The sequence below is a fragment of the Novosphingobium sediminis genome, assembly GCF_007991615.1.
Taxonomy (GTDB): domain Bacteria; phylum Pseudomonadota; class Alphaproteobacteria; order Sphingomonadales; family Sphingomonadaceae; genus Novosphingobium; species Novosphingobium sediminis.
The window spans coordinates 56279-169524 of record NZ_BJYR01000005.1; the positions used below are offsets into that span (position 1 = coordinate 56279).

Annotated in this window: 106 protein-coding genes (2 of these 106 running past the window's edge); 57 read left to right on the forward strand and 49 right to left on the reverse strand. The window is 65.5% G+C overall.

The genetic code is table 11. The features are described from left to right. The 3 genes in view from NSE01_RS03535 to zapE are tightly spaced (at most 25 nt apart) and all read left to right on the forward strand, a layout consistent with a single transcriptional unit that may run on beyond the window. Positions 1 to 416, forward strand: partial view of a succinate dehydrogenase iron-sulfur subunit gene (locus NSE01_RS03535; protein ID WP_147158252.1) — the 3' portion only. It extends 367 nt beyond the left edge of the window; only the last 416 of its 783 coding nucleotides appear in the window; its start codon lies beyond the left edge, outside the window; its stop codon occupies positions 414 to 416. 25 nt (positions 417 to 441) lie between these two features. Then, the gene (locus NSE01_RS03540) at positions 442 to 912 is read left to right on the forward strand and encodes a PaaI family thioesterase (protein WP_147158253.1); all 471 of its coding nucleotides are present in this window, start codon (positions 442 to 444) and stop codon (positions 910 to 912) included. Then, positions 909 to 2033, forward strand: coding sequence for a cell division protein ZapE (gene zapE / locus NSE01_RS03545; protein ID WP_147158254.1), 1125 nt, complete (start codon positions 909 to 911; stop codon positions 2031 to 2033). The genes NSE01_RS03540 and zapE overlap by 4 nt, the downstream gene beginning before the upstream one ends. 356 nt (positions 2034 to 2389) lie before the next feature. Here the strand turns inward: zapE and NSE01_RS21645 are convergent, their stop codons facing one another. The 13 genes from NSE01_RS21645 to NSE01_RS03610 form a co-directional block, all read right to left on the reverse strand. Next, positions 2390 to 4639: an EAL domain-containing protein gene (locus NSE01_RS21645; protein ID WP_246135012.1), complete on the reverse strand. Its 2250-nt coding sequence runs from the start codon at positions 4637 to 4639 to the stop codon at positions 2390 to 2392. Between the two features lie 92 nt (positions 4640 to 4731). Next, positions 4732 to 6621 (reverse strand): XrtA/PEP-CTERM system amidotransferase, encoded by a 1890-nt coding sequence (locus tag NSE01_RS03555; protein WP_147158255.1) that lies wholly within the window; start codon positions 6619 to 6621, stop codon positions 4732 to 4734. A 13-nt stretch (positions 6622 to 6634) separates the two neighbouring features. Next, entirely contained in the window at positions 6635 to 8194 is a 1560-nt protein-coding gene (xrtA, locus tag NSE01_RS03560; RefSeq protein ID WP_174811985.1) for an exosortase A, read from the reverse strand. Further along, a complete protein-coding gene (locus NSE01_RS03565; protein ID WP_147158256.1) occupies positions 8184 to 9398 on the reverse strand; it encodes a TIGR03087 family PEP-CTERM/XrtA system glycosyltransferase in 1215 nt (404 codons plus the stop codon). The genes xrtA and NSE01_RS03565 overlap by 11 nt, the downstream gene beginning before the upstream one ends. Next, a complete protein-coding gene (locus tag NSE01_RS03570; RefSeq protein ID WP_147158257.1) occupies positions 9395 to 10456 on the reverse strand; it encodes a FemAB family XrtA/PEP-CTERM system-associated protein in 1062 nt (353 codons plus the stop codon). The genes NSE01_RS03565 and NSE01_RS03570 overlap by 4 nt, the downstream gene beginning before the upstream one ends. Next, positions 10453 to 11358, reverse strand: a complete 906-nt coding sequence (locus NSE01_RS03575) for an XrtA system polysaccharide deacetylase (protein WP_174811986.1) — start codon at positions 11356 to 11358, stop codon at positions 10453 to 10455. The genes NSE01_RS03570 and NSE01_RS03575 overlap by 4 nt, the downstream gene beginning before the upstream one ends. Before the next feature lie 21 nt (positions 11359 to 11379). Continuing rightward, positions 11380 to 12570 carry an AAA family ATPase gene (locus NSE01_RS03580; RefSeq protein WP_147158258.1) on the reverse strand — a complete coding sequence of 397 codons (1191 nt, stop codon included), beginning with the start codon at positions 12568 to 12570 and terminating at the stop codon, positions 11380 to 11382. 17 nt (positions 12571 to 12587) lie between these two features. Then, positions 12588 to 14342 carry a preprotein translocase subunit YajC gene (locus NSE01_RS03585; RefSeq protein ID WP_246135013.1) on the reverse strand — a complete coding sequence of 585 codons (1755 nt, stop codon included), beginning with the start codon at positions 14340 to 14342 and terminating at the stop codon, positions 12588 to 12590. Positions 14343 to 14344: 2 nt separating this feature from the next. After that, a complete protein-coding gene (locus NSE01_RS03590) occupies positions 14345 to 15337 on the reverse strand; it encodes a P-loop NTPase family protein (protein ID WP_147158259.1) in 993 nt (330 codons plus the stop codon). Between the two features lie 16 nt (positions 15338 to 15353). Continuing rightward, positions 15354 to 16871 carry an XrtA system polysaccharide chain length determinant gene (locus NSE01_RS03595; RefSeq protein WP_147158260.1) on the reverse strand — a complete coding sequence of 506 codons (1518 nt, stop codon included), beginning with the start codon at positions 16869 to 16871 and terminating at the stop codon, positions 15354 to 15356. Between the two features lie 13 nt (positions 16872 to 16884). After that, positions 16885 to 17514, reverse strand: a complete 630-nt coding sequence (locus NSE01_RS03600; RefSeq protein WP_371863199.1) for an XrtA/PEP-CTERM system exopolysaccharide export protein — start codon at positions 17512 to 17514, stop codon at positions 16885 to 16887. Between the two features lie 232 nt (positions 17515 to 17746). Beyond that, positions 17747 to 18982 (reverse strand): pyridoxal-dependent decarboxylase, exosortase A system-associated, encoded by a 1236-nt coding sequence (locus NSE01_RS03605; RefSeq protein ID WP_147158261.1) that lies wholly within the window; start codon positions 18980 to 18982, stop codon positions 17747 to 17749. Between the two features lie 3 nt (positions 18983 to 18985). Then, entirely contained in the window at positions 18986 to 20521 is a 1536-nt protein-coding gene (locus tag NSE01_RS03610) for an acyl-CoA ligase (AMP-forming), exosortase A system-associated (protein WP_147158262.1), read from the reverse strand. A 35-nt stretch (positions 20522 to 20556) separates the two neighbouring features. On the opposite strand from NSE01_RS03610, the gene NSE01_RS03615 reads away from it, so the two are divergent. The 4 genes from NSE01_RS03615 to NSE01_RS03630 are packed head-to-tail and all read left to right on the forward strand — an operon-like array spanning position 20557 to position 23363. Further along, positions 20557 to 21600: a GNAT family N-acetyltransferase gene (locus tag NSE01_RS03615; protein ID WP_307725964.1), complete on the forward strand. Its 1044-nt coding sequence runs from the start codon at positions 20557 to 20559 to the stop codon at positions 21598 to 21600. Between the two features lie 42 nt (positions 21601 to 21642). Then, positions 21643 to 21906, forward strand: a complete 264-nt coding sequence (locus tag NSE01_RS03620) for an acyl carrier protein (protein ID WP_147158376.1) — start codon at positions 21643 to 21645, stop codon at positions 21904 to 21906. A gap of 9 nt (positions 21907 to 21915) precedes the next feature. Continuing rightward, complete coding sequence (locus NSE01_RS03625; RefSeq protein ID WP_147158263.1) at positions 21916 to 22587, forward strand: alpha/beta hydrolase family protein; 672 nt, start codon at positions 21916 to 21918, stop codon at positions 22585 to 22587. Beyond that, positions 22587 to 23363 carry a hydrolase 1, exosortase A system-associated gene (locus NSE01_RS03630; RefSeq protein WP_147158264.1) on the forward strand — a complete coding sequence of 259 codons (777 nt, stop codon included), beginning with the start codon at positions 22587 to 22589 and terminating at the stop codon, positions 23361 to 23363. The genes NSE01_RS03625 and NSE01_RS03630 overlap by 1 nt, the downstream gene beginning before the upstream one ends. A 4-nt stretch (positions 23364 to 23367) precedes the next feature. Here NSE01_RS03630 and trxB read toward each other — a convergent pair whose 3' ends face one another. From trxB to NSE01_RS03645, 3 genes are all read right to left on the reverse strand, one after another. Beyond that, positions 23368 to 24339 carry a thioredoxin-disulfide reductase gene (gene trxB, locus NSE01_RS03635; RefSeq protein ID WP_147158265.1) on the reverse strand — a complete coding sequence of 324 codons (972 nt, stop codon included), beginning with the start codon at positions 24337 to 24339 and terminating at the stop codon, positions 23368 to 23370. Between the two features lie 76 nt (positions 24340 to 24415). Beyond that, positions 24416 to 25354, reverse strand: coding sequence for a glutaminase (locus tag NSE01_RS03640; protein ID WP_147158266.1), 939 nt, complete (start codon positions 25352 to 25354; stop codon positions 24416 to 24418). 13 nt (positions 25355 to 25367) lie between these two features. Then, complete coding sequence (locus NSE01_RS03645; protein ID WP_170233752.1) at positions 25368 to 27401, reverse strand: S9 family peptidase; 2034 nt, start codon at positions 27399 to 27401, stop codon at positions 25368 to 25370. Between the two features lie 112 nt (positions 27402 to 27513). On the opposite strand from NSE01_RS03645, the gene NSE01_RS03650 reads away from it, so the two are divergent. Both NSE01_RS03650 and NSE01_RS03655 read left to right on the forward strand, forming a co-directional pair. Further along, positions 27514 to 29283, forward strand: a complete 1770-nt coding sequence (locus NSE01_RS03650; RefSeq protein ID WP_147158268.1) for a cation:proton antiporter domain-containing protein — start codon at positions 27514 to 27516, stop codon at positions 29281 to 29283. A 130-nt stretch (positions 29284 to 29413) separates the two neighbouring features. Next, positions 29414 to 30172, forward strand: a complete 759-nt coding sequence (locus NSE01_RS03655; RefSeq protein WP_147158269.1) for a hypothetical protein — start codon at positions 29414 to 29416, stop codon at positions 30170 to 30172. A gap of 18 nt (positions 30173 to 30190) precedes the next feature. Here the strand turns inward: NSE01_RS03655 and alaS are convergent, their stop codons facing one another. The 4 genes from alaS to recA all read right to left on the reverse strand — a co-directional run bounded on the left by alaS (position 30191) and on the right by recA (position 35740). Then, a complete protein-coding gene (gene alaS, locus NSE01_RS03660; RefSeq protein ID WP_147158270.1) occupies positions 30191 to 32848 on the reverse strand; it encodes an alanine--tRNA ligase in 2658 nt (885 codons plus the stop codon). An 82-nt stretch (positions 32849 to 32930) separates the two neighbouring features. Next, positions 32931 to 33755 carry a class I SAM-dependent methyltransferase gene (locus NSE01_RS03665; RefSeq protein WP_147158271.1) on the reverse strand — a complete coding sequence of 275 codons (825 nt, stop codon included), beginning with the start codon at positions 33753 to 33755 and terminating at the stop codon, positions 32931 to 32933. A 57-nt stretch (positions 33756 to 33812) separates the two neighbouring features. After that, positions 33813 to 34439 (reverse strand): glutathione S-transferase family protein, encoded by a 627-nt coding sequence (locus NSE01_RS03670; protein WP_147158272.1) that lies wholly within the window; start codon positions 34437 to 34439, stop codon positions 33813 to 33815. A gap of 230 nt (positions 34440 to 34669) precedes the next feature. Further along, the gene (gene recA, locus NSE01_RS03675) at positions 34670 to 35740 is read right to left on the reverse strand and encodes a recombinase RecA (RefSeq protein WP_147158273.1); all 1071 of its coding nucleotides are present in this window, start codon (positions 35738 to 35740) and stop codon (positions 34670 to 34672) included. A gap of 341 nt (positions 35741 to 36081) precedes the next feature. Between recA and NSE01_RS03680 the strand changes: the two genes are divergently transcribed. After that, complete coding sequence (locus tag NSE01_RS03680) at positions 36082 to 37080, forward strand: MBL fold metallo-hydrolase (RefSeq protein ID WP_147158274.1); 999 nt, start codon at positions 36082 to 36084, stop codon at positions 37078 to 37080. 6 nt (positions 37081 to 37086) lie between these two features. Here NSE01_RS03680 and NSE01_RS03685 read toward each other — a convergent pair whose 3' ends face one another. The 3 genes from NSE01_RS03685 to smpB are packed head-to-tail and all read right to left on the reverse strand — an operon-like array spanning position 37087 to position 40624. Next, positions 37087 to 39567 carry a hybrid sensor histidine kinase/response regulator gene (locus tag NSE01_RS03685; RefSeq protein WP_147158275.1) on the reverse strand — a complete coding sequence of 827 codons (2481 nt, stop codon included), beginning with the start codon at positions 39565 to 39567 and terminating at the stop codon, positions 37087 to 37089. Next, positions 39564 to 40121: a DUF2062 domain-containing protein gene (locus tag NSE01_RS03690; protein WP_147158276.1), complete on the reverse strand. Its 558-nt coding sequence runs from the start codon at positions 40119 to 40121 to the stop codon at positions 39564 to 39566. Before NSE01_RS03690 ends, NSE01_RS03685 begins: the two co-directional genes overlap by 4 nt. Positions 40122 to 40141: 20 nt before the next feature. Then, the gene (gene smpB / locus NSE01_RS03695; RefSeq protein ID WP_147158277.1) at positions 40142 to 40624 is read right to left on the reverse strand and encodes an SsrA-binding protein SmpB; all 483 of its coding nucleotides are present in this window, start codon (positions 40622 to 40624) and stop codon (positions 40142 to 40144) included. A 209-nt stretch (positions 40625 to 40833) separates the two neighbouring features. Between smpB and NSE01_RS03700 the strand changes: the two genes are divergently transcribed. From NSE01_RS03700 to NSE01_RS03710, 3 genes are all read left to right on the forward strand, one after another. Further along, positions 40834 to 41928 (forward strand): patatin-like phospholipase family protein, encoded by a 1095-nt coding sequence (locus NSE01_RS03700; protein ID WP_147158278.1) that lies wholly within the window; start codon positions 40834 to 40836, stop codon positions 41926 to 41928. Positions 41929 to 41949: 21 nt separating this feature from the next. Further along, entirely contained in the window at positions 41950 to 42732 is a 783-nt protein-coding gene (locus NSE01_RS03705; protein WP_147158279.1) for a 3-hydroxybutyrate dehydrogenase, read from the forward strand. Positions 42733 to 42847: 115 nt separating this feature from the next. Further along, complete coding sequence (locus NSE01_RS03710) at positions 42848 to 44179, forward strand: aldehyde dehydrogenase family protein (protein WP_147158280.1); 1332 nt, start codon at positions 42848 to 42850, stop codon at positions 44177 to 44179. Between the two features lie 150 nt (positions 44180 to 44329). Here NSE01_RS03710 and dapA read toward each other — a convergent pair whose 3' ends face one another. Beyond that, positions 44330 to 45211, reverse strand: a complete 882-nt coding sequence (dapA, locus tag NSE01_RS03715) for a 4-hydroxy-tetrahydrodipicolinate synthase (RefSeq protein ID WP_147158281.1) — start codon at positions 45209 to 45211, stop codon at positions 44330 to 44332. Between the two features lie 92 nt (positions 45212 to 45303). On the opposite strand from dapA, the gene NSE01_RS03720 reads away from it, so the two are divergent. Then, positions 45304 to 47319 carry a lytic transglycosylase domain-containing protein gene (locus tag NSE01_RS03720; protein WP_147158282.1) on the forward strand — a complete coding sequence of 672 codons (2016 nt, stop codon included), beginning with the start codon at positions 45304 to 45306 and terminating at the stop codon, positions 47317 to 47319. Between the two features lie 51 nt (positions 47320 to 47370). Here NSE01_RS03720 and NSE01_RS03725 read toward each other — a convergent pair whose 3' ends face one another. Continuing rightward, complete coding sequence (locus tag NSE01_RS03725; protein ID WP_147158283.1) at positions 47371 to 47574, reverse strand: hypothetical protein; 204 nt, start codon at positions 47572 to 47574, stop codon at positions 47371 to 47373. Between the two features lie 95 nt (positions 47575 to 47669). Between NSE01_RS03725 and NSE01_RS03730 the strand changes: the two genes are divergently transcribed. Continuing rightward, positions 47670 to 48155: a GreA/GreB family elongation factor gene (locus NSE01_RS03730; protein WP_147158284.1), complete on the forward strand. Its 486-nt coding sequence runs from the start codon at positions 47670 to 47672 to the stop codon at positions 48153 to 48155. Between the two features lie 9 nt (positions 48156 to 48164). Here the strand turns inward: NSE01_RS03730 and NSE01_RS03735 are convergent, their stop codons facing one another. Further along, a complete protein-coding gene (locus NSE01_RS03735; RefSeq protein WP_218033240.1) occupies positions 48165 to 48638 on the reverse strand; it encodes a TspO/MBR family protein in 474 nt (157 codons plus the stop codon). A gap of 89 nt (positions 48639 to 48727) precedes the next feature. Then, the gene (locus NSE01_RS03740; RefSeq protein ID WP_218033241.1) at positions 48728 to 50722 is read right to left on the reverse strand and encodes a serine hydrolase domain-containing protein; all 1995 of its coding nucleotides are present in this window, start codon (positions 50720 to 50722) and stop codon (positions 48728 to 48730) included. A 151-nt stretch (positions 50723 to 50873) separates the two neighbouring features. Here NSE01_RS03740 and NSE01_RS03745 point away from each other — a divergent pair, with 151 nt between their 5' ends. The 6 genes from NSE01_RS03745 (at position 50874) to NSE01_RS03770 (ending at position 54197) form a co-directional block, all read left to right on the forward strand. Next, the gene (locus NSE01_RS03745; RefSeq protein WP_147158285.1) at positions 50874 to 51503 is read left to right on the forward strand and encodes a histidine phosphatase family protein; all 630 of its coding nucleotides are present in this window, start codon (positions 50874 to 50876) and stop codon (positions 51501 to 51503) included. Continuing rightward, positions 51503 to 51685: a DUF4169 family protein gene (locus NSE01_RS03750; RefSeq protein ID WP_147158286.1), complete on the forward strand. Its 183-nt coding sequence runs from the start codon at positions 51503 to 51505 to the stop codon at positions 51683 to 51685. The genes NSE01_RS03745 and NSE01_RS03750 overlap by 1 nt, the downstream gene beginning before the upstream one ends. Then, positions 51685 to 51888 carry a hypothetical protein gene (locus NSE01_RS03755; protein ID WP_147158287.1) on the forward strand — a complete coding sequence of 68 codons (204 nt, stop codon included), beginning with the start codon at positions 51685 to 51687 and terminating at the stop codon, positions 51886 to 51888. Before NSE01_RS03750 ends, NSE01_RS03755 begins: the two co-directional genes overlap by 1 nt. Then, positions 51885 to 52367, forward strand: coding sequence for a hypothetical protein (locus NSE01_RS03760; RefSeq protein WP_147158288.1), 483 nt, complete (start codon positions 51885 to 51887; stop codon positions 52365 to 52367). The genes NSE01_RS03755 and NSE01_RS03760 overlap by 4 nt, the downstream gene beginning before the upstream one ends. Positions 52368 to 52400: 33 nt before the next feature. Then, positions 52401 to 53666 carry a dual-specificity RNA methyltransferase RlmN gene (rlmN, locus tag NSE01_RS03765; protein ID WP_147158289.1) on the forward strand — a complete coding sequence of 422 codons (1266 nt, stop codon included), beginning with the start codon at positions 52401 to 52403 and terminating at the stop codon, positions 53664 to 53666. Between the two features lie 69 nt (positions 53667 to 53735). Continuing rightward, positions 53736 to 54197, forward strand: coding sequence for a hypothetical protein (locus NSE01_RS03770; protein WP_147158290.1), 462 nt, complete (start codon positions 53736 to 53738; stop codon positions 54195 to 54197). Between the two features lie 23 nt (positions 54198 to 54220). On the opposite strand, the gene NSE01_RS03775 is transcribed toward NSE01_RS03770, so the two are convergent. Then, positions 54221 to 55369: a hypothetical protein gene (locus NSE01_RS03775; protein WP_147158291.1), complete on the reverse strand. Its 1149-nt coding sequence runs from the start codon at positions 55367 to 55369 to the stop codon at positions 54221 to 54223. 209 nt (positions 55370 to 55578) lie between these two features. On the opposite strand from NSE01_RS03775, the gene NSE01_RS03780 reads away from it, so the two are divergent. The 3 genes from NSE01_RS03780 to NSE01_RS03790 all read left to right on the forward strand — a co-directional run bounded on the left by NSE01_RS03780 (position 55579) and on the right by NSE01_RS03790 (position 58585). Next, complete coding sequence (locus NSE01_RS03780; RefSeq protein WP_147158292.1) at positions 55579 to 55950, forward strand: glycine zipper 2TM domain-containing protein; 372 nt, start codon at positions 55579 to 55581, stop codon at positions 55948 to 55950. 98 nt (positions 55951 to 56048) lie between these two features. Next, a complete protein-coding gene (locus NSE01_RS03785) occupies positions 56049 to 57287 on the forward strand; it encodes an SAM-dependent methyltransferase (RefSeq protein ID WP_147158379.1) in 1239 nt (412 codons plus the stop codon). A gap of 83 nt (positions 57288 to 57370) precedes the next feature. Beyond that, complete coding sequence (locus NSE01_RS03790) at positions 57371 to 58585, forward strand: argininosuccinate synthase (protein WP_147158293.1); 1215 nt, start codon at positions 57371 to 57373, stop codon at positions 58583 to 58585. Positions 58586 to 60093: 1508 nt separating this feature from the next. Here NSE01_RS03790 and NSE01_RS03795 read toward each other — a convergent pair. The 4 genes from NSE01_RS03795 to NSE01_RS03810 form a co-directional block, all read right to left on the reverse strand. Further along, entirely contained in the window at positions 60094 to 60522 is a 429-nt protein-coding gene (locus NSE01_RS03795) for a hypothetical protein (RefSeq protein ID WP_147158294.1), read from the reverse strand. A 111-nt stretch (positions 60523 to 60633) separates the two neighbouring features. Continuing rightward, positions 60634 to 60948, reverse strand: coding sequence for a hypothetical protein (locus tag NSE01_RS03800; protein ID WP_147158295.1), 315 nt, complete (start codon positions 60946 to 60948; stop codon positions 60634 to 60636). 160 nt (positions 60949 to 61108) lie between these two features. After that, the gene (locus NSE01_RS03805) at positions 61109 to 62050 is read right to left on the reverse strand and encodes a CPBP family intramembrane glutamic endopeptidase (protein ID WP_147158296.1); all 942 of its coding nucleotides are present in this window, start codon (positions 62048 to 62050) and stop codon (positions 61109 to 61111) included. A 31-nt stretch (positions 62051 to 62081) separates the two neighbouring features. Continuing rightward, on the reverse strand, positions 62082 to 62900 hold the full coding sequence (locus NSE01_RS03810; protein ID WP_147158297.1) for an AraC family transcriptional regulator: 819 nt from the start codon (positions 62898 to 62900) through the stop codon (positions 62082 to 62084). 181 nt (positions 62901 to 63081) lie between these two features. Between NSE01_RS03810 and NSE01_RS03815 the strand changes: the two genes are divergently transcribed. Together NSE01_RS03815 and NSE01_RS03820 are read left to right on the forward strand one after the other, a co-directional pair. Further along, positions 63082 to 63408 carry a hypothetical protein gene (locus tag NSE01_RS03815; protein WP_147158298.1) on the forward strand — a complete coding sequence of 109 codons (327 nt, stop codon included), beginning with the start codon at positions 63082 to 63084 and terminating at the stop codon, positions 63406 to 63408. Between the two features lie 94 nt (positions 63409 to 63502). Continuing rightward, positions 63503 to 64432 carry an MBL fold metallo-hydrolase gene (locus NSE01_RS03820; protein WP_170233754.1) on the forward strand — a complete coding sequence of 310 codons (930 nt, stop codon included), beginning with the start codon at positions 63503 to 63505 and terminating at the stop codon, positions 64430 to 64432. A 6-nt stretch (positions 64433 to 64438) separates the two neighbouring features. Here the strand turns inward: NSE01_RS03820 and NSE01_RS03825 are convergent, their stop codons facing one another. The 3 genes from NSE01_RS03825 to NSE01_RS03835 form a co-directional block, all read right to left on the reverse strand. Beyond that, positions 64439 to 64876 carry a CHRD domain-containing protein gene (locus NSE01_RS03825; protein ID WP_147158300.1) on the reverse strand — a complete coding sequence of 146 codons (438 nt, stop codon included), beginning with the start codon at positions 64874 to 64876 and terminating at the stop codon, positions 64439 to 64441. A 133-nt stretch (positions 64877 to 65009) separates the two neighbouring features. After that, positions 65010 to 66167 (reverse strand): acyl-CoA dehydrogenase family protein, encoded by a 1158-nt coding sequence (locus NSE01_RS03830; protein ID WP_147158301.1) that lies wholly within the window; start codon positions 66165 to 66167, stop codon positions 65010 to 65012. Between the two features lie 84 nt (positions 66168 to 66251). Further along, on the reverse strand, positions 66252 to 67472 hold the full coding sequence (locus tag NSE01_RS03835; RefSeq protein WP_147158302.1) for a DUF3422 domain-containing protein: 1221 nt from the start codon (positions 67470 to 67472) through the stop codon (positions 66252 to 66254). 112 nt (positions 67473 to 67584) lie between these two features. On the opposite strand from NSE01_RS03835, the gene bchI reads away from it, so the two are divergent. The 4 genes from bchI to NSE01_RS21140 are packed head-to-tail and all read left to right on the forward strand — an operon-like array spanning position 67585 to position 71307. Then, entirely contained in the window at positions 67585 to 68586 is a 1002-nt protein-coding gene (bchI, locus tag NSE01_RS03840; protein ID WP_147158303.1) for a magnesium chelatase ATPase subunit I, read from the forward strand. Next, positions 68583 to 70268 carry a magnesium chelatase subunit D gene (locus NSE01_RS03845; protein WP_147158304.1) on the forward strand — a complete coding sequence of 562 codons (1686 nt, stop codon included), beginning with the start codon at positions 68583 to 68585 and terminating at the stop codon, positions 70266 to 70268. The genes bchI and NSE01_RS03845 overlap by 4 nt, the downstream gene beginning before the upstream one ends. A 10-nt stretch (positions 70269 to 70278) precedes the next feature. Continuing rightward, complete coding sequence (gene bchO / locus NSE01_RS03850) at positions 70279 to 71154, forward strand: alpha/beta fold hydrolase BchO (RefSeq protein ID WP_147158305.1); 876 nt, start codon at positions 70279 to 70281, stop codon at positions 71152 to 71154. 15 nt (positions 71155 to 71169) lie between these two features. Then, entirely contained in the window at positions 71170 to 71307 is a 138-nt protein-coding gene (locus NSE01_RS21140) for a hypothetical protein (RefSeq protein ID WP_170233748.1), read from the forward strand. Between the two features lies 1 nt (position 71308). Here NSE01_RS21140 and NSE01_RS21650 read toward each other — a convergent pair whose 3' ends face one another. Then, positions 71309 to 72430 carry a carotenoid 1,2-hydratase family protein gene (locus NSE01_RS21650; RefSeq protein WP_246135014.1) on the reverse strand — a complete coding sequence of 374 codons (1122 nt, stop codon included), beginning with the start codon at positions 72428 to 72430 and terminating at the stop codon, positions 71309 to 71311. A gap of 104 nt (positions 72431 to 72534) precedes the next feature. On the opposite strand from NSE01_RS21650, the gene NSE01_RS03860 reads away from it, so the two are divergent. The 11 genes from NSE01_RS03860 to NSE01_RS03910 all read left to right on the forward strand — a co-directional run bounded on the left by NSE01_RS03860 (position 72535) and on the right by NSE01_RS03910 (position 83145). After that, positions 72535 to 73707 (forward strand): methyltransferase, encoded by a 1173-nt coding sequence (locus tag NSE01_RS03860; RefSeq protein WP_147158306.1) that lies wholly within the window; start codon positions 72535 to 72537, stop codon positions 73705 to 73707. A 194-nt stretch (positions 73708 to 73901) separates the two neighbouring features. Next, on the forward strand, positions 73902 to 74837 hold the full coding sequence (bchC, locus tag NSE01_RS03865; protein WP_246135015.1) for a chlorophyll synthesis pathway protein BchC: 936 nt from the start codon (positions 73902 to 73904) through the stop codon (positions 74835 to 74837). After that, entirely contained in the window at positions 74834 to 75844 is a 1011-nt protein-coding gene (locus NSE01_RS03870; RefSeq protein ID WP_147158307.1) for a chlorophyllide a reductase iron protein subunit X, read from the forward strand. The genes bchC and NSE01_RS03870 overlap by 4 nt, the downstream gene beginning before the upstream one ends. Then, positions 75834 to 77372: a chlorophyllide a reductase subunit Y gene (bchY, locus tag NSE01_RS03875; RefSeq protein ID WP_147158308.1), complete on the forward strand. Its 1539-nt coding sequence runs from the start codon at positions 75834 to 75836 to the stop codon at positions 77370 to 77372. The genes NSE01_RS03870 and bchY overlap by 11 nt, the downstream gene beginning before the upstream one ends. 67 nt (positions 77373 to 77439) lie before the next feature. Next, positions 77440 to 78885 carry a chlorophyllide a reductase subunit Z gene (gene bchZ, locus NSE01_RS03880; RefSeq protein WP_147158309.1) on the forward strand — a complete coding sequence of 482 codons (1446 nt, stop codon included), beginning with the start codon at positions 77440 to 77442 and terminating at the stop codon, positions 78883 to 78885. A gap of 121 nt (positions 78886 to 79006) precedes the next feature. Further along, positions 79007 to 79159, forward strand: coding sequence for a light-harvesting antenna LH1, beta subunit (gene pufB, locus NSE01_RS03885; protein ID WP_147158310.1), 153 nt, complete (start codon positions 79007 to 79009; stop codon positions 79157 to 79159). 107 nt (positions 79160 to 79266) lie between these two features. Further along, positions 79267 to 79446 carry a light-harvesting antenna LH1, alpha subunit gene (pufA, locus tag NSE01_RS03890; protein WP_067908623.1) on the forward strand — a complete coding sequence of 60 codons (180 nt, stop codon included), beginning with the start codon at positions 79267 to 79269 and terminating at the stop codon, positions 79444 to 79446. A gap of 126 nt (positions 79447 to 79572) precedes the next feature. After that, positions 79573 to 80397, forward strand: a complete 825-nt coding sequence (gene pufL / locus NSE01_RS03895; RefSeq protein ID WP_147158311.1) for a photosynthetic reaction center subunit L — start codon at positions 79573 to 79575, stop codon at positions 80395 to 80397. A 13-nt stretch (positions 80398 to 80410) separates the two neighbouring features. Beyond that, the gene (pufM, locus tag NSE01_RS03900) at positions 80411 to 81373 is read left to right on the forward strand and encodes a photosynthetic reaction center subunit M (protein ID WP_147158312.1); all 963 of its coding nucleotides are present in this window, start codon (positions 80411 to 80413) and stop codon (positions 81371 to 81373) included. A 2-nt stretch (positions 81374 to 81375) separates the two neighbouring features. Then, positions 81376 to 82461 (forward strand): photosynthetic reaction center cytochrome PufC, encoded by a 1086-nt coding sequence (gene pufC, locus NSE01_RS03905; RefSeq protein WP_218033242.1) that lies wholly within the window; start codon positions 81376 to 81378, stop codon positions 82459 to 82461. Between the two features lie 219 nt (positions 82462 to 82680). Further along, a complete protein-coding gene (locus NSE01_RS03910) occupies positions 82681 to 83145 on the forward strand; it encodes a YybH family protein (protein WP_147158313.1) in 465 nt (154 codons plus the stop codon). A gap of 31 nt (positions 83146 to 83176) precedes the next feature. Here NSE01_RS03910 and NSE01_RS03915 read toward each other — a convergent pair whose 3' ends face one another. The 8 genes from NSE01_RS03915 to NSE01_RS21855 all read right to left on the reverse strand — a co-directional run bounded on the left by NSE01_RS03915 (position 83177) and on the right by NSE01_RS21855 (position 89650). Next, positions 83177 to 83437, reverse strand: a complete 261-nt coding sequence (locus NSE01_RS03915; RefSeq protein WP_147158314.1) for a hypothetical protein — start codon at positions 83435 to 83437, stop codon at positions 83177 to 83179. A gap of 94 nt (positions 83438 to 83531) precedes the next feature. After that, complete coding sequence (locus tag NSE01_RS03920; protein WP_246135016.1) at positions 83532 to 84026, reverse strand: TspO/MBR family protein; 495 nt, start codon at positions 84024 to 84026, stop codon at positions 83532 to 83534. After that, on the reverse strand, positions 84023 to 85219 hold the full coding sequence (locus NSE01_RS03925; protein WP_147158315.1) for a geranylgeranyl diphosphate reductase: 1197 nt from the start codon (positions 85217 to 85219) through the stop codon (positions 84023 to 84025). The genes NSE01_RS03920 and NSE01_RS03925 overlap by 4 nt, the downstream gene beginning before the upstream one ends. Next, a complete protein-coding gene (locus NSE01_RS03930; RefSeq protein WP_147158316.1) occupies positions 85216 to 86517 on the reverse strand; it encodes a BCD family MFS transporter in 1302 nt (433 codons plus the stop codon). The genes NSE01_RS03925 and NSE01_RS03930 overlap by 4 nt, the downstream gene beginning before the upstream one ends. Continuing rightward, entirely contained in the window at positions 86517 to 87401 is an 885-nt protein-coding gene (gene chlG / locus NSE01_RS03935; protein WP_147158317.1) for a chlorophyll synthase ChlG, read from the reverse strand. Before chlG ends, NSE01_RS03930 begins: the two co-directional genes overlap by 1 nt. Before the next feature lie 93 nt (positions 87402 to 87494). Further along, positions 87495 to 88916, reverse strand: coding sequence for a transcriptional regulator PpsR (gene ppsR, locus NSE01_RS03940; protein ID WP_147158318.1), 1422 nt, complete (start codon positions 88914 to 88916; stop codon positions 87495 to 87497). Between the two features lie 14 nt (positions 88917 to 88930). Continuing rightward, positions 88931 to 89236, reverse strand: a complete 306-nt coding sequence (locus NSE01_RS03945) for a cobalamin-dependent protein (protein WP_147158319.1) — start codon at positions 89234 to 89236, stop codon at positions 88931 to 88933. After that, entirely contained in the window at positions 89237 to 89650 is a 414-nt protein-coding gene (locus NSE01_RS21855; RefSeq protein WP_147158320.1) for a hypothetical protein, read from the reverse strand. 457 nt (positions 89651 to 90107) lie between these two features. On the opposite strand from NSE01_RS21855, the gene bchF reads away from it, so the two are divergent. The 14 genes from bchF to hemA all read left to right on the forward strand — a co-directional run bounded on the left by bchF (position 90108) and on the right by hemA (position 105727). Next, positions 90108 to 90647, forward strand: a complete 540-nt coding sequence (gene bchF / locus NSE01_RS03955; RefSeq protein WP_147158321.1) for a 2-vinyl bacteriochlorophyllide hydratase — start codon at positions 90108 to 90110, stop codon at positions 90645 to 90647. After that, positions 90644 to 91951 (forward strand): ferredoxin:protochlorophyllide reductase (ATP-dependent) subunit N, encoded by a 1308-nt coding sequence (locus NSE01_RS03960; protein ID WP_147158322.1) that lies wholly within the window; start codon positions 90644 to 90646, stop codon positions 91949 to 91951. Before bchF ends, NSE01_RS03960 begins: the two co-directional genes overlap by 4 nt. 4 nt (positions 91952 to 91955) lie before the next feature. Next, complete coding sequence (gene bchB, locus NSE01_RS03965; protein WP_147158323.1) at positions 91956 to 93521, forward strand: ferredoxin:protochlorophyllide reductase (ATP-dependent) subunit B; 1566 nt, start codon at positions 91956 to 91958, stop codon at positions 93519 to 93521. After that, positions 93511 to 97236, forward strand: a complete 3726-nt coding sequence (locus tag NSE01_RS03970; RefSeq protein WP_147158324.1) for a magnesium chelatase subunit H — start codon at positions 93511 to 93513, stop codon at positions 97234 to 97236. Before bchB ends, NSE01_RS03970 begins: the two co-directional genes overlap by 11 nt. 12 nt (positions 97237 to 97248) lie before the next feature. After that, complete coding sequence (gene bchL, locus NSE01_RS03975; RefSeq protein WP_147158325.1) at positions 97249 to 98139, forward strand: ferredoxin:protochlorophyllide reductase (ATP-dependent) iron-sulfur ATP-binding protein; 891 nt, start codon at positions 97249 to 97251, stop codon at positions 98137 to 98139. Next, entirely contained in the window at positions 98139 to 98864 is a 726-nt protein-coding gene (gene bchM / locus NSE01_RS03980) for a magnesium protoporphyrin IX methyltransferase (RefSeq protein WP_147158326.1), read from the forward strand. The genes bchL and bchM overlap by 1 nt, the downstream gene beginning before the upstream one ends. Before the next feature lie 3 nt (positions 98865 to 98867). Then, positions 98868 to 100310 (forward strand): BCD family MFS transporter, encoded by a 1443-nt coding sequence (locus tag NSE01_RS03985; protein ID WP_147158327.1) that lies wholly within the window; start codon positions 98868 to 98870, stop codon positions 100308 to 100310. Positions 100311 to 100379: 69 nt separating this feature from the next. Next, positions 100380 to 101156 (forward strand): photosynthetic reaction center subunit H, encoded by a 777-nt coding sequence (gene puhA / locus NSE01_RS03990; protein WP_147158328.1) that lies wholly within the window; start codon positions 100380 to 100382, stop codon positions 101154 to 101156. Next, positions 101153 to 101782, forward strand: a complete 630-nt coding sequence (puhB, locus tag NSE01_RS03995; protein ID WP_147158329.1) for a photosynthetic complex putative assembly protein PuhB — start codon at positions 101153 to 101155, stop codon at positions 101780 to 101782. The genes puhA and puhB overlap by 4 nt, the downstream gene beginning before the upstream one ends. Beyond that, the gene (puhC, locus tag NSE01_RS04000) at positions 101779 to 102261 is read left to right on the forward strand and encodes a photosynthetic complex assembly protein PuhC (RefSeq protein WP_147158330.1); all 483 of its coding nucleotides are present in this window, start codon (positions 101779 to 101781) and stop codon (positions 102259 to 102261) included. Before puhB ends, puhC begins: the two co-directional genes overlap by 4 nt. Then, complete coding sequence (locus tag NSE01_RS04005; protein WP_147158331.1) at positions 102261 to 102548, forward strand: O2-dependent cyclase accessory protein; 288 nt, start codon at positions 102261 to 102263, stop codon at positions 102546 to 102548. The genes puhC and NSE01_RS04005 overlap by 1 nt, the downstream gene beginning before the upstream one ends. Positions 102549 to 102658: 110 nt before the next feature. Next, a complete protein-coding gene (gene acsF / locus NSE01_RS04010; RefSeq protein ID WP_147158384.1) occupies positions 102659 to 103684 on the forward strand; it encodes a magnesium-protoporphyrin IX monomethyl ester (oxidative) cyclase in 1026 nt (341 codons plus the stop codon). After that, positions 103678 to 104463 carry a putative photosynthetic complex assembly protein PuhE gene (gene puhE, locus NSE01_RS04015; protein ID WP_147158332.1) on the forward strand — a complete coding sequence of 262 codons (786 nt, stop codon included), beginning with the start codon at positions 103678 to 103680 and terminating at the stop codon, positions 104461 to 104463. The genes acsF and puhE overlap by 7 nt, the downstream gene beginning before the upstream one ends. A 43-nt stretch (positions 104464 to 104506) precedes the next feature. After that, a complete protein-coding gene (gene hemA, locus NSE01_RS04020) occupies positions 104507 to 105727 on the forward strand; it encodes a 5-aminolevulinate synthase (RefSeq protein WP_147158333.1) in 1221 nt (406 codons plus the stop codon). 80 nt (positions 105728 to 105807) lie between these two features. Here the strand turns inward: hemA and NSE01_RS04025 are convergent, their stop codons facing one another. From NSE01_RS04025 to NSE01_RS04035, 3 genes are all read right to left on the reverse strand, one after another. Continuing rightward, entirely contained in the window at positions 105808 to 106290 is a 483-nt protein-coding gene (locus tag NSE01_RS04025) for a nuclear transport factor 2 family protein (protein WP_147158334.1), read from the reverse strand. Next, positions 106290 to 107300, reverse strand: coding sequence for an SDR family NAD(P)-dependent oxidoreductase (locus tag NSE01_RS04030; RefSeq protein ID WP_147158335.1), 1011 nt, complete (start codon positions 107298 to 107300; stop codon positions 106290 to 106292). The genes NSE01_RS04025 and NSE01_RS04030 overlap by 1 nt, the downstream gene beginning before the upstream one ends. Before the next feature lie 218 nt (positions 107301 to 107518). Next, entirely contained in the window at positions 107519 to 108034 is a 516-nt protein-coding gene (locus NSE01_RS04035) for a c-type cytochrome (protein WP_147158336.1), read from the reverse strand. A 260-nt stretch (positions 108035 to 108294) separates the two neighbouring features. On the opposite strand from NSE01_RS04035, the gene NSE01_RS04040 reads away from it, so the two are divergent. Together NSE01_RS04040 and NSE01_RS04045 are read left to right on the forward strand one after the other, a co-directional pair. Next, on the forward strand, positions 108295 to 109863 hold the full coding sequence (locus tag NSE01_RS04040) for a GtrA family protein (protein WP_147158337.1): 1569 nt from the start codon (positions 108295 to 108297) through the stop codon (positions 109861 to 109863). A gap of 39 nt (positions 109864 to 109902) precedes the next feature. Further along, positions 109903 to 111198: an O-acetylhomoserine aminocarboxypropyltransferase/cysteine synthase family protein gene (locus NSE01_RS04045; protein ID WP_147158338.1), complete on the forward strand. Its 1296-nt coding sequence runs from the start codon at positions 109903 to 109905 to the stop codon at positions 111196 to 111198. A gap of 160 nt (positions 111199 to 111358) precedes the next feature. Here NSE01_RS04045 and ggt read toward each other — a convergent pair whose 3' ends face one another. Together ggt and NSE01_RS04055 are read right to left on the reverse strand one after the other, a co-directional pair. Continuing rightward, a complete protein-coding gene (ggt, locus tag NSE01_RS04050) occupies positions 111359 to 113068 on the reverse strand; it encodes a gamma-glutamyltransferase (RefSeq protein ID WP_246135017.1) in 1710 nt (569 codons plus the stop codon). Between the two features lie 10 nt (positions 113069 to 113078). After that, positions 113079 to 113246 carry the end of a GNAT family N-acetyltransferase gene (locus NSE01_RS04055; RefSeq protein ID WP_147158339.1) on the reverse strand. 354 nt of this gene lie beyond the right edge of the window, so only the last 168 of its 522 coding nucleotides appear in the window; the start codon falls outside the window, past its right edge — the gene reads right to left on this strand; it ends in the stop codon at positions 113079 to 113081.

A 113246-nucleotide genomic window follows, 5' to 3' on the forward strand; every position in this document is an offset into this window, starting at 1 on the left:
AGGACCTCGTCCCCGATTTCACCCACTTCTACGCGCAGTACGCCTCGATTCGCCCCTGGTTGCAGACCGTGTCGCCGACCCCCTCGGGCAAGGAGCGCCTGCAGAGCCCCGAACAGCGTGAAAAGCTCGACGGGCTATACGAGTGCATCCTGTGCGCATGCTGCTCCACCTCGTGCCCGAGCTATTGGTGGAACTCCGACAAGTTCCTCGGCCCGGCCATCCTGCTCCAGGCCTATCGCTGGCTGGCAGACAGCCGCGACGAAATGACCGGCGAGCGGCTTGACGAACTGGAAGATCCCTTCCGCCTCTATCGCTGCCACACGATCATGAACTGCGCCAACGTCTGCCCCAAGGGGCTCTCGCCGGCGCGCGCGATCGCCGAGATCAAGAAGATGCAGGTCGAACGTTCGATCTGATCGGTTCGTCGTGCCGCAGTCCGACATGCAGGTGAACAATGGCGCCTTCACCTATGGCCCGTCCGAGGAGCATCCGGGCTGGTACACCTGGGATCTGACGGATCAGGACCGGTTCAATGCCTATGTCATGGGCCGCTTGCTGGTGCGCCGCGAGGATCTTCCCGGCGGCGCGCCCGCCGTGCGGCTGCGGATGTTTCCGGAGCGGCGGCACAGCAATCTGCTCGATGCCGTCCACGGCGGCATTACGCTCTCGCTGATCGACGTGTCGCTGTTTGCCTGCATGCGCCACGCCATCGATGGCGATGCCGCAGGATCGGTCACGCTTGATCTGTCCACCCAGTTCATCGGCGCCGGTATCGTGGGCAAGCCGCTGGACGCCGTGGTGGAAGTCCTGCGCGAGACGCGGCGCCTGCTGTTCCTGCGCGGTACGGTGGTGCAGGAAGACCACCTCGTCGCCGCCTTCAACGGAACCGTGCGCAAGCCCTCATCGCGATGAGCGGCCTCGCGGAACGCTATGCCGCGCTGGTCGCGGCGGGCGAACTGAAACCCGATCCCGAGCAGGCCGCAGCCGCTGCCCGCCTTGACGCGCTCCAGCGCGAACTGGAGCGCCCTGCTCCAAAGCCCGGCCTCGTCGGCCGCCTGCTCGGCAGCAAGCCCCCTGCCCCTCCCCGCGGCCTCTACATGTGGGGCGGCGTCGGGCGCGGCAAGTCAATGCTGATGGACCTGTTCCACGATACGCTGGAAGCAGGCCCCAAGCGCCGGGCACATTTCCATGAGTTCATGCTCGACGTCCATGCGCGGCTGCGCGTGGAGCGCCAGAAGGAGCGTGGCGATCCGATCCCGCCTGTCGCCGCCGCGATTGCTGCAGAAGCGCGCGTGCTTGCCTTCGACGAGATGGTGGTGAACAACAGCGCCGACGCCATGATCATGGGCCGCCTGTTCACCGCGCTGATCGCGGATCTCGGCGTCACTGTCGTCACCACATCAAACCGCGCGCCGAACCAGCTCTACAAGGACGGCCTCAACCGCGAGCACTTCCTTCCCTTCATCGCGCTGATCGAGAACCGGCTCGATGTGGTCGCGCTCAACGGCCCGACCGACTACCGCATGGTGCGCATGCAAGGTGTGGGCACCTGGCACGTGCCGAACGGGCCCGAGGCAACTGCGGCGGTGCGCGAGGCCTTCTTCCGCATGACCGACTACCCGCCGGAAGATAGCCTGCACGTGCCCACGGGCGCGCTCGATCTGGGCGGAGGGCGCGTGCTGCATGTGCCCAAAAGCCTCAAGGGCGTCGCGGTATTCAGCTTCAAGCGCCTTTGCGGTGAAGCGCGCGGCGCGGCCGACTACCTCGCAATTGCGCGCAACTACCACACGGTGATCGTTGTCGGCATTCCGCGCCTCGGGCCGGACCAACGCAACGAGGCGGCGCGCTTCGTCACGCTGATCGACGCGCTGTACGAGCACAAGGTCAACCTGATCGCGACAGCCGATGCCGAGCCGGCGGAGCTTTACCCTGCAGGGGATGGCCGGTTCGAGTTCGAGCGGACAGTCAGCCGTCTGATCGAGATGCAGAGCCGCGACTACCTCGCGCTCGGTCACGGCGAAGAGAGCAATTAACCACGAATCGCTGATTCGGGAGAGGCGGCCGAGCGCCTCCGGCGTGGATCGCGCGTGCCTGAACGGGTTGCTTGCAGCCAAACGCAAGGCCCAAGAATCAAGTGGGCCGGATGCGACGACATCGCAACCAGCCCTCTCAAAATGCCCGCATTTACGGGCGTTTCAGGAGCTCAACGCTCCGTATGCGCACCTTGAAAACAACAAAAGCCCAAGCTTATCGACTTGGGCTTTGCTGGATTGAGGTGATCAGGCCTTGGGCTTGAAGATGTAGTTAAGGATATTCCACATGGTGCGCTCCATCACGGTTGGATGAAGCTCGTTTACCATGTGCATTCATGGTTAACAAGAGTTTAAGATTACTGCGAACGCCGCTTTTGCAGGCTCTCCTCGTAAACCGTGCGGAATGAAGCAAAGGGCTGCGGGCGTCCAAGGTAGTAGCCCTGCCCCGAGTCGCAGCCCAGTTCGTGCAGCAGGCCGAAGGTCGCCGCGTCCTCGATTCCCTCCGCCACGACTTCCTGCCCCAAGGCGTGGGCAAGCATGATCGTATTGCTGACAATGGCTCGCTCGCGCGGGTTCGATACGATCCGCGAGACGAAGCGCCGGTCGAGCTTGAGCTCATCGCTCGGCAGATCGGCCAGGTAGGTAAGGCTCGCTTCGCCAGTGCCGAAATCGTCGATGGACAGGCGGAATCCCATCCCGCGCAGCAAAGTCAGGTTATGGCACGCAGCCGGGCGGTTGCGCACGCTCGAGGTCTCGGTGATCTCGATCGTCAGCAGCGACGGCTCGAAGCCGCGGCGTGTGACGATCTCGGTAAACCGCGCGACGAGGTCAGCCTTGTCGACCATTTGCGCCGAAAGATTCACGCTCATCTGGAAGCGCTCACCCATCGCGTTCACGATCAGCGCCGCAGTGATCGCTTCCTCGAGCACCCAGTAGGTCAGCGCATCGATGCGGCCCGCGCGCTCGGCCTGGAGGATGAAGGCATCAGGAGAGATCGGCCCGCGCGTGGGATGGTTCCAGCGAATCAGCGCTTCGGCACCATAGATGCGCTGGTCGCGAAAACGCCACTGCGGCTGGAACGCCAGCCAGATGTCGCCATTGCGCAGGCCCTCGTCGATCCGCGCATGGAGCGAGAGCTCCCATGGCGCTTCGGCAAGGCGGTGCGCCTCGAAGAGTTCCACGACACGGCCATTGGCAAGAGCTTCGTTCGCGCTCACCAGCGCCGAATTGACCCGGGTCAGCGTATCGAGGCCCTCGTTTCGATCGAGCCCGAAGTGGATATTCGTATCGAAGGTATGATGGCCGATCTGCAGCGGCGCAGAGAACAGTGCGCGGAGCCCTTCGAGATGGCTGTTCTGGGTTTCCAGCGGCCGGGCTTCCTCGCTCCACACGAAATGCCCGCTATCGCCCTGATAGATGTCCTCGGACCCTGTGCCAGCTGCGATGCGGCGCGCGATCTGCCGCGCAAATTCGCCGTGCAGGTTGGCTGGGAGCGTTGCGAGCATCTCCTCGAAGCGCGCAATCACCGCGACGACCACGTCCCGGCCAACGCCGATTTCGGTGGTCGAAAAGGCCAGCAAGTTGGGCAGGCCGGAAACATTGGTGTGCTGAATCCGCCGAGTGCGCTTGTGCCAGAGGCGCAAGCCGCCAAACAGGATCAGCACGCAGATCGAAACATCCGGACTGCTGACGATGCCGTAGTCCCTCAGCATTGCCGGAAGGACCAGCACCGCGGCAACCAAAGCCGTGTAGGCAGGAATCTTGAGTCGGTAGCGCCCCATCCGCCCGATGAGCACCAGCGCAGCCAGCGTCAGCATCAGCAGGGGCAGATCGGTAAGGTTGACCGAGAACGGCTTGCGCAGGGCAGCGGCGCCGGCGATGTCCAGCGGAACCTGCGACGTCACCGTGCGGCCAAAGTAGCCTGCAATCGGCGCCGACCCTTGCGCGGAGATGATCAAGGTGCGGCCGGAGATGGCATCTGGCGCGACCCTGCCTTCGAGAAGGTCCCTCGCCGAAATTGTCCGGATCGTCAGCGGATCGATCGAAAAGTCGGGGTAGATCGTACCCCGGCGCGCCTTTGTGGCATGCGCCAGATAGGCGCTGACGGTCGTGTAATCGGTGCCGTTGATCGACAGCGAGGTCGGCGTGGAGACGGCATTGGTCAGGAAATTCGTGTTCCAGGCCGATACGGCGATGCGCGCGTTGCCCGCGATATCGGCGGGGGGAAAGCGGAAGGCATTTGCCGGGAAGTTGTCCAGTTTCTCGGAGCGAACGACAAAGGTCAATTCATCGCCGAAGGACCTGACGGCCGACGCCAGCGCCGCATCAGCGTCCCGATCCGCACCAGTCTTGACCTTGGCGTCGAACAGGACCTCGCGCGGCATCATACGCCTTACGCGGAGCAGGATGGATGCTTCTTCGGCGTTTCCATACTCCCTGAGGTCGTCCAGCGACATGACCACGATATCGCGCGGAGCCGGATTCCCGACCATCTTGAAGCGCAGATTCCAGTAGCCATGGTCAACCGCATCGCTCAGGCCGAACCACCAGAGCGCCAGTACTATCACCAAAGTCTTTCCGATCGTCGATCGGAGTATCCTGCGCATGGACTACCGCTTTCCAGAGGTGATCCAAGCTCTAGAACGCAATCCTTTAGAACCCCTTACTCTGGTTAATATAGACTGACCGCAGGGTCCGATCAGCCTAGCAGGGCAAGGCTGCGGTCCAGCATCAGCAATTGCCAGATCAGCCGGCTATGATCGCTCGTCCCGGCGATATGCGCCTCGGTGAGAGCAGAAAGGCGGGCGGTATCGAACCATCCAGTCCGCGCGAGGGTGCCGCCGGACACCACCTGACGCGCCTCTCCCGCAAGCGGTCCACGCAGCCATGCAGCGATCGGCGTGACAAAGCCCATCTTCGGGCGGAACAGGATATCTTCGGGCAGATAACGCCGCATCGCCGTCTTCATCAGCCACTTGCCCGTCCGCCCGCGCACACGCACCCGTTCCGGCAGGCGCGCACCGAATTCGATGAGGCGGTGATCGAGCAGCGGTTCGCGCGCTTCGAGGCTGACGGCCATGCTTGTGCGGTCGACCTTGGTGAGGATGTCGCCCGGCAGGTAGAACTTGAGGTCCGCATATTGCGCCCGGTCCAGCCCGCTGCGCGCCGGGGCGCCGCGCATCAACTCAATAAAGGGCTGCTCCGCGCGATAATCACCGCGCAGGCGACGGAAATCGTCCGAATAGAGCGCGCTGCGCAGCTCCGGCCCGGTCACCGCCAGCGCCCGCGCGTAGCCCTCCTCCCCGCTCCCGGCGAGGCTCAGCAGCGTCGTCTTGGCGCGCAAGGGGCGCGGTGCCCAATCGAGCTTGGGATAGACCGCCCCCAGCCCGCCCAGCAGTGGCCGCCGCAGGGCTGAAGGCAGGAAGGCGCGCGCCTGTTCTTCGCGGTGCTGGAACGTCTGACGGCGATATCCGGCAAAGGCTTCGTCCGCTCCGTCGCCCGAAAGCGCCACCGTCACGTGCTCACGCGCAAGCTGCGAGACCCGCCAGGTCGGCAGGGCGGAGGCATCGGCAAAGGGCTCGTCGAACACGGCCGCAAGCCTGTCGACTTGTGCGAAATCGTCCGCACCGACGATGCGCTGGTGGTGCTCGGTGCCGTACTGGGCCGCGATCCGCGCCGCATACTCCGTCTCGTCGAGCGCCTTCACGTCAAAGCCGATCGTGCAGGTCTTGACCGGCTCGCGGCTTGCCTCTGCCATCAGAGCGACGACGCTGGAGCTGTCCACCCCGCCCGAAAGGAACGCGCCGAGCGGCACGTCGGCCACCATGCGCGAAGTGACCGCCTCGCGCAGGCGATGAAGCAGATGCGCGCCGAGATCGGCCTCGCTCCCCCGCTCGCGCTGCTCGAACGAGACATCCCACCACTGCACCGGCGGCGGCGGCGGGGCATCGTGGCGCAGCAGGCGGTAATGGCCCGCCGGCAGCTTCTCCACGCCCTTCAGGATCGAGCGCGTATCGGGCACGAAGCCCCAGGTAAGGTAGTCCTCCACCGCCAGCGGATCGATCTCACGCCGCAGCGAGGGGTGCGCAAGGAGTTGCTTGAGCTCGGAGCCGAAGATCACGCTGCCATCGGCAAGAGTCGCCATGTGGAGCGGCTTCACCCCCAGCCGATCGCGCGCCAGCAGCAGCGTGCGCTGCCTGAGATCATAGAGTGCGAAGGCGAACATGCCGTGAAGCCGCGGCAGGCAGTTCACGCCCCATTTCTGCCATGCGGCGAGGATCACCTCGCTGTCGCCATCGGTGCGGAACGTCGCGCCTTCGGCCTGCAGTTCGCGGCGAAGTTCGCGGAAATTGTAGATCTCGCCGTTGAACACCAGCATCGCCGCGCCATCGGCCGAGGCCATCGGCTGCGGTGATCCTGCAAGGTCGATGATGGCGAGGCGCAAGTGGCCAAGACCCACGCCCGGAGCGGTCCATACGCCCTGCCCGTCCGGCCCGCGATGCGCGGCAACCGCGCACATCCGCGAGACGCGGTCCGGATCGACGGGCTTCAGGCCCTCGGTGTGAAAGATTCCGGCAATGCCGCACATGATGGAGCAGCGCTTACCGGACGCGCGCCATGCGGTCCATCCACGGCGCGACAGGCCCGGTGGCGGCAAGGAACGAGCGGATTGAGTCCTCCGGCGATGGGCCATCCCCTGCTTCGGCGGAGAGGATCAGCGCCATCGTCGCGCGAGGGCGGAGCAGCAGGCGATCTTCCATGTTGGCGAGCTTGAGACGGGTATTGCTGCCCGTGAGCAATTCGCCGGTGCGCAGCCACGTTACAGCAAGGCGGTGGACCGGCCCCGGCGCCTGAATCACATCACTCTTCGCCTCGGTAAAGCTGGTTCCAGGCGCTTCCCACGCCCAGCGACTGCCCATCGGCAAGGCGCCCTGGCCAAACCCGCCTGCCTCCTTGCCATCGCCTTGCGCCGCATAGAGCGCGAAGGAGAGATCGACCACGTGGCCCTTGCCGTCAGCAAAGCGCGCCACAAGCCGGTGATCTGCGCCAGTGTGCAGCGGATACCATTCGGCTTTGGGCGCGGTGGCATCGAGTTCCCAGCCGGGCACCGAAGGCAGCGCAATATAGGCGGGCATCGGCGCAGCGATGCGGTTTGCTGCTGCGCTCCATGCCAGACCCGCCAACGCAAGCGCCGCGACTGCGCCGAGCGCCGCAGGCGCGGGCAGCGCCATGCGCTCAAGCCGGGCGAGCAGCGGCGATGCGGCAATCGCCTCGCCGTCAACAAGCGGAGCATCGACCTTGCGATCAAAGAAGCGCCAGCCGACCACCATGACCAGCCCCATGACCAGCGCGAAGAACACCCAGCCGTAGAAGACATGATCGAAGCTCGCGGCAAATTCGATGCCGCGCCAACTGGCGATGTAGATCGTGCCCCACGCGCGCACCCCGTTGGCCAGCACCGGCACCACGACCGAAAGCGCCATGAAACCCGCGCGCCGCCACCAACTTGCAAAGCACACGTTGGAGACCAGTGCACCATAGGCGATCATCGCGATCAGGAACTTCACGCCCGAGCAGGCTTCCGCCACCTCGAAATAGCCGAAGCGGGTGGTTATGAAGACGCCGTCGATGGAGGCCGGGATCTGCGTGATCGCCAGCAGCACCATCGTCAGCTTGGCGGTGATCGTCTGCAGAAACGGGATCAGTTCATCACCGAAGGGGACCAGCGCCAGCATATAGCCAAGGGGAAACAGCTGCGCGGCGGCAACGCGCGGCCCCAAGAGCGCGAGCGCAGCCCCTTGCAGCATCACCACCGCAGCGAGTTGCCGCGCAAGGCTCAGACCGGAGAAATCGCCAAGCACCCACAGGAACACCGCGCCGGCCATCACGACAAGCCCGGGCCACCACGCGCGCGGTGTGATCCGCGCTGTCTCGCTGGAGCGCTGCATCGCCAGCCAACCCAGGATTGGCGGAATCAGCAGGATATGGTTGTAGGTCGAACTGTCCCACCACTGCCGCACCATGTCGCGCCAATCGCCGAAGAACAGGGCAATGAGGACAAGCCACGTCGCGGTGAGCTGGATCAATGGCGTGCGCCAGTGTGCCGGCACCCGCGCCATCAGGCCTGCAGGACGTGCCGGAAGCGTTTGCTCAGGCTGCATCGGACTGCGCTCCGATCAGCGCACACAGCGGTTCAAGCACCCGGTCCCACCCGCATTCATCGACGACGAAGCGCCGCGCAGCCGTCCCCATCGATTGCGCTGCCGCGGGGTCTGCCAACAGCGCAAGCGCGCGGCCGGCAAGCGCGAGCGGAGCCTCGGCGAGGGCGAAATGCTCACTATCCGTGCCGCCAATGCCGGTTGCCGCTGCCGGTGTCAGCAGCACCGGGCGGGCCATCGCCATGGCTTCAAGCACCTTGTTCTGCACCCCGCGCGCGATCAGCAGCGGTGCCGTGACGATATCCGCGCCTGCCAGCCACGGCCGCACATCGGGAACCGCACCGGTCACAAGCGTACCATTCAGCCCGCCGAGCGCCCGGACCGCCGGGGTTGGCGCACGGCCGACAATCGCGAAGCGAGCCTGCGGATGGGCCTGCCGGATCAGCGGCATCACTTCATGCGCGAAAAGTTCAACTGCAGTGATGTTGGGCGGATAGTCCATCTGCCCGGTGAACACGATGCTGGGGCCATCGCCCGCAAGCTCTGGCGCTGGTTCGACCGTGGCCGGATCGAATAGCTGGGTATCGATGCCATTGCCCAGTGCGCGGACATCAGGGCGAGCAGCGCCGCTGAGGCGGCTTTCGAACAAGGCGCGCTCTTCGCTGCTGACGAACAAGCTGGTCGTCGCCCGGCGCGCCGTCGCCTCCTCGAACCGGCGCAGCAGCCGTGCCTCGCGCGCATAGAGCAGGCGGCGCGGCAGGGCGCCGGTCTGGGCATATGCCTCGAACTTCGCCGAATCGACATCGACGAAATCCATCACGACCCGGCCCCGGAATTCGGGCGGCACATATTGCGCCATCTGCCCGGAGAACACGAAAATGGCCGAGATCGGCCGGGTCTGGAGCACCTGATTCACCCAGCGCTGCAGCTTCGCGGAAGAAAACGCCGCGAGGCTGACCGGCAGCCCCTGCCCCAGCGCCGCGAGGGCGGCGAGCGGAAGCGGCGCACTGCGACGCACGATGCAGCGGCTTGCGGCAATCGCGGCAAGCTCGCCTTCCTGCGCCAGATCTGCCGCGTCATCGGCCAGCGCACCGACGTGAACCGGGGCAAGCTCGGCGATCCGGCGGAGCAGGTGGTTCGAGCGGATCTTGTCCCCCCGATCGGGCGGAAACGGCACGCGGTGCGCAAGGAACAGAACCTCGCTCATGCCAGCCCCCGCGCGATGAACGGCCCGACGCGGTTTGCCACCCCCAGCGGTAGCTTCTGCCACAGCGCAATCTTGGCCTTGTAACGCGGGCTCAGCGGATTGACATCGCGGGGAGGTGCGCCATCGGCGCTCCACACGGCATAGCTCAGTGGCTGCGGCTCAAAGCCCCAGTTGCGTTTGAAGTGGTAGGCGCCTGTATCGGTCTTGGAACGGCCAAAATCGAACCGGTCGCAGCCGCGCCTGCGCGCGTGGCACATCAGCGCATAGTACATGACGTCATTGGCGCGGAGGCTTCGCGCGGCATGAACGCCGCCGCCCCAGTATGGCATGACCGCGCCGCGATGATAGAGGCTGAGCACCGAGGCCACCGCGCGGCCTTCGTGCAGGACCGTCAGGATATCGGCGTCTGCACCGAAGGCATCCATCACTGCTTCAAACAGCGCGCGGGGAAACACCGGCGTACCGAGATTGCGGACGGATTCGGCGTATACGGCGTAGTGCCAGTCGCGGTCCTGCGCCTCGCGGCCGACGCGGACGTCCAGCGCATTGGCCAGCCCCTTGCGCACTTCGGCGCGCTGCTTGCGCGGAATCCACGTTAGCTGCGCTTCATCATCGGCGGCGAGCGGCGCGACAAATCCGGCATGGCTATCGCGCTTGATATGCCATGCCGCGTCCGCGGGCATTACTCCGCCGCGCACTTCCACCGTCGGGCAAGTCAGCCGCCGGGCAAGTTCGGTCGCAGCTGCAAAGAGATCGCGTGCCGCATCGGGATCACCCAGCAGGCCGCCCCCCACGGCAAATCCGGTCGAGACCAGCGCACGGCCAAACAGCGGCGAATGCGCGGCATGGAGCGGCAGCAGCGCGGCAATCGCACCCTCGCGCTCCGCCAGCAGCACATGGGCCGGGTGGCCAGTCGCACGGGTCACAGCCTCCAGCCACTCGGGCCGGTGGAACGGTGTCGCATTTTCGGCTTCCGAGACAAAGCGCGCAAGCGCGCCCCGGTCACCCGGATCGGCGAGGCGAATCTTGGTCAACGAGGGGCGGAACGGCGCGTTCACGCGGTGACCTGCTCGGCATCGAGCCGCGCGGCTTCGGCGGCGACGACGGCGTCCATCCGCCCCCAAGCAAAGGCGCCCAGCAGCCGCTGGAGCTTGCCAGCCATCGCAGACAGGTTGGTATAGTGCCGAAAGCGCGAGCGCAGCGGCGCATCAGTACGGCGCGGCTGGCCGGGATCGACTTCCCATGGGTGGAAATAGAATGCGGCCGGCCGTCCTTCGCGGCGGTTCACGCGGTCCACCGCCCAGTGCGAAACGGCATAAGGAAGCAAACGGAAGAACCCGCCGCCGCCAGCAGCCATCCGCCGCCCGGCCAATTCCACCGTCGTCACCGGCACTTCTACCAGCGGCGAACCCGCAACCGGGCGGAACGCGAAGCGGGGCGCCTCGCGCCAGCCGTAGTGATCGTGGACGATCGGCGCGACGCTGGAGGAATAAGCATAGCCATGCCTCGCCAGCACCTCGTGCGCCCAAGGCGTGCGCGCATCGATCGAAAAGCTGGGCGCTCGGTAGCCGGTCACCGCGCTGCCGCTGGTGTCTTCAAGCACGGCCCGCGCCCGGGCGATATCCTCTGCAAACGCAGCCTCGCCCATGGCAAACACGCGCTTGTGGTCCCAACCGTGGCTGGCGATCTCGTGACCCTGCGCGGCGATCCGGCGCATCATCGCGCCGTGCCGCTTTGCCACCCAGCCCAGCGTGAAGAAGGTCGCCTTGACCCCGGCCTCGTCAAACAGCGCCAGTACGCGGTCGCAGTTCGCCTCGACCCGGCGGTCAAGCCCATCCCACTCACCGCGCGCGATCACATGCTCGAACGCGCCAACCTGGAACCAATCCTCGACGTCGACTGACATGCCGTTGAGCACGGCACCAGACGGCAGCGGGTGACCAAGATCGGGGCCGGACATGGTGTCGTCGGTCCTTTCAGTTCAGGCTGCCCGGCGGGGCGATTCGCTTTCGAGCCATTCGATCAGCATCGTCAGCACGTGGCGAATGGCCTGCTCCTGCTCGGCGCCGCGCGCTTCGAGCGCGACGATGCGCTGCTGCAGCGCGCCAAGCGCGGCTTCCAGCGCCTCGGTCCGCGCATCGCTGGCGGAAGCCGCAGCCGGGGGTGCGGGCATATCGGCCAGTTCGAGCACTGCTTTCTGCAGCTCGACGATCTGCTCTGCGTGAGTCGTCAGCGCCTTCTGGAGCCCGGCAAGCGCTGCAATCGCCGACGAAGGCACTTCGGCTGCAGCAGCCGCTGGCACTTCCTGCGCAATCAACGGTGCAGGTGCTGGTGCGGGGGCAGCCGGATCGGCCAGCGATCCATCCCGCTCGAGATCGGCAAGAACTTCGGCCAGCATTGCGCTGTCGATGTGGGTCTTCTGCTCGACCGCTCCCATCAGCAGCAAGCGGCCGACCATCTGGTTGATCCGGCGCGGCAGACAGCCGGTCGCGCGGCCCAGATCAGCGAACAGGCCTTCATCGAACGCAGGGTTGCCGATCCAGCCAACGCAGGCGAGACGGTGCAGCACATAGGGCCCGACTTCGGACGGCTCCATCGCCTCGAGGTGGTGCGTCGCGATGACGCGCTGGCGCAGCTGCTCAAGGCGCGGAGAATTCTGCAGGAGATCGCGGAACTCGGGCTGGCCGAGCAGCAGGATCTGCAGCAGCGGATGCGCACCAAGCTGGAAGTCGGAGAGCATGCGCAGCTCTTCCAGCGCCTCGATCGAGAGGTTCTGGGTCTCGTCCACCACCAGCAGGCAGCGGCGCCCGGCGCGCGCTTCCTCGTGAAGGAACGCCTCGATCATGCCGAGCGCGCTGGCCTTGTCGTGGCCGGAAACCGCAATTCCAAATGCGCGCGCGGCCATGTGAACCATCTCGCCGCCATCGAGCCGGCTCGTCACGATCTGCGCCGCAGTCAGCCGCTGGCGGTCGATCGTGGCAAGAAGATGCGCGGCCAGCGTCGATTTGCCAGCCCCGACCGCGCCCGTGATGACAATGAAGCCTTCCCCCTGCGCAAGGCCATAACCGAGATAGGACAATGCCTTGCGGTGGGTTCCGCTCTCGAAATAGAACTCGGGATCGGGAGTAAGCTGGAAAGGCCGTCCGGTCAGCTGGTAGAACGTATCGTACATCGTGGGGGACGCCCTCTTCAGAAGTTGTAGCGCAGGCCGACCTGACCGGTGGCGATCAGATCGTCGGAGAAGGCCTTGCGGTTGATCATATCGAGGCCGACCCCGGCATTGCCGACAAGCCGGCGGGTAAACTGGTGCGTGAGACCGGCATTGACGCCGAAGGAATTCACATCGGCCAGCTCGGAAACGCCCGACTTGTACCAGCTGTCGTAGACGGCAACGGTGAAAGCGGTGAGCCGGTCGATCGGCCCTGAAATCTGGCCGCTCACGTAGAAGTTCTGATCGGTGCGGCCGTTGGCGGCCTCAAGCACGGTGCCCTTCGCCCCGATGAACTTGCGCCGCAGATAGCCGGCCCCCAACCCCATGCGCAGCTTGCCAAGCGAATGGCTGTACGATGCCGAAACGCCCCGGGTGCGGAACGCCGCCGATGCGATCGAGCCCAGTGCGCCATTCACGCAGCCGCCGCTTTGCGCGCCGGCCGCGCAGCCCGAGATATCGCCGCTGAAGGGATTGCGATCAGCCGTGAAGTCGGTCGGCAGGCCGCGCACCGCGTTGCCGATGGTCGAACCGAAGCCGCTTACCGCATCAAACACGTCGATCTGCAGCGCATTGCGCGCGTTCGGTGTGTACGACAGCGAGCCGTAGTAAGTCATGCTGTCATAGCGGCGACCGACGAAGGCGCTCAGCGAGGTGCGCCGGCTGGGGCGCCACATCACGCCGACATCCCAGGTCAGGCCGGTAACATCATAGGCAATCTGGCGCGGCTTGGACTTGTCCGTAACATAGCGCCCATCGCTGCCCACAACCGGCACGCCGCCCGGTCCGCGCACGGCATCGCGTGAGGAAACCTTCACGTCCTGCCAGCCCACATCACCGATCAGCGCAAGTTCCTGGTTGATCGGCAGCGTTGCCTGCAACCCGGCGCGAAGCTCACGCACACGCTGGTCGAGGTTGGCGATGTCTTCCTGATTGTAGGCGCCGCTTGCGGTCAAGCCGATCGGCAGCACTGTACCGGGCGCGACGCCGACTGACGCCTGCGCAGACTGCGCCACCGAGTGATTGAAGATATCACCTTGCGGCTGCGGCTGCCCCGCGGGCAGACCCGTTACCGGAAGCCGCGGTGTGTTCACCTTGGTATAGCCAAGAAGATAGGAGCCCTTGACCGCGACTTCACCCACATGGGTCGAAACCGCAGGCCCGGCATAAAGCGAATAGACTTGCGCCACCCGGTCGCCCGTCTCCACCGAGCCGAGGCGCGACGCACCGCTCGGATCGAACCGTGTACGCGTAGCGAGGCCGCCGGCCTCGATCGTCAGTTCGCGCGGGACAAGATCGTGACGCACGCGGGCAAGACCAGAAATCGTGTCGTTGCTGACGATATTGCCGCTTTCGGCAAAGCGCCGCTCATAGCGGACCGAGACCGAGCCTTCGGTTCGCCGCCCGGTCAGCGAGGCATCGACGCCAACTGCCACGCTCGAATAGGTCAGCGTCTCGTGCGTTGGCTGAAGCCGGGCAAGCACGCTCTGGCTGAGTTCGATGTAGGGCTGGATCTTCATCCGGCCGCTGCCGCCGGCATTACCCAGGCTCCGGCCGCCGCTGCGGGAATCGCCACCGCGCGGCGCATCCGTCCCCGATGGCGCGCTGTCCCCGCCGGAGATCGCCTCGCTGTCGCCGGGATCGCCATAGGGCAGCGACTGTGCGTGCGCCGTGCCGGAGAAGAGCGTTATGGCCAGCGCGCTGGCCATGAATGCATGGGTCGATATCCGCGCCATGGTCATTCCTTGTACCCGTAGTAGGAGCCAAAGCGGCGCCCGGTGGGTGAGAAGCGGGTGCAGTTGAGCAGGAGCTTGATGTCCTCGCAGCCCGAGAGAATGCCGACGGCATCGCGCAGCGCCGCTTCGCCGGTCTGGTCAGCGCGCACCACCATCAGCGCCTGGCCGACATGATGCGCGAGTTCCGAAGCGGGCGACGCCGCAAGGACCGGCGGACTGTCGAAAATGACGATGCGGTTCGGCGCCTGCGCGGTAAGCCGTGCGAGGACCTGCGCCGTATAGGCCGAGGCGAGGTGCTCGGTATCGTGGCCTGTTGAATTGCCCGCAGGCAGCACGAAAAACCCGGCAATATCGGTGCCGATGATGCAGTCCTCGACCGCGATATCGGGATCAGCCAGTGCATCCATCAGGCCGCGTCCACCCGGCAGCCCCAGCGCCGAAAGCACGCTTGGCTTGGCGAAATCGGCGTCGACAAGCAGCACTTCGGTGTCCTTCTCAGCCGCGATCGACAGCGCGAGATTGACGGCGCAGAAGGTCTTCCCCTCACCCGGGTGCGACGAGCAGACGAGAATGCGGTTGCCGTGCGGCGCACCGCGTCCGGCGCGCGATTCCGCTGCCGTCATCAGCAGCTGGCGCTTCACGATCCGGAATTCCTCGAGCAAGCCCGTAACCGGCCCCTCGGGCTCGATCAGGCTCTGCTCGCGCAGATGCTTGCGATCGATCGGATGGAATACGCCGCGAAAAGCCTGCCGCGCCGGAATGCCATCAAAGGCCGGCGGAGCTGCTTCAGGGCGTGCCGGCGGCGCAACGCGCTGGACCGGCTGCGCGGGTTCGGCCGCTTCGGCCGAAAACGGTGCACGCTCGCGCGGTTCGGGCAACTTCGGCGCGAGCGGTGCCTGAAATGCGCGCAGGTCGAACGTCCCCGCAGCCCGCTCGATCAGCGAGCGCGCCTCGGACGTGTCCTTGGGAACCGGGATCTTGCTCTGTTCGGTCATGATCTCATCCGTTCCTTCAGGCGACCATGCTGCGTTTCATGAATTCGATCGCAAGGAGTACGACCATCACGAAGGCGAGGCTCGCAACGCCTCCCGCAAACCATTTGAGCTGCCGCCAATATTGAGCACGCGCCGGACGCGTCAGTGTCAGGGTTACCGAGCCGACCACCTGCATGCCGGTCGCCCGCTCGAGCTGGCCGGTCGTCGCGTAAGTCGAGCGCAGCTGGCCGACTGCGAAAGCGCTGCCGCAGCCCGCCGCCACGCCTACGATGAGGACGAGGAACAGCAGCATCGGCCGATCCGGTGCGGATGGCTTGCGCGGCGTCGTCGGCGGATCGATCACTTCGAACTTCACCGCATTGCGCTCGGTTTCGACCTGCCCGCGCAAGCGCAGTTGCTCGCGGTCGCGCAGCAGCTTGTCGTACTGTTCCTTGAGCACGTCATAGTCGCGGTTGATGCGGGCCGCTTCAGCGGCAAGGCCGGGCTCGCTGAACTGGCGGCCAGTCAGCTGAGCCAGTTCCTGGTTGAGCGAGGTGCGGCGCGATTGCAGCGCCACGATGTTGGCCTCGCGGTCTGCCTTGATCGACTGGAGCGAGGAGTAGGCAGGGTTGGGCATACCCGCTGGGCCGCTGTCCCCCGCGGCCGCGCGCTGGAGGGCCGCGACTTGCGCTTTCATCGCGATCACATCGGGATGGCTGTCGGTAAGGCCCCGCGCGCGCATCCCGCTGAGTTCGGCCTGCGCCTGCGCCAGCGAACCCTTCGCACCGCCGCTCACGCCCGGCATCATGATCGTCGGCGGAGTGCCCGAAAGCTGTCCGCGCACCGAGGCGAGCGCACTCTGTGCTGCCAGCAGATCCGATTCGACCCCGCGCAGTTCCGCGCGCGCACCTTCGATCTTGCTTGAAAGCGAGCCATTGCCCGGCATCATCTCGGCATTCTTCGCCTCGAACGCCTGGCGCTTCTGTTCGGCCGCCTCGAGGTCCTTCTGGCGATCAGCCAGCTGCTGATCCATGAAGGCCAGCGTGTCGCTCATTTCACCGCGCCCGCCGGCAAGGTTTTCCTCGCGGAAGATGTCGATCATCTTCTGCACGACATCCTGCGCAAGCTTGGCGTTCTGGACATCGGAATAGGCCTTGCTGCCCGAATATGCGCTGATCTCGAACAGGTTGTCCTGCTGGCTCACAACCTTGATGTTCTTGCCCAGCGCGGCAACTGCGGCCTCCATCTCCTTGTCGGACGTAACCTTGTCGCCCAGCCGGGTAGCACGCACGACCTTGGAGAGATTGACCGAGCTGGTCAGCGTCTGGCGCACGCGCTCGATATCGCGCTTGCGGTCGCCGCCGATGCCGATCTGGTCCGAAAGGACGTCGTCGATCTGAACGAAGATGCGCGCTTTGGATTCGTAGGTATTGGGCACTGTGGCGACCACCAGCCAGCCGAGCAGGCAAACCAGCCAGGCCGCGCCCAGCGCCAGCCAACGCCGGTGCCAGATGCCGTAGAGCGCGATGCGCACTTCTTCGTAGATGCTCGTCATGCGGCGCGCATCCTCAGAACGTGCTTTCGGGAATGATGATGACATCCCCGGGCATCAGCATGACATTGGCGCGGGTATCGCCCTTGCGCAGCAGATCCCCGATCCGCACGCCGTATTCCTTCTGCTGGCCGGTCTGCTTGTCGAAACGCACCAGTCGCGCCTTGTTTCCGGCGGCATATTCGGAAAGACCGCCCACCGCGATCATCGCGTCGAGCAGCGTCATGTTGGCGCGGTAGGGGATCGAGGCCGGCTTGCCAGTGGCGCCGACAATGCGCACCTGCTGACTGAACGTGCCCGAGAACTTGTTGACGATGACCGAGACGATCGGTTCCTGAATGTACTGCGAAAGCTGGAGCTTGATGTCCTCGGCCAGCATCGAGGGGGTCTTGCCCACGGCCGGCATGTCGGTGATGAGCGGCGTGGTGATGCGCCCGTCAGGCCGCACTTGCACCGAGGCGCCGAGCTCCGGATTGCGCCAGACGAAAATGGTCAGGTCGTCGAGCGGCCCGATTACGTATTCCTCGCCCGGGCCTTCCTGCAAGGCCACGAAGGACGCTGGCGGCAGTTGCGCGCTTCCACCGCCGCCTGCGCAGCCGCCGAGCATGAGGCTCAGCGTGATCGCTGACCCCAGCATGCCGGCCATCTGGCGGGAAACACGCGTATACTTGGGCATTGAACGTCCTTTGCGCGCATCGGGCAGGCTGTCCCATTCGTCCCGCGGCGGGACCATGGGGACCTCCCATGACTTCCCGGCTATCGCCAAAAAGGGTGAAGATACCGTTAGTCCTGATGCGTAAGCTGGGATCCACACAAGCGGATTTCCGCCAAAGTCCCGTAACGGGACGGCGCTCGGGCTAATCGTTAATACCTAGAAATCAGGCCCTTGGGTTAACCAGACGTTCAGCCGCAGGGCCGTGTCCAAGGAAGTGGACAGGGCTTGCGCTCGCGCCGTAGGCACCGGCGCAAAATACCGCGACGAGATCACCCTCTTCGGCGCGCGGGAAGCCGCCCTTGTCGGCCAGCCGGTCAAGCGGGGTGCACAGGCAGCCGACGATGCTGGCTTCCTCTTCGGGTGCCAAGCCAAACTTCGTGGCGATGGCACTGGGGTAATTGCGCCGAACCACAGTCCCGAAGTTGCCGCTTGCCGCCAACTGATGATGAAGGCCGCCATCGGTGACGAGAAACACCTCGCCGTGGCTCTCCTTCCGATCAACGATACGCGTCAGATAAACGCCTGCTTCGCCAACAAGATAGCGCCCCAGCTCAATGCAGAACGCGGTGCCATGCAGCACATCGGGCAACGCGGCGAACTGCTCGCCAAGAGCCGCACCCACCGCTGCAAGATCGAGCGGCAAATCGCCCGGAAAATAGGGGATGCCAAAACCGCCACCAAGATTGCAGGCTGGAAGCGCAGCGCCGCTTTCCTCCGCCAGCCGCGCCGCCAGCGCAATCGTGGCGGCCTGCATTTCGGCGATCGCGGCAGCGTCGAGCGTCTGGCTCCCGGCGTAGATGTGAAGGCCGCGCCACTCTGCGCCTGAAGCAATGATCCTTCGGGCCAAGGCAGGCACCGCCGCCGCGTCGACACCAAAGGGCTTGGCGCCGCCGCCCATCTTCATCCCCGATCCCTTGAGATCGAAATCGGGATTGACCCGGATCGCCAGCCTTGGCGCGCAGCCAAGTCGTTCGCCGATCGCCAGTGCCCGCTCGGCTTCGCGCGCGGATTCAAGGTTCAGCGTCACGCCCCGGCTGATCGCGGCCTCAAGATCCTCATCGCGCTTGCCCGGCCCGGCAAAACTGATCCGCGCGGCCAGCACCCCCGCCGCCTCTGCCATCGCAAGTTCGCCGCCAGAGGCGATGTCGAACCCGTCGACCAGTCCCGCCACATGCCTCAGCAGCGGCGCGAAAGGATTGGCCTTCATCGCATAGTGCAGCCCCAGCCGCTCCGGCAGCGCCGCGCGCAACGCCGCGACCCGTGCCGTGACGAGCGCACCATCATAGACAAACAGCGGCGACCCCGCCTCGGCGACAAGATCCGACGCCTTGCACCCGCCGATGGCGAGCTCGCCATCGATCACGGCAAATCCGGAGGGAATGGGGCCGAGCGGCTTCATGGTTCAGCCCTCTCGCACGGCGTCCGATAATTCCTGGTAAAGACCCGCCCGGTCGAGCTTGCCATTGGGGCTCAGCGGCATCTCTGCGCGCCAGTGGATCACTCGGGGCACCATGAAACCGGGCAGATCGCGGGCCAGCGCGGCAGGCAAAGACTGCGCCGCTTCGTCGGGATCCGCCTTCGCGCGCGCCACCAGATGGATCGCCTGCCCCAGCGCCGGATCAGGCATCCCCAGCGCCACAGCCTCGGCCACCAGCCCGGTCGCAATCGCTGCGTCCTCCACTTCCTGGGGGCTGACCCGGTTGCCGGAGGTCTTGATCATCGCATCGCGGCGCCCGGCAAAGTGCAGCAGCCCCGCCGCATCGCGCCGCACCCGGTCGCCCGACCACACCGCCATGCCGCCCACGCGCGAGAACGCCGGCGCCGGCTTGAACCGCTCCGCCGTGCGCTCCGGATCCAGCCAATAACCCTGCGCCACCAGCGGGCCGGCGTGGACGAGTTCGCCCTCCTCATCCGGCTCAGCCTCGCGCCCGTCATCCGCGACGACAATGACTTCGGCGAACGGGATCGCTGTGCCCATCGAAGTCGGGTGCGCATCGACCAGCGCCGGATCGAGATAGGTCGAACGGAACGCCTCGGTCAGCCCGTACATCGGGAATAATCGCGCCTCCGGAAACCTTGCTCGCAGCGATCGGACCAGCGGTTCGGTCAGCGCCCCACCGCTGTTGGTCAATCGACGCAGCTTTCGCGCCGCCACTTCGGGCCAGTCCAACTCCACCAATTGCACCCACAGCGGCGGAACGGCGGCCAGCGTGGTGATGTCATGGCGCTCCACCGCCTTCGCCACATCGCGCGCGGTCAGATAATCGAGCGGAACCACAGCGCCGCCAGCATACCACGTCGAGAGCAGCTGATTCTGGCCATAGTCGAAGGCGAGCGGCAAAACCGCCAGCACGCGGTCATCATCTGCCAGCCCAAGGTAATGCGCGACGCTCACCGCACCGAGCCACAAGTTTGCGTGGCTGAGCATCACGCCCTTTGGCCGCCCGGTCGAACCGCTCGTATAAAGAATCGCCGCAAGATCGTCCGGTGCCGCCTGCGAAGGGCCGAGCGGCGCAAGCCCCTCGACCGCAGCCCACACCGCGCTTTCTTCATGCGCGACGGCGGCGGCCAGATCCCCATCCTCGAGCGTCGCCAGCCGCCCGGCGTTCGAGATCAACAGCAGCGCGCCGCTGTCACTCAGGATATGCGCGACTTGCGCGCGCTTCAGCAGCGGGTTGACCGGCACATGCACGAGCCCTGCCCGCACTGCCGCCAGCGGTATCAGGCAGGCAAGCTCGCTCTTGGGCAGCCATGTCGCCACCCGCGCTCCCGGCTCCGGCACGGCAGCCGAAAGCCACGCCGCCAATTGTCCTAAACGCCGATTTAACGCCTGGAAGGTAAGCACGTGCGTCTTGAAGACCAGCGCGGGCGCATCCGGTCGCCCCTTGAGCGCAAGGTGATCGAGCGGGAACAAGGTCGGATCAGGCGCTGAGGGCAAGCGGCTCTCTCGGGTGCAAAGGCGGGAAACTGAGTTTGGGTATCACGGTCTATCACGCTGATTTGCAGGAAGCGCAAGCTGACCCGGCGCTCGCCGCGTTGCTCGGCCGCTCGCCTGCCAGCGCGCCATTCGACCGGCTGGACTGGCTGACGCTGCTTGCCGAGCATTGCCTGCCCGGCGCCCCCTGCAAGATCGCCGTCGCGCGCGAAGGCGATGCACTGGCCGCGCTCCCTTTCCGCGAAGGCCCAGAAGGCGCGGGACCGCTTGGCACTTGGTACAGCTTTTTCGTCCGGCCGCTGACGAACGCGCCGCAGCGCGCGCCAGACCTGTTCGCTGCCATCGCGCGCAGTCTCGCACCCACCGGTGCAGCGCGCCTGTCGCCCATGCCCGAAGCCGAAGCTCTGGCCCTCGCCGCAGCCTTCCGCGCGGCCGGATGGATCGGCATTGCCGAACCCTGTGACACGAACCACATCCTGAGCCTCGAGGGCCGAAGCTTCGAACAATACTGGGCCGCCCGCCCCGGCGCCCTGCGTGAAACCGTCCGCCGCAAGACCGCGCGCGGCAAGGTTACACTCCGGATCGAAAGCACCTTCAGCGATGCCGATTGGGCCGCCTACGAAGCGATCTATGCGAAAAGCTGGAAGCCCGAGGAAGGCAATCCGGCGTTCCTGCGCGCCTTCGCCATGGCCGAGAGCGCGGCTGGCGCGCTGCGCATGGGGATTGCCGAAATCGATGGCGAGGCCGTCGCTGCCCAGTTCTGGACCGTCGAAGGCGGCACTGCATGGATCCACAAGCTCGCTCACGATGAAGCCCACCGCGCCCACTCACCCGGCACCCTGCTGACCGCCGCGTTGTTCCGCCATGTGATCGACGAGGACCATGTCCACACGGTCGATTTCGGCACTGGCAACGATGCCTACAAGCGCGACTGGATGGAGGAGCAGCGCCCCCGCTACGCGCTGCAGTTCTATCGCCCCGCCGCCGTCGGCCACTGGCCCGCGCTGGCACGCCTCGCCGCCCGCCGCCTGCTGCGCCCGCGTATCCAGCCTGCGCTTGTTTCACCGCAGACTGCTGGCTAAGGCGCGTCATTCCTTTTGAGCACAAGGCTTTACCCCGTGACTTTGACCGATCAGACCGACACCGACTTGCGCAGCCTGCTGAACGATGTGCTTGGCCTTGGCCCCGCGCGCACCGCAGCGCTAACGGCAGACAGCGGCCTGTTCGGCGCCTTGCCCGAACTCGATTCGATGGCCGTCGCCAACCTGCTCACCGAAATCGAGGATCGCTTCGGCGTGGTGATCGAGGACGACGAAGTCGATGGCGACATGCTCGGCACATTCGGCGATCTCCTCGCCTTCATCAGCGCCAAGCGCGTCGGGGCCTGACCCGAGCTTATGCCGGCAACCTGGCCCTGCCCCGGACCTGCCGGCATTGCCGATGAACTCGCAGTCGTCTTCGACAGCGCACGGCAGGTTCGCCTGCTGATTGTTCCGCCGCTGTTCGAGGAAATGAACCGCACGCGGCGGATGCTGATCGAGACCCAGCGCCGGCTTGATGCGCTCGGCGTCGATTCAATGCTGCCCGATCTCCCCGGCTGCAACGAAAGCCTGCAAGCCTTCTCCGCGCAGAGCCTGCGCAGTTGGCGCGATGCCATGGCCGCCGCCGCGGGCCACTTCGCCGCGACGCATGTGCTGGCGATCCGCGGCGGCGCGCTGGTGTTCCCCACCCGCCTTCCCGGTTGGGTGCTGGAGCCGGTCAAAGGTACATCGATCCTGCGCCAGTTGCTGCGCGCCCGCATCCTTTCGGCCAAGGAAGCCGGGCGCGAGGAAAACAGCGCGGAACTGCTGGAACTGGGCCGAAACCAAGGCCTCGAACTCGCCGGCTACCGCCTTTCGGCAGCCCTTGTCGCCGGGCTCGATGCCAGCCTGCCCGAGGACGAAGGACAGCGCGTGATCCGTCAGGCCGAACTCGGCGGCAGCGCCCTGTGGCTCAGCAGCGAACCGGGTGAAGACCCTGAGCAATCCGCCGCGCTCGCAAGGATCATCGCTGGCGAGGCGGCGGCCTGATGCGCCGGCATCTCACTTTTCCCTGCGGCCACGACACCCTCGTCGGCACGCTCGACATGGAAGCTGCGACCGACTCAACCGGCGTTCTATTGGTCTCTGGCGGACGTGAACTGCGCGCCGGAAGCTGGGGCGGTCAGGCCCAGTTGGCGGCGCGGCTTGCTGCCGTCGGTGTCCCCGTCTTCCGCTACGATCGTCGCGGCATCGGCGAAAGCGAGGGCGCTGATCCCGGCTTCCAGAACACGCGTGACGATATCGCCGCCGCCCTCGCCGCCTTCCGCATGGCCGTGCCAACGCTGCGCCGCGTGATTGCGTTCGGGAACTGCGATGCCGCCGCCGCGCTCATGCTGCACGGCGCAGACATTGGCCTCGATGGCCTCGTCCTCGCCAATCCGTGGACATTGGAAACGGACGATGCCGAAGCCGCATCCCCCACCGCGATCCGCCAGCGCTATCTCGCCAAGCTCGCCAACCCGCGCGAGGTCCTCAGGCTCCTGACCGGCGGCGTGAACCTCGCGAAGCTGGCGCGGGGCATGCGCGCAGCGGCCTCAAGCGCACCCAAATCGGCGCTGGTCGATCAGATGGCCGCAAACCTCATGCGCTTCTCCGGCCCGGTCACGATCCTGCTCGCGAGCGGAGACCGCACGGCGCAGATGTTCGAAGCCGTCTGGCCCGCCGAAGATGCGCGCATCCAGCGACACGCCAGCAGCGGACACAGCTTTGCCGGCGAAGAAGCGCAGGCGTGGCTTCTGGAACGCCTGCTCGAGGCAGCGCGCTAGAGCGTTATTCCGCTGCCACCGCCTGCGCTGCCGCAAAGGCATGCTCGGCAAGGAACCGTTCGGCATCCAACGCAGCCATGCATCCCGTCCCCGCCGCAGTCACGGCCTGACGATAGGTGTGGTCCATCACGTCACCGCAAGCGAACACGCCCGGGATTGCCGTCTTGGGCGTGCCCGGCTGCACCACGATATAGCCGCTCTCGTCGAGTTCGAGTTTGCCCTTGAACAGTTCGGTCGCGGGCGCATGGCCGATCGCCACGAAGGCGCCATCAGTCGCCAGTGAAGAAGCCTCACCCGTCACCGTATCGACCAGTTCGACCGCTTCGAGCACACCGCCCGCCGCTCCGGTAAAGCGAGACACGGCCTTGTTCCACAACACCTTGATGCGCGGATTGCTCATCAGGCGGTCCTGCAAGATCTTCTCGGCCCGCAGACTGTCCCGGCGGTGGATCAGCGTCACTTCGGGCGAGTGGTTGGTGAGGTAGAGCGCCTCTTCGACCGCCGTGTTGCCGCCGCCGATCACCACGACCTTCTTGCCGCGATAGAAGAAACCATCGCAGGTGGCGCAGGCCGAAACGCCCTTCCCGCCGAACTCCTGCTCGCCCGGCACGCCCAGCCAGCGGGCCTGCGCGCCGGTCGCGATCACGAGCACGTCGCCTTCATAGACATCGCCGCTATCGCCGTGCGCGCGGAACGGAGGGCCATCGAGGCTCACTTCAGTGATCGTGTCCCACATCATCCGCGTGCCGACATGCTCGGCCTGAGCCTGCATTTCCTGCATCAGCCACGGGCCCTGGATCACATCGCGGAAGCCCGGATAGTTCTCTACATCGGTGGTGATCGTAAGCTGCCCGCCGGGCTGCAAGCCCTGCACCACGATCGGCTCCATCCCCGCGCGCGCGCCATAAATGGCGGCGGAAAGCCCGGCCGGGCCGGAACCGATGATGAGCATGCGGGTCTTGTGCGTGGTAGCCATGAAGTCCTCCAGAGGGAGCGGGAAATAAGGTGCGCCTGCGCGGATTACGAGTCCCGCCTTGGGGCTAATCCCCGATTTAACCTTGAGCGGCCTCGAAGACAGACCAACCGGTCCGCGCCGCCAGCCGCTCCAGCGCCAGTGCACCAAGCTGTGAATTGCCCTTGGCGTTGAGGCCGGGGGACCACACCGCAATGCTCGCCGTTCCCGGCACTACCGCCAGGATCCCGCCGCCCACGCCAGACTTGCCCGGCAAGCCCACCCGGAAGGCGAACTCGCCCGAATTGTCGTAGTGTCCGCACAGCATCATCAGCGCGTTGATCCGCCGCGCGCGCTGCGGAGTGACGATGCACCGACCCGTCGCCGGGTCGCGCCCGTCATGCGCAAGGAACCGTCCCGCCATCGCGAGTTGCCGGCAGCTCATGGCAAGCGCGCACTGATGGAAATAGACCCCCAGCGCCTGCTCCACCGGATGCATCAGATTGCCGAACGAGCGCATGTAGTTGGCAAGCGCAAGGTTGCGATAGCCGGTTGCAAGCTCAGCCGCCGCCACGCTCGCATCGATGCTGATAGTCTCGTCCCGCGCCAGACCGCGCACGAAGCGCAGCACGCCCGCAATTGCCTCAGCCGGTGTGCCACTCGCAAGCAGCACGTCGGCCACCACGATCGCTCCCGCGTTGATGAAGGGATTGCGCGGGATGCCCTGCTCCGTTTCGAGTTGCACGATCGAATTGAACGCACTGCCCGAAGGTTCGCGCCCAACACGGCTCCACAGCGCATCGCCGATCATCCCGAGGGCAAGAGTCAGCGAGAAAACCTTGGAAACCGATTGGATCGAAAACGGCTCCTCGGCATCCCCGCCCGCGTGGACAGTCCCGTCCGCCATGACGACCGCGATCCCGAACCGGTCCGGCGAGACGCAGGCGAGCGGCGGGATATAGTTTGCCACCTGACCCCGATCCGTCATGCCGCGCATTTCTTCGGCAATGTCAGCTACGATCGAGGCAATGTTTTTCATAAACTTATGGATCCTAGTTCAAGTGTTGTTTGAACCAGTCAACAATTCGCTCGAGCCGGTCTCGCTGAAAGCTTGGCCGCGCAATGCCATGGTTCTGCTCTGGATAGCCGACGAGCCGGGTGGGCACGCCCGTGATCTTGAGCGCCTGATAGAGCTGCTGCCCGCCGATCAGCGGCACGTTGTCGTCCGCCATGCCGCCCATGAACAACGTCGGCGTCTTGATCCGGTCGGCGTGGAGCAGCGGCTCTGACAGCCGCATCCACAGCTCCGGCTCCTTCCACGGCGCACCTAGCTCCTGCGTGTATTGCTGGACGTACTGGTCCACCCCGAACAGCGCGAAGATATTGCCTTCGCCCGCGCCGCTGAATGCCGCCTTCAGGCGGTTGTCACGCACGATCAGGAAGTCGGTCAGGATGCCGCCATAGCTCCACCCGCCAGCGCCGAGCCGCGCCGGATCGGCAAAGCCCTGCGCAATCGCCCAATCGAGCGAGGCGTGGAGATCAGCGACCTCCTTCTGGCCCCAATCGGCTGCGATCGCCGCCGCATAAGCATCGCCCCGGCCCGAGGAGCCGCGATAGTTCGGCATCAGCACAGCATAGCCTTGCGCCGCGAGCAGTTCGGCGATCATGCTGTAACCGTCGACTGCATGGATATCCTGCGCATTGGGCCCGCCATGAATCCACAGCAGCGTCGGAACTTTCACCCCTGCTGCTACGCCTGCCGGACGCACCAGCAGGCCATGGACATCGTTGCCGTCCTTGGCGGTTGCCGCATAGTCTTCGACCTTGGCCCAGGCGACCCGATCCGCCACCGACTTGTTGTGCGATGTCAGCAGCTTGAGACCGCCTTTTGCGTCAAGCGCATAGACTTCCGCCGGCTTGCCATCCCCACTGGCGAGCACCGCCCGCGGTGCGCCGGGCACCACTGAACCGCATTGGCCGAGCACGGAAAGCGTACCGTCATTCAGACGCCGTAACATGCCCTTGGCATCGACCACGGCGGGCACTTCATGCCGGTCTTCGGACAGCACGACACCGATCTGACCCGCGCCGAGGTCCACCGGCGCGTTGACGAAGATGTTGGCCGTCGAGGGCACCATGCGCGTTGCGCCGGTCGCCACTACGGTTTCGGCCAGATGCGGCTGGCCATATTGGTCTGCCTTGCCGCCCGGCCCGACCAGATGCGTGATCTTCGTGCCATCCGCCGACCAGATGAGCGCCTGCCCCGGAGCCCCATGCAGCTTGGCCACGACCTTCGGCGCCGCGCCTGCCCTGGCCTCGACTACAGCCAGCCATTGGCCGCCAAGGTCTGTCAAATCCACAGTATGATCAGTCAGATAGGCGACGGACTTGCCATCGGGTGACCACTCGGCCGTCGTGACATCGAACGAATCCGAAGCCGTCAACCGCGTCTCGGTCTTCGTGGCCACATCGAACAGGGCCAGATGGACGTGGCTCTCGGCGGTGATGAAACCCACGCCGTCCTGCTTGAACTTCACATCGTTAACCACGACCGGAAGCGGGCGATCTTCGTCGTCCTTCGGCGGTTCGGGCGCAGGATCGCTGATCATCAGCAGCAGCGTCTTTGAATCCGGCGACCAGCGGAACCCGGCGATATCGCTTTTCACGTCGGTCAGCTTGCGCGCCTCACCCCCGCGCCGATCGAGCAGCCAGATCTGCGCCTGCTTGTCTTTCCCGCGCTTGGAGAGGAACGCGATGGATTTGCCGTCCGGGCTGAACGAAGGCGCGCTCGCGATGTCCTCACCGCTCGTCAGCTGCAGCGGCATGCCACCGGCAAGGTCTGCAAGCCACAGCGCATTGCGCCGCTTGTCTGCCTTCAGATCGGCCTCGCCAACCACATAGACGGCCTGCTTGCCATCATGTGCACAGTCGAGCCCGGAGAGCGAGCGCAGCGCCATGATGTCGTCCATGGTGACCGTGTGGCGGGCCGCAGTTCCATCGCCTTCTGCCATGGCGGGCAGCGCCGCCGCCAGCGTACACGCCGCAATGCCCCAGCCAAGACCCTTGCGCCAACCCCTTACCGCCATTGCTGTTTCCCCCAAGAACCGGACAGGCAGCGAGAGTAACCACACCATCGCGGTGCAAGCAATCAGCACCTTATTTCCATGACATTACGGGCTATCCGGCTAGGATGTTTCGATGGCAGGCCATCTGGAATTCAATACATCGATGAGCGATGCGCTCGTCGTTCTCGGCGCGGCAGGCATAGTGATCCCCGCTTTCGCCCGCGCTCGGATCACGCCGGTGATCGGTTTCATTCTTGTGGGCGTGCTGGTCGGTCCCTTCGGCCTCGGCCGCCTCGTCGGCCAGATTCCGCAGCTCTATTACATCACGATCAGTCGCCCCGAAGCGATTGCACCGTTTGCCGAACTGGGCGTGATCCTGCTTCTTTTCGAGATCGGCCTCGAACTCTCGTTCGGCCGCTTGTGGGATATGCGCGCGCAAGTCTTCGGCCTTGGCGCGGCCAAGCTGCTTCTCTCCGCAGCGCTGCTCACGCTGGTTCTGATGGGCATGCATCACGATGTGCCCGCGGCGGCAGGACTGGGCATCGCCCTCGCGCTGTCCTCCACCGCGCTGGTCCTCCCGATTGCCGGCACCCAGAGCCCGGTGGGCCGCAAGGCCCTGGCGATGTTGCTACTGGAAGACATCGCACTCGTGCCGATCATCTTTGTGCTCGGCGCATTCGGCCCGGGCGGAGAAAGCGGCACGGCCCTGTTCGACACACTCGTGCGCGGGGCGATCATCGTGGTCTTGATGCTCACCCTCGGCCGCTTCCTCCTGCCGCGCCTCTTTGCCAGCGCGGCACGCACGAAGAGCCCTGAGCTGTTTCTCGCCTTCAGCCTCCTCGTGGTGATTGCCGCCGCGCTGGCCACGGCCGGGGCGGGTCTTTCTCCGATCATGGGCGCGCTGCTCGCCGGCCTGCTGATTGCCGAAACGGACTACTCGCGCGAAGTCGAGGCCCTTACCGCCCCCTTCAAGGGCCTCGCACTCGGTGTGTTCCTGATCACCGTTGGCATGGGGATCGATGTTTTCGAAATCTGGCGCCAGTTCGGCGCCATCGCGCTCGGCGTGGCATCGGTGCTTGCCGCCAAGGCAGTCGTCACCGCACTGCTCCTGCGCATGGGCGGCGCGAGCCGGGGCATCGCCGCCGAAGCAGGCCTGCTCCTTGCCTCACCCTCAGAAACGACCCTGATCGTGCTATCCGCCGCCGCAGCCGCGGGCCTTGTTGGCCGCGAGAACGCGCAGTTCTGGCAGATCGTCACTGCGCTCGGCCTCACACTGACCCCACTGCTTGCGATGATCGGCCGCCGCATTGCAAGCGCAGTGGACCGCCCGCAGGACGCCCCCGTCATCGACATGCCGAGCGATGCCACCGGTCAGGCGGTTGTGCTCGGCTATGGCCGCGTTGGCCGGATTGTGGGCACCATGCTGGCGCGGCACGATGTCCCCTGGCTCGCTATCGACGCTGACCCGGCGCTGGTTACCCAGGCCCGCGCTGCGGGCGTTCCAGTGGTCTACGGCAACGTCGGCAATGCCGAATTGCTCGCCAAGCTACACCTCGAATCCGCCCGCGCGGTGATCGTCACCATGGACGAACCCGTCCTCGTTAGCCGCACCGTTCGCCGTATCCGCGCCGCACACCCGGACCTGCCGATCATCGTACGCGCGCGCGATGCCGACCACGCCGCCGAGCTCTACCGCGCCGGTGCTAGCGATGCCGTGCCCGAAACGCTCGAAAGCTCGCTCCAGCTCTCCGAGGCCGTCCTTGTCGACATGGGCGTCGCGATGGGCCCGGTAATCGCCTCGATCCACGAAATGCGCGACGAACTGCGCGAGGCGATCATGAAGGGTGGTGGGCTGGACGAGAAACCGCGCCTCAAGGCAGCGGGGCTGCGGGATCGACTATAGTCGCCCCAGACGGCGCCGCCGACTTGGTCAGAGCAATCCGTTGCAGCTGGTCCGCAATGGGTGCAATCTGAACGCCAACGGGGAGGCGCGGGGCATGAGCACGCAGGTATTGGAGACAAGGACCGGCTCCTTGTCCCGAAGCGCCGCAGAAGACAGCGACGCGCGTTTCTTTGTCTGGCTGGCCGCTGCCTGCGCGATGATCGGCATCGGCGGCTTCATCCCGACCTACTGGCTGCAAGTGCCAGCCGGAACGTTCATCGGCACACCGCTGATGCACCTCCATGGCCTGCTGTTCTCGGCCTGGGTCTTGCTGCTCTTGGTACAGAGCTGGCTGATCGAACATCGCCGCTATCGCAACCACCGCGCATGGGGGCTGCTCGGGGTTGCAGTGGCGAGCATGATGGTCGCAGTCGGCACCGCACTCGCGGTGCGCGGGTTTGCCAAGGAAGTGGCGGTCTATGGCGATGCAGCGCGCCGGTTTCTGATCGTGCCATTGTTCGCCATGGCCGCTTTTCCGGTGTGCATGACCTTCGCCATGATCAACGTCCGCCGCAGCGACTGGCACAGACGACTGATCTTCGTAGCAACGGCATCGTTGCTTGGAGCCGCACTCGCGCGTGTCTTCTTCACTTTGATCGTGGGGTTTGGGCCCGGGATGCGCCCCGGAATGCAGGCGCCGCTCCCGGTGAATGCCACGCTGCTGCCCGTCATGCTGTCGAACATCGTGATTGTGGCAGGCATGGTTCACGATTGGCGAACACGCGGCCGCCCGCACCCGGCATGGGTTATCGGCCTTTGCGCGCTTGTTGCGGGCGAACTGCTGCGTACGCCTGTCGCCTCAACCGTAACTTGGCTTCACTTCACCGATTGGCTGCTGACAGCATCCTGAGCCGCCGCGCGCCGCCGACTAGCCCGCCAACACGCCCTTCGCCGCCGCAATGGCATCAGCCGCCTTGCTGCCATCCGGACCGCCGCCTTGCGCCATGTCGGGCCGTCCGCCGCCGCCCTTGCCGCCCAGCGCCTCGACACCGGCACGCACCAGATCGACTGCGCTGAGCTTGCCGACCAGATCCTCGGTCACTGCTGCCGCGATGCTGGCCTTGCCCTCGTTCACTGCGACGATCACCGCCACGCCCGAACCCATGCGTGCCTTGGCCTGATCGAGAAGCCCGCGCAGTTCCTTGGGGTCCATGCCTTCCAGCACCTGACCCGAGAAGGTCACGCCGCCAACCTGCTCGTCAGCCGGAGCCGCCGCAGCGCCGCCACCCGAAGCGCCGGCCAGTGCAAGCGCCTTCTTCGCCTCGGCGAGTTCTCGCTCCAGCTTGCGCCGCTCGTCGACCAGCGCGGCCACGCGCGCTTCAACTTCGTCGGGGGAGGAGCGCAGCAGGCCAGCAGTGCGCCGCAGCGATTCTTCGCGGCCCACGAGATAGGCACGCGCACCAGCGCCCGTCAGCGCCTCGATACGCCGCACGCCAGAGGAGACCGCACTTTCGCTCACCACGCGCAGCAGGCCGATATCGCCCAGTGCGCGCACGTGCGTGCCGCCGCAAAGTTCGACCGAATAGGCCTGTGTGCCCGCAGCGCGGCCCATGCTGAGCACGCGCACTTCATCGCCATACTTCTCGCCGAACAGCGCCATCGCGCCCGCAGCAATCGCGTCCTCCGGGCTCATCAGGCGCGTCGTCACCGGCGCATTGGCGAGGATCTCGGCGTTTACTTCATCCTCGATCGCAGCGATGTCATCGGCGGTCAGAGCAGCCGGATGCGAGAAGTCGAACCGCAGCCGATCGGCCGAAACCATCGAACCCTTCTGCGTGACATGCGCGCCAAGACGGCGGCGCAGCGCTTCGTGCAGCAGGTGCGTTGCAGAGTGGTTCGCCCGCGTCGCATCGCGGCGCGCGACGTCGATAGCGAGCTGCACCGCATCACCCACCTTGACCGCGCCTGCTTCCACAGTGCCCTGATGCGCATGGAGGCGGCCCAGCGGCTTAGCCGTATCGCTAACCGCGATCCTCAGGCCCTCGTTGGTGCTGATCGTGCCGGCATCGCCCATCTGGCCGCCGCTCTCGCCGTAGAACGGGGTCTGGTTGGTGATGACGGTAACGGTCTCGCCCGCCGCCGCCTCGCTCACTTCCTTGCCGTCCTTGACCAGCGCAACGACCACACCTTCGCCGACATTGGCGGTGTAGCCGGTGAACTCGGTCGCGCCTTCGCGCTCGGCGATGTCAAACCACACTTCGCTGTCGGCGGTTTGGCCGGAGCCCTTCCATGCCGCGCGAGCTGCCGCCTTCTGCTGCGCCATCGCCGCTTCGAACCCGGCCCGGTCGACACTCACGCCGCGCGCACGAAGGGCGTCCTCGGTGAGGTCATAGGGGAAGCCGTAAGTATCGTAGAGCTTGAACGCGGTCGCGCCAGGCAGGCTGTCGCCCTCACCCAGATCGCCCGCTTCCTCGTCGAGCAGCTTGAGGCCATTGGCCAGCGTGCGGCGGAACTGCACTTCTTCGCGCAGCAGCGTCTCTTCAACCAGCGGCTGTGCGCGGCCAAGCTCGGGAAACGCCTGCCCCATTTCTGTGACGAGCGAACCCACCAGCCGGTGCATCAGCGGTTCCTTCGCGCCGAGCAGGTGTGCGTGGCGCATCGCGCGGCGCATGATCCGGCGCAGAACATAGCCGCGCCCCTCGTTCGAGGGCAGCACGCCGTCTGCCAGAAGGAAGCTGGAAGAACGCAGGTGGTCCGCGATCACGCGGTGGCTTGCGCGGCTGTCGCCCTCGGCCTTGGTGCTGGTCAGGCTCTCCGAGGCCGCGATAAGCGCCCGGAAGGTGTCGGTATCGTAGTTGTCATGCTCGCCCTGCATCACCGCGGCGATGCGCTCGATGCCCATGCCAGTATCGATGCTCGGGCTCGGCAGGTTCGTGCGGGTGCCGTCAGCCGCCTGCTCGAACTGCATGAACACGAGGTTCCAGATCTCGATGAAGCGGTCGCCGTCCTCGTCCGGCGAGCCCGGAGGCCCGCCGAAAATGTGATCGCCGTGATCGTAGAAGATCTCCGAGCACGGGCCGCAGGGGCCCGTGTCGCCCATCGACCAGAAGTTGTCCGAAGTCGGGATGCGGATGATGCGGTCGTCCGAAAGGCCGGCAATCTTCTTCCACAGGTCGAACGCCTCGTCGTCGGTGTGGTAGACGGTGACGAGCAGCTTGTCCTTGGGCAGCCCCCATTCGCGCGTCAGCAGGGTCCAGGCATGGGTGATCGCCTGATCCTTGAAGTAATCGCCGAATGAGAAATTCCCCAGCATCTCGAAGAAAGTGTGGTGCCGCGCGGTGTAGCCCACGTTGTCGAGATCGTTATGCTTGCCGCCAGCGCGCACGCACTTCTGCGAGGAGGTCGCCCGCTTGGTCGAGCGCGTCTCGAGCCCGGTGAACACGTTCTTGAACGGGACCATGCCCGCGTTCGTGAACATCAGCGTCGGGTCGTTGTACGGCACCAGCGGCGCCGAAGGCACGATCTCGTGCCCGGCGGAACCGAAGTAGTCGAGGAAGGACCGGCGGATTTCGTTCGTCGAAGTCATGACAAGCCGATTAGGCGAGCGCTCGGCGCGGAACAAGCACGTTTCGGCCCTTCCTGCCCGCTTGTCCCCATCATGGATGGGTTCAGGTGTTGTCGGCGGTGGCCGTCACCATCCACGCAGCAGCCGGAAAGCACACCCGCCCGCCGACGGAGCGCGATTGGACAAGCTCGAGCAGCCCGCGCTCGAAGGCTGCGCGCGCCTGATCAGGCAGCGTGCGGATCGCCGCAGCAGCGGGTCCGATGCGGCTGAAGAATGACAGCGCATCGGCCACCGGGTTGGTGCCCGAACCCGCGACATAAGCGAAATCGAGCGGCTGGAACTCGATGTCGCGCCAACCTTTCAGGCAGCGCCGGGCATGATCGGGATCTGCAAACGCGAACGGTCCTGGCGGGAAATCGACAGCTGGCACAGGTTTGCTTGGCGGCAGCAGCCGCGCGATGTCCATCGCCCACGGATTTTCCGTTGCGGGGCGAAAGCAGGAAAACACCATGCGTGCGCCCGGCGCGGCCTTGGCCGACAGATGCGCAAACGCAGCCGGTGGATCAGTGAAGAACATCACCCCGTGGCGGGAGACATAGAGATCGGGCTGCGCGCCATCTGCCTCCCAACTGGAGGCATCCGCAACCGTGAACGACAGGTTCGCCAGCCCAGCCGCGCGGCCGCGCGCCGCCTCGACCAGTTCGCCCGAGATGTCCACCCCGGTAACCCGTGCCTCGGGCCGCGCCGTGGCAACGGCGATGGACAGTTCGCCCGCGCCGCAGCCCACATCGATCACCCGCGAGCCGGGCTCCCGCGCAATCGCGGCAAGGAGATGGGGCGTGAGCGCGGCAAAGCTGCGGTCAGTGCGCTCCCACTCAGCCGCCCAGTTCTGGCCGACCCGGCCTTGCCATTCTTGTGCACCCGTCATGCCATGCAGGCTATGCATCGGTGCCCGGCCCCGCAAGCCTTATTGCGGCCATACCGGTCAAGTCGCAAAGTAAGGCCCGCCCTTTGCGCGTGCAGCCTGCCAGGCCGGCCGCGCGTGGATGGCGGCGGCAAACGCGGCGAGTTTCGGGAACGCCTCGCTCATGCCTTGCATCACGACGACTTCGGCCGGGAAGCTCAGCATCACATCCGCGCCGGTCCAGTCATCCCCGATGAAATGACCCGAAGGCCGCAGGATCTGTTCAAGGTAGCCGAAATGGGCTGCGAGTTGCTCATCGATACGCGGGCGCAGCGGAGCGCCGGCCTCTCCCAACCGCGAAACATAGAGGTTGAGCAGGATCGGTGTCATCGCCGAGCCCTCGGCGAAATGCATCAGTTCGTTGTGGCGCAGCGCGTCATCGGTGCCCGGCGCTGGCTGCCACTTTCCATCGCCGAAGTTGTCGCACAGGTACTGCACGATCGCGCCCGATTCCTCGATCACCCGGCCATCGACCTCGAGCAGCGGCGACTTGCCGAGCGGATGCACCGCCTTAAGCTCCGGCGGTGCCAGATTGGTTTCCGCGTCGCGCTGGTAGATCTTCAATTCATAGGGAACGCCCAGTTCCTCCAGCATCCAGAGAATGCGCTGCGAGCGGCTGTTGTTGAGGTGATGGAGAACGATCGACATCAGGCTTCCTTCCCGGGGGATTGTACTTGCTGGCAGGCTAGGTGTTTTCAGCAGCGCAGGAAAGCAGGATCAAGGGCTGCCGCAAGTCCATCGCGCTCCAAGGGGCTGCCCGCAGCAACTCCCCTGCCCCAACAAACCAAAACCGGCGCGTTCCTTCCCGGGAACGCGCCGGCCTTTGGACTGGCGGCAGGGTGCGGGGGGATAGAGAAATGCCCCCACCGCCTGAAGGGTCAGTTGTCGTCGTCCGCGTCCGGACCAACCATCAGCCCTTCGGCGACCTTGTCGGTCTGGCCGCGGATCGCGGCTTCCAACTTGTCGCAAAGTTCACGATTTTCGCGCAGGTAGTTCTTGGCGTTTTCACGGCCCTGCCCGATCCGGATTGAATCGTAGCTGAACCAGGCGCCCGACTTTTCGACGATCCCGGCCTTGACGCCGAGATCGAGGATCTCGCCAATCTTCGAGATACCCTCGCCGTACATGATATCGAACTCGACCTGCTTGAACGGCGGGGCGACCTTGTTCTTGACGACCTTCACGCGGGTGGCGTTGCCGACGATATCGTCGCGATCCTTGATCTGCCCGGTGCGGCGGATATCGAGGCGGACCGAAGCGTAGAACTTGAGGGCGTTGCCGCCCGTCGTCGTCTCCGGATTGCCGTACATCACGCCGATCTTCATGCGCAGCTGGTTGATGAAGATCACCATGCAACGCGAGCGGCTGATCGAGCCGGTCAGCTTGCGCAGGGACTGCGACATGAGGCGCGCCTGAAGGCCAACATGGCTATCGCCCATCTCGCCCTCGATTTCCGCACGGGGAACAAGCGCGGCGACCGAATCGACCACCAGAACGTCAATCGCATTCGAGCGGACCAGCGTGTCGACGATTTCCAGCGCCTGCTCGCCCGTATCGGGCTGCGAGACGATCAGTTCATCAATGTTGACGCCGAGCTTCTTGGCATAGACCGGATCAAGCGCGTGCTCCGCATCGACGAAGGCTGCGGTCCCGCCCGTCTTCTGCGCCTCGGCAATCACGTGGAGCGCGAGGGTGGTCTTGCCCGAGCTTTCCGGCCCGTAGACCTCGATCACGCGGCCGCGCGGCAGGCCGCCGACGCCAAGCGCGATGTCGAGCCCGAGCGAACCGGTCGAGATCGCCTCGACCTGCATGGTCTCCTTCGAGCCCAGCCGCATGGCCGAACCCTTGCCGAATGCCTTGTCGATCTGTGCGAGCGCTGCATCGAGCGCTTTCTGACGATCCATGTCCTTGTCTTTGCCTTCCTGGATAAGCTTCAACTGCGCCGCCATGGCTTGCTTTCCTTTGCTAGAGATGGCTGACATGAACCGTCAACACCAGCCTTGTACCCAGTTTGTTCCATTGGAACAAGGGGGGAACATTATTCCCTGCCAAAGTGGCGTGAAATCGGTGCACACTGCGGAAATCCCTCAGTAATTTCCTGCTTTTTCGGCCGATCAATCGCTCGGTCGCGGCAGATCCTGCACAAATGGAACGAAAATTTTCTGGGGATGCATGATTCGCATGCCTCCAGATCCTCACCGGGAGAGCCGCAGTTGACAGGACCACGACGGCCGATAAGCTCTGCTGCACTGCACAATAGCCGGCTGCCGGCTTGCGGAGGGAAATCCAGATGAAGCCCATGCCATCCGCTGCGCTAGCCGCTCTCGGCCTTTGCCTGGCCGCGCCGGCTGCGGCTCAGGATGCCGCGCATGCCGTCCGCGCCATTGCGATCAACGATCACCTCACCGCCTTCTATCAGGGGCGGCCAGACGAGGCCTCGGTGCCACCGGGGCCGCGCCACTGGCCCGATCTCGGGGCGATCTTCGTGGGTGTAGCGACTTATGCAATCCATGATGGCGATACGGCGCTCGTCTACGACACCTTCACCGATCAAGGTTCGGCGCAGTGGGTACGCGACTGGCTGACCAAGGCAGGCGTGCGCCGCTTCATCCTCGCGACCAGCCATTGGCACCTCGATCACATCGGCGGCAACGCTGTGTATGCCGACAGCATGCGCTTCGCGACCGAGGCGACCCGCGTAAAGCTGACCGCAAAGCGCGCCGCGATCGAGGCAGGAACTGAGGAGGGCCCGCCGGCAATCCGCCCGCTGATCCTGCCGAACATCGGGATCGCGCCGGACAGCGTGGTGACGCTGATGATCGGCAGTGTGAAGGCAGAGCTTCATCCCGTCGCCATCCATTCCGCCGACGGCCTCGTGATCGAGTTGCCGGACGACAAGCTGCTTCTTGCGGGGGACACGCTGGAAGACACGGCGACGTTCGTGGCTGAACCGGAATCGCTGCCGGAGCAGTACAAGGCGCTCGGCACAATGCGCGGCTGGGGTTTCACGAAGATCCTGCCCAACCACGGCAATCCGGCCGTCATCGCGTCAGGCGGCTATGGCCTCGGCTTCCTTGACGCGACGCGCGACTACATCCGCGCGCTAGTCGAGCATTCGCATGACGCAGACTTCCAGAAGCAGCCGCTCGAAAACTTCGTCGATGCGGCGGTAAAGCGCGGCGATGTCAGCCTGTGGTGGCCCTACCGCGACGCCCACGCCAACAACCTGGCATCGGTGGCGAAGGCGTGGAAGGACAAACCGATCCCGAAATTCGACGCCGCGCCCTGACCGGGCTCAGCGCGCCTTCAGCACATCCTCGACCGCCGTGCAGATCTGCGCCACGCTGAAGGGCTTGGCGAGGAAGTACATGTTGGGAATGTCGATCTCGCGCCGCAGTTGCTCCTCGGCATAGCCTGACATGAACAGCACGGGCAGTTCGGGCCGCAGCGCACGGATCTCGCGTGCCATCGCGGGGCCGTCCATGCTCGGCATGACGACGTCTGAGAGGACGAGATCGAACTCCTCGCCCGCCGAGATTGCCCGGCCGAGTGCTTCCAGCCCATCTTCACCGTCGCTGGCTGTCGTGACCTCGTAGCCCTGCCGCGCGAGCGCACGCTCAGCCACCGCGCGCACGGTGTCCTCGTCCTCAACCAATAGCACACGCCCGCCGCCGGACCACTGCTTGCGCTTCGGCGGCAGCTTGGCTGCGGTCGCTGCTGCGGCGGCCTCTTCGGCATCTGCTGCATCGGGCACGTGCACCGGGAAGTAGATCGAGAATCGCGTGCCCTTGCCCACTTCGCTCTCGGCAAAAATGAACCCGCCCGATTGCTTGACGATGCCGTAGACGGTCGAGAGCCCGAGGCCGGTGCCCTTGCCCTTTTCCTTGGTGGTGAAGAACGGCTCGAAGATCTTCCCGATCTGAGCGGGGGGAATGCCGTGGCCGGTGTCTTCCACGATCAGCGCGGTGTAATCGCCGATGGGAAGGATCTCGCTCTTCATCGCGCGCACGTCGGCGGCAGTGATCCGCCTGGTCTTGAGCCGCAGCACGCCGCCGCCCTTGGTTGCGGGTATGCCGCCGGAGCCGCCATTGCCGGTCATCGCATCGCGTGCATTGACCGCAAGGTTGAGCAGGACCTGTTCGAGCTGCACCGGGTCTGCACGGACAAGGCCGAGACCTCGGTCATGCGTCACTTCGAGCAGGATCTTCTCACCCAGCAGCCGCTTCAGCAGCGTGGAGATTTCCGCCACCACATCGGGCAGTTGGAGCACTTCGGGCCGTAACGTCTGCTGGCGCGAGAACGCCAGCAATTGCCGGGTCAGGCTCGCCGCGCGGTTTGAGTTGGCGCGGATCTGCTGGATGTCGTCGTAGTCGCTGTCACCCGGCGTATGGCGCATCAGCATGAGGTCGCAGTAGCCGATGATCGCGGTGAGCACGTTGTTGAAGTCGTGCGCCACGCCGCCCGCAAGCTGCCCCACCGCCTGCATCTTGGTCGCCTGCGCGATCTCGCGCTTGAGGCGGGTTTCCTCGGACGAATCCTTGAGACTGAGGATCACCGCGCCCTCGCCCAGCCCGCGCACGCCGGCAAGGCTGAGCGAAACCGGATCCTCGGGCGCCGAACGCAGCCGCACTGCGACATCGCCCGAACCGCCGCCGCCGGCAAAGCGCCGCACTGCATCGGCCAGCGCGCCCTTGTCCTCGCGGATCACGAGGTCCGACGGATAGGGTGGCGGCCCGCTCTCGTCGTGCCCGGCGGCGCGCAGGAAGGCCTTGTTGGCAAACAGGAAGCGCCCGTCGCGGTCGGTCATCGCAAGGCCGAGCGGCAGCCGCGCCAGCAGCGCCTCGATCTGCGGTATGCCGGTGCGGGTGTCGCCCACCCCGCCCTGGTTGTCGATCAGGAGGAACAGCGAGGCCGTCTGAGCCGGGTCCGCCGCCGCCGAACTTGCCGCAACGGCCTCCGGATCGGCAATCGGTACGTGCAGCATGCGCACCGAGGCGCCCCGGTTGCCTTCGCGGGCGTAGTAGATGCGCTCCTGCTCGTCGGCGCTGAAATAGCCTACGAAATCCGTACCCGCGACGTCGGCCTCCGCGTCGCCCACCGCGCGCGCAGCGAATAGTGTGTTGGCAGCGTGAATCTGCCCGTCGGGCGCCACGGCAGCAACCTGAATGCCCTCACGCCCCAGCGCCTGACCAACTTTGCCGCGAACATGGCCGATCACTTCGTGCAGCGGATCGCGGCGCACGACAGGTGAAAACCGCCAGATCAGGAAATCCTGCCCACGCCCTGCCCGCTCTATTTCGAGCCGCCAAGCCCGCTCGCCGGCCGAGATCGGCTGATATTCGGCCCGGCCATCACGCCACGCGGCGCGCGCGGCGCCTTCGAGCGCCTCGTTGTCCACCCCTTCGAGCCCAAGCCGCGGCGGCGCCGCACCGATCCCAAAGCATTCGGCAAACCGCGCGTTGGCGCAGGTCAACCGACCTGCGCGGTCGATGATCGCGGTGGCTTCATCGCCGCGCTCGATAGCGGCGTGGGTGACCGACCAGTCCGGCGGTGCGAAATCGCTCGTCTCTGCCGCCTCACGTGGGCGGATCGCAAAGCTCAGCGCGATTGCGAGGCAGCCGACGCCCAGCGCGTAGGCAAGTGCGGATACCGCCTGCCCTGAAGCCAGCCAGAGCAGCAGCGCGCTCGCAAGGACCGACAAGGCCACGACAAGGCGTTCCCGCCAGCGCGATGGGCTGGCATTCACGGCCTCAACCGTCAGCGTGTTTACGCTCATACCCCCTGCGCTCCGCCGAGCGCGCGATTTACCCGCAGCCGTCTCCGCCGCCCGGTCCACCAGCGCCAGATCACGATTGAGGCAATGTAGCCGATCACCGCGGACACCGCGGCAATCGCCAGCAGCCCCAGCACGAGCGCAGGCGCGGCAGACGAAACCAGCCAGTTGGCCCACTCGCCAAGCCCCGCATTCCGGTTGATCAGCGACTGGAACGTGGTGAGGTCAGCATCAAGCCCGAGGAAGCTACCCAGCCATAGCGCTGCGAGCAGGATCATCGGCGTCGTCGCAGGATTTGAAAGCAGCGTCGCCCCCGCAGCCAGCGGGACATTGCCGCGAACCGGCACGCACAGCAGCGCCGCACCGACGATTTGCACACCCGGGACCATTGCAAAGATACCGACGAAAAGCCCGACCGCGATCCCGCGCGGCACTGAGCGTCGATTGTAGCGCCACAGTTCGGGACGGGCGGCAAGCGGGCGGACGAAACGGCTTTTCACCAGTGTTTCGCGCGTCGGGATCATCCGCCGCGCCCAGCCGGAAATGCCGCCTCTCATGCCCGTGCCGCTATCCTCCATCAGCCATGCTCGCGCATGATGCGCGCCTTGTCACGCTGCCAGTCGCGGTCCTTGATCGTCGCGCGCTTATCCGCGTTGTTCTTGCCCTTGGCGAGCGCGAGTTCAACCTTGGCCCGGCCGCGCCCGTTGAAGTAGACCGAAAGCGGCACCAGCGTCATGCCCTTGCGTTCAACCGCCCCGTGGAAGCGGGCAATCTCGCGCTCTTTCAGCAGCAGCTTGCGGGGCCGCTTGGGTTCATGGTTGTAGCGGTTGCCGTGGCTGAATTCGGGCACGTTGGAATTGACCAGCCAGACCTCGCCGTCCTTCACTTCGGCATAGCTCTCTGCAATCGAGCCTTCGCCGAAACGCAGCGATTTCACTTCGGTGCCGGTCAGCGCGATGCCTGCCTCGTAGACGTCCTCGATGAAATACTCGAAGCGCGCGCGGCGGTTTTCGGCGACGATCTTCTTCTTGTCGAAGGCAGGCGGAGTGGGACGGGCCATGGTCACCGCCATGTAGGCTGCCGCCGCCGGAAAGAAAAGGGAGCGCCTCTGCGCCGCGCTGCATAACCTTTTGCCGATCCGGCACGAACAGGACTTGCCAAGCCCGCGCTGCAGCGCACAAAAGGCGCACGGAGGGCCAAGCGCCGGGCAGGCGCAACGCAAGGATTCGGCGCAGGATGGCCAGCACGCAAGAGCCCGCATCAGCTCCCATGCCCGCTGAGGCGGCCGTGCTCGTGTTGCAGGGCGGCGGCGCGCTGGGTGCCTATCAGGCCGGCGTTTTCGAGGCGCTTGCCGCTTCCGGACACGAGCCTTCGTGGGTCGCCGGCATTTCCATCGGCGCGATCAATGCCGCGCTGATCGCCGGCAATCCGCCCGAACGCCGCCTCGCGGCCTTGCGCGCGTTCTGGGAACAGGCCTCGTCCCGCTTGCCGTTCCCCTCGCCTTTCGCCGATGGCTGGGGCCGCCGCCTGTTCAACGAGGGCGCCGCCGGCGTCGTTGCCATGACCGGCATCCCCGGCTTCTTCACCCCGCGCCTGACACCGCCATGGCTCGCCCTCCCCGGTTCAGCCGAGGCGACCAGCCTCTACGACACCGCGCCCCTGCGCGAGACCTTGCTCGAACTCGTCGATTTCGATCTGCTCAACAATGGCCCGATGCGCTTCAGCGTCGGCGCAGTGAACGTGCTCTCGGGCAACTTCACCTATTTCGACAACCGCGAACGCCTGATCGGCCCCGAGCACATCATGGCGAGCGGCGCGCTGCCGCCGGGCTTTCCCGCCGTGATGATCGACGGTGAACCCTACTGGGATGGCGGCATCGTCTCCAACACTCCGCTTCAGTACGTGCTCGATACGCGCGACGGTACTTCGCCGCTGCTCGTGTTCCAGGTAGATCTGTTCAGCGCGCGCGGGATGATGCCGCGCTCGCTGTCAGAGGCGATGCAGCGCGAGAAGGATATCCGCTTCTCCAGCCGCACCCGGCTCAACACCGACTTGCAAACCCGGCTTGAGGCGATGACCTCGGCTGCGGCCCGCCTTGCCCTGCGTCTGCCCGAAGAATTGCGCAATGATCCCGATCTGATGGAACTTACCAGCCACGCCTGCGATTGGCCGGTAACGATCCTCCACCTGATCAACCGCAGCGAAACCTTCGAATCGCACAGCAAGGACTACGAATTCTCGCGCGGCACGGTGGAGGGCCACTGGGCCTCGGGCCGCAGCGACGTCGAACGCTCGCTCGCCAGCCCGCGCTGGAAGCAGCGCCAGATCCACGATTGCGGCATCGTCACCCTCGATCTCGCCTGAAATTTCAAAAGGAGCCTCCCCATGGACCTCAGCAACAAGATCGCCATCGTCACCGGCGCCGCCAGCGGCATCGGCCTCGCCATCGCCCACCGCTATGCCAAGGCCGGCGCCAAGGTCGCCATTGCCGACTTGAAGCTCGAAGCCGCACAGGCTGCCGCCGATGCCATCACGGCCGAGCACGGGGGTGATGCAATGGCCGTCGCCATGGACGTGACCGACGAGAGCCAGGTCAACACGGGCGTCGCCGCCGTGGTCGCGGCCTGGGGCACGGTCGACATCCTCGTCTCCAACGCGGGCATCCAGATCGTCAATCCGATCGAGGCCTTCGCCTTCGCCGACTGGAAGAAGATGCTGGCGATCCACCTCGACGGCGCCTTCCTCACCACCAAGGCGGTGATCCCGCACATGTACAAACAGGGCTCCGGCGCGATCCTCTACATGGGCTCGGTGCACTCGAAGGAAGCCAGCCCGCTGAAGAGCGCCTATGTCACCGCAAAGCACGGCCTCCTCGGCCTGTGCCGCACGGTCGCCAAGGAAGCCGGCCCCAAGGGCGTGCGCACCAACGTGATCTGCCCGGGCTTCGTCCGCACGCCGTTGGTGGACAAGCAGATTCCTGAACAGGCCAAGGAACTCGGGATCAGCGAGGACGAGGTGGTCAAGAAGGTCATGCTCGGCCAGACCGTCGACGGCGAGTTCACCACGGTGGAAGACATCGCCGAACTCGCGTTCTTCTTCGCCGCCTTCCCCAGCAACGCGCTGACCGGCCAGTCGCTGGTGGCGAGCCATGGGTGGTCGATGGGGTAAACCACCTCGCGTTGCACAGGATGATCCGTTAGGTCACCTTACATTGACGGCTGGGGGCGGTTAGACCATCTCGCATGGCATAACTGCCCCCATCCCCTTGTAGGCCAGACCGACCATGACCAACCCGACCGCATCAGACCTCGCCCGCATTTTCGCGCTTCAGCAGGCCAACCAGTGGAATGTGAAGGCCTCCAGCGCCGAAGTGCGCAAGGCCAAGCTGGCTGGCCTCAAGGCCGCGGTCGAGGCCCATGCCGATGCCATCGTCGCTGCTGTTCTCGAAGACACGCGCAAGCCCGAGGGCGAGATCCGCGTGACCGAAGTGATGAACGTCACCGCCAACATCCAGCGCAATATCGACAATCTCGATGCGTGGATGGCACCGACCGAAGTCACCCCTTCGCTCAACCCGAACGACCGCGCGCAGATCCGCTATGAAGCGCGCGGGGTCTGCCTGATTCTTGGCCCGTGGAACTTTCCGCTCGGCCTGGCGCTCGGGCCGCTCGCTGCTGCTGTCGCGGCAGGCAACTGCGCCATCGTCAAGCTGACTGATCTGTGCCCTGCCACCGCCAGGATCGCGGCAAAGATCATCGCCGAGGCCTTCGATGAAAGCGAAGTCGCGCTCATCCAAGGCGATGTCAGCGTCGCCACCGCGCTGCTCGGACTGCCGTTCAACCACATCTTCTTCACCGGCAGCACCCGCGTCGGCAAGATCGTCATGGCCGCCGCGGCAAAGCACCTCGCCAGTGTCACCCTCGAGCTTGGCGGCAAGTCTCCGGTCATCCTCGATGCAGGGGCCGATATCGACAAGGTCGCTGCGCAACTTGCGGGTGCCAAGCAGTTCAACGGCGGGCAGGCCTGTATCAGCCCGGACTACGTTTTCGTGCGTGAAGAGAGCCAGGCGCGGCTCGTTGACGGCTTCAGGGCCACCGTAGCCAAGAACCTCTATGACGAGACTGGCGCGATCCGGAAGGAAAGCATCGCCCAGATCGTCAACGAGGCGAACTTCAAGCGCGTGAAGGCGCTGTTCGATGATGCCGTGGCGCAGGGCGCCACCGTCGCCGTGGGCGGCACGATGGACGAGAGTGACCTCACCATCCACCCCACGTTGCTCACCGGCGTCACCCCGCAGATGAAGATCCTGCAGGAGGAAATCTTCGCCCCCGTCTTGCCGGTGATGAATTACGAGACGATCGATCAGGCGATCGACTACATCGCCGAACGCGACAAGCCGCTGGCTCTTTATATCTACTCGGACGATGAGGCGAATATCGAGAAGGTTATCAGTCGCACTTCATCGGGCGGCATGACGATCAACGGCGTGTTCTCGCACTACCTTGAAAACCACCTGCCCTTCGGCGGCGTCAACGCCAGCGGCACGGGCAGCTATCATGGCTATTTCGGCTTCAAGGCCTTCAGCCACGAACGCGCGATCTACCGGCATATGTGAGGAACGAGTCTGCCCGCTGAAGCCCAAAAATCCATATCCCCCCGCTCATGCTGAGCTTGTCGAAGCATCAGGCGCAACCGTTGCGCAAGCACCCTTCGACAAGCTCAGGGTGAGCGGGGTTAGGTAGGACCGGGTCGGGACGCGGCCGCTCTAGATCAGCCCCGCGTGCTTCAGCGCCGCATCCACCTCGGCGCGGGCCTTGTCGCTGCACGGCACCAGCGGCAGGCGCAGTTCGTCGGTGAGATAGTCGTGCACGCGGCTGAGGGCGTACTTCACCGGACCCGGCGAGGCATCCTCGAACATCGCGTAGTGCAGCGGATAGAGGAGATCGTTGATCTCGCGCGCCTTTTCGAAGTCACCCGCAGCGCAGGCCGCCTGAAAATCGGCGCAAAGCCGCGGCGCGACGTTGGCCGTGACCGAGATGCAGCCCACCGCGCCGGCGGCGTTGGCGGGCAGTGCGAGTTCGTCATCGCCCGAAAGCTGGCAGAAGTGCTTGCCGATGCCCATGCGGTGATCGGTCACGCGGCTGAGATCGCCGCTCGCATCCTTGATGCCGACGATCTTGTCCGGATAGCGGCGCGCAAGTTCGCACACCGTCTCGGGCAGGATGTCGGTCACAGTGCGGCCCGGCACGTTATAGAGAATGATCGGCAGATCGTTGTTCTCGGCCAGATAGCCGAAATGCGCGAGAAGGCCCGCCTGGCTCGGCCGGTTGTAGTAGGGCGCGACGCATAGCGCGGCCTTGGCGCCGCTCTTGCGTGAGAACGTCATGTGCAGGTGCGCGTTCATCGTATCGTTGCTGCCGCAGCCTGCAATCACCGGCACGCGGCCCGCCGCCTGCTCCACGCAGACTTCGATCACGCGGTGGTGCTCGGCGTTCGATAGCGTCGATGCCTCGCCCGTCGTGCCGCAGGGAACCAGCGCCGAAGAGCCGTTCTCGATCTGCCAATCGACCAACTTGCGAAACGCTTTCTCGTCGAACACCCCGCCGCGAAAAGGCGTCACCAAAGCCGGAATGGAGCCGGAAAACATGGACTTTACCCTTCGATCTGCGCCACAAGGCGTCTATGCGGCGCTTCACATCATCGCCGTATCACGCGCCTGATAGGAAGACGAAAGCCGGAATGTCCAGCATGGAGATGAGTGTCACGCTGCGAAAGCTGCTGCTGGGCGCCATACTGCTGCCCGCGCTCGCCGCTTCGGCAGCCTGCCACGCCAGCGATGTGGATACCGGCGCGACCGCATGGGACGCCGCGCGCGCCAAGCTGATTGCGCAAGGGCAAGGCCCGCTGGCACAGGCAATCAACCGCTGGCAGATGCTCACCGCCTCGGATCGTTTCGCCTTCAGCGACTATTCGGGCTTCATCCTCAGCTACCGCGGCTTTCCCGAAGAAGAAAAACTGCGCCGCTCTGCCGAAGCCGCGCTTGATCGGCAGGGTGCAGATGCAAGCACCGTGGTCGCCTTTTTCGACCGCGTTCCGTCGCTGACCAATCCTGCCCGCGCGCAGTATGCCCTCGCGCTCAAGGCGCTTGGCCGCCCCGAAGCCGATGCGATGGCACGTGCCGCATGGCGCGGCGGCGCGATGAGCGAGGCGGCCGAGGCAGCCATTCTCGCCGGATGGGGCAGCACCTTCACGCCGGACGACGAAGACGCGCGAATGGACGCGCTGCTCTGGGCCGGGAACCCCTCCCCCGCCGCTCGCCAGACGGCGCGTGTCAGCGCCCAGCGCCGCGGGCTCTTCGCCGCGCGGCAGGCTACATTGATCGGCCTCGATCCTTATTCCGCTGCCGAAGGCACGAGCATCGACGTGCTCAACTCTGACCCCGGCTTCATCTGGTCCCGCGCGCGCCAACTGCGCCGCCAGGGCAACGGCGCGGCAGCGCAGGCCTTGATCGCCAATCGCCCGCTGCTGGCCCGCCCGCCACTAACTCGCGAAAAGTGGGTGGACGAACTGCTCGCCAATGCGCGCGGTGCCGCTGCCGTGGGCGATTCCCGCACCGCCTATCGTATCGCTGCCGGGATCGACGATGCCTTCGCGCGCGGCGAAGACGTCAGCCAGATGGCCTACGACCTGCGCGATGATTACACCTCGCTGATGTGGCTCGGCGGGCAGCAGGCGCTGCGCCAGCTTAACAGCGGCGCCGATGCCGCACCGCTGTTCTGGCGCTATGGCTCGGCCGCACGTACGCCGGGCACACGCTCCAAGGGCTTCTACTGGGCTGGCCTCGCCGCCGCGCAAGGCGGGCAGGCAGCCGAAGCCCAGCGCTATTTTGAAATGGCCGCCGCCTACGGGGATCAGTTCTACGGCCTCCTCGCGCTGGAAAGGCTGGGCAGGCCTGTCCCGCGCTTCGCCGCCGAAGCCGATGTCCAGCCGACACCGCAGGAACGCGCCAGCTTCAACGCCTCGCTGCTGACACAGGCCGTGCGCGAGGCTGCGCGCGATGCGGACTGGCGCACGACCATCCGCTTCTTCCGCGAGATCAGCAACCAGCAGCAGAGCAAGAGCCAGCACGTCCTCGTCGCAGATCTTGCGCGCGAACTTGGCCGCCGCGATCTGGGCGTGATCGTCGGGCAAGCGGCCGAAGCGCGCGGCTACCTCGATTTCCAGCACATCGCGTTCCCGGTGATCCCGGTGCCGCCCGGCTATGAACATGCGTGGACGATGATCCACGCCATCGCCCGACAGGAAAGCCAGTTTGCCCAGAACGCGGTGAGCCACGCCGGTGCGCGCGGCCTCATGCAACTGATGCCCGCAACCGCCAACGAACAGGCGGGCAAGCTGGGCCTTGCCTATTCCAGCACCGCGCTGATTGATGATGCAGGCTTCAACCTGCAGGTCGGCGGCGCTTATTTCCAGCGCCTGCTGAGCTACTTCAACGGCAGCTATCCGCTGGCCGTCGCCGCCTACAACGCGGGCGCGGGCAACGTGAACAAGTGGCTGCGCGCAAACGGCGATCCCCGCGCGGGAGGCCCCGGCTGGATCGACTGGATCGAGCGCATCCCGCTGTCCGAGACGCGCAATTACGTCCAGCGCGTGATGGAAAACGCCGTCGTCTACGAAGCGATGTATCCGGACAAGGCCAGCTACAACGGCCCCAATCCGCTCAGCCACTTCCTCGGCAAGCCGACGCCGGGCTGACACCCCTCCCGCCTGCGGGAGGGGCCGGGGATAGGCGTGCCAGCGCCTTCCTTACTCGGGCAACATGTCCTGCAGCCGCGCAAGCAGCTTCTGGATGTTGAGCGCGGCGAGCTTGAACGTCTCCACGTCTTCCTTGTTGTTGTCGGCCTTGGCTTCCTCGATCGCCTCGGCATAGCCTTCAAGGTCCGCTTCCAGCGCGTCCACCAGGATTTCGAGTTCGTCTTCAGTCAGCGTCAGCGCGATGGTCTTGGCCATAAATTCCTCGTCGGCAATATGATGCCCCGCCCTAAGCCCCCCTCCGCACCGGGGCAACCTTCCAAGCTGCTCCATCCCCGGCTAGACGATCAACAATGCAACCTGATGGCAACCCGATCACCCCCGCCGGCTTGGCCGCACTGCGCGCCCGCTACGATCACCTGCTTGGCACAGAACGCCCCGCCATCGTCGAGATCGTGAGCTGGGCGGCGGGCAATGGTGATCGCTCGGAGAACGGCGACTACCTTTACGGCCGCAAGCGCATGCGCGAGATCGACCGCGAGCTGAACTTCCTCGCCAAGCGCATGAAAGCCGCGCGCGTGATCGATCCTGCCCGCCAGCCGGACAAGACCCGCGTGCTCTTCGGCGCCACCATCGAAATTGCCGACGAGGACGACGCCCGGATGGTGCTTACCCTCGTCGGCGACGATGAACAGGATGCCTCTGCCCGCCGCATCGGCTGGAGCGCGCCGATTGCCCGCGCCTTGCGCGGCGCCCGCGTGGGGGATCTGCGCAAGGTCAGCCTCCCCGGAGGCGAGAAGGAATGGGAAGTGATGGAGATCAGCTACCCAGCAGAATAGCCGGGCAGATCAGCGAAACGGCGCGTTGAGCCGCACGATCGCCCAGTTCAGCCAGGCCGCAAAGCTCACCCACGCGAGATAGGGCAGGATCAGCTTCGCCGCGAACGGGGAAATCGGCCAAAGCCCCACCACCAGCGCCACCAGCGAGGCCCACAGGAACACGACCTCGATCAGCGCCCAATCGGGTCGCCGCAGCTTGAAGAACAACGGGCTCCACAGCAGGTGGAACAGCGCATTGGTGCAGAACAGGATCACCACGCTGGTCCGCGCCGCATCATCCCCCGCCGCATCCCACGCGCTCGCCGCAGACCATGCCGCGAGGCCGAGGATCACCGTCCATGCCGGGCCGAACAGCCAGTTCGGCGGCTGCAGGCGCGGCTTTCGCAGGTTCGCGTACCAGGGCCCGATCGGGGTCATCAGCCCGCCCACCACGCCAAGCGCGATGGCACCGCCAGCGGCAACGAGAATTGGTGTCGAAATCACGAGGGGTGCTACCGATCAAGCGGGAGGAAAGCGGCTTCCTCCTTGGCAGATCGGAGGCTGATGCAACAGTCCTTTCCGCCCTGCCTGCATCAGGAAACCTCTGTAAACACATAGACGTGCTGCCCATCGCGCACGGTCAGCGTGCGTTTGCCGTTCGCCACGCCGATCAGCATTTCATTGCCCCCGATCCAGCCCGGATCGATCGAGACGAGCGAGACGGTGCCATCGTCATTGCGCCGCGTCGTCATCAGCGAATTCCACGCCGGGGTGAAGCCGCGCACATAGCCCTTTTCCAGGACCAGCCGCAGCGTCCCAAGCTCCGGGCTGCCATAGCGCGCAGCCAGCGATGCGAGGATCGCGGTGTCGCCCGGCAGCTGAACCTTGCTCCGGAACTCGGCCTGCTCCGCCGCGATCCGCTTGACGACGGCATCCGCATCCCCCTGCGCCTCCGGCTTGCCATCGTAGAGCACTTCGAGCAGCCGCCGCTGGAACACCCGGCGCAAAAACGGCCCATTGTCGGCATTGGTCAGAATCACCGCTGCCACTCCCGCCGCAGGAATGGCGAACATCTCGCTGTGATAACCCATAAGGTCGCCGCCGTGGTGGATCACCGAAACGCCGGTGCTGGCGTCTTCCATAAGCCCCATGCCGTACCAATGGTCCTCGCCCACCGGCACGCCACGCGCGCGCCGCGCCAGCAATGCCTCTGCCGAGAGCAGCCGCTTGCCGCTTGGCAACACGCCCTGATCGAGCTCGTTCTTCATGTAGAGGATCATGTCATGCGGCGAGGACCACGCCCCGCCTGCCGGCCGAAACGGCGCGATCGCGCGGTTGAGATCCTGCGGTTCGACAGCCGGCCTGCCATCGATATCGTCGCCATGCGGGGATGCATGATCGGCAGCCAGAGCCTCATCCATCACCATCGTCGAATCGGCCATGCCCAGCGGCTGCCAGACATGCTCCTTCACCGCCCGGTCGAAAGCCGCGCCCAGTTCCATGTCAGGGTAATAGAGGTGGGCAGCGACGTAGCCGGCCGCCGAAGCCATCAGGTTATTATATTGAAAAGCCTCGCCGAACTTGCTGGTCGGCTCGGTCAGCGCAAGCTGCCTGAACGTGTCCGAAGCCGGGGTCTGCGCGGTCGTGTTGAAGACCCACTCCATGTCCTTGCGCGGCAGGCCGGTGCAGGCGCAGACGAGGTGGCGGATCTGCACCGATTTCGTCGTTGCATCGCTGCCCAGCCGGAACGCGGGGTACACCTCGGTGACCGGCTGATCCCAGCGCAGCTTCCCCTCGCTGACCAGTTCGGCGAGCAGCAACGTCGCCATGCTCTTGGTGTTGGAGGCGATCATGAAGCGGGTATGCGCGTCGACCGGATCGGGCTTGCCCAGCTCCTTCACGCCAACCCCGCCTTCGTAGACGATCTTGCCGCCCGAGTAGAGCGCAAGGCCCACGCCGGGGATATGCATCGCCTCGGCATTGCGCTTCACGAAGTCGATCAGCTGCTGCACGCGCGCCGGATCAAGCGGGTTCGCGGTCTTGCCCGCAAAGCTCTCGCGCGCATAACCAGCCGGGCGCAGGCTCGGAACGATCTGCCCCACCGCCCCGGCGCGCTTTTCCAATGTCGCTTCGCTGCCATCGATGATGAGGACGGTCCACGCGGTGCCGAGCCGCCGCGCGATGGCGGTCTGCGCAAGATGCTCGGCTGGAGAGGTTTCATAGTCGATGACGGCCGCTTCTTCCCAGCCATTGCGCGGCGGCCGCGCCGTCAGCAGCTTGAACGGATGTGCCCGAGTTGGGGCATAGACAGCCCATGCTGCCGCAGCTGCCGCCTTGGCATCGGCAGCCGCGCCAACATCTACGATCACGACCTTGAGGTCTGGCTCAGGCGTGCGGAGGGTCAGGACCTTGGCGGCGGTTGTGGCGGTCCAGCCGGCGGGTAGCAGCACCGTGCTGCCTCCGGGCGCGGTCGTGGTGGCATCACTCGGCGCGGCGATGGCCGCAGGCGGCGTATCCGCCAACGCCGGTGCAGCCAATGCTGCCGCTGAAAGCCCCGCCAGCATCCCGGCCAACCACAACTTGCGCATCGGACTTCTCCCACCTTGCAGCATGAGAATGCACCGCTCGAAGCCGGGTGCCAAGGGTGCGATGGAGGGGCTCGGGAACTACCCCCGCTCAAGCGGATGATCCGCTTCCCACCCCTCGCTTTCCGCCACTCATCCCGCTATCACGCGCGCCATGGCCAGCCCTCGTTTCTTCATCATGCGCCACGGCGAAACGGTCTATAATGCCGCTCGCCGCCTTCAGGCGAACCACATCCACACGCCGCTTACCGCGCTCGGCGTCCAGCAGGCCCATGCGATGGGCGCGGCGCTGCGCGCGGCGCTCGGCCCATCTCCTGCAGTCACGCTCCACGTCTCCGAAACCGGCCGCGCACTTCAGACGGCGGCAATGATCGCGCACGAACTCGGGATCGACTGGTTCGCCGCCAGGCGCACCCATGATCTCAAGGAGATCGACATGGGTTCGTGGTGCGGCCGGCTTTACGACGATGTCGAAGCGGAAGTCGGCCCCATCGTCATTGCCGATCATCTGCTGCGCCCCGCGCCCGACGGCGAGGACTATCCGATGATCGCCGCGCGCCTCGCCAACTGGCTCTCTGAAGTGGGCGATGCGCCGGGCGACCACGTTGTTGTCATGCATGGCATTTCCAGCCGCGTGCTGCGCGGGATGATGGCAGGCCACCCCGTCCACCCCGATCTCGGCGCCCCGATCGCGCCCTCGCTGGTGCAGGGCTCGATTTCGCTGGTGCAGGATGGCAGCGAAACAGTGCTGTTCGGCTCTGAGCGAGGCAGCGAGCACGCCTGATGGGCGAGATCGTCAACCTCCGCCTCGCCCGCAAGGCCGCCACGCGCCGCAGCAAGGAGGCCGAAGCCGCCGCCAACCGCGCTGCCCACGGCCGCACCAGCGCCGAACGCGATGCCACCAAGGCAGAGAATGTGCGCGCCGCGCGCCTCCTCGATGGCGCCAAGCGGGACAGTCACGACTGATGCGCACCACGCACGAAAGCGCCAGTGTCCGGCTCTACCACCTCAGCGACGGCCCCGAAGGCGGCGCAGCGCAAACGCTGCTCTATGGCACGCTCGCCGAAGCGCTGGCCCTCGCCGCGCAGCAACCGGATGAGATCCAGGGCGATTTGTTCATCGCGACCGACAACGACGTCGTCGCCTATCTTGATCTGATCGATCCGTGAGACGCGCACTTCTCGCCGCAGCGCTGCTGGTCGCCAGCCCCGCCACCGCGCGCGACAGCCTCGGTATCTGGAACAACTGGGGCGCGTTTTCCGATGCCGGCGTTCCGCGCTGCTATGCCATCGCGATGGCCGACAAGGTCGTAGGCCGGGCCAACGAACTCCAGCCCTATTTCACCGTCGGCAACTGGCCACGCCGCGGCGCGCGCGGGGAGATCCATGTTCGGCTCTCGCGCAAGATCGGCCCGGGCAGCACCGTCACGCTTTCCATCGGCGGCCAGCGCTTCCAGCTTGTTGCCGGAGCCGCCGACGCCTGGGCTGCGGACAAGCGCATGGACGCCGCTGTCGTCGCCGCCATGCGGTCGGCTTCCAGCATGAGCATCACCGCGCGCGGCACAGGGCGGAACTTCACCGACACCTACACACTCGCCGGCGCAGCCTCAGCGATGGACGCGGCCCTGCTCGGCTGCGCGCAAAACTAGGGGCGGTTTGCACGGCGGCGCGCTTGCCCCTATATGCGCGCGATGCAAATTCAGCCGATGCCGATCCCGGGACTGATCGATCCCGTCCCCGTCCCGCGTGAGGTGACGCCGCGCGCCGATGGCCGCGTTGACCTCATTGGCCTCAGCCGCAAGCAGATCACCGCAGTCTTCGAGCAGGCTGGCCTCGATGCCAAGGCCGCCAAGCTGCGCGCCAAGCAGGTGTTTCACTGGCTCTACCACCGCGGCGTGACCGAATTCGAGGCGATGACCGATATCGCCAAGACGATGCGCCCGTGGCTCGCAGAGCGCTTCGTGATCGGGCGCCCCGAAGTGGTCGAGGCGCAGGTTTCCAACGATGGCACCCGCAAATGGCTGCTGCGCACGGCAGACAACCACGATTTCGAAATGGTGTTCATTCCTGATGCCACGCGCGGCACGCTCTGCGTCTCGAGCCAGGTCGGCTGCACGCTCAACTGCCGCTTCTGCCACACCGGCACGATGCGCCTCGTGCGCAATCTGACGCCAGGCGAGATCGTCGGGCAGGTCATGCTCGCGCGCGATGTGCTGGGCGAATGGCCGCGCGGCTCGATGGCTGGCCTCGATTTTGACGACACGGAAGACGACGAGGCCTCGGACTACACGCCCGATGGCCGGCTGCTGACCAACATCGTGATGATGGGCATGGGCGAGCCGCTCTACAATTTCGACCACGTCCGCGATGCGCTCAAGGTGGTGATGGACGGCGATGGCCTCGCCCTTTCCAAGCGCCGCATCACGCTCTCGACCAGCGGCGTCGTCCCGATGATGGCCCGCGCCGGAGAGGAAATCGGCGTCAACCTCGCGGTCTCGCTCCACGCCGTCACCAAGGATGTCCGCGACGAGATCGTGCCGATCAACCGCAAGTACGGCATCGATGAACTGCTGCAGGCCTGCGCCGATTATCCCGGCGCTTCGAACGCCCGTCGTATCACCTTCGAATACGTGATGCTCAAGGACAAGAACGACCGCGACAGCGATGCGCATGAACTTGTCCGCCTCATCAAGCAGTATGGCCTGCCCGCCAAGGTAAACCTGATCCCGTTCAACCCCTGGCCCGGCGCGCCCTACGAATGCTCGGCGCCCGAGCGCATCAAGAGCTTTGCCAAGATCGTGTTCGATGCAGGTATTTCGGCCCCGGTCCGCACCCCGCGCGGCCGCGATATCGATGCCGCCTGCGGGCAGCTCAAGACCGCGGCCGAACGCAAGTCCCGCGCCGAAGTCGACCGGCTCCTCGAAGAGAAGCAGGCCGCGCTGGGTTAACCGCTTCTTCCCTCCTTTTGCCTAGACCTTGCACATCAGGTGCTTTGGCTGCGCAAGAGGAGATCGGGAATGAAGACGTGGGCTGTCGCTTTGATGAGCCTTACCGTCGCGTGCTCGGGGTCTGCATTCGGAAACTCCCCGCCATTTCCCCCAAAGGGCATGTACGCTCTGGTTTCGTCCCGGCCGAGCGGCGCCGAGAAGCACTCGGAGCAGTTTCTCGATCTTGGCGGACGCCAGCAGTTCGAGGCGTTCATCGCGAAGATGCTGAACAGCAACTGCAAGCGCACAGTTTTCGAGGTCAAGGACGGTACTTTTGCCATCGAAGGGACCTGCGACACGCCTGAAGGCGATTTCCGCGGCCTTCCGGTCAAGTTCACTGGAACGTGGACAGAGAATTCGATCGATGTCGACAACGAGATCACGCTCATGGGCGCGGCCATCCGCACCCATCGCAAGTACACCTTCCTGTATGCCGCGGACAATGCACACTCCGGTCGCAATAGCGGCAATCGCCCCGCTGCGCAGCGCTAGGCAGCGGGGCGTATCCGCCCTTCTCAGCTAGCCGAGAAGCTGCTCGAAAGCCGGAACGTCGTCTGCAGCGTCGCGCCATTGACATAGCGGACACGGTACAACGTCGCCGTGCCGACCGCCCCGCACAGGCGTACCGACAACATGCCCGCACCGCCCGCCGCCACCGCCTGATTGGCGATCGCCTGATAAGTTGCGCCGGTATCCAGCGACTGGTCGATGAACAGCGTGCCAGCCTGATCGGCAAACGCCGTCGCGTTGAAGAACGCGAACTGTCCAGCGCTGTTTGCGCGGCCCGTGCCGGTAAAGCTAGCCGAAGCCGCGAGCGCCGTGGTGCTGTCGGTAAACCCGGTGCCGGCGTTGACGTTGCCCGTGATCGTCGCCGTGCCGCTCACGCTCACGCTGCCGATGCCCGAGCCCCCCGCAGCCAGCGAGACCCCGCTGGACGGCGCAACCTGCTGCTTCTGGCTTAGCACCACCGAGACGGTGCCGCTCGTATAGGTGGACACGCGCGCCCGCACGAAGGCGGCGGATGAGACGTAGGAGTAGACCCCCGCAGTCGTCGATGTGGTGGTCGGCGCAGCCGAGGGCAGTGCCGCCGAGATGACGGGCAGCGTCACCCAGGTGGTTCCATCGTTCGATTGTTCGTAAGTGATCGTGCACGTCGTTCCCGGGCTCGTCACCTGGAACGAGCCGCCCATGTAAAGGTTGTTGCTCGCGGAAATCACGGTCGTGGCCGAAGTCACGCTACCCGAAGCCGTCGCGCCTTCGCTGCACGAACGATAGATTGCCGATAGCCAGCCGGTGATACCGGTTCCTCCGCTGGGCATCGCAGCCCCGGTGATGGCCGTGGCGCCCGGTTCGAGATTGGAAAGATCGCTGGCCGGCGCGACCGGCAGGCTCTGCGCCAACGGCTTCTGGCCAAGCGTTGCGGGCAGTTGGGCGGAAATGGTCCCGAGCACGGTGTTCGTTGCCGACTGGCTTGCGGCCGTAGCAGCACCCGCCGGAAGCGGCAGACTGACAGCGCTCACGGGCTGCGTCCCCGTATTGGCGGAAATCGCCACCGGAAGCGGTGCCTCGCTACTCACTGTCTGCGCGGTGCCATCGGGATTGGCAAAGGCAACAGCATTGGCAGGGGTGAACAACGCAGGGAAGGTAACTGGCGGATTGGGCATGAAATCTCTCCAGACAAACAGGGAAGGCGAGCCAAAACTAACCCATTTGGTTCTTGTAGGAAAGTTGTTTGAACCAGAACCCCAATTCGTCGCGCCCTGCCCTCGCCTTGTCGCCTTTGCGGCCGTGTTCATCTGCGGTTGGGCATCATGCCCACAAGTTCGTGCGAGCAAATCCGTCACGTCCGCGAACATCGAAAGGGATGTAACCCATGAACAGGTTCCTCACCGCAGCAGTCCTTGCCGCTACCACCCTCGGCGCCGCACCGGCGCTTGCCGATCCGCCGTCGTGGGCCCCCGCCCATGGCCGCCGTGCGCAGAGCGGCGAGTACGATCAGTACGGCCGCTACGTCCAGCCGCGCCCCCTCAGCAGCCGTGATCAGGTCTGGCGCGGGCGCGATGGTCGTTACTACTGCAAGCGCAGCAACGGCACGACCGGGCTCGTGATCGGCGCTGTCGGCGGCGCTCTCGTCGGCCGCGCAATCGATACGCGCGGCGATCGCACGCTCGGCACCCTCCTCGGCGCTGCCGGCGGCGCGCTGCTCGGCCGAGAGATCGAGCGGAGCGGCTCGCGCTGCCGCTGATGCAATGCACTTATGCGCTGCGCGGCTTGCTCGCGCAGCGTCCGCGCGTAATAGGCGAGAGCTCAGCATAACCGGTCAACGAGGTCGCGCTGATGTCCATGTTCCTGCTTGATGCCGCGCTACGCCGTCTGGTGAAGCATGGCACCCTGACCGTCACCGAAGCCTCGGGCCGCCAGCGCCGCTATGGGACGGCCGCGCCCGGCTGGCCCGATCTCGGGCTCAAGCTCCATGATGCGCGCGTGCCCGGCGCAATCGCCCGCAATCCCAGCCTTGGGATGGCCGAATGCTTCATGGATGGCCGCGTCACGATCGAGAATGGCGACATAATGGATTTTGTCGGCTTCATCCGCCGCAACAATCCGTGGGAGAAAGGCGGCGATCTCGACAACCTGAATCTCTTCGACAAGGCCCGCGTGGCGATCACCGGCCGGCTCGACCAGATCAACCAGCGCCGCTCATCGAAGCGAAACGTCGCGCATCACTACGATCTAGACGACCGGCTGTACGACCTCTTCCTCGATCCGGCGCGACAGTATTCCTGCGCCTATTGGGACGAAGGCGTGACGACGCTGGAGGAAGCCCAGCTTGCCAAGATGGATCACATTGCGGCCAAGCTTGATTTGAAGCCCGGAATGCGTGTGCTCGATATCGGCTGCGGGTGGGGCGGACTTGCACTCCACCTCCACAAGATTTCGGGCGCCAGCATCCATGGCATCTCCCTCAGCGTCGAACAGATCGGCTATGCGAAGGCCTGGGCGGAGCGCGAAGGCGTAGCCGACAAGGTCACCTTCAGCCTCACTGACTACCGCGACCAGCAGGGTCCGTTTGACCGCATCGTTTCGGTCGGAATGTTCGAGCATGTCGGCGTGCCGAACTATGAAACGTTCTTCCGCAAGTGCCACGATCTGCTCAGCGTGGACGGCGTCATGCTGCTCCACACCATCGGCCGCGCCGGCCCGCCCAACATCACCGACGACTTCACGCGCAAGTACATCTTTCCCGGCGGCTACATCCCCTCGCTGAGCGAGACGATGGCAGCGATCGAGCCTTGCAAGCTCATGCTGACCGATTGCGAGATCCTGCGCCGGCACTACGCGCTGACCTTGCGCGAATGGTACAAGCGCTGCGCCGAGCAGGAAGAAACCATCACCCGCATCTACGACGGGCGCTTCTTCCGCATGTGGCAGTTCTACCTCGCCGGCGCGGCGACGGGCTTTGAACATGGTGATCTGGTCAATTTCCAGCTCCAGATCGTCCGCAACCGCGATGCCCTGCCGTTGACCCGCAACTACATCAACGAGACCGAACTGGCCTACCGCGCGGCAAGACGGGCCTAAGCAGCGCCCAACAGGTTGCACCATGCGCGCGGCCCTGCTAGCCGCCGCGCCATTCTGCACCTGTCCACGGGAAACCCGCTGCCATGTCCGATATCAAGCGCGTCGTCCTCGCCTATTCCGGCGGCCTCGATACCAGCGTCATCCTCAAGTGGCTGCAGGTCACCTACGGCTGCGAGGTGGTGACCTTCACCGCCGATCTCGGTCAGGGTGAGGAACTCGCGCCGGCCCGCGCCAAGGCCGAGCTGATGGGCGTGAAGCCCGAGCATATCTACATCGACGACCTGCGCGAGGAATTCGTCCGCGATTTCGTCTTCCCGATGATGCGCGCCAATGCGCGCTATGAAGGCGACTACCTCCTCGGCACCTCGATTGCCCGCCCGCTCATTTCCAAGCGCCTGATCGAGATCGCCCGCGAAACCGGCGCCGACGCCGTCGCGCACGGCGCCACCGGCAAGGGCAACGATCAGGTCCGTTTCGAACTCTCGGCCTATGCGCTTGAGCCCGGCATCAAGGTCATCGCCCCGTGGCGCGAGTGGGACCTTGCGAGCCGCACCGCGCTGATCGCCTGGGCCGAAGCGCATCAGATCCCGGTGCCGAAGGACAAGCGCGGCGAGAGCCCGTTCTCGACCGACGCGAACCTCTTGCACACCTCCTCCGAAGGCAAGGTGCTGGAAGATCCGTGGCAGGAAACGCCGGACTACGTCTACAGCCGCACCGTCAATCCGGAAGACGCGCCGGACACGCCGGAATACATCACCATCGATTTCGAGAAGGGTGACGGCGTTGCCCTCAACGGCGAGGCGATGTCGCCCGCCACGCTGCTCGCCGCACTCAACGACCTTGGCCGCAAGCATGGCATTGGCCGCCTCGATCTCGTCGAGAACCGCTTCGTCGGGATGAAGAGCCGCGGGATGTACGAAACCCCGGGCGGCGAGATCTATGCCCGCGCGCACCGCGGCATCGAAAGCATCACGCTCGATCGGGGTGCCGCGCACCTCAAGGACGAGCTGATGCCGAAGTACGCCGAGCTCATCTACAACGGCTTCTGGTTCAGCCCGGAGCGCGAGATGCTGCAGGCTGCGATCGATCACAGCCAGTCGCGGGTAAATGGCACCGTCCGCCTCAAGCTCTACAAGGGCAACGCCTCGGTCGTCGGTCGCAAGTCTGCCGACAGCCTCTATTCGGAACGCCACGTGACGTTCGAGGACGATGCCGGCGCCTACGACCAGAAGGATGCCGCGGGCTTCATCAAGCTCAACGCCCTCCGGCTTCGATTGCTGGCGCAGCGCGGGCAATAAGCCGCGCGAAGAATCGTCACAAAACTAAAACAAAGCCGATTCCGCAGCTTGCGAAGTTGTCCACCAGCCATTCGGCTGCCTGTGGATAACTTCGCATTTTCGTGCTTGTGCGACTCACGGACGAGGCGCAGCATCTGTCTTGTCGAGAGGGAAACGAAGCCTGAAAGAAGCGCCGCAAGGCACTGATTGAAAGGCAGAAATTGACCAATCGGACCGGGCAGCAAAGTATGTATTGAAACCAGTTCTGGTGTGCTGAGGCGCGCTTTCGGAACGGGTGGAGTGCAAACCGGAAAGGCCGGTTCCGGATGCCGGAATGGCGTCCCGACGTGAAGCGGATGCGGCAAGGCCGATGGTCGCAAGACCGGGGGCAGGAACCGGCAAACGCCGAGCGAGGGGCAGCACGCCAAGACGCGCGGAAGGGCCCTTGCCTCCCCCGAGGGAGAACGTCCGAAGGCGAGGCCGCAAGGCCGGACCGGAGGGAGCGTCGCCCGGAGGAAAAGCGCAAGGAAACACGCTCGCAGCGGCAGAAGGCGCGGCAACGCGCGGACTGCGGTACGGGCACCAGCGACTGCCAGGCCCATGTGGTCAGGAACTGCGGACGCCGCAGGACTGAAGGCTGAGCGGACAAGGAAGCTTCTGCGTGCAGAAGGGACCGGACGGCGAAGCGGACTGGAGGAGTACCGCCCAACCGGGTGGGATCCGAAGGGCAGGGAACGGCGGAAGGACGCGGTGAGCTCAGGCGCTGGAAAGCCAGAGTGCCAGCAGCGGCGACAGTGGGGGCCGGCAGCAATGCCGGCCCTCATTTGTTTGTGGGCGCGATCCCGCCGCGGGACAAGTTGACACAGTTGACACAGTCCATGGACGAAACTGTCCACCCCCGCCCAGCCCTCCTGATCGCCCCCATGCGGGCCAAAGACGGGCGGAATTTCATGGGATTCGCGAAACATCGACGCACGATGCCGCAGATCGGACATTGTAGGACAGCGCTTTATAAATAACAGACGCGTCTGTTATTTATGGATCCAACCTCACCTGATGATCGGGGTGGTCAGGAGGGGCTTGCTCAGATCACCGCGCTTCGTTTGTGAGTATGATAAGGGCCGGGATTGGTGAGAAGCGGTCATTGCCTTCACCAGCCCCAAGGACCACCGTATGTCCAAGGCATCCACACGAAGTTTACAAAACCCCAGAAAGCGGCGAAGCTCCAAGCCAACGTTGTCATTATCCAAAACTGACGAAGCGTGGTCGTTGCTCTTATGGCGACGCTAATAAACACGGGAAATAGAACGACAGCGAACCACAGCATGATCGTGAACGGGCGTTCTAGTCGCCAAAGATTGAATCCAAAAGTCAGCCCGACGAACAAATACGTAGCAGATAACAGCGTGGCCGGAACAGCCAACGCAACAAGCGATCCCTTGGCGATTGTTCGTAAGCACATTGAGGTTGATTGCACGATACACGCTACGTCCGCAACTGGGCGGTAGCCGCCCGTCACATTCTGCTAGTTAGCTGCCATCACGGCGAAACGGACGGATGCGATTTGTCAGTCGGGCTAGTGGATAGGGTTGGCGGATCTCAAACCTGTTCAACTCTCTAGCAGCATCTTCGTCGCCGCATTTTGCAGCACGCTGCAGCCAGAGACGGTATCCAGCAAGATCGCCTACGTAGAAAAGTGTGAGAGCGAAATTCTGGGCAGCGTTGACTTCGCCTTGACGGTAAGCCCGATACATCAAACCGGCGGGGCTTGACGCGTCATTGATACGCCCAAGGCTCGTTCGCATTCCCGTCTCGGTTTTGCGGGCAGCAAGGCTCAGCATTGCAGGCCCATAGCGGCGGTGAGCGAGTGCCTGCAAAATCGGCATCCCGAGGCCGATCGACCTGCGGTCCAAAATCGCTTCCGCGCGGCTGAATAGGCGATCAAATCTCTCACTCATCGGCCAAGCCTAGCTTGAGCCCGAACGTCCGCAAGTGGGCGGAGCCACACGTCTTATTCTGGTGGGAAGGCGACGGTTTGCTTTCAGTCGGTAACTCCTCAAACCGTACATTCAGCCGCCAATAAAGCGGTCAGCGCCGAGTGACGTGAGCGAGCCGTCAACCACAATCGCGGCGCCATCAATGAAAAAGGAGCTTTGGGTTTTCCCCTGCTGCCATAGCGTCAGCATGAAACGTCGATCTGCACCGGCACCATCTATCGATAGACCGATCGGTAGTGGCTCCCATTCAGGGGCAAAACCACTAACATCATAGTCGACAGTTAGCTTCTCACCGGGCTTTAGCGACCAGCACCAGCATTCCATTTCGACAAATACTACAACATCTTCGGGTAGTTCGTTGGTGAAGGTCTGCCGTACGCGGGTCATTTGCCAATCCTGCTGGAATGTCTGCTATCGGGCAATAGGAACGGAAAAATTCATGTCCGCAAGTGGGCGAAAGCTGACCGGCCAATTCCATGAGCAACAGCGGATCGAACTGCCGTTCGGGGGCGATACGCCAATCGGTGTCGCCGACAAGGCAGACACCTTACGCGGATTCCTGCGTTGCCGATTCAGAGCCTTGTGCTGGAGTCCGCTGCGGTGCGGTACGTGAGTCTCTCGGCCACAGCAGCAGGAGCGGCGTGGCCACGGCCAGCATGATGATCGTCAGCACGCTGCCCTCCGGTCCATCGGGCCCGCCGGTCAGGAAATCAGGGCCCGACGGCGTCAGTTGCACCAACAAGGCCGGCAAATGCAGATCGAACCCGGTGATCGGCAGGGCGAAGCCGACGCCTGTGATCCAGTTCCAGCCCGCATGCCAGCCCATCACGCCCCAGATGTTGCCTGCGCGCCAGGCCCAGGCGCAAGCGAACACTCCGAAGGTGAACGTCAAGATCATCTCGCGGACCGGCTGGTGCGGCGAGAAATGAAGAAACGTGAAGGCGAGCGAACTGGCGAGGAATCCCGCCGCCAGATTCCCGCGGCGTGTCGCCGCCGAAAGCAGCCAGCCGCGGAAGATGAACTCCTCCACGCCCGATTGGAAAGCAAAGCAGGGCAGCAGAACCGCGATCCAGAACAGCGATGCGGGAGAGGCAAAGGCGGGAAGGACGCCTTTGCCGACATATCCCCCGGCAAGCCAGATCGACATGACCGCGAGGACCATCATGCCAACCCCGATCGCCAGTCCCGTCAGGTGCTGGCGCAGCCGCTGCGTGCCGGCCAAGCCCATGGTCGCGAGGCTGCGGCGTTCGATGAGCCGCGACCAGAGCCAGACCGCGGCGCCCATCGCTGCGAATGGCAACATCAGGTTCAGGCAAAACAGCGATGCGGTCCGTGGCTGCCCCTTGGCATCGAACACGCCCATCCATTCAAGGCCATAATCAAGCGGGAGGCTGGAGAACGCGACGAGCAGGATGCAGACCACTGGCGAAAGCGAGGCCCAGGGCAGCCAGCCGCGGTGCGGTTCGGGAGAAAAGATGGTTTGGTTCATGCCGGACCCTTAGTCCGGGGGCTGGCGGGCCTTATAGAATGATTGTGCGCGGCTGCCCGGATCGGTGCCAGGCCAGCGGCGTGGTCCCGAAGGTGCGCCTGAAGACCCGGCCAAAGTGGCTCTGGTCAGCAAATCCGGCCTCGTGGGCTGCTGCGGCCAGACCAAGCCCGTTGCCCAGAAGCTGCCGCGCTCGCTCAAGCCTGCGGCATTGCAGATAGCGATAGGGACTGGTGCCCAAGAGCGCACGGAAATCGCGCGAAAGCTGCCAGCGGTCATAGCCGGCGAGTTCTTCGAGCTGATCGAGGTTCGTGCCGGGAGCGGGAACGCTGTCGAGGAATTCGCGCACCCGCATCACGGCTTCGCGATTGGCATTGCGCCTGACGGGCGGCGGGCCGCCTTCGCAGCGCTGCAGCGCGGATACGAACTGGTGGAGTGCATCCTGATAGCCGAAGAGATCAACCTCGGCGGTGCACATCGCGATCAGGCCAAGCGTCGCGGCGACCAGATCGGCGTCGGTTGAAACCCCTGCGGCGAGAAAGGGCAGCGCCGCTCCGCCGATCACGGTCTGGACATGGGCAGGCGGCAGATAGGCCGCCCGGTAGGAAAAGCCGGTGTGGTCGCTGCAGTAGCCATCGTGCACTTCGTCAGGATGGAGGATCACCGCTTGCCCGGGCAGCGACTGCCAGCGCTGCCCGAGGTAATTGAACGATTGCACGCCGGTTGTCGTCACCGCGATCGTGTAGGTATCGTGGCGGTGCGGCGAGAACGCTCCAGCGCGAAGCTGTGCTTCAATACGTTCGACCCCGGAACCTTGCAGACCGGCATCGTGATGTTCCGCATTGGAGTGCATCCAATCGATATTGGCCCGGAACCGAGTGTTCGCAAGTGGCTGGCGCTGCCGCCGGGGCAGCTTCTTTCAGGAGCGGGCAAAACCATGAATTTCTGTTATGAAACATCAGCAATTGCCTCAATTTGACAGATGATACCGCGCATGTTTCCTCCGCTGAAACAACGTGGGAGATGGGCGCGCAATGTCGGCCCGAGCATCGAGAGCACATCGCAAAGCAGGCCTGCGCCGCGGGGTGCCGCTGGCCGCCGTGTTCGCACTGCTGCTTGCGCCGGCACCGCCGCAGGCACGCCCATTGTCAGCCAGCCGGATCGCAGTGGCTCCGCTGCCGCGGATCGGCACGGTGGAGGCGCGCTTCCAATCATACAACATCGAGATGGCGCAGGTGACCGGAGGGCAATTCTGGAAACCCTATCCGCCAACGCAGGCCGGGGTGATTGCGGCAACTGGGACCACGCCTTTCGAGCATCGCGCGCCGATCGATCTGGCCGATCCGCGAGCCATTGGCTGAATCATGGCCTCCAAACTAGTGGTCCGACTTGGACCGATTGCGGCGTGGGCGGCCTACGATGCCAGAGATTGGCCCTTGTGATGGAGCGGACCGAATGAAGCGAGCAAGGCGAAAACTGGGTCTGGCGAGCGCCGCTGCGTGGGCTCTTGCGTGTGCGTCCGGAGCAGACCTTGCCCTCGCCCGCGGCGGCGGGGATTCGATCGTGCTTCTTGGCACTTCGGGCGGCCCCATTGCCCGGCCCGATCGGGCGGGCATCGCCACGCTGCTTGCCATCGGCGGCAAGTCATACCTGATCGATGCCGGCGAAGGTGTCGTCCATCAGCTTGGCAAGGCCGGGATGCAGGCGGCCGATGTGCCGACCGTTTTCCTGACGCACCTGCATGACGATCACTATGCCGGACTGCCAGCCCTCGCCTCGTTTGCCTATACCACGCGCGCGCCCAAGCTTGCGGTGTTTGGGCCGCCGGGGACGAATGCGCTGGGCGACGGGGTGAAGTCCGTCATGATGCCGAGCGCGCGCATCCGCATGATCGAGAACCACTTGCCGCACTCGCCAGCCGATTTTCTAGGCACGCAGGAGTTCTCTGCGGGCGTGGTGTTCGATGATGGCACCGTGCGCGTCTCTGCCCTCGCCAACACGCATTTCCACCTTCCGCCACTGGCGGGCGGGCAGCAGGAGCAGTCGTTCTCGCTGAAGTTCGAGGGGCATGGGCACACCATTGTGTTCACCGGCGATACCGGCCCATCAGCGGACGTGACGGCATTTGCCAAGGGCGCGGATGTGCTGGTGGCGGAAATGGCCTCGCTGGAAGACCGCGCCGCTGTGCCGCCGATGGTGCGCAGCCATATGGACGCCGAGCACCTTTCGCCGCTGGAGGTGGGCAAGCTGGCGGCAGGGGCCGGTGTCCGCGAACTGGTGCTGACGCATGTCGGCACGGTGACCAAGACCGACCTTGCGGTCATCCGGTCGGTATATGCGGGCCATATCGTGCTTGGCAGCGATCTGGCCCGCATAGCGATCTAGGCGCGCTCAGCCCTTGGTGAGCTGGCCGCGCACCGCGCCGCCGGGGAAATCCGCCGTGTGGATGTTGACGTAGTACCCAGCCGGGTTGGCGACGATGGGCTTCAGCTTTTCAGGCTCGACCGCGATGCACATGTCGCTGCCCTTGCCGGTGACGTCCATGGTGATGACCGGGCCGCCGTTCGTGCCCGCAGCGCCGGTGTGGACGTGGGCCATGGTGGGCGCGGAAATCTTCTCGCCGTAGAGCGTGTAGCAGAAATCGCCGGTTTCGGTGTTGATCTCCACGCGGAAGGCGCCGTTGCCATCGGGAGCGCCGCCGCCGACTTCGTTGGCGCCGGAGAGCGTGGCGGTGAGGACCACCGTTTCAGCCGCCGCGGCGACGGGGGTGAGCGCGAGCGCGGCGGCGCTCAGCGTGAGGATCAGGGCGGGAGCGGAAACCTTGGTCATCGCATCTTCTCCATGCAGGCGGGCGCGGCCATGGCCTTCGGACAAGTCGATCGGGCAAGCCTTTCAGACTCGGGCCAAGTTTCCGCGCGCGGCATGATCCTACGCCTCCCGGCGCTGCGCGCAAAGGTTTGTCTCAGAAGCTCTTCGGAAGGCCCAGCACGTGTGTGGCGACATGGCTGAGGATCAGGTTCGAGGAGATCGGCGCGACCTGATAGAGCCGGGTTTCACGGAACTTGCGCTCGATGTCGTATTCCTCGGCGAAGCCGAAGCCGCCGTGGGTCTGGACGCACATGTCCGCCGCGAACCATGAGGCTTCGGAGGCGAGCAGCTTGGCCATGTTGGCCTCGGTGCCAGCGGTTTCGCCTGCATCGAACTTCGCGGCGGCATCCGCCACCATCTGCGCGGCGGCGGTGGTCTGGATATAGGCGCGGGCGATGGGGAACTGGACGCCCTGATTCTGCCCGATGGGACGGCCGAACACGCTGCGATCCTTGGCATAGGCGGCGGCGCGATCGATGAAGAAGCGCGCATCGCCGATGCATTCGGACGCGATAAGGATGCGTTCGGCGTTCATGCCGGAGAGGATGTAGCGGAAGCCCTCCCCTTCCTTGCCGATGAGGTTTTCGGCGGGGACCGAGAGATCGTCGAAGAACAGCTCGGTCGTGGCGTGGTTGAGCATCGTGCGGATCGGGCGGATGGTGAGGCCATTGCCGACAGCTTCGCGCATGTCGACGAGGAGGACGCTCATGCCCTCGGTCGGGCGGGCGCATTCCTCTCGCGGCGTGGTGCGCACGAGGAGGACCATGAGATCGGAGTGTTCGGCGCGGCTGATCCAGATCTTCTGGCCGTTGACGATGTAACGGTCGCCATCGCGGCGGGCGAAAGTCTTGAGGCGCGTGGTATCGGTGCCGCTGGTCGGTTCGGTCACGCCGAAGGCCTGCAGGCGCAGATCGCCGCGCGCGATGGCGGGGAGGTAGCGCTCCTTCTGCGCATCGGAGCCGTGGCGCAGGAGCGTGCCCATCGTGTACATCTGCGCATGGGCCGCGCCGCCGTTGCAGCCCGAACGATGGACTTCCTCGAGCACCGCCGTCGCCGCCGCGACGCCGAGGCCTGAGCCGCCGTAAGCCTCAGGCACGAGGACCGACAGCCAGCCTTCCTGCGCGAGCGTGGTAACGAATTCGGTGGGGTACGTCCGGTCGCGGTCAAGCGCCTGCCAGTAGCTGCCGGGGAACCGCGCGCAGAGTTTGCGCACGCCTTCGCGCAGGTCTGCAAAGGTTTCTTCCTGGCTCATGTCCCTCTCCACCGAAGCGCTTGTGCGGCATGGCTATTGCCTGCCTTTGCGCCGCCGTAAAGCGGGCCTCGTGGTGCAATTTTGCTAGTGGCCGCCGAGACGGCTGCGTTCGCGGCGCAGGTAGATAAAGAGCATGATGAACACCGGCACGATCACCAAGGCGGCAAACAGATCATGCTCCACATGCACGCCGAACAGCGAAAGCCCGCCGCTGAGGTAGGCGAGCAGCGACACCGCGTAGTAGGTGATGGCGACGGTCGAGAACCCTTCGACGAGGTGCTGGAGGCGCAGCTGCGTGCGGGTGGCGCTTTCGAGCGACTGGAGCAGCTGGGCGTTCTGATCCTCGATGCGCGTTTCGATCCGGGTGCGCAGCAGCGAAGTGAGCTGGGCGGAGCGTTCGGCGAGTTCCTGCTGGCGGCGGACCACGGTCTCGCAAGTGCGGATCGCGGGATGGAAGCGGCGCTGGGTAAAATCGGCGAGGCTGGCAAAGCCGGGAATCGCAACGGGCGCGAGTGCGGCGAGACGCTCGTCCACGAGGCGTGCATAGGCGGCGGTGGCGCTGAGGCGGTAGCGCGTATCGCTGGTTATCGTGCCGAGTTCGAGCGACATGGCGCAGAGCGAATCGAGCAGTTCGTTGTCGGAAGTCTCATCCGAATCGAGGCGGCGGCCAAAGGCGCGCAATTCCTCTTCGGCAGCATCGAGTTTGCCCCAGACCGCGCGGGCAACCGGCAGGCCAAGGAGCGCCATGTTGCGGTAGTTGCCAAGTTCCTGCAGCGACTGGACGGCGCGGGCGAGATCGACCGGCCCCAGCTGCCCTGCCGCGACCACGAGGCGGCCATAGCCTTCGTCCTTGATGCGGAAATCGGAAGAAAGGCGCGCGCCGCCGCCGAAATCGCAGCAGACGAGTTCGGCCGGATCGACATCGAACTCGGCCATGCGCGCGGACGCTGCAGCGGCATCGCTTTCGATATCGATCAGCGTGGCGCGCAGCACTTCGCCGGGCGCGCCTTCGGCCCAAGCGCGCGCTTCGGCGAGGAGCGGGGCATCGGGGCGGGCGAACACGGTGAGCGTGGTCGCTTCGCTGTGGCGCTCCCACGTGAAGAGCAGGCCATCCGCGAGAATGCCCTGCATGTGGCGCTGGCCGGGCTCGGCAGCGAAGGCGGGGCCGCCGCGGAACGGGGGCAGGCCTTCAGACGGGCCGAGACGGAGGATCTGGACGATGGACATCGGCGGCATGATCGGCGGCCAGCGCCGCAGGTGCATCTCGCCGACAATCTCGCGCCGCAGCCGGTGTTCGTTGAGCATGGCCTTGGCACTCCCCTGCGGCGCGCTTCTCGCCGCGCATCGTCTTTCACGCCTCTAGTCTTTCATAGGGCGCTTGCCCTTACAACCCGCATAGTCCAGATTGGTTGACACTATGAACCGTTTCCCCTTCTCCGCCATCGTCGCACAAGACGAGATGAAGCAGGCCCTGCTGCTGGCCGCTGTCGATCCTGCCATCGGGGGCGTGATGGTCTTCGGCGATCGCGGGACCGGAAAATCGACGGCTGCGCGGGCACTTGCAGCGATCCTGCCGCCGATCACGGCGGTGGAAGGCTGCCGCTTCGGCTGTGCACCGGTGGATGCGGGCACCTGTCCAGATCCCTGTACATCGAAGAAGACGGCGAAGCGCGCCGTGCCATTCGTGGACTTGCCGCTGGGCGCCACAGAGGACCGCGTGATCGGCGCGCTCGACCTCGAACGGGCGCTGCGTTCGGGCGAAAAGCGCTTCGAGCCGGGGCTGCTGGCCAAGGCGCACCGGGGCTTTCTCTATATCGACGAGATCAACCTGCTGGAGGATCACCTCGTCGATCTGCTGCTCGATGTGGCGGCATCGGGCGAAAACCTCGTCGAGCGCGAGGGGCTTTCGGTGCGGCACAAGGCGAAGTTCGTGCTGATCGGGAGTGGCAATCCGGAGGAAGGCGAACTCAGGCCGCAGCTGCTCGACCGGTTCGGGCTATCGGTCGAAGTGCGCACGCCGCAGTCGCTCGACTCGCGGGTGGAGATCATGCGGCGCTGCGCCGCGCATGAACGCGATGCGGCGGCGTTTTGCGAAGAGTGGGCGCCGGCCGACGCCAAGATCGTGCGCAAGATCGCGCGGGGGCGGACACGGCTGCCTGCGGTCGAGACGCCGGACGAAGTGCTCTACGATGCCTCGCGCCTGTGCATGGCCTGCCGCGCTGACGGGCTGCGCGGCGAGCTTACGCTGATGCGCGCGGCGCGGGCACAGGCCGCGCTGGAAGGTGCGGCAACCGTCCAGCGCAAGCACGTGATCGCGGTTGCTCCGATGGCGCTGCGCCACCGCCTGCGCCGCGACGTGCTGGACGAAACTGGCTCCACCACTCGCATCGAACGCGCGGTGACCGAGGTTTTTGGATGACAACGCCTGAGGCGCCCGCCGCGGAAGACGCGGCGCTGGCGCTGCGCGCCTTTGCGCTCTGGCCCGCGGGGTTTGGCGGGATGTGGCTGCGCGGCCCCGGACCGGCACGCGATGCGCTGGTGGAGCGGCTGGCGAGCGCCCTCCCCGTGAAGCGCATGCCTGCGCATATCGACGGCGAGCGGCTGCATGGCGGGATCGACCTTGCCGCCAGCCTCGCCGCAGGGCGCAGCGTATCACGCAGCGGTTTCCTGCAGGAAGCACGCGGCGCGGTGGTGATCGCGCCGCTGGCGGAGAGGATCACGCCCGCGCTGGCCGGCAGCGTGGCGCAGGCACTGGACCATGCCGAGCCGGCGGAGCGCTTCGGGCTGGTGCTGCTGGATGATGGCGCCGAACGCGATGAAGCGCCGCCGCTGAGTCTGACCGAGAGAGTGGCGTTTGCCTGCGATCTGGGCGGCGCCAAACCCGGAGTGGTGGCCGCGACCGAACTTCCCGCGCCGCTTGCCTCTCCAGCCGAGCTTCCCGCGTGCAGCGCGGAAGGATTGGAAGCGCTGGCGGCGGTTTCGCTGGCACTGGGGGTCGATTCCGGGCGGGCCTTGCGCTTTGCCGCGCTGACGGCGGGTGCCAGCGCGCGGCTCGATGGGCGCGCAACAGTGCGCGAAAGCGATCTGGCAGCGGCCGCCCGGCTGGTGCTGGCCCCGCGCGCGACGCGGCTGCCGCCTCCGCCGCCCGAGGCCGAGGAGGACGAGGCGCCGCCCCCTCCCCCGCCGCCGGAAAGCGAGACCGATACGCCGGGCGACGATGAGCGCGAGGATAGCGGCGTGCCCGATCCCGATCAGCTGATCGAAGCGGGAGCGGCGGCGATCCCGCCGGGGCTGCTCGAAGCGCTGGCCGATGGCCGCACACGGCGCGGAGCCGGGAGCGGCGGCGGCTCGCGGCACTTGTCGCCGCTCAGGGGCCGTCCGCTGGCGGCGCGGCAGGGCCTTCCGCGCGGCGGGGCCCGGTTGGCGCTTATCGATACCTTGCGGGCAGCGGTGCCGTGGCAGGCCTTGCGGCGCGCGGAGGGAGAGACTCGCCCGGGCCTGCGCATCATGAAGGACGATGTGCGCGTGCGCCGGTTCGAAGCCCGCAGCGCCTCGGTCACGATCTTCGCGGTCGATGCCTCGGGCTCGGCGGCGTTCACCCGGCTCGCCGAGGCCAAAGGCGCGGTCGAGCTGCTGCTGGCGCAGGCCTATGTGAAGCGCACCGAAGTGGCGCTAGTCGCGTTCCGGGGGCAAGAGGCGCAGCTGCTGCTGCCGCCGACCCGCTCGCTGACCCGGGCGCGGCGGGCATTGACCGAACTGCCGGGGGGTGGCGGTACACCGCTGGCGGCAGGGCTTTCGATGATCTGCACCTTGGGCACCGGGCTTACGCGCCGGGGCTATACGCCGCTGCTGGTGGTGCTGACCGATGGACGCGGCAACATCGCGCTAGATGGCAGCACCAATCGCGTGGCGGCGACCGACGACGCGCTCAAGGCCTCGCGCGCCATTGCAGCGGCAGGCCTTGCCGGCGTGGTGATCGATATTTCGCCCCGCCCTCGCCCGGAAGCCGCCGCCATCGCATCGGCCATGCGCGCGCGCTACGTGCCCTTGCCGCAGGCCAATGCTGCCACGCTGAGCAAGGTGATCGGGGCGCTGACGTGAGCACTTTGACATGAGCAAGCCGCTGATCTGGGAGACGGACGGGCGGGATTGGCCGCATCGGGACGCCAGCCGGTTTGTGCAGGCTGGGCCGCTGACGTGGCACGTTCAGGAAATGGGCACAGGTCCAACCTTGGTGCTCCTCCACGGCACCGGCGCGGCGACGCATAGCTGGCGGCACCTGATGCCGCTGCTGGCGCGGGACCACCGGGTCATCGCGATGGACCTGCCGGGGCATGGCTTTACGCGCGGGCGGCCACCGGGCGGCCTCACGCTGCCTGGCATGGCGGCTGCGGTCGGTGTTTTGCTCGAGAAGCTGGAGGTACGGCCCGAGCGGCTGATCGGCCATTCCGCTGGAGCGGCGATTGCGCTCAGGATGGTGCGGGATGGATTCGACGTGCCGGAGGTTGTCGGGCTGAATGCTGCCCTCTCGCCGTTTCCGGGGTTTTTCGCGCCGCTGTTTCAGGGCCTTGCCCGCGCGCTCGTGCTCAATCCGCTGGTGCCGCGCCTGTTTGCCGCCAGTGCGCGCACTTCGGGCGATACCGGGCGGCTGCTGGTCCGCTCGACCGGATCGCACATCGATGCCGAGGGCGTGCGCTGCTACGCCATGCTGCTGGGCAACGCGCTGCACTGCCGGGGTGCGCTTGAGATGATGGCCGGGTGGGATCTCGCCGGATTGCAGCGCGATTTGCCCCGGATCGCGGTGCCGGTTCGCCTGATCCACGGCGCGAAGGATGCCGCCGTGCCGACGAGTTCGGTCGAGCAGGCGGTGACGCTGATGCCGCAGGCCGCGCTCAGCGTGCTTGCAGGCCTTGGCCACCTGGCGCACGAAGAGCGCGCAGATCTTGTTGCAGCGGCAATGACGGCGGCTGCATCAGTGGACGCCTGAAAGGGAGGAACGCGCGTGGCTGAGAACTTCGGATGGATCGAAATGGTCGTCTTTGGCGGCGTCGCTCTGGGCATCGGCGTGTGGCAGCTTGTCTCAGTCAACCGCGAGATCGCGAAGGATAAGGCAAAGAAGGACGCGGGCGGGAAGGACTGACCTACCGCCGCGCCCGCGGCATGCGATGCGGGATCAGTTGCTGCACGATCGGATTGCAGAACCGGTCGAGCGAAAGCGTTTCCTGCATCGCCACCACCGGCTCGCCATAGAGCCGCGCGTGGAGCGTCGAGCGGGTGTAGAACGGCGAATCCTCCCACGTGCGGCGTACGCGGGCGTGGCCGCGATCGGCGCGGGTGACGCGCTCCATCTGCCATAGCGTGTTGGGCAGCGGCGCAGTGGGCGGCAGATCGGCTTCGTGCGGCACGCCCGCGCTATCAAACCGCAGCGCGCTGGCGAACGTGGAGCCATCGCGGCGCTGGCCTTCATAGAACACCGCAACATGCTTGCCGAGGTGCGCGCGCGACCAGTGCCAGATGCGGAAGCCTTCCTCGAGCGATTCCGAACCGCGATTGGAATCGAGGTAGGCGCTGCCCTTCCAGCTGAGCTCGGGTGCCTTCATCTCCACCGAAATCCGTGCCCGCGGGGCAAGGCAGTGCCACAAGTGCTTGCCTGCCGGATCGAGCGCGAAGGCCTCTGTGTTGAGCATTTCGGGCCAGACCTTGATCTGCCCCGCAACGCGGCGGCGGAACGGGTTCATGATCCGCTTGTCGAGTTCCTCGATGTCGATGACGAGGCAGTCTCCCGCCCAGCGCACCGAACTGGGGCCGATGGCGAACTGATCCGCTTCGGGCTTGACCGCGTGCTCGGGCCGCTCGGTCATCGTCCAGCGCGCCTTGGGGCCATATAGCGCGACGTTGAGTGCGCAGTGATCGAGCGGGTTATCGCGCCCGGAGCGCTTGAAATAGGGCGAAAAGACGCTGCCGATGAAGGCGATCAGGGTCAGTCCGTGTTGGCCATCATTGCTAAGCGCATCGACATACCACCAGCTGTAGCCACCGGGCGGAACCGGGGTATCAAAGCGGGGATGCGCGTCGCTGTCGCGGCTGCCGGGCGCGCGGATGAGGCGGTCCTCCTCGCCCTTTTGCAGCAAGGCCCAGGGATCGGGCGCGGCGGCGGCGGGCGGCAGCGCGCCTTGCATGCGGGCGAGTGCCGTCCAAACCGGCGGCAGGTCCTCGGCCTTGAGCATCAGTCCGCCCTCTGCGCGGTCGTCTCCTCGCCACATGGGTCAATCTCCCAGACCATATTTTCGGCTCTCTGATTTGCAGAGGCTTGTGATGGATGATTGACGCATTGCTGCTAAATGTCCAATGTAATTGACATATGGACATGTCCAATCGTCTGGATTTGCCCCAAAGGGCCGGACTGAAGGAACGCTGGATCATCTGGCGCAACCGGCTGCTTACGAATCCGCGTTTTCAATCATGGAGCGCCGCCTTCCCGCTGACACGGCCGATCGTGCGCTCCCGCGCGCGGCGGGCGTTCGATCTGGTCGCGGGGTTTGCCTATGCGCAAGTGCTCGCGGCCTGTGTCGAGGGCGGGCTGCTCGATCTGCTGGCAGAAGGGCCATGCGATACGCTGACGGCAGCGAATCGCGCGGGGCTGGGCCTCGCCGCTACCGAGCGACTGCTGCGCGCCGCAGCATCGCTGGGAATTGCCGAGTCGCTGCCCGGCGGGCGCTGGACGCTCGGGATGGATGGCGCCGCGCTGCAGTGCAATCCTGGCGCGCGGGCGATGATACGCCACCACGCGCTGCTTTATGCCGACCTTGCCGATCCGCTCGCGCTGCTGCGCGCGGACCGCAAGGAGCCGACCGCGCTTTCGGATTTCTGGACCTATGCGCGGGCCAGCGCGACCGGCGCGGTGCCGCCGGGCAAGCAGGGCGATGCGGACAACGAACCCGCGGCGGCGGCCTATTCCGCCCTGATGGCCGCTTCGCAGGCCATGGTCAGCGAGCAGCTGATTGCGGCGTATAAATTCAGCAAGCACAAGGCGATGCTCGATGTGGGCGGCGGCACCGGGGCCTTCGTGCGCGCGGTGGGCAATGCCGCGCCGGCGCTGCGACTCGGCCTGTTCGATCTGCCGGATGTGGTCGCGGGGGCCGAAGCCTCGCTCGGGCGCGATGCGCTGATCGCGCCGCGCCTTGCGCTGCACAAGGGCAGCTTCCTGCACGATCCCCTGCCCACCGGATTCGACCTCATCACACTCGTGCGCATCCTGCACGATCACGACGACGAACCCGCGCTGCGCCTGCTGCGCGCGGTTCGCGCGGCGCTGCCGCCCGGCGGGACACTGCTGATCGGCGAGCCAATGGCCGGGGCCGCCGGCGGCGGCGCGATGGGCGATGCGTACTTCGGGCTTTACCTTTGGGCGATGGGATCGGGCCGCCCGCGCCGCCCGGCCGAACTGGGCGCCATGCTGCGCAGCGCCGGTTTTTCCAGCTGGCACGAGGTTTCGACCCATTTGCCGCTGGTTTGCGGTGCGATTGTCGCCCGCGTCTGACACTGGGCGCCCGCCGAAGCGCGGATTCCCGCCAAAACGGACCATCGGCGATCATGCACATCTTGTCGCAGCGCCAACCTGCACAAAGGTGTAGTGTCGAGTTGACACTTTCTAATGACAATGTAAGCTGACACTCGGAAAGCCCCCTAGACCGAACGGCATGCCGTCCGGCCCGGGCTGAGGGGAAAATGGTCGTGGAAGCACTAGCGCTCATCATGGAGGCACCGGAGCAATTAGCTCTCAGGCCCCTCGCGCTCGATGCACCGACCGGCTCCGATGTGGTTGTCGAAGTCCGCTGGAGCGGCATCAGCACAGGCACCGAAAAACTCCTCTGGACCGGAAAAATGCCCATGTTTCCGGGCATGGGTTACCCGCTGGTGCCCGGCTATGAGTCGGTCGGCCGGGTGATCGACGCGGGCCGCGATGCCTGGGCGCGAATCGGCGATTGGGTGTTCGTGCCGGGCGCGAGCTGCTTCCGCGATGCACGCGGCCTGTTCGGCGGATCGGCCCGCCGCCTCGTGCTGCCCTCCTCCCGCGCGCTGACAATCGACGAGTCGCTGCAGGCGGACGGCGTGCTCTTCGCGCTGGCCGCAACAGCACTTCATGCGCTTGATGGCGGCACCCTGCCCGATCTCATCGTCGGCCACGGCGTGCTTGGCCGGCTGCTTGCGCGCATCACCACGGCGCTCGGCGCGCAGGCGCCCACCGTTTGGGAAACCGATCCGCAGCGCATGGGCGGAGCCATCGGCTACAAGGTCGTCACGCCGGATGAGGATCCGCGCCGCGATTACCATTCGATCTGTGATGCCAGCGGCGATTCGAACATTCTCGATACGCTGCTCGGCCGCCTCACCCGCGGCGGCGAGATCAACCTTGCCGGCTTCTACGCCGATCGCCTCAACTTTGCTTTCCCGGTGGCCTTCCGGGCGGAAGCGCGCATCCGCGTCGCCGCTGAATGGAGCCCCGGCGATCTTGATCGGACGCGCGAGCTCATCCGCTCGGGCCGGCTCGATCTCTCAGGCCTCGTCACCGACGTTCGCCCGGCGAGCGAGGCGGCCGAAGCCTATCCGGCGGCCTTCACCGACCGGAACTGCCTGAAAATGGTTCTCGACTGGAGCAACTGCGCATGACGACTCTTGAAGCATCTGCTCTTGGAGTATCCGGGCGCGTCCAAGCGCTTCGCGATGAAGCAGCGATCGAACCCGATGCGATCGTGCCGACTGAAGTGACTAAGGAAACGCAGATCATCGCGATCTACGGCAAGGGCGGCTCGGGCAAGAGCTTTGCCCTCTCCAACCTCAGCTACATGATGGCGCAGCAGGGCAAGCGTGTGCTGCTGATCGGCTGCGATCCGAAGTCCGATACCACCTCGCTGCTGTTCGGTGGCAAGAGCTGCCCGACGATCATCGAGACTTCCGCCGCCAAGAAGCTGGCCGGCGAGGACGTCAAGATCGAAGACGTCTGCTTCCAGCGCGACGGCGTGTTCGCGATGGAACTCGGCGGCCCCGAAGTTGGCCGTGGCTGCGGCGGACGCGGGATCATCCACGGCTTCGAACTCCTTGAAAAGCTGGGCTTCCACGAGTGGGGCTTCGACTACGTCCTGCTCGATTTCCTGGGTGACGTGGTCTGCGGCGGCTTCGGCCTGCCGATCGCTCGCGACATGTGCCAGAAGGTCATCGTCGTCGGCTCGAACGACCTCCAGTCGCTCTATGTGGCGAACAACGTCTGCAAGGCGGTTGAATATTTCCGCTCGATGGGCGGCAACGTCGGCGTCGCCGGCATGATCGTGAACAAGGACGACGGCACCGGCGAAGCGAAGGCCTTTGCCGAGGCGGTCGATATTCCGGTGCTCTGCGCGATCCCGGCGGACGAGGACATTCGCCGCAAGTCTGCGAACTATCAGATCATCGGCCGGCCCGACAGCCAGTGGGGCAGCCTGTTCGAGGAGCTGGCGGAAAACGTCGCCACCGCTCCGCCGCGCCGCCCCAAGCCGCTCGAGCAGGACGGCCTGCTCGGCCTGTTCTCGCCCGAGGACACTGGCGGCAGCGTGACGCTGGTGCCCGCGACGCAAGCCGACATGCGCGGCGGCACCTTCGAGACCAAGGCTTCGTTGGAGGTCATCTACGATGACATCTGAAACCCGCCCTGCACCTGATCGCATTGATGCCATGCCCGACGCTCCTGTCGCGGCAGGGACCGATGGCGGTTGCCACGGCGGGACGGACCGGATGCGCGAAGCCGCGCGCAGCGCCGGCAAGAGCGAAGTGCTCGATCGCTATGCCGCCGACTATCCGGTCGGCCCGCACGATCAGCCGCAATCGATGTGCCCGGCGTTCGGTTCGCTGCGCGTGGGCCTGCGCATGCGCCGCACCGCGAGCGTGCTCTCGGGCTCGGCCTGCTGCGTTTACGGCCTCACCTTCACCTCGCACTTCTATGGCGCGCGGCGCAGCGTGGGCTACGTGCCGTTCAGTTCGGAAACGCTCGTTACCGGCAAGCTGTTCGAGGATATCAAGGAAGCGGTCGAGAAGCTGGCGGACCCGGCGGATTACGATGCGATCGTGGTCACCAACCTCTGCGTACCGACCGCCAGCGGCGTGCCGCTTCGCCTTTTGGGTAAGGAAATCAATGGGGTCCGGATCATCGGCATCGATGTTCCCGGTTTCGGCATTCCGACCCACGCCGAAGCCAAGGACGTGCTTGCCGGCGCCATGCTCGCCTATGCCCGCAGCGAGGTTGAAGCTGGCCCGGTAAGCGCCCCCGTCGCGCGCTCGGATCGCCCGACCATCACCCTGCTCGGCGAGATGTTCCCGGTCGATCCGGTCGGCATTGGCCAGATGCTCGAGCCGATGGGGCTTGCCGCAGGGCCAGTCGTCCCGACCCGCGAATGGCGCGAGCTCTATGCCGCGCTCGATTGCGCCGCCGTCGCCGCGATCCACCCGTTCTACACCGCCAGCGTGCGCGAATTCGAAGCCGCTGGCCGCACGGTCGTCGGCTCGGCCCCGGTGGGCCGCGATGGCACCGCAGACTGGCTCTCCTCGATCGGCCAGGCTTGCGGAGTGAGCGCCGACAAGATCGCCGCCGCGCAGAACCGCTTCCTGCCGGCCATCGACGCAGCGCTCGCCGCCCGTCCGATCAAGGGCCGCATCACCGTTTCGGGCTATGAAGGCTCCGAACTGCTGGTGGCGCGCCTCCTTGTCGAGAGCGGCGCCGACGTGCGCTATGTCGGCACCGCCTGCCCGCGCACGGTGTGGTCCGATCCCGACCGCGAGTGGCTCCAGGCCCGCGGCATCAAGGTGCAGTACCGCGCCAGCCTCGAGCAGGACATTGCCGCGGTCGAGGAATTCCGCCCCGACCTCGCCATCGGCACGACGCCGGTGGTGCAGCACGCCAAGCAACTGGCGATCCCGGCGCTCTACTTCACCAATCTCATCTCGGCCCGGCCGCTGATGGGCCCGGCGGGTGCCGGCAGCCTTGCCATGGTGGTCAACACCGCCATTGCCGGCAAGTCGCGCTTCGACCGCATGAGCGCCTTCTTCGATGGCGTGGGCACCGGACATACCACCGGCGTGTGGGAAGATACCCCGCAGGACCGCCCGAACTTCAAGAAGAAGTACGCCGCGCTCAACGAAGCTGCCCGCAAGGCGGCCGAGGCGGTGGGTTCATGATCCTCTGCATCATCTTCGGCAAGCTGCGCCTTGCCATGACGGTCCAGCCGCTGAGGAGGCGCGCCGCATGACGCTCATCATCGATCATGATCGGGCCGGCGGCTATTGGGGCGCGGTCTATGTCTTTACCGCGGTGAAGGGTCTGCAGGTCATCATCGATGGCCCGGTGGGCTGCGAGAACCTGCCCGTCACTTCGGTTCTGCATTACACCGACGGCCTTCCGCCGCATGAACTGCCCATCGTCGTCACCGGCCTTGGCGAGGAAGAACTCGGCAAGACCGGCACCGAAGCAGCCATGCGCCGCGCGTGGAAGACGCTCGATCCGGAGCTTCCGGCGGTCGTCGTGACCGGCTCGATCGCCGAGATGATCGGCGGCGGCGTGACGCCGGGCGGCACCAATATCAAGCGCTTCCTGCCGCGCACGATCGACGAGGATCAGTGGCAATCGGCAGACCGCGCGCTCAGCTGGCTGTGGAGCGAGTTCGGCCCCAAGACCATGCCCGCCCCCAAGGCGCGCAAGGAAGGTGAGAAGCCGCGCGTCAACATCATCGGCCCGGCCTACGGCATGTTCAACATGGCCTCGGACCTCGCCGAAGTGCGCCGTCTGATTGAAGGCCTCGGCGCCGAAGTGAACATGGTGTTCCCGCTGGGCTGCCACCTTGCCGATATCCGCCGCCTTGCGGATGCAGATGCCAACGTCTGCCTCTACCGCGAGTTCGGCCGCAACCTGTGCGAAGTGCTGGAACGGCCTTATTTCCAGGCGCCGGTCGGCCTCACCTCCACCACGCGCTTCCTCGAAGCACTTGGCGCCTCGCTGGGTCTTGATCCCGAGCCGTTCATCACGCGCGAGAAGCACACCACGATCAAGCCGCTGTGGGATCTGTGGCGCTCGGTCACGCAGGACTTCTTCGGCACGGCAAGCTTCGGCATCGTGGCGAACGAAACCTACACCCGCGGGATCCGGCACTTCCTCGAGGAAGACATGGGCCTCCCCTGCGCCTTCGCGTTTTCGCGCAGCGCGGGCGTGAAGCCCAAGAACGAGGACGTGCGCGATGCGATCCGCGCCGGTGCGCCGATGGTCGTGTTCGGCAGCTACAACGAGCGGATGTACCTGGCCGAATGCGGCGCGCGCAGCATCTACATCCCCGCCAGCTTCCCGGGTGCGGCAATCCGCCGCCACACCGGCACGCCCTTCATGGGCTATTCCGGTGCGACCTACCTGATCCAGGAAGTGTGCAACGCGCTGTTTGACGCGCTGTTTCACATCCTCCCGCTTGCCACCCAGCTCGATGCTGTGCCGGCAACCCCGGCGCGGCTCCACCGCGAGCTGCCGTGGAGCGACGAGGCCAAGGCCCGGCTCGACGAACTGGTCGAGGCGCAACCGGTCCTTATCCGCATCTCCTTTGCCAAGCGCCTGCGCGACGCGGCTGAAGCTGCCGCACGCCGCGAAGGCGAAAGCGAGGTCAGCGCCGACCGGCTGGCCGACGCCCTGCTTGGAAATGCTGCGCCATGACCCGCGCAGAACCCCTTTCCCGCCCAGCGGGTAACCCCATTCCCTCGGTTTCGGCCGTTGGAATATCGCCGGGGGGCGATCGCCGCCTCTCGCTTTGCACGTCAATACTGGAGATGCAGATATGAGCGATGATCGCATGGGGCTCAGGACCTACCTGACGCCTGAAGAAGCCAAGGAATTCCACAAGCTGTTCATGAGCGGCTTCATTGGCTTCACCGCTGTGGCCGTGGTTGCCCACTTCCTCGTGTGGAACTGGCGCCCCTGGATTTCGTAAGAAATCCACCGTCACAACACCACGTTTGGCCATAACGGCCACCCGGCCTTTTTTTGGCCGAACCTGAACGACCGCGCCACTATGGCGCATTCACAAGGACAGATACCATGTGGAGAGTCTGGCTTATTTTCGATCCGCGCAGGGCCCTCGTGGCGCTTGCTGCGTTCCTGTTTGTGCTGGCAATCGTGATTCACTTCATCCTGCTCAGCACGCCTCGCTTCAACTGGCTCGACGGCCCGCACACCGCGGCTCCGGCAGCCGCAGCCGCGGCCGCGGCGACGCCCTGACCACCTGCAAGGCAAGAGGCGGCATCCCACCACTAGTGGACATGCCGCCTCCGGCACTGCCGGGGGGAACCGGTTGATTTTCCACGTACTTGTGCCCGCCAGGCTTGGGCGGGGGAGGATAGAGCCATGGCGCTCCTCAGTTTCGAGCGAAAGTATCGCGTGCGCGGAGGCACGTTGATCGGCGGGGACCTTTTCGACTTTTGGGTCGGCCCGTTCTACGTTGGCTTTTTCGGAGTGATCACGGCGATCTTCGCCTCACTCGGAACGGCTCTCATTCTCTACTGCGCCTCGCAGGGCGGCACGTGGAACCCGTGGCTGATCTCGATCGCGCCGCCTGACCTCAAATACGGACTAGGGTTTGCGCCCTTGGCCGAAGGCGGGTTCTGGCAGGTGATCACGGTCTGCGCGATCGTTTCATTCGTCTCCTGGGCGCTGCGCGAGGTAGAGATCTGCCGCAAGCTCGGCATGGGCTATCACGTGCCCATCGCCTTCGGCTTCGCGATCTTCGCCTACGTTTCGCTGGTGGTGATCCGTCCGGTTTTGCTGGGTGCCTGGCACTTCGGCTTCCCCTACGGTATTTTCAGCCACCTCGATTGGGTGTCGAACACCGGCTACCAGTACCTGCACTTCCACTACAATCCGGCGCACATGCTGGCGGTGAGCTTCTTCTTCACCACCTGCCTCGCGCTCGCATTGCACGGCGCGCTGGTGCTCTCCGCGGTCAACCCGAAAGAGGGCGAGACCGTGAAGACCCCGGAATATGAGGACACCTTCTTCCGCGATCTGATCGGTTACTCGATCGGCACTCTGGGCATCCACCGCCTGGGCCTGCTGCTGGCGCTCAACGCCGGCTTCTGGAGCGCGGTCTGCATCATCATCAGCGGCCCGTTGTGGACCAAGGGCTGGCCTGAATGGTGGAACTGGTGGCTCAACCTGCCGATCTGGTCGTGAAGGAGGACTAGCCATGGCTTACCAGAATATCTTCACCCAGGTTCAGCTCAGTCATGCCCCCGAAATGGGCATCGAGATGAAGCCCGGCAGTGATCCGCGCGGCACCGCCGTCGCCTTCAACCACCTCTTCGGCCGCTTCGGTCAGGCCCAGCTCGGCCCGATCTACCTCGGCTGGACCGGTCTGCTTTCGCTCCTCTGCGGCTTCACCGCGTTCGAGATCATCGGTCTCAACATGATGGCCTCGGTGAACTGGGATCCGATCCAGTTCGTGCGCATGCTGCCCTGGCTCAGCCTCGAGCCGCCGGGGCCGGAGTACGGCTTCTCGCCCATCGTCCCGCTCGCCAAGGGCGGCTGGTGGATCATGGCCGGCATGTTCCTGACGCTCTCGGTCCTCCTCTGGGCGATCCGGACCTACCGCCGGGCCCGCGCTCTTGGCATGGGCACCCACGTGTTCTGGGCGTTCATGTCGGCGATCTGGCTGTTCCTCGTGCTCGGCTTCATCCGGCCGATGTTCATGGGATCGTGGTCCGAGGCGGTGCCTTTCGGCATCTTCCCGCACCTCGATTGGACCGCCGCGTTCTCGATCCGCTATGGCAACCTGTTCTACAATCCGTTCCATGCCCTTTCGATCGCCTTCCTCTATGGCTCGACCCTGCTCTTCGCGATGCACGGCGCAACCATCCTGGCAGTCGGCCGGTACGGCGGTGAGCGCGAGATCGAACAAATCACCGATCGCGGTACTGCATCGGAGCGCGCTGCCCTGTTCTGGCGCTGGACCATGGGCTTCAACGCCACGATGGAATCGATTCACCGCTGGGCCTGGTGGTTCGCCGTGCTGACCACCCTCACGGGCGGCATTGGCATCCTCCTCACCGGCACCGTTGTCGACAACTGGTACCTGTGGGCGCAGCAGCACCACTACGCACCGGCTTATCCCTCCACGGGGGTCGTCGACCCGGCATTGGGGAGCAAGTGACCATGAAACCGAACCTCATGCTGCGCCTCGGCGCGGTGGTCATCGGGGCAGCGCTGCTCAGCGCCTGTCAGCTCGGGACCAAGTCCACAAAGCAGGAAGGCTATCGCGGCACCGGCATGGATCAGATCACGCTCGCTGCGGCGAGCAAGAAGATCGATCCGATCAATGTCGTGCCGCCGCCGCCCTATGATCCGCCCAAGCCGGGTGGCCGTCCCGCCAAGGAAGCCTACCAGAACGTTCAGGTTCTGGGCGACATCTCGGAAGACGAGTTTGGCTATACGATGGCGGCGATCACGCAGTGGATCGCGCCGGAGCAAGGCTGCAACTACTGCCACAACCCGGCCAACATGGCCTCCGACGAGCTCTACACCAAGAAGGTGGCGCGCCGGATGCTGCAGATGACCCGGAACATCAACACGGGCTGGACCCAGCACGTGAAGCAGACCGGTGTGACCTGCTATACCTGCCACCGTGGCCAGGCCGTGCCGACCGAAAACTGGGCACTGCCGGCAAAGGGCAACGAGGAAACCATCCTCGGCAACCTCCACGGCCAGAACAAGCCGGTGATCGCAACGGCCTATTCGTCGCTGCCGAACACCGCGTTTGCCAAGTACCTGCTCGACAGCAACTCCGCTCCGATCCGGGTGCAGACGACCTACAGCCATCCCTCGAAGTATCCGGCCACGGCCAACAAGACCACGACGATGGAAGCTGAAGGCACCTACAGCCTGATGATGCACACCTCGACGGCGCTCGGCGTGAACTGCACGTTCTGCCACAACGCCGGCTCGTTCCAGGCCTGGAACATGAGCACCCCCAAGCGCGTGGGCGCCTATTACGGCTACCGCATGGTGCGTGACATCAACGGCCAGTACATCGGCTCGCTCGCCAGCGTGTTCCCCAAGCACCGCTTGGGCCCGCAGGGTGATCCGCTGAAGGTGAACTGCGCGACCTGCCACCGCGGCATCAACAAGCCTCTGGGCGGTGTCTCGATGGTCAAGGACTACCCGGCCCTGCGTCCGGCGGGTCCGATGGTCACCGCTGCGGCGGCCCCGGCCCCGGCGGCGGCACCGACCAAGATGCCGTAAGGCAAACCAACACCCCCGCGCACGCAACCGGCGCGGATTACCTGGCCCCTGCGGTTCCACGGAATCGCGGGGGTTTTCTTTTGGGTGGCGAGGTGGTTGCGGGCGCCGGGCCTGACCGATTGCCCACCCCAAAACCCTCCCGCAGGCGGAAGGGGATCCGCGACCTCATTGCCGACATCGCGGCGGGGGTGCATATCACTTCGCAAGAGGGAGCGGGCCATGAGGAAGAGCGGGACACTTTGTGCGGTGGCGGCCATTTTCCTCGTCGGAGGATGCTCGCTGCACCAGAAGGCAGACGTCCGCGCGATCGAGGAAGCGGCGCACGGCGGCTACGTCGCCGCGATCAACAGCAACGACGTCGACTCCTTGATGGCCGATCTCACCGATGACGTGGTCTACCAACTGCCGGGCTCACCCGAGATCGCTGGAAAGGTGGCGGTGCGGAAATGGGTCAGCGACTATTTCGGCGCATACCGGACGAAATGGGAAAAGACGTCCATCGGCTTCACGGTGAACGGCGATTGGGCTTTCGAGCGCTACACCTATAAATCGACGGACACCGACAGGAAAACCGGTGCCGTCACGACCGACGTTGGCAAAGGCATCAATAACTTCCACCGCGGTTCAGACGGGAAATGGCGCGTCGCCGTTGATGGATGGAGTTCGGACAAGGCGGCACAATAGACAGGGGGCGCACTTGCGGCGCCTCTGCTGCCTAGCGCCCACTCCCCCGCCGCAGCAGATCCGCCAGATGGACCGGGAAGGAAGCCGCGAGCGGTAGCGCAATCCACGGCCAGCTCGCGCCGACCAGTGCGGCGCGCAAGCCCAGCATCATGCAGGCGCCGGGGAGCAGCAGCAGGGCGACATCGATGGCGGGACGCCCTGCCCTCAGCAGGATGAGTGCCTCCACTGCGAGCACGACGAGGATCAGATCGGCGGCATGGCCGCTGGCGAAGAGGGCGGTGAGATCGGGCATCACATGGACTGCACCGTTGCGCGAACACCCTTCGTCCTTCGACAAGCTCTGGATGAGCTCAGGGTGAGCGGGGTTGTTGTAGGGACCGTCCCGATCAGAACGGCCCGTTGAGCTGGATCACCTGCCAATTGAGCGCGCCGGCGATCGAGACCCAGGCAAGATAGGGCAGCAACAGCGCGGCGGCGCTGCGCGAAAAGCGCACGCAGGCAATGATCAGGACAACGATCGAAACCCACAGCACGGCCAGCTCGATCATCGCCCAATCCGGATGGCGCAGCTGGAAGAACAGCACCGTCCAGCTGACATTGAGCGCACCGTTGAGGGCGAACAGGCCGATCAGGGTATCAGCAGAGCGGCTGTCTGGCGCGGCACGCCAAGCGGTGACGCCGGCGGCTGCGATGAGGGTGAAGACCACCATCCAGATGAGGCCGAAGGCCGGCGGCGGCGGATTCCAGCTTGGCAGGTTGAGCGACTGGTACCAGCCGGTCGTATCCGTCATCGTGCCGCCTACGCCGGCGACGACTGTCGCGGCGATGGCGGCAATGGCAATCGGGAGGCCCCAGGGCCTGCTCCCCTTCGAAAGGCTCAAGGGTGTGCTGCCCTGAGACCAAGAAGATGCGCGGTATCCTTGAGGAAGATCCTGAGGTGTGCGAGCGGATCGGCGCGGACCAGCTTCTTGTTCATGTAGGCCTGCCAGGTCAGGCGCTGCACATCGGGATCTGCGCACATCGCCACGAACCGTTCGCGGCGCTTGTCGCTGGAATACCAGAAGTATTGCATGATCCCGAGGATCCAGAACACGCGGCCATGTTCCTTGAGGAAGGTGCGGCGCGCGGCCCTGAGGGCGCTGGGCTGGCCGGTGGCGAGGAACTGGTGCGCCGCGTTCGCCACATGGCGCCCGCAGGTCATCGCATAGTAGATGCCCTCACCCGAAGCCGGCGCGACCACCCCGGCGGCATCGCCCGAGACGATGACATCGCGCCCGTTGTCCCAGCGTTTCAAGGGCTTCAAGGGAATGGGGGCGCCTTCGCTGCGCACGGTTTCACAGGTATCGAGGCCCATTTCGCGGCGCATGTTCGCAACCGACCCACGCAGCGAGAAGCCCTTGTTGGCGCTGCCGACGCCGATGCTGGAGGTTTCGCCATGCGGGAAGACCCAGCCATAGAAATCGGGCGAGACGCGGCCCTGATAGATCACATCGCAGCGCGCGGGATCGAACCCGTGGTCATTCGCGGGCGGCGACTTGATGATCTCGTGATAGGCGAACACGCATTTGACGTTCTCGCCGCCGGGCAGGCTATCGCGCGCGACGCCGGAACGGGCACCATCCGCGCCGACGACGAGGCGGGCGCGTACGCGCATGTCCGGCCCGGTGCGGCTTTCGCGGTAGACGACGACAGCGCCTGCGGCCCCATCCCGCTCGATGCGTTCGAACGTGCCGGTGCGGCGTTCGGCGCCGACTTGCGCGGCGCGGTTCCTGAGCCATTCATCAAACACATCGCGATCGACCATGCCGACATAGCCGATTTCGCCGACGGGCATGTCCACCGCGCGGTCTGACGGGGCCACCATGCGCGCAGCCCTTGCGCGGGCGACGAGGAGGCTGTCCGGGATGGCAAATTCTTCCATCAGGCGCGGGGGGACCGCGCCGCCGCAAGGCTTGATGCGGCCCGCGCGGTCAAGCAGCAGCACCGAATGGCCCATGCGCGCGAGATCCGCGGCGGCAGTGGCTCCGGATGGGCCACCGCCCACGACCACGACATCGAAATCGATCTTGCTCATGCTTCCGCCTCCCGGAATTTCACCGCCGCGCCTTGCCCCGCAATGCGCCCCTTGATCCGTACTGCCATCACCGCCGCGGCCATGAACAGCATGGCCTCAACTGCAAATATCGACTGGAATGCGCGGCCATCGCTTTCGGCGTGCCGCGCGAGATCGACGCCGATTGCGCCGCTGAGACCGCCGAGCCCGAAGGCAATGCCCTGCGCGGCGCCCCAGACGCCCATGCGCAGGCCGGTATCAGCCTTGTTGCCTTCACCCGCGAGGCTCATCATCGCACCGATGGCCGAGACGGCGAACACGCCGTTGGCAAAGCCGAGCACGCCGATATTGGCGGCGAGCGGCCAGCCGGGTCCAATGCCGGCGCCAACCGCAAGCCCAGCGAGCGCGAGGGCCGAGCCAACGCAGCCGGCTGCAATCCAGCCGCGCAGTTCACCGGCGGCACGGCCGGCAAAAGCGCTTCCGCCCAGCCCCGCGACGATCATGCCGAGCAGGACGCCGCTATGCTGGACGGCGGAGAGCGACGTGGACTGCGCAGGCGTCATGCCGAAGACGATCCCGGCGAAAGGTTCGAGGATCAGATCCTGCATCGAATAGGCAAGCATCGAGAGGAACACGAACACGGTGAACCGGCGTGCAGCGGTCTCGGCGAAAACGGCGCGCAGAGCGTCGCCGAGGCTGGCTTCGCTGGCGGGTTCGGGGGCGGCGGCGGTCTGCACGCCGCGTTCAAGCCGGAAGGTGGCGAGGAGAGTGAGCACAAGGGCGGCCAGCGCTATGCCACCGGAAACCTTCACCAGTTGCACCCACGAGAACGGTTCGAGCAGTGCGCCAGCGGTTCCGGCGGAGATCACGATGCCCATGACCATCATGATCCAGGTGACCGCCGCGGCAGCCGCGCGGCGCTGCGGTGCGACACCGGCGGCGAGGAGCGCGAGGAGCGAAGTGCCGGCAGCGCCAACACCCGCGCCAATCATAATAAAACCGAGGAGAAGCAGCGCATTGGCTGGCAACGGAGCAAGCGGGAGCGCAAGCACGGCAAGCATCCCACCGAGACCGAGCACCGCGATGCCGCCAATGATCCACGGTGTGCGCGCATGGCCGCGGTCAGAACCGTGACCCCAGACGGGGCGCGCGAGCTGGACGGCATAGTGCAGCGCGACGAGGCCGGCAGGGACTGCGGCGGCCATGCCATATTCGACAACCATCACGCGGTTGAGCAGCGAGGTGGCCAGCATGACGACCGCGCCGATCGATGCCTGCACCAGCCCGAGGCGGATAATCGAGAACCAGCCGAAGCCCATCACCAATGTCCGCCAAGTCCGCCAGCAGCTGCCAGCATGCCGAGTACGTAGAGCGTGACGCCCGTGCCGCCGTACCACGGTGCGCGTGCGGCAGGGTCGGCGATAAGCTTTGGCATCAGCGCGAACTGCACGGCGAGCACGCCCGCGACAATGGCCGCGGAGAGCATCAGGCCGTGCTGCACGAGGTAAACCGCAACGATCACTTGCGCGAGCGCCATGACAGCGCAGGCCAGCAGCGCCGCATTGCGCACGCCCAGCACGACCGGGAGCGAGCGCACGCCCGTCTGGCGATCACCTTCCACCGCCTTGAAATCATTGAGCGTCATGATGCCGTGGGCGCCAAGGCTGTAGAGCACGAGGACGATCAGCACCGGGGTTGGCGGCAGGGTGCTGGTCATCACGGCGGCGCCGGTGAACCAGCTGAGGCCTTCATAGGTGAGGCCGACGAGCATGGGCCCCCACCAGCCGCTCGCCTTGAGGCGGAAGGGCGGCGCGCTGTAGGCCCAGGCGGAGGCGAGGCCGACGAGCGTCGCAACCATGACCCAGATGCCGAGCGCCGCGCCAACCGCAAAGGAGATGACCGTGCCGACACAGGCGATCCCGAGCCCCCAGCGGCCGGGGATGCGGCCGGAGGGGATCGGGCGGTTCGGCTCGTTGATGGCGTCGACGTGACGATCGAACCAATCGTTGATGGCCTGACTGTTGCCGCAGACCAGAGGCCCCGCCAGCAAGCCGCCTGCGATGATCGGAAGCCAGTGGCCCGACGCCGGTTGGCCCGATGAAACGACACCGCACATGAAGGCCCAGATCGGCGGAAACCACGTGATCGGCTTCAAGAGCTCCAGCACGTCTCGCGGGGCGGGACGGCGAACGGTGGGAGCCATCGAACGGGCCGAAGTGGCAGGCTGCGTCATACCTCGGAGGGTATGGTTGACACCCACAAGTGTCAATTGATTCTTACACTTGCGTGAGAAACGCTATTCGCTCTCGCCCACGAGATTGCCGAGCCCATAGCGGTGCAGCTTGGAATAGAGGCTCTGGCGGCTGAGGCCGAGAATTTCGGCAGCAGAAGCGCGGTTGTCCGAGGTGTAAGCGAGCGCGGCTTCGATGCAGAGGCGCTCGATCAGGTCCGTACTCTCGCGGACGATTTCCTTTAGCGAGGCGCGGCCGACGAGTTCGGTAAGCTGTTCGACCGAGCGCGGCAGATCGAGCGGCGTGGGCGGCAGATCGCGCAGGCGGCGGCCGATCTCGCGGATCGCGAAACCGTAGCAAGGATTATCGCCCGAAGTCCGCACAGCTGAAAGCTCGACCGGCTCTTCCAGTTCGGAATCGCGGGCGCGAACGACCGTGCTGACGTTGCGGGCGAGGCCGTACTTGGTCAACTGGCCTTCGATCAGATCGAGATCGATGCCGGGACGACCGACGAATTCACCGAGCGGACGGCCGCGGATCTGATCGAGCGACGCCGCACGCGCAAGCTCGAGGAACGCGATGTTTGCCGCGATGATCCGCATATCGGAATTAGCGACGACGAAGGCATCGGGCATGCGCTCCACGATATCGAGCAGCGTTGCGGCGCCTTCGGTGTTGCGCGCGTGCCCCGTGCTCAGCCGGACGAGCAGATAGCGCCCACCGAGCTGGCGGAAGCCTGTGGCCGAGATGGTTAGTTCCTGCCGCGCCCGTTCCAGCTCGACCGTCAGCGGCGAGACTTCGGACGTTGTCAGCACAGCGCCGAGATAGGCGATCAGCGCATCGCGCGAACCGCGCGAGACGAGGCCGGAAAGCTTGGAACCGACAAGACTGCCGGGCCGCGCTTCGAGCACGGCATGCGCCGCCGGATTTGCTTCCTGAATGCGCTGGCTGTCCGCCTCGACAAGGAGGACGGGTTCCGAAGACAGATCGAACAGCAGCCGGTAGCGCGTTTCGATCTGGCGCAAGCGCATGTAGTCCCGCTCAAGCGACTGCTGCGCCTGAAGGAGACGCTGCTGAAGCACGACAGCATTGCGCATGTCGCGCCCGACCGCGATCAACTGCCTGCTGCCATCGAGGCGGATCATGAGGTAGCGGACCGGAATATCGCCGGCCGAACTGGTATGGTTGATCTGGCGCCAGCGATTGCTTGCATCACCATGTTCGGTGTGCAGCATGTCCTTGACCTTGCTGCGGCTTTCAACGGTTACCGTGGCGTCGAAGTGCTGACCGATCCAGCTGTCGCACCCCGGAAAATCCTGCCGATTGGCAGCGACATCGAGGATATGACCTTCCGGATCAAGTGCCAGCGTCACGTCCCCCGCGGCAAGCACGAGGCGCATGGCATCGGCCGGGCTGATGCCATTGAAAGCGGACTCCGACCGATTGAACGGCGTTTTGTCCGCAAGGGAGCGTTCGGGTTCTACCACGGTGGCGACCGGCCCTAGCCGGCGTTCACGGTCCGGTGCGTGGCCGCGCCGACCAGACGGTTGGCGAGAGCGAGCGCTCCGGGTGCGTCAGCCGCAGAGCCATCCGCACCGGCTTCGAGAGCCATCGCCGGATTGCCGTTCACTGCATGTCCTCCCACCAGAATACTCACATTTTGGCACATGGACACGCTGCGGATCGCCTTGATCGTTCTTGCGAGGGACTCGGTAGTCACATCACAAGATACGGTCAAGCCGACGAGATCGTAGGATTTGTTGGCAACCTTGGCGACAAGCTGGCGCATATCGGGAGAGACGAGCACCTAGCTGTCCCACGCGGCGCGGACGAAGACTTCGTGCACCATGGTCGCGCCGAAACTGTGCTGTTCGCCGGGCATGGGCGAAAACAGCGCCCGGCGCGGAGCGCTGATCGGGCCGGTGACGATCGGGCTGCCCCAAGCAATCTCGCGCATCACTTCCTGAAGGCGCCAGAGGCCGATGGTGACATCGAGAAAATCGCAGAGATCCTCTTCCCACAGGACGCCGAGGCGGCGTGCAGCAGGTGCCAGCAGATCGACGAAAATGGAATCGATGCCGACCCCGCGGGCGATGTACTCTTCGACATGGACGAGCAGTTCGTCTGCCTGAAGTGTCAAGGGAAGCGACGAGAAGAGCGCAACATCTTCGGGGGTGATCAAGCCGCCGCCGGCGCTTGCGGCGATCCGGCCCGGGCGCATGCGGTGCGCCACCAGAAGCTGGGGGATGATCTCACCTTCGATGAGCGTGCTGATCGCAGAGTTTGAATTGGATCGCTGCGGGCGCCTGGAGCTGCCGCTGCGACCATTGCCGCTGCTGCCACCGCCACTGCTTCCCTTGCGGCGACCGGTTACAGGTACGCCGGTGTGTTCTTCGTACGCAGCGCCGGGATCCGCCTTCCGGCCTCCCTGACCACCCTGTGGCCCGCTTTTGCCAACCGCCAAGTCCATGTCAGACTCCCCCCGCCTGCCGCGGCAATGAAGCCGCGTGGGGATAGTGGTTAAAGACACTCCGACTCTGTCCCGTGCGGTAGAGGTACGCCCATTGTCAGACCTTGGCAAACCCCATCATGTCAATTTTTCTTGTCGTCCAATTTGATTGACAGTTTGTTCGAACGAGTCGTAAGCTGCCCGTTGCGAAGAGGATGGGACGCACCAAATGTCGGAAGCTCGTACGACAGCGCTGCGCGGATTCGGGTCCGGATCGGACCACCGCCGGAATGCTCGCGGGCCTGTCCGGCAAGTCCGCCCGCTTTACACCCCTGAAGAGCAGCAACGGCGTGACAATACGCCGTGGACGCTGGTTCAGGGACTGCTCGCACCGTTCCAGTTTCTGGTCTTTCTGGTCAGCCTGGTGCTCGTTCTGCGCTGCCTGCTGACGGGTGACGGCGCCTTCGCGGCAGACCTCTCGGTGATCGCCAAGACGCTCACGCTCTATACGATCATGGTCACCGGCTCGATCTGGGAAAAGGTCGTCTTCGGCAAGTGGCTCTTCGCCCCGGCGTTCTTCTGGGAAGACGTCGTCTCGATGCTCGTGATCGCGCTGCACACGGCCTATCTGGTCATGCTGCTGGGCAAGATCGGTACAGTGGAAGCGCGGCTGACCGTCGCGTTGGCAGCTTACCTCACCTACGTCGTCAACGCCGCACAGTTCCTGCTGAAGCTCCGCGCCGCGCGGTTGCAGCGAGCTGCCGCATGAGCCCCGCCCAAGCATCTGCAATCGCGGCAAGCCCGCGTGACGGCGCCCTCGAAGTGCTGCGCGAACGCGGCCAGCGCGAAGTGTTCTGTGGGCTGACCGGGATCGTCTGGCTGCACCGCAAGATGCAGGACGCGTTCTTCCTCGTCGTCGGATCGCGCACTTGCGCCCACCTGCTGCAGTCGGCGGCCGGCGTGATGATTTTCGCCGAACCGCGCTTTGCCACTGCGATCATCGAGGAACGCGACCTTGCCGGGATGGCCGATTGCCACGCCGAGCTCGACCGCGTGGTCGAGCGGCTGCTGGCCCGCCGCCCGGAAATCCGCACGCTGTTCCTGGTGGGCTCCTGCCCGTCCGAGGTCATCAAGCTCGATCTCGGAAATGCCGCGCAGCGCATCGGCGCGCGGCACCTCAAGGGCGAGAACGGCTCTGAGGGCGTGCGCATCCTCGCCTATTCGGGCAGCGGGATCGAGACGACCTTCACCGAAGGCGAAGACGCCTGCCTCACCACGCTCGTACCGGAAATGCCTGCCGAAGCGCCAGGCGCGGCGCAGTCGCTGGTCATGGTCGGCACGCTGCCCGATATCGTCGAAGACCAGTTCCTGCGCCTGTTTGCCGAGCTGGGTATCACCAATGTCGGCGTGCTGCCCGCGCGGCGCGCCGGGGCGCTGCCGGTGGTTGGGCCGAACACGCGTTACCTGCTTGCGCAGCCGTTCCTTGGCGAAACCGCACGCGCGTTGGAAGACCGGGGCGCGGTGCGCATTGATGCGCCCTTCCCCTTCGGCGCAGACGGCACGGCGGCATGGCTCAGCGCCGCTGCAGCAGCCTTCGGCATCGACGAGATGCACGTCAACCGCGTGATCGCGCCGGGCCGCGAACGCGCCAAGCGCGCGCTGGAGCGCTATCGTCCGGCGCTGGAAGGCAAGCGCATCACCTTCCTGCCGGATTCGCAGCTGGAAATCCCGCTCGCGCGGTTCCTTGCCACTGAACTGGGCATGATCCCGGTCGAAGTGGGCACGCCCTACCTCCACCGCGCGCATCTTGCCGCCGATCTGGCCCGCCTGCCCGAGGGTACGCGGATCAGCGAGGGGCAGGATGTCGAGCGCCAGCTGGACCGCGTGCGCGCCGATCGGCCCGATCTTACCGTCTGCGGGCTTGGCCTCGCCAATCCGCTGGAGGCCGAGGGCCTTTCAACCAAGTGGTCGATCGAACTGGTGTTCTCGCCGGTTCACGGCTTCGATCAGGCGGGTGACCTCGCCGAACTGTTCGCCCGGCCGCTGCGCCGCCGCGACGTGCTGAGGATCTAGGCCCATGCAGCTTGCCGTCTGGACCTATGAAGGACCGCCGCATGTCGGTGCCATGCGGGTCGCGACGGCGATGCGCGGGGTGCACTATCTGCTGCATGCGCCGCAGGGCGACACTTACGCGGACCTCCTCTTCACGATGATCGAACGGCGCTCTGCGCGCCCGCCGGTCACCTACACCACGTTCCAGGCGCGCGATCTGGGCAAGGATACCGCAAGCCTGTTCCAGAACGCCGCGCGCGATGCGGTGGAGCGGTTCCAGCCGCAGGCGCTGCTGGTGGGCGCTTCGTGCACCGCCGAACTGATCCAGGACGATCCGGCCGGTCTTGCCGCGAACATGAAGCTGCCCTGTCCGGTGATCCCGCTCGAACTGCCGAGCTATCAACGCAAGGAAAACTGGGGCGCGGCAGAGACGTTCTACCAGATCGTGCGCCACCTGGCGGACACGTCGGTGCGGCCTGCCCCGCGTGAAGGCCGCCGCCCGTGCGTGAACCTGCTCGGCCCTGCCGCGCTCGGCTTCCGCCACCGCGACGATGTGCGCGAGATCCGCCGCATTCTCGATCTGCTGGGCATCGACGTCCACCTCGTCGCGCCGCTGGGTGCAAGCCCTGAGGATATCCGCACCATCGGGGCGGCGGATTTCAACATCGTCCTCTATCCCGAGATCGGCGACGAGGCCGCCCGCTGGCTCGACAAGACCTTCGCGCAGCCGGCAATCCGCACTGTTCCCATCGGTGTCGGCGCGACGCGCGCATTCATCAACGAAGTCGCCGCGCTGGCCGGGGTCGATCCGGCCCTCGCGCTTGATGATCCCTCGTCGCGGATGCCGTGGTGGAGCCGTTCGGTGGACTCGACTTACCTGACCGGCAAGCGCGTCTTCATCTTCGGCGATGCGACCCATGCCGTCGCCGCTGCGCGGATCGCGCATGAGGAACTGGGTTTCACCGTCTGCGGGCTCGGCTGCTACAACCGCGAGTTCGCCCGCGATATCCGCATCGCGGCCAAGGAATACGGCGTCGAACCGCTGATCACCGACGATCACCTGACCGTCGAGGAAGCCATTGCCGCCGCGGCGCCCGAACTGGTGCTGGGCACGCAGATGGAACGCCATATCGCCAAGCGGCTGGGCGTGCCCTGCGCGGTGATTTCCTCGCCCGTCCATGTGCAGGATTTCCCGGCGCGCTTCAGCCCGCAGATGGGCTTTGAAGGCGCCAACGTGATCTTCGACACCTGGGTCCACCCGCTGGTCATGGGGCTGGAAGAGCACCTCCTCACCATGTTCCGCGACGACTTCGAATTCAGCGATGCGGCGGGGCCCTCGCACCTCCATGGCCACAGCAAGCCCGAGCCGGTGCTGGCGCCCGCGGGCGATATCGTGATGACGGCGGAAGCGGCTCCGGCCGCCGAGGGCGATCTCGGCTGGACCGCAGAGGCGGAGCGCGAGCTGCGCAAGATCCCGTTCTTCGTGCGCGGCAAGGCCAAGCGGAATACCGAGAAGTACGCGGGCGAAATGGGTCTCGCCGCGATCACGCTCGAGACGCTCTACGATGCGAAGGCGCACTATGCGCGGTAAGGCGCCCTTTGCCCCCACGCCGGATGTGCCGGTGCGCGTTGTCGTCATCACGCTCGACAACCACCTTTCAGGCGCCTTCAGCCGCGCACAGGCCCAGTTCGCCCGTACGGGCACGGGCGTCACCATCGGCTTCCACGCGGCGGCCGACTGGGAAGAGAAGCCGGGCACCCTGGATGCCGCGCGCGCCGATATCGCCCGCGCCGACATCATCCTGTGCACGATGCTGTTCCTCGAGGACCATATCCGCGCGGTGATGCCCGCGCTGGAAGCCCGCCGCGAGGATTGCGACGCGATTGTCGGCCTGATGTCTGCCGGCGAAGTGGTCAAGCTCACCCGCATGGGTGACTACCGCATGGACAAGCCCGCCACGGGCATGATGGGCCTGCTCAAGAAGCTGCGCGGATCGGGCAAGCCGGGAGCCAGCTCGGGCAAGGGCCAGATGGCCATGCTGCGCCGCCTGCCCAAGCTGCTCAAGTACGTGCCCGGCACCGCGCAGGACGTGCGCGCCTATTTCCTGACGCTGCAATACTGGCTGGCTGGCAGCGACGACAACGTGGTGGACATGATCCGCGCGCTGATCGACCGCTATGCGAGCGGCGCACGCGCAGGGCTTCGCGGCGCGATGAAGGCGGAAGCCCCGCGCGAATATCCCGAAGTGGGCGTCTATCACCCGGCGATGACCCCGCGCATGGCGGCAACCGCAGCGGCGCTCCCCGCCACCGCGACGGCGGGCAAGCGCGGCACGGTCGGCCTCCTCATGCTGCGCTCCTATGTGCTCGCCAAGGACGCGCGGCATTATGACGGCGTGATTGCGGCGATGGAAGCGCAGGGCCTCAGCGTGATCCCGGCCTTTGCTGGCGGCCTTGATGGCCGCCCGGCAATCGAGGCGCTGTTCATGAAGGACGGCAGGAGCATCGTCGATGCGGTGGTGAACCTGACCGGTTTCAGCCTCGTCGGCGGCCCGGCCTACAACGATACGGCGGCGGCCGAGGCGATCCTCGCCAAGCTCGACCGGCCCTATATCGCTGCGCATCCGGTGGAATTCCAGACGCTGCAGGCCTGGGGCGCAAACCCGCAAGGGCTGCTTCCGCTCGAATCGACGATGATGATCGCGATCCCTGAGCTTGATGGCGCGATCCAGCCGATGGTCTTCGGCGGCCGCGCCGATGGCAGCGGAGAAGCCTGCACCGGCTGCGCCAAGGGCTGCACCTTCGCCGGATCCGGGGTTGCCGGCGTCCGCCAGATGGAAAGCTGCGCCGAGCGGGCCGAAGCGCTTGCCGGGCGCGTGGTGAAGCAGATCGACCTTGCCCGCGCGGCAGCAGCAGAGCGCCGGATTGCAGTCGTGCTGTTCAACTTCCCGCCGAACGCCGGTGCGGCAGGCACCGCGCAATTCCTCAGCGTGTTCGAATCGCTCCACGCAACGCTGCGGCGGCTGGCTGCGGAAGGCTATACGGTCGAAGTGCCCGAAAGCGTGGACGCCCTGCGCGAGGCGATCCTGATCGGCAATTCGGCGCGCTATGGCACCGAGGCGAACGTCCACACACGGATCACCGCGGACACGATCGTTTCGCGCGAGACATGGCTCAAGGACATCGAGGCTTCGTGGGGCCCCGCCCCGGGCAAGCTGCAGTCTGACGGCAGCGCGGTGCAGGTGCTGGGCGCGCAGTTCGGCAACGTGTTCGTCGGCATCCAGCCCGCCATCGGCATCGAAGGCGATCCGATGCGCCTACTGTTCGAGGGCCGCTTTGCCCCGAGCCACGCGTTTGCGGCGTTCTACCGCTGGCTGCGCGAAGATTTCCGCGCCCATGCCGTGCTGCATTTCGGCACGCATGGCAGCCTTGAATTCATGCCCGGCAAGCAGACCGGCCTCACCGCACAATGCTGGCCGGACCGGATGATCGGCGATCTGCCGAACGTCTATCTCTACGCCGCCAACAACCCTTCGGAAGGTGTGCTGGCAAAGCGCCGCTCGGGCGCGACGCTGGTGAGCTACCTCACGCCTGCCCTCACCCGCTCGGGTGTCTACAAGGGGCTGGCCGACCTCAAGGCTTCGGTCGAGCGCTGGCGTTCGCTGCCTCCGGGCGATGAACAGGCCGGGCTGCTGGCCGAACTGATCGCGGAACAGGCCGAAGCGCTGGATCTCGATGGCAGCGATGTGCCCGCCCTTGCCGCGCGGCTCTATGAAATCGAGCGCGAGCTGATCCCGCAAGGGCTGCATGTGGCCGGTGCCGCCGCGAGCCGCGAGGAGCGCATCGACATGGTGCGCGCCTCCGCCGAAGCGCGCGGTGAGCCGCTTTCGGGCCAGACCGCAGAACTGCTGGTCGATGGCCGGTTGAAGCTCGATACGCCGCTGCTCAAGGACATGGCCGCGCTGAACACGGCGCTTTCCACCAACCATGAACTCGATGGCATCGTGCGCGCGCTGGCGGGCCGGTTCGTGCGCCCCGTCTCTGGCGGTGATGTGCTGCGCGCGCCGGAAATCCTGCCGACCGGGCGCAATATCCACGGCTTCGATCCGTTCCGCCTGCCATCTGCCTTCGCGGTGAAGGACGGCGCTGAGCAGGCGAAGAAGCTGATCGAGCGCAGCCTCGCCGATAGTGGCCACCTGCCGCAGACCATCGCGATGGTGCTGTGGGGCACAGACAACCTCAAGAGCGAGGGCGCGCAAATCGCGCAGGTCCTCGCGCTGATCGGTGCGCGCCCGCGGTTCGATAGCTACAGCCGCCTTGCCGGGGCCGAACTGATCCCGCTGGAAGAGCTGGGCCGTCCGCGCATCGATGTGATCGCCACGCTTTCGGGCGTGTTCCGCGACCTTCTCCCGCTGCAGACCCGCATGCTCGCCGAAGCCGCGCTGCTGGCGGCGAGCGCCGACGAACCGGTCGAACTCAATTTCGTGCGCGCTCACGCCCTCGCCCATCAGGACGAGCACAAGTGCGACTTCGAAACCGCAGCGCTGCGCGTGTTCTCGAACGCGCAGGGTGCCTATGGCGCCAACGTCAACCTGATGATCGACAACGGCGCGTGGACCGATCCTGACGAGCTGGCCGACAGCTTCGAACGGCAGAAGGGCTATGCCTACGGGGTGAAGGGCGTGCCGATCCGGCAGGCCGCGATCCTCGCCTCGGCGCTCAAGACGGTCGATTGCGCTTACCAGAACCTCGAAAGCGTCGAACTCGGCATCACCACCATCGACCAGTATGTCGATGCGCTGGGCGGGATCAGCCGCGCGGTGACGCGGGCCAAGGGCGGCGAAACCGCACCGGTCTACATCGGCGACCAGACGCAAGGTTCAGGCAAGGTGCGCAGCCTGCAGGAACAGGTCGCGCTCGAAACCCGCACCCGCATCCTCAACCCCGTGTGGCAGGAAAGCCTGCTGCGCCACGGTTATGAGGGCGTGCGCGCGATCGAAGGCCATGTCACCACCACGATGGGCTGGTCTGCCACCACCGGCGAAGTCGATCCGTGGGTCTACCAGCGCATCAGCGAGACTTACGTGCTCGACGCCGCGATGCGCGAGCGCATGGCCGCCCTCAATCCGCGCGCTTCGGCCCGCGTTGCCAACCGTTTGCTCGAAGCGGTCGACCGCCAGTTCTGGTCGCCCGACGAAGCCACACTCGCAGCCCTCCACGCCGCCAGTGACGAGCTCGAGGACCGCCTTGAGGGGATTCTCCCTTCAGGCGCGGCCCCCGCGCCCGTCTCAGCCGTCGCGGCATAAAGGAAACAACGCATGGCACTTCTCGATCCCCCCGTCCGAAAGCCTGATGGAGACGGGTCGGTGCAAGTCCGGCTCGACCCCGCAGACCGCATCGGCAATGCCAAGGTCTTTGCCGTCTACGGCAAGGGCGGCATCGGCAAGTCCACCACCTCGTCGAACCTCTCCGCCGCGTTCTCCATGCTCGGCCACCGCGTGCTGCAGATCGGCTGCGATCCCAAGCACGATTCCACCTTCACGCTCACCAAGAAGCTGATGCCGACGGTGATCGACGTGCTCGAAACAGTGGAGTTCCATTCCGAGGAACTGCGGCCCGAGGACTACATGTTCGAAGGCTTCAACGGCGTGATGTGCGTCGAGGCAGGCGGCCCCCCGGCGGGCACCGGCTGCGGCGGCTATGTGGTTGGGCAGACGGTGAAGCTTTTGAAGCAGCACCACCTGCTGGAAGACACCGACGTCGTGATCTTCGACGTGCTGGGCGACGTGGTCTGCGGCGGCTTTGCCGCCCCGCTCCAGCATGCCGAGCGTGCGATCATCGTGACCGCAAACGATTTCGACAGCATTTTCGCGATGAACCGCATCGTCGCAGCCATCAACGCCAAGTCGAAGAACTACGACGTGCGCCTTGCCGGCGTGGTTGCCAATCGCTCGGCGGGCACGGACGAGATCGACCGCTTCAACGCCGCCACCGGCCTCAAGCGCCTCGCCCACTTCCAGGATCTCGACGAGATCCGCCGCTCGCGCCTCAAGAAGTGCACGCTGTTCGAAATGCCGGACAGCCCGGAAGTGATCAAGGCGCGCGAGGAATACCTCAATCTCGCCCGTACGCTCTGGGCCGGGGCGCCCGCGCTCGATGCGCTGGCGATGAAGGACCGCGATATCTTTGATTTCCTGGGGTTTGAATGATGGCAACGCGCGCATCTTCCGGCTTTGAGCATCATCGCTCGCGCTTCGAGGCGCAGCGCGACAAGCTCACGACCTACTTCGACAGCACTGCCCGCAAGGCATGGATCGACCTGACCTCGGACACCAAGGTCAGCGGCATCCGCGCAACCGTACGCGCGGGCCGCGATGCGATGCGCGAAGTGCTGCTGAGCTGGCTTCCGCATGACCTGCGCCGCTGCCGGGTGCTCGATGCCGGGTGCGGCACGGGTACGCTCAGCGTGCTGGCTGCGCGGCGCGGGGCCGAAGTCGTCGGTGTCGACGTGGCGGGCGGCCTCGTTGCCATCGCGCGCGAACGCTGCCCCTCGTTCCTTGGCCATGGCCGCATCCACTGGCGCGTGGGCGACATGCTCGATCCCGCGCATGGCCGCTTCGACCACGTCGTCGCGATGGATTCGCTGATCCACTACCGGCCGGAAGACATCGTCGCGACGCTCGTTTCGCTTGCCGAGCGGTGCGATGGCTCGATCGTGTTCACCCACGCCCCGTCCACCCCGATGCTGCGCGCGATGCACACCACCGGGCTGCTGTTCCCGCGCAGCGACCGTGCCCCCGCAATCGTGCCGGTGCGCGAGGCAGACCTCATCGTGATGATCGAGGAGGCGCTGCCCGGCTGGCATGTCGGCCGCACCCAGCGGATCGGCAGCGGCTTCTACATCTCCAACGCCCTCGAACTGGTGCGCGACTGACCCATGACCGGCACCCCCGCCCTCACTGACACCGTACCGCAGAGCCGCTCGTCGCGGATGGCGGGCCAGTGGACGCGTGTGGCGATGACGTGGCTGCCGTTTGCTGACGCTGCCAGTGCCGAACTGCCCCTCCCCCGCCTGCTGCGCCTCGCGCTGTTTCAGGTGAGCGTGGGCATGGCGACGGTGCTGCTCAACGGCACGCTCAACCGCGTGATGATCGTGGAGCTGCATACGCCGGCCTGGCTGGTTTCGCTGCTGATCGCGATGCCGCTGCTGTTTGCGCCGCTGCGCGCGCTGATTGGGCACAAGTCCGATACCCACCGCTCGGTGCTCGGCTGGCGGCGCGTGCCCTATATCTGGTTCGGCACCCTGATGCAGTGGGGCGGGCTTGCGATCATGCCCTTCGCGCTGCTGCTGATGAGCGAGACGCGCACGTTCTACACCGGCCTCGGCGGCGGCGCGCTGGCGTTCCTGCTGACGGGCGCGGGGCTCCATGTGACGCAGACCGCCGGCCTTGCGCTGGCGACGGACCTGGCCCGCGAAGACAAGCGCCCTCGCGCGGTCGCGCTGCTTTATGTGATGCTGCTGCTGGGCATGATGGTTTCGGCCTTCGTGATCGGCGGCCTCCTCGTGCCGTTCACCCCCACCCGGCTGGTGCAGGTGATCCAGGGCGCGGCGGTCGTCACGCTGGTGCTCAACATGACGGCGCTGTGGAAGCAGGAAGGCCGCAATCCCCGCGCGACCGCCATGGACCGCGAGACGCCGGAATTCAGCGATGTCTGGCGCGAGTTCGTAGCCGAACCCAATACGGTGCGCCTGCTGACCGCCATCGGCCTCGGCGCGGCAGCATTTGCCATGCAGGATGCCCTGCTCGAACCCTATGGCGCAGAACTGCTCGGGCTTGCCGTTGGTTCGACCACCATGCTGACGGGTTCGTGGGCACTGGGCGCGATTGCTGGCTTTTCGCTTTCTACGCGGGTGCTGGAGCGCGGGTTCGATCCGCTGCGGCTGGCCGGCGCGGGCATGGTCGGCGGGATCTGCGCTTTCATCCTCGTGCTGCTCGCGGCCCCGCTCGGCTCGCCGCTGCTGCTGGCGCTAGGCGCTGGTTCGATCGGTTTTGGCATCGGGCTGTTTTCGGTCGGCACGCTCATCGCGGCAATGTCGCTGGCGCGGCGCGGCGATTCCGGCGTGGCGCTTGGCGCGTGGGGCGCGGTGCAGGCAACTGCTGCGGGCAGCGCGCTCGCGGTGGGCGGCGTGATCCGCGACACCGTATCTTGGCTCAGCGGCTCGGGTGGGCGCGGCGTGGGTTATGCCACGGTCTACAGCCTTGAAATCGTGATGCTGATGGCTGCGCTGGTGGTTCTCGGGCCGCTGGCAGGCAAGCGCATCGGCCTGTCGGGCGACTTGCCCGGTGGGCAGATGGCGCTGCCAGAGTTTCCGACGTGAGTGCGAATACTTGACTGAGGTGGTGGAAATTGCGGCCTCCGGGGCCCTGATCCGGGAAAGGAAAGTTCGATGAAAACCGCATATGTAGTTGGCTCGATCGACGTCGCGGAAATCGCCCTCTGGGCGTTCTTCCTGTTTTTCGTCGCGCTGGTGTTCTGGCTGCGCCGCGAAGATCGCCGCGAAGGCTATCCGCTCGAGGACGAGATCAACGGGTTCATCGAAAGCGTGGGTGGCCCGCTTTCGACTGCGCTCCCCAAGACCTTCCGCCTGCCGTTCGACCGCGGCACCGTGTCGATGCCGGTGGGCCCGACCGAAGGCCGCGAGCCGGTGGACATCGCCGCCAAGCGCTTCGAGAACTTCCCCGGCGCGCCTTATGTGCCGACCGGCAATCCGCTGGTCGATGGCGTCGGCCCGGCATCCTATGCCAACCGTGCCAAGTGGCCCGATCAGGACGCGCATGGCCGCGCCCGCATCGTGCCGCTTTCGACCGAGGACCACATCTCGGTGTGGAAGGGCGGCCCTGATCCGCGCGGCATGAAGGTGACGGCTGCCGACGGCAAGGTCGCGGGCACCGTGACTGATCTGTGGATCGACCGCGCGGAGCACCAGGTCCGCTACCTTTCGGTGGAGACCACCAGCGGTAAGCATGTGCTGGCGCCGATGGCGATGGCCACGGTGAGCGCTTCGGGCGTGAACATCGATGCGATCAACGCGGCTGACTATGACGCCGTGCCGCAGCTTGAAAGCGCGACCGAGATCACCCGCTACGAGGAAGAGCGCGTGATCGGCTACTTCGGCGGCGGCTATCTCTATGCCAACGCCGGCCGTCAGGAGCCGCTGCTGTGAGAGAGCACGATATCGAGCCGATCCGCGGCCTGCCGGGTGATCTGCCTCCGGGTGAGGCGATCCTCTGGCAGGGTTCGCCCGATGCGTGGGTATTTGCCCGCAGCGCATTGGGCGCACGGTGGATCGGCGGATACTTCGCGCTGCTGGTCGGCTGGGCGATGGTCGGCGGTACGCCGCTGGGTGCGCTGATCACGGCAGGCTTCGGCCTGCTGGCGATCGGCCTTGCCTATGGCTTCGCGCTGCTGGTGGCGCGCAGCACGGTCTACACGATCACCAACCGCCGCGTGGTGCTGCGCATCGGTGTCGCACTCAGCAAGTGCATCAATCTGCCGCTGGCGAAGCTGGGCGGCGCCGATCTGCGCAATCTGGGCGCCGGGTATGGCGACATTGCCCTGACCCTGCAGGGTTCGAGCATGCTCGGCTACGCGATGCTCTGGCCGCATGCCCGGCCCTTCCGTCTCGCCGCGCCGCAGCCGATGCTGCGCGCCCTGCCGAATGCGGCCGAAGCTGCGGGCATTCTCGCCAAGGCAACTGCGGCGATCGTGCAGGTGCAGCAGCGCACTGAAGCAACCGCAAGCGCACCGCGCCCTGTGCAGAACCTGGGCGCAAGGGAGGCAATCGCATGAGCCTGGTCCACGATCACGAGCAGACGATCCCCAAGGGCGCCCTCGCATCGGCACTGGTGCTTGTGATGACCGCGCTCGCGCTTACCACGCTGGTCAAGGTCGGTGTGCTGAGCCGCGAGGCAGTGCCTGCGGTGGTGCGTACCGAGGCGCATGTCGCCCCGGCCATGGTGCGCCAGCTCAGCTTCACCGACCGCAAGGACGGCGCGGTGGTGGTGCAGGACGTGACGACCGGCGAGACGGTGCGCGTGCTGGTCGATGGCGTCCCCGGCAACGGCTTCGTACGCGGCGTGATGCGCGGCATGGCGCGCGAGCGGCATATTCGCGGTGTCGGCATGGCCCCGCCTTTCACGCTCACGCTGTGGAAGAACGGTGGGCTGACCCTTGATGACAAGGCCACCGGCCGCTCGATCGAGCTCGGCTCGTTCGGACCTGACAACCGCGCAGCCTTCGACGCACTGCTGCCCGGAGGCGCCTCCTGATGAGTGGGGCCAGCTTCGATACCCCTTGCCGCATCGAGATCGAGCAGACGCCCGAACACTTTCACGCGCACGTGCGCCTTGCCGGCGATATCGAGCTGCAGCCGGGCGACCGGGTGAAAGTCCATGGCGCACCGATCCGTGTTGATTTCGGTCAAAGCCTCGCAATCGACCGGATGGCAACCGTAACACGGGCGGGTCCGCTCGTGCGGCTCTGGATCAAGCTGGCCGCTTATCTCGACCTCGCCGAACTCTACGAAGTCAGCTTCACGCCCGGGAGAACGTCATGAACGCCCCTACCACGATCGACCCGAAATCGTCCGCCCACGAAGAGTTCAGCCGCGCGGCAGCCGCCGCCGGGCTCGACTTCGACAACGGCAGCAGCGGCAAGGTCGACACGATGGCCATGGCCCGCGCCGAAACGGTGCTGAGCCCGCGCTTCTACACCACCGATTTCAACGCACTCGATGCGATCGACGTGAACCCGGTGCGCCGCGAGTGGGACGACCTGATCGCGGAGATGCAGGCGGATCGCAACAAGCTGCATTTCAAGCGCACGGAAAGCTTCGAAGGTATCATCGAGGGCCTCGAGCCGGAGCTACGTGAGGAGTTCACCGACTTCCTCGTCAGCTCGATGACGTCGGAGTTCTCGGGCTGCGTGCTCTATTCCGAGATGGCGCGCCGCACGCGCAATCCTGACATGAAGATGCTGTTCAAGCTCCTCGCACGCGATGAAAGCCGCCACGCCGGGTTCATCAACGAGACGCTGAAGGATGCCGGAATCGGCGTCGACCTTGGCTTCCTGACGAAGTCCAAGAAGTACACCTACTTCCGGCCCAAGTTCATCTGGTACGCCGTCTACCTCTCTGAAAAGATTGGTTACGCGCGCTACATCACGATCTTCCGGCACCTCGCCAAGCACCCGGAGCACCGCTTCCACCCGATTTTCTCGTGGTTCGAGGAATGGTGCAACGACGAGTTCCGCCACGGCGAAGCCTTCGCCCTGCTGATGCGCGCCGATCCCAAGCTGCTCACCGGCCTGAACCGCCTGTGGATCCGCTTCTTCCTGCTCTCGGTCTACGCGACGATGTATGTGCGCGATCATGCGCGGCCCGTGTTCCATAAGGCCCTGGGTGTCGATCCGACCGAGTATGACTACAAGGTCTTCTCGGTCTGCACGACGATCACCCGGCAGGTCTTCCCGATCGAACTGGAAACCGATCACCCCGCCTTCCGCCGCCGCATGGACGATCTGCTGAACGCCAGCAACCGCATCGCCGCCGGCAAGGCACGGGGCGGCCTGGTCGGCACGGTCCAGCGCTATCTCGGCGTTGCCAGCGCAGGCCTCGCCTTCGCGCGCATGTATTTCCACCGCACGCAGGAGAACGCCCTTCCCGCCACGGTGAGGATGCAGCCTTCGTGGTAACCTTTTCGGGCCACGCCGTGCCCATGATGGTCACGCTGCTCGTGTGGTTCTTCGCCACCGGGCTGATCGCGTGGCTGGACAACCGCGACCGTGCGACCTTTCCGCGCGCCCTCGCGCTGGCGGGTGCGGGCGGCATTCTCGGGCTTGTCGCGGTGGTGGTCGGCTCGGTCATGCCCGGCATGGCGGGTGCCTATGTGGGCTTCATCGGCGCACTGATGGTTTGGTCATGGCACGAGGCGAGCTTCCTGATGGGCGCCGTTGCCGGGCCGCGGCGCGAGCCAAGCAATCCCGCCGCGCGCGGGTGGGACCGCTTCATCGATGCTGGCTCCACGCTGATCTACCATGAGATCGCCCTCGCCCTCACCGCGCTGATGCTGATGTCGCTGGGCTGGAACGCACCCAATCCGACGGGCGCCGAAGTCTTCGTGCTGCTGCTGGCGCTGCGGCTGGCGAGCAAGTTCGCGCTCTTTGCCGGGGTGCCGAGCCAGGTTGGCGATCTGCTGCCGCCGCACCTCGATTACCTGCGCAGCTATTTCGGCCCGCGCCGCTTTTCGCCCGCGCTGGGCCTTGCGCTGATCTTCACGGTTTGCCTCGCGGCCCTGCTCGGCAGGGCGGCGCTGGCCGCACCAGCCGGCAGCACCGAGGCGGTGCGCGCCAGCCTGCTCTTCGCGATGGCCGCGCTCGGCGTCCTCGAACACGTTTTTCTCGCCTTGCCGTTTCGCGACGGTGCTCTCTGGGGCTGGGCTCTGCCCGGTCGCAACAACCGGATCAATGCCTGAGCAATCAGGCCTAAAGGATTACAAGGGAAGGGGTATTTCGGCCATGGATTATGAGGCCTTCTTTACACAGGAACTCGACGGCATCCGCGGCGAAGGGCGCTATCGCATCTTTGCCGAACTGGAGCGCCATCGTGGCTCCTTCCCCAAGGCAACCCGACATGTGGATGGCGGCACGCAGGAAGTGACCGTCTGGTGTTCGAACGACTACCTCGGCATGGGCCAGAGCCCCAAGGTGCTCGAGGCAATGCACACCGTGCTCGACGAATGCGGCGCGGGCGCGGGCGGCACGCGCAACATTTCAGGCACGAACCGCCACCATGCGCTGCTCGAGGCCGAACTCGCCGATCTCCACCACAAGGAAGCCGCGCTGCTGTTCACTTCGGGCTATGTCTCGAACTGGGCGGCGCTGGGCACCCTTGCGTCGCGCCTGCCCGATTGCGTCGTGTTCTCCGATGCCGGCAACCATGCCTCGATGATCGAGGGCATCCGCCACAGCCAGGCCGAGCGCGTGATCTGGAAGCACAACGACTGGCGCGATCTTGACCGCAAGCTGAGCCAGGTCGCCCCCGGCCGCGCCAAGCTGGTGGCGTTCGAGAGCGTCTATTCGATGGACGGTGATATCGCGCCGATCCGCGAAATCGTCGAAGTCTGCGAGGCGCATGGCGCGCTTTCCTACATCGACGAAGTCCACGGCGTTGGCCTCTATGGCCCGCGCGGCGGCGGCGTGGCCGAACGCGAAGGCCTGATGGACCGCATCGACGTGATCGAAGGCACGCTGGGCAAGGCCTTCGGCGTGATGGGCGGGTATATCGCGGCCTCTGAGGCGCTGTGCGACTATGTCCGCAGCTTCGCCTCGGGCTTCATCTTCACCACCGCGATCCCCCCTGCCCTCGCTGCCGGCGCCTGCGCCAGCATCCAGCACCTGAAGGTAAGCGGCCACGAACGCGCCCGCCACCGCGACCGGGTGAGCACGGTGCGCCGCAAACTGAATGCGCTCGGCATCCCGCACCTCGACAACCCGAGCCACATCATCCCGGTGATGGTGGGCGATGCGCGCAAGTGCAAGATGATCAGCGACTGGCTGCTCGACAACCACGGCATCTACGTCCAGCCGATAAACTACCCGACCGTACCGCGCGGCACCGAACGCCTGCGCATCACGCCCTCGCCCGTCCACACCGACGGCGATATCGACCGGCTGCTGGAAGCGCTGACCGATATCTGGTCGCAGTGCGAACTGGCACGGCGTTCGCACGCGGCCTGAGCGAACCTGAAAATGCAAGGCCCGGCTCCCCGCGATGGCGGGGGGCCGGGTTTCTTGTTGGTCCGCCAGTAACCCGCGCCCTAGCCGAATGCCATTGGCAGGCGGTGCTCGATCCGCATGGCCGCGATGGCCCAGCCATCGGCCGTCCGTCGCATGGTCGGATGGTATTGCCCGGCCTCGATCGGCACGATGCGGCCTTGGGCGCCGAATGTACCGGCAGGCCAGCCGCCTTGCGGCACTTCGGCGGCCATGATGCTGAACACCATGAACTGCGCGTCGATGGTAGCCTCGTCGCCAGCAATGCTGATGATCGGCGCGCTGATGACGTTCTGGCTCCACGCCCGTTCGCCATGCGGGGCCATCATTGCGCGCACTGCGGCACCGATGGCCTCGCGCCCTTCCAGACGCCCGAGCGAACGCTGCGCGCCGCCGACGGCGTCGATGATGTCGATGATCGCATCAGGTGTGAACAGTGCCGTCATCGCCTCAGGGTCGCGCTGGTCGTGCGCCCGGGTGTATCGGCCGAGCAGGTTCAGGATCAGGGTTTCGTCGCTCAGGGACATCACACGGTCCTCGATCCAGCTTCACCGGAGCGCAGGTCGAAGCTCTCCCCGACCCATTCTTCGCTCTTGGCCCAGAGCGCTTTGGCCGTCTCGGGATCGAGCGCGTAAGTGCGCACACCCGGGCTGCCGAAGCCGATGCTGAGTTCATCGCTTAGGACGGGTGAGACCTGGCAATCCTCGCAGTACCGGCCGCCGACGGCATCGGCATCGGCAACGAAGCCGGCCCAGAGCGAAGTCGCCGCACCTTGCTGCGGAGTCTTCCGTTCCATTTGCGGCTTCCCTTCTTTTGCGAGGTCCGCATTGATCTGGTCGAAGAGCTCCTGCAGCTTCTCATCGCCCATATGGCGGGAAAGCTCGGTCTTGATGCCGCCGGGATGGACCGCGGTCGCCCGCAGACCGAGCGCGCGGTAGCGGCGGTCAAACTCGGCCGCGAAGAGGATGTTGGCCGTCTTCGAACGCCCGTAAGCGATGAACGGTTCGTAAGTCGTGGTGGCGAAATTCGGGTCCGCCAGATCGACATTGGCGAACCGGTGCCCTGAGGACGCCAGCATCACCAGCCGGGCGCCGGGGCGCATCAGGCCCGCGATCCGGTTGACGAAGACGAAATGCCCGAGGTGGTTGGTGCCGAACTGGGTCTCGAAGCCATCGGCGGTGAGCCCGAACGGCGTCGCCATGACACCGGCATTGGCGATCACGAGATCGAGCGGCAGCTGCGCCGCATTCAGCTGATCCGACGCGCGCCGGACGCTCGCAAGGTCGGCAAGATCCAGCTCGACAAGCTGTAAGGCGTTGCTGTCCACCCCGGCGTCGGTCAGCGCGGTGACGGCCTTGGCCAGATCCCGTGCGGTGCCGATCACCTGCGCGCGGTGGCTGACAAGGGCGCGCGCGGTCTCGACGCCAAGGCCTGCCGAAACGCCGGTCACGAGGACGCGCTTTCCGGCGAGGTCGATGCCTGCGAGGACATCGTCAGTGGTGGACCTGCGGTCGAAGGTTCTGGTCTGCGTGGACATGGTCAATCTCCTGCTGTTGGGCGGGAGATGGGGGCATTCAGGTTCGGCCGGTAGTGCATAAATTTGCAGCCATTCCATTCAATTTTGAATGGAGCCGTGCGGCCATTGCAACATGCACAGGCTGCCTCAGGCACTGACGAAAATCACCTGCCAAGCGCACAACAAAAAACGCCGCCCCCTTTCGGGAACGGCGCTTTTGTTTGGGCGGAAGCCGAAGCTTACTTCGTCGCGCTGGTCAGGTACGCGATGACGTCCGCACGGTCCTGGCCCTTGGGCAGGCCGGCGAAGGACATCTTGGTGCCCGGCACGACGCGCATGGGCTTTTCGAGGTACTGGTACAGCTTCTCGGGCGTCCAGGTGATGCCGCTTTCCTTGTTCGCGCTGGAATAGGAGAAGCCGGCGACCTCACCAGCCTTGCGGCCGATAATGCCATGCAGCGACGGCCCGATGCGGTTCACGCCCGGATCGATCACGTGGCAGGTCTTGCACTGGGTAAAGACCTTTTCGCCGGCCGCTGCATCACCCTTCATGTCGGCAAACTTGGTGCCGTCGATGGTGGTGACGTCATCAGCTGCAATCTTGGCAGGGGCAGCGGCAGGCGCGGCGGCGTCAGCAGCCGGTGCAGCAGCGGCAGGGGCTTCAGCAGGCGCTGCGGCCTCTTCCTTCTTGCCACCGCAGGCTGCCAGGGCGGCAGAAAGGGCGATCAGTCCGAGGTATCCTCTCAAATTGCTCATGGCCACTCCTTCATGAATTGGGGCAGTTCCATCCTGCCGAATATGACGAAAATTGCAGACCGGCAACGGACAATGACGGCGCAGCAGGCGTGGTTCGTGTACGTTACACACTTTTAATCTTCACGGCGGATCGGGGCCTGCGCAATTGTCCTCAAGGGCATGTCGCGCGGGGGCCAGCGATCTGCCATCGCGCGGCGGTTTTGTGCGCCTTTGCGCCACCCTTTGACAGGAGCGCCGCAGCGCCCCTAAAGGCAAGGCGAATGAGGGTTTGGCCGTTCTCCGTACTCGTCGATGAACGCCCGTCCGGCGCGCAAGGGAATGCGTCCGGCGAACTCTTGCTGATCCTTCTGCTGAGCGCGCTGGCGGCCCTGCCCGCGATCTGCGCGCCGGTGCTGCCGCTGATCGATCTGGGCGGGCATGTGGCGCGATATGCGGTGCAGCTCGATGCGGGCCGCTCGGAAGTCCTGCGCAGTTGGTACAGCTTCGAATGGGGCCTGCTGCCCAACCTTGGCGTAGACCTCCTGGTGCAGCTGCTCGCCCCCGTCATGGGGCTGGAGCCTGCGGTCCACCTGATCGTGGGATCGATCCCGCCGCTGACCGTTTCGGGCATGCTGCTGCTATCGCGCGCCGCGCATGGGCGGATCGGGGTCAATGCGCTGTTTGCGCTGCCGCTGGCGATCTCGCTGCCCTATCTCTACGGCTTCGTGAACTTCGCGCTGTCCATCGCGCTGGCCTTCCACGCCATGGCGCTGTGGATCGCGCTGGAACGGCGGCCGGTGCTGCGCACTGTGCTGTTCGTGCCGATCGGCTTCCTGCTGTGGCTCTGCCATCTGGTCGGCTGGGCGGTGTTCAGCCTTGTTGCGGGGATGACCGCGCTGGTGGCGAACTGGCGCGGCGGCAAGGGTGTGGTCGGCACCGTTCTGGTGACCGGCATGATGACGGCGCCGCTGCTGCTCGGCCCGATCATCGGCGTGCTGACGGCGCGGCCGGGCAAGGAAGCCGTCGCGCTGCTCGCCAACAACGATGCCCCGCGCAAGATCGTATGGCTGATCATGGCTATGGCCGATCGCTGGCTGGTGTGGGATGCGGCGGGCGCGGGGATCATCGCGTTTGCGCTCTACATCAGCCTGCGCACGCGCGGGTTCCGGGTGAATGCGGGGCTGATGGCGGCAGCGCTGGCGCTGCTGGGCATTTACCTGCTGATGCCCGATACGATCATGGGTTCGCGCTTTGCCGATATGCGGCTTGGGCCGGTGATCCTTGCGCTGCTCGTTCTGGCGAGCGCGCCCAATGCGGACCGGGACGGCGCGCATGTCGATCCGCGGCTGATGCGCTGGCTGCTGATCGGCGGCCTCGTGTTTTCCGGTGCGCGGCTGGCCACCAATACCGCGAGCATGACGCTGGCTGGGCGGCAGTTTGCCGAAACACTGACGGCGATCGAGGCGGCGCCGCGGGGCGTGAACCTCGTGTCGCTCTATATCGACGAGTGCAAGGGCTGGAACACCGACCGGCGGCGGCACATCATGGGCTATGGCCTCGCGCGGCGGCACTTGTTCGACAACGGGCAGTGGCAGCTGCCGAGCGGACAGCTCATCAGCATCCACGCGCGGCGTCTTGCTCCGTTCGACCGGGATCCTTCGACGATCACATTCAAGGAGCCCTGCGGCGAATCGCCTGCGCTGCCGGATGTCGTGGCCGCGATCCCGCACGCGGCGCGGTTCCTGTGGGTGATCAGGATCGATCCGGGCACTCGCCTCCCCGGATGGACGCCGCTGCGCAGCACCGCAGACAGCGTGCTCTACCGCCGCTTGCAAACTCAATCTAATTGATAGACTATAACGACAAATCTTCAGAGCAGGATGCCACACATGACTGATCTCAGCAAAGCCAAGCCCGAGACCCTTGCCCTCCACGCCGGCTGGCGCGCCGATCCGACCACCGGTTCGGTCGCGGTGCCGATCCACCAGACGACCTCGTACCAGTTCCATTCGACCGAGCACGCGGCGAACCTCTTCGCGCTCAAGGAACTGGGCAACATCTACACCCGCCTCGGCAATCCGACGACCGATGTGCTGGAACAGCGCATGGCCGCGATCGAAGGCGGCGTTGCGGCGCTGGCGGTCTCCTCCGGCCAGTCGGCGACGACGCTGGCGATCCTCAACCTTGCCAAGGCGGGTGACAATATCGTTGCCTCGACAAACCTTTACGGGGGCACGTGGAACCTGCTTGCCAACACGCTGCGCGACCTTGGCATCGAGACGCGGTTTGTCGATCCGGCGGACCCGGAAGGCTTCCGCCGCGCGACCGATGACAAGACCCGCGCCTATTACGCGGAATCGCTGCCCAATCCGAAGCTGGAGGTGTTCCCCATCGCCGAAGTGGCGGCCATCGGGCGCGAATACGGCATCCCGCTGATCATGGACAACACCGCCGCGCCGCTGCTCATCAAGCCGTTCGAACACGGCGCGGCAGTGGTGGTCTATTCCGCCACCAAGTACATCGGCGGGCACGGCACCTCGATCGGCGGCCTCATCATCGATGGCGGCAACTTCGAATGGGACGCCTTCCCCGAGCGCCAGCCGCACCTCAACACGCCCGACGCGAGCTATCACGGCGCGGTCTGGGCGCGCGATATCAAGCCGCTGGGGCCGATTGCCTACATCATCCGCGCGCGCGTGATCCTGCTGCGCGATTTGGGCAACGCGATCTCGCCGTTCAATGCGTTCTCGCTGATCCAAGGGCTTGAGACGATGCCGCTGCGCATGGAGCGGCACTGCGAAAACGCGGCGAAGGTGGCGGCGTTCCTTTCGAACCACCCCAAGGTTTCCTCGGTGATCCATCCTTCGGTCGCTACGGGCCGGGCGGCGGACCTGGCAGCCAAGTACCTCACGCGCGGTCAGGGCGGGCTGGTCGGCTTCGAACTCAAGGACGGCGCGGAGGCCGGCAAGCGCTTCATCGACGCGCTGAAGCTGTTCTACCACGTGGCCAACATCGGGGATGCGCGCAGCCTCGCGATCCATCCGGCCTCGACCACCCACTCGCAGCTTTCGGCGGAAGAGCAGGCGGCGACCGGTGTCTCGCCGGGCTATGTGCGCCTTTCGATCGGGATCGAGCATATCGACGATATCCTCGCCGATCTGAGCGCGGCGCTCGACGCAGCTTGACGCCCATTGCCCCCACATCTCTCATGCTGAGCTTGTCGAAGCATCTGGCGCGACCGTAGCGCCAGCACCCCCTTCGGCTGCCTGCTTGCAGCAGCCGCTCAGGACATGCTTCGACAAGCTCAGGGTGAGCGGGATTGGGAGAAGTTCAAAGCAGCCGACCTCAGTACCCCACCGCCATGCCGTCCTTGCGGTGGTCTGATCCGCCGCGATAGGCGCCCGTGCGCGGGTCGATCATGATGCCCTGATAGCCGCCCATTTCCGAGCCATCGTCGCGGATCACCTTGTGGCCGCGCGCGGCAAGGTCTGCGCCGACGAGATCGTAGAGCCCGCTTTCAAGGCGCAGTTCGTTCGACTGCTGGTTGTGGTTGAAGCGCGCGGCGTCGCTGGCGCTCTGGACGTTGGCGCCGAAGGCGAGGAGGTTGGCGAGGACTTGTGCCTGCCCCTGCGCCTGCTGGCCGCCTTGCATCACGCCGAACGAGAAGAAGGGCTTGCCGTCCTTCGTCACGAAGCCGGGGATGATCGTGTAGAACGGGCGCTTGCCCGGCGCGATGGCGTTGGGGCTGGCGGGATCGAGCGAGAAGGCATTGCCGCGATTGCTGAGGACGAAGCCGTAGCCGGGCACGGTGACGCCGGAGCCGAAGAAATCGTAGACCGAGTAGATCAGCGAGACGACATTGCCCTCCTTGTCCGCCGTGGTGATGTAGGCCGTGCCGCCGAGTGCTGGCGCATCGGGGCCGATGGCGGCGGACTTCTTCATGTCGATCCGGCTGCACTGCTGGGCGGCGTAGTCCTTTGAAATCAGCCGGGCGACGGGAATGGCGGAATAATCGGGATCGCCGTTGAAGCGCTTCAAGTCGGCATAGGCGAGCTTCTTGGCCTCAACCATCAGGTGCCAGTAATCCGCCGAGCGCGGGCCGAGCGGGCCGAGGCCGAGCTTGGCGGGGCAAACTTCGAGCATGTTCATGATCTGGAGCACGGCGAACCCTTGCGTGCTTGGCGGCATTTCGTGGATCGTGGTGCCCTTGAACGTGGTGCTGATCGGTTCGACCCAGCGGGCGCGGATCGTATCGAAGTCCGCAAGCGCAAAGCCACCGCCAAGGCTTTGCGATTTGGCGACAATCGCCTTGGCGATGGGGCCCTTGTAGAACGCATCGCGGCCATCCTTGGCGATCAGGCGGAACGCGCCGGCAAGGTCAGGATTGCGGAAAATGTCCCCCCAGCCGAGCGACTTGCCGCCGGGCATGTAGGTCTTGGCGGAATCCGGGTCCTTGGCGAGCAGCCTGGCGCTGACCTGCCATTCGCCGCCGATGCGCTCGGTGAGCGGGAAGCCCTGATCGGCAATGCGGATCGCAGGCTGGAGTGCGGGGCCGAGGCCGAGCTTGCCATAGCGCGCCAGCAGCACTGACCAGCCATCGACCGCGCCGGGAACGAGCGCGGCGTGGATGCCTTCCTCCGGCATGCTCTTGCCGAACATCTTGCGGTAGCGCTCAAGGTTCGCCCCGCTCGGCGCGCGACCGGCGGCATCGAGCGCGACGAGGCGCTTTTCCTTGGCGACCCACGCGATCACGAACATGTCGCCGCCGATGCCGGTGGCCTCCGGCTCCACCACGTTGATGGCGGCGGCGGTGGCGACGGCGGCGTCGAAAGCATTGCCGCCGGCGTGGAGCACTTCGAGCCCGGCTTCGGACGCGAGCGGCTGGCTGGTGGCGACCATGCCGTTGAGCGCCATGACTTCGGAACGGCTTTGCGCGGTCCAGCCCCCTGCCCGGTCTCCCCGGACGGCATCGAAGCTGCCGGGTTCGGCGTGGCCGGCGAGCGGCAACAGGGCGAGGAGCGCCGCACCGGTGGCAAGTCGGAGGCGATAGGGCACGGAAGGTCTCCTAATGCGTGGTCACCGAGAGAACGACATCGATGGATGCAACCGGGCCACCACGCGCAAGACAGGGACGCATGGAACGGCCTGTTTCGACGAAGCCAAGCTTGGCGAGAACCTTGCCCGACGCCGGATTGTCCTTGAAATGGCCTGAGGTAATCTTCTCAAGGCTCAG

Excerpts from the sequence above, each read along its gene's own strand:
- NSE01_RS03540 (WP_147158253.1), top strand. The coding sequence starts at position 442 with ATGCAGGTGAACAATGGCGCCTTCACCTATGGCCCGTCCGAGGAGCAT.
- zapE (WP_147158254.1), top strand. The coding sequence starts at position 909 with ATGAGCGGCCTCGCGGAACGCTATGCCGCGCTGGTCGCGGCGGGCGAA.
- NSE01_RS21645 (WP_246135012.1), bottom strand. The coding sequence starts at position 4,639 with ATGCGCAGGATACTCCGATCGACGATCGGAAAGACTTTGGTGATAGTA.
- NSE01_RS03555 (WP_147158255.1), bottom strand. The coding sequence starts at position 6,621 with ATGTGCGGCATTGCCGGAATCTTTCACACCGAGGGCCTGAAGCCCGTC.
- xrtA (WP_174811985.1), bottom strand. The coding sequence starts at position 8,194 with ATGCAGCCTGAGCAAACGCTTCCGGCACGTCCTGCAGGCCTGATGGCG.
- NSE01_RS03565 (WP_147158256.1), bottom strand. The coding sequence starts at position 9,398 with ATGAGCGAGGTTCTGTTCCTTGCGCACCGCGTGCCGTTTCCGCCCGAT.
- NSE01_RS03575 (WP_174811986.1), bottom strand. The coding sequence starts at position 11,358 with ATGTCCGGCCCCGATCTTGGTCACCCGCTGCCGTCTGGTGCCGTGCTC.
- NSE01_RS03580 (WP_147158258.1), bottom strand. The coding sequence starts at position 12,570 with ATGTACGATACGTTCTACCAGCTGACCGGACGGCCTTTCCAGCTTACT.
- NSE01_RS03585 (WP_246135013.1), bottom strand. The coding sequence starts at position 14,342 with ATGGCGCGGATATCGACCCATGCATTCATGGCCAGCGCGCTGGCCATA.
- NSE01_RS03590 (WP_147158259.1), bottom strand. The coding sequence starts at position 15,337 with ATGACCGAACAGAGCAAGATCCCGGTTCCCAAGGACACGTCCGAGGCG.
- NSE01_RS03595 (WP_147158260.1), bottom strand. The coding sequence starts at position 16,871 with ATGACGAGCATCTACGAAGAAGTGCGCATCGCGCTCTACGGCATCTGG.
- NSE01_RS03600 (WP_371863199.1), bottom strand. The coding sequence starts at position 17,514 with ATGGCCGGCATGCTGGGGTCAGCGATCACGCTGAGCCTCATGCTCGGC.
- NSE01_RS03605 (WP_147158261.1), bottom strand. The coding sequence starts at position 18,982 with ATGAAGCCGCTCGGCCCCATTCCCTCCGGATTTGCCGTGATCGATGGC.
- NSE01_RS03625 (WP_147158263.1), top strand. The coding sequence starts at position 21,916 with ATGCCGGCAACCTGGCCCTGCCCCGGACCTGCCGGCATTGCCGATGAA.
- NSE01_RS03630 (WP_147158264.1), top strand. The coding sequence starts at position 22,587 with ATGCGCCGGCATCTCACTTTTCCCTGCGGCCACGACACCCTCGTCGGC.
- trxB (WP_147158265.1), bottom strand. The coding sequence starts at position 24,339 with ATGGCTACCACGCACAAGACCCGCATGCTCATCATCGGTTCCGGCCCG.
- NSE01_RS03640 (WP_147158266.1), bottom strand. The coding sequence starts at position 25,354 with ATGAAAAACATTGCCTCGATCGTAGCTGACATTGCCGAAGAAATGCGC.
- NSE01_RS03645 (WP_170233752.1), bottom strand. The coding sequence starts at position 27,401 with ATGGCGGTAAGGGGTTGGCGCAAGGGTCTTGGCTGGGGCATTGCGGCG.
- NSE01_RS03650 (WP_147158268.1), top strand. The coding sequence starts at position 27,514 with ATGGCAGGCCATCTGGAATTCAATACATCGATGAGCGATGCGCTCGTC.
- alaS (WP_147158270.1), bottom strand. The coding sequence starts at position 32,848 with ATGACTTCGACGAACGAAATCCGCCGGTCCTTCCTCGACTACTTCGGT.
- NSE01_RS03665 (WP_147158271.1), bottom strand. The coding sequence starts at position 33,755 with ATGACGGGTGCACAAGAATGGCAAGGCCGGGTCGGCCAGAACTGGGCG.
- NSE01_RS03670 (WP_147158272.1), bottom strand. The coding sequence starts at position 34,439 with ATGTCGATCGTTCTCCATCACCTCAACAACAGCCGCTCGCAGCGCATT.
- recA (WP_147158273.1), bottom strand. The coding sequence starts at position 35,740 with ATGGCGGCGCAGTTGAAGCTTATCCAGGAAGGCAAAGACAAGGACATG.
- NSE01_RS03680 (WP_147158274.1), top strand. The coding sequence starts at position 36,082 with ATGAAGCCCATGCCATCCGCTGCGCTAGCCGCTCTCGGCCTTTGCCTG.
- NSE01_RS03685 (WP_147158275.1), bottom strand. The coding sequence starts at position 39,567 with ATGAGCGTAAACACGCTGACGGTTGAGGCCGTGAATGCCAGCCCATCG.
- NSE01_RS03690 (WP_147158276.1), bottom strand. The coding sequence starts at position 40,121 with ATGAGAGGCGGCATTTCCGGCTGGGCGCGGCGGATGATCCCGACGCGC.
- smpB (WP_147158277.1), bottom strand. The coding sequence starts at position 40,624 with ATGGCCCGTCCCACTCCGCCTGCCTTCGACAAGAAGAAGATCGTCGCC.
- NSE01_RS03700 (WP_147158278.1), top strand. The coding sequence starts at position 40,834 with ATGCCCGCTGAGGCGGCCGTGCTCGTGTTGCAGGGCGGCGGCGCGCTG.
- NSE01_RS03705 (WP_147158279.1), top strand. The coding sequence starts at position 41,950 with ATGGACCTCAGCAACAAGATCGCCATCGTCACCGGCGCCGCCAGCGGC.
- NSE01_RS03710 (WP_147158280.1), top strand. The coding sequence starts at position 42,848 with ATGACCAACCCGACCGCATCAGACCTCGCCCGCATTTTCGCGCTTCAG.
- dapA (WP_147158281.1), bottom strand. The coding sequence starts at position 45,211 with ATGTTTTCCGGCTCCATTCCGGCTTTGGTGACGCCTTTTCGCGGCGGG.
- NSE01_RS03720 (WP_147158282.1), top strand. The coding sequence starts at position 45,304 with ATGTCCAGCATGGAGATGAGTGTCACGCTGCGAAAGCTGCTGCTGGGC.
- NSE01_RS03725 (WP_147158283.1), bottom strand. The coding sequence starts at position 47,574 with ATGGCCAAGACCATCGCGCTGACGCTGACTGAAGACGAACTCGAAATC.
- NSE01_RS03730 (WP_147158284.1), top strand. The coding sequence starts at position 47,670 with ATGCAACCTGATGGCAACCCGATCACCCCCGCCGGCTTGGCCGCACTG.
- NSE01_RS03740 (WP_218033241.1), bottom strand. The coding sequence starts at position 50,722 with ATGCGCAAGTTGTGGTTGGCCGGGATGCTGGCGGGGCTTTCAGCGGCA.
- NSE01_RS03745 (WP_147158285.1), top strand. The coding sequence starts at position 50,874 with ATGGCCAGCCCTCGTTTCTTCATCATGCGCCACGGCGAAACGGTCTAT.
- NSE01_RS03750 (WP_147158286.1), top strand. The coding sequence starts at position 51,503 with ATGGGCGAGATCGTCAACCTCCGCCTCGCCCGCAAGGCCGCCACGCGC.
- NSE01_RS03755 (WP_147158287.1), top strand. The coding sequence starts at position 51,685 with ATGCGCACCACGCACGAAAGCGCCAGTGTCCGGCTCTACCACCTCAGC.
- rlmN (WP_147158289.1), top strand. The coding sequence starts at position 52,401 with ATGCGCGCGATGCAAATTCAGCCGATGCCGATCCCGGGACTGATCGAT.
- NSE01_RS03770 (WP_147158290.1), top strand. The coding sequence starts at position 53,736 with ATGAAGACGTGGGCTGTCGCTTTGATGAGCCTTACCGTCGCGTGCTCG.
- NSE01_RS03775 (WP_147158291.1), bottom strand. The coding sequence starts at position 55,369 with ATGCCCAATCCGCCAGTTACCTTCCCTGCGTTGTTCACCCCTGCCAAT.
- NSE01_RS03780 (WP_147158292.1), top strand. The coding sequence starts at position 55,579 with ATGAACAGGTTCCTCACCGCAGCAGTCCTTGCCGCTACCACCCTCGGC.
- NSE01_RS03785 (WP_147158379.1), top strand. The coding sequence starts at position 56,049 with ATGTTCCTGCTTGATGCCGCGCTACGCCGTCTGGTGAAGCATGGCACC.
- NSE01_RS03790 (WP_147158293.1), top strand. The coding sequence starts at position 57,371 with ATGTCCGATATCAAGCGCGTCGTCCTCGCCTATTCCGGCGGCCTCGAT.
- NSE01_RS03795 (WP_147158294.1), bottom strand. The coding sequence starts at position 60,522 with ATGAGTGAGAGATTTGATCGCCTATTCAGCCGCGCGGAAGCGATTTTG.
- NSE01_RS03800 (WP_147158295.1), bottom strand. The coding sequence starts at position 60,948 with ATGACCCGCGTACGGCAGACCTTCACCAACGAACTACCCGAAGATGTT.
- NSE01_RS03805 (WP_147158296.1), bottom strand. The coding sequence starts at position 62,050 with ATGAACCAAACCATCTTTTCTCCCGAACCGCACCGCGGCTGGCTGCCC.
- NSE01_RS03810 (WP_147158297.1), bottom strand. The coding sequence starts at position 62,900 with ATGCACTCCAATGCGGAACATCACGATGCCGGTCTGCAAGGTTCCGGG.
- NSE01_RS03815 (WP_147158298.1), top strand. The coding sequence starts at position 63,082 with ATGTCGGCCCGAGCATCGAGAGCACATCGCAAAGCAGGCCTGCGCCGC.
- NSE01_RS03820 (WP_170233754.1), top strand. The coding sequence starts at position 63,503 with ATGAAGCGAGCAAGGCGAAAACTGGGTCTGGCGAGCGCCGCTGCGTGG.
- NSE01_RS03825 (WP_147158300.1), bottom strand. The coding sequence starts at position 64,876 with ATGACCAAGGTTTCCGCTCCCGCCCTGATCCTCACGCTGAGCGCCGCC.
- NSE01_RS03830 (WP_147158301.1), bottom strand. The coding sequence starts at position 66,167 with ATGAGCCAGGAAGAAACCTTTGCAGACCTGCGCGAAGGCGTGCGCAAA.
- NSE01_RS03835 (WP_147158302.1), bottom strand. The coding sequence starts at position 67,472 with ATGCTCAACGAACACCGGCTGCGGCGCGAGATTGTCGGCGAGATGCAC.
- bchI (WP_147158303.1), top strand. The coding sequence starts at position 67,585 with ATGAACCGTTTCCCCTTCTCCGCCATCGTCGCACAAGACGAGATGAAG.
- NSE01_RS03845 (WP_147158304.1), top strand. The coding sequence starts at position 68,583 with ATGACAACGCCTGAGGCGCCCGCCGCGGAAGACGCGGCGCTGGCGCTG.
- bchO (WP_147158305.1), top strand. The coding sequence starts at position 70,279 with ATGAGCAAGCCGCTGATCTGGGAGACGGACGGGCGGGATTGGCCGCAT.
- NSE01_RS21650 (WP_246135014.1), bottom strand. The coding sequence starts at position 72,430 with ATGTGGCGAGGAGACGACCGCGCAGAGGGCGGACTGATGCTCAAGGCC.
- NSE01_RS03860 (WP_147158306.1), top strand. The coding sequence starts at position 72,535 with ATGTCCAATCGTCTGGATTTGCCCCAAAGGGCCGGACTGAAGGAACGC.
- NSE01_RS03870 (WP_147158307.1), top strand. The coding sequence starts at position 74,834 with ATGACGACTCTTGAAGCATCTGCTCTTGGAGTATCCGGGCGCGTCCAA.
- bchY (WP_147158308.1), top strand. The coding sequence starts at position 75,834 with ATGACATCTGAAACCCGCCCTGCACCTGATCGCATTGATGCCATGCCC.
- bchZ (WP_147158309.1), top strand. The coding sequence starts at position 77,440 with ATGACGCTCATCATCGATCATGATCGGGCCGGCGGCTATTGGGGCGCG.
- pufB (WP_147158310.1), top strand. The coding sequence starts at position 79,007 with ATGAGCGATGATCGCATGGGGCTCAGGACCTACCTGACGCCTGAAGAA.
- pufA (WP_067908623.1), top strand. The coding sequence starts at position 79,267 with ATGTGGAGAGTCTGGCTTATTTTCGATCCGCGCAGGGCCCTCGTGGCG.
- pufL (WP_147158311.1), top strand. The coding sequence starts at position 79,573 with ATGGCGCTCCTCAGTTTCGAGCGAAAGTATCGCGTGCGCGGAGGCACG.
- pufM (WP_147158312.1), top strand. The coding sequence starts at position 80,411 with ATGGCTTACCAGAATATCTTCACCCAGGTTCAGCTCAGTCATGCCCCC.
- pufC (WP_218033242.1), top strand. The coding sequence starts at position 81,376 with ATGAAACCGAACCTCATGCTGCGCCTCGGCGCGGTGGTCATCGGGGCA.
- NSE01_RS03910 (WP_147158313.1), top strand. The coding sequence starts at position 82,681 with ATGAGGAAGAGCGGGACACTTTGTGCGGTGGCGGCCATTTTCCTCGTC.
- NSE01_RS03915 (WP_147158314.1), bottom strand. The coding sequence starts at position 83,437 with ATGCCCGATCTCACCGCCCTCTTCGCCAGCGGCCATGCCGCCGATCTG.
- NSE01_RS03925 (WP_147158315.1), bottom strand. The coding sequence starts at position 85,219 with ATGAGCAAGATCGATTTCGATGTCGTGGTCGTGGGCGGTGGCCCATCC.
- NSE01_RS03930 (WP_147158316.1), bottom strand. The coding sequence starts at position 86,517 with ATGGGCTTCGGCTGGTTCTCGATTATCCGCCTCGGGCTGGTGCAGGCA.
- chlG (WP_147158317.1), bottom strand. The coding sequence starts at position 87,401 with ATGGCTCCCACCGTTCGCCGTCCCGCCCCGCGAGACGTGCTGGAGCTC.
- NSE01_RS21855 (WP_147158320.1), bottom strand. The coding sequence starts at position 89,650 with ATGCGCCCGGGCCGGATCGCCGCAAGCGCCGGCGGCGGCTTGATCACC.
- bchF (WP_147158321.1), top strand. The coding sequence starts at position 90,108 with ATGTCGGAAGCTCGTACGACAGCGCTGCGCGGATTCGGGTCCGGATCG.
- NSE01_RS03960 (WP_147158322.1), top strand. The coding sequence starts at position 90,644 with ATGAGCCCCGCCCAAGCATCTGCAATCGCGGCAAGCCCGCGTGACGGC.
- bchB (WP_147158323.1), top strand. The coding sequence starts at position 91,956 with ATGCAGCTTGCCGTCTGGACCTATGAAGGACCGCCGCATGTCGGTGCC.
- NSE01_RS03970 (WP_147158324.1), top strand. The coding sequence starts at position 93,511 with ATGCGCGGTAAGGCGCCCTTTGCCCCCACGCCGGATGTGCCGGTGCGC.
- bchL (WP_147158325.1), top strand. The coding sequence starts at position 97,249 with ATGGCACTTCTCGATCCCCCCGTCCGAAAGCCTGATGGAGACGGGTCG.
- bchM (WP_147158326.1), top strand. The coding sequence starts at position 98,139 with ATGGCAACGCGCGCATCTTCCGGCTTTGAGCATCATCGCTCGCGCTTC.
- NSE01_RS03985 (WP_147158327.1), top strand. The coding sequence starts at position 98,868 with ATGACCGGCACCCCCGCCCTCACTGACACCGTACCGCAGAGCCGCTCG.
- puhA (WP_147158328.1), top strand. The coding sequence starts at position 100,380 with ATGAAAACCGCATATGTAGTTGGCTCGATCGACGTCGCGGAAATCGCC.
- puhC (WP_147158330.1), top strand. The coding sequence starts at position 101,779 with ATGAGCCTGGTCCACGATCACGAGCAGACGATCCCCAAGGGCGCCCTC.
- NSE01_RS04005 (WP_147158331.1), top strand. The coding sequence starts at position 102,261 with ATGAGTGGGGCCAGCTTCGATACCCCTTGCCGCATCGAGATCGAGCAG.
- acsF (WP_147158384.1), top strand. The coding sequence starts at position 102,659 with ATGGCCATGGCCCGCGCCGAAACGGTGCTGAGCCCGCGCTTCTACACC.
- hemA (WP_147158333.1), top strand. The coding sequence starts at position 104,507 with ATGGATTATGAGGCCTTCTTTACACAGGAACTCGACGGCATCCGCGGC.
- NSE01_RS04025 (WP_147158334.1), bottom strand. The coding sequence starts at position 106,290 with ATGTCCCTGAGCGACGAAACCCTGATCCTGAACCTGCTCGGCCGATAC.
- NSE01_RS04030 (WP_147158335.1), bottom strand. The coding sequence starts at position 107,300 with ATGTCCACGCAGACCAGAACCTTCGACCGCAGGTCCACCACTGACGAT.
- NSE01_RS04035 (WP_147158336.1), bottom strand. The coding sequence starts at position 108,034 with ATGAGCAATTTGAGAGGATACCTCGGACTGATCGCCCTTTCTGCCGCC.
- NSE01_RS04040 (WP_147158337.1), top strand. The coding sequence starts at position 108,295 with ATGAGGGTTTGGCCGTTCTCCGTACTCGTCGATGAACGCCCGTCCGGC.
- NSE01_RS04045 (WP_147158338.1), top strand. The coding sequence starts at position 109,903 with ATGACTGATCTCAGCAAAGCCAAGCCCGAGACCCTTGCCCTCCACGCC.